Here is a 112,642-nt window from a genome sequence, read left to right as displayed (position 1 = left end):
CGGTCGGGGAGGGGGCCGGGGAGATCTACGCCGCCCTCGCACCGGTGGCCGCCGATCCCGCCGTCCTGGCGCTCTACGAGCGGCTCGACGAGCTCGCCGACGCCGCCGCCGACGATCCCCGGATCGGGCCGCTCGCCGACGAGCTGGTCGCCGCGATGCCCGCCGAGGTGCTCGCGGCGGTCCGGGGCGGCGGGGCGGCGCAGGGGGCCGGACCGGGCGCGGGTTTCATGGAGGCCCTGCTCGACGAGTACGCACCCGCGCAGGCGGCAGTCGTCCGCCGGGTGATCGAAGCGTTCACCGACACGGGGGAGGACCGGACATGAGCGGGATACGAGCGGCCGCACGGATCACGGAGGCCGTCCGGGCCGTCGTGCCCGAGCCCGTACGCCGCCTCCTGCTGCACGAGCGCCGCGCCATGGCCGCGCTCGGCCGGTGGGCGCTGCGCAGGCCGCCGCACGGGGTGGGGGCCGCGGACCACGCGGCCCCGTACACCGGACCGCAGACGGCGATGATGTACGGCCTGCTCTTCGTGTCGCTGATCGAGACGGTCGCCCTCGCGCTCCTGATCCCCTGGCCGGCCGTCCACCGGCTGGTGCTCGTCCTCGACGTGTACGGGGTGCTGCTGGTGCTCGCGATGCACGCCGCCTGCGTCACCCGCCCGCACGTGGTCGGCCCCGACGGCACCCTGCGCATCCGCTACGGGGCCCTGTTCGACCTGACCGTCCCGCCGGACGCGGTGGCCTCGGTCCGGGTCGACCGCCGCTATCCCGAGGGCCGGCTCGTCACCCTCTCCGAGGACGGGGTGCTCGACCTCATCGTCGGCAGCCAGACCACCGTGACCGTGGAACTGTCCCGGCCGCTCCCCTTCCACCGCCCGCTCGGAGCCGTCGGCCGGGCCCGCGTCGTACGGTTCCACGCGGACGACCCGCGCGCGCTGGTCGCGGCCATGGGAAGCGGGGTCAGGCCGGGACGAACAGGATCTTCGACGTGCCCGGGTCCGCCTCCGTCAGACGGACCCTGATCCGGTCGCCCAGCGGCAGCGTCCCGGAGGCCGCCTGGACCCGGCCGATCACCGCCGGCTCCTCCAGGTGGACCGTGCCGACCAGCGGCTCCTGTTCCTTGACGTCGATGACCGTCGCGTCGAAGATCTCTCCGACGTGGTCCTTGAGCAGCGCCGCCTCCACCAGGTCCACGGACTCCCGCTCGGCGGAGTTCGCCAGCCGGGTGCCGTCCGCCATCTCCTTCGGCAGGTCCGCCAGCGCGGACAGGGCCCACTGCGGGGGTTCGGTGCCCGCCGAAGCCGCCACGCACAGCTCGCCCGCGTACCGGTCGACGAGTCGGCGCAGCGGGGCCGTGCAGTGGGTGTACGGGGCCGCGACCGCCGCGTGCAGGAGGGGGTCCGGGGTCTCGCCGCCGGTGAAGACGGTGTAGCCGGCGCCGCGCAGCAGGGAGGTGCACTCCTGGAGGAACGCCGCGTGGGCGGGGCGGTGCGGGTCGAGGGAGCGCACGAGCTCCGCGTACGGGACGTGGTGCGGCCACTCGATGCGCAGCGCCTTGGCGGCCCGGCGCAGCCGCCCGACCGCCCCGTCGGGGGCGCTCGGCAGGGTGCGCAGGATGCCCGCCCCGGCGGCGAGCATCAGCTCGGCGGCGGCCATGCCGGTCATGAGGGAGATCTGGGCGTTCCAGCCGTCGGCCGGGAGCGGAGCCCGGTAGGCCAGGCTGTACGCGCCCTCGTGCTCGACGATCTCCTGCTCGGGCACGTTCAGCGAGATCCCGCCGCGCTCGACCTCCAGGGCTTCGCGAAGCGTCCCGATGTCCTTGAGCAGGGCCAGGGCCTCCTCGGCGGTACCGGTGTCGATGGCCTTCTGGACCCCGTCGTAGTCCAGTTTGGCCCGGCTGCGCACGAGCGCGCGGCGGACGTCGGTGGCCTCCACCCGCCCCTCGGCGTCCAGGTCGAGCCGCCACAGCAGGGCCGGGCAGGTCTGGTCGGGCAGCAGGCTGGCCGCGCCCTCCGAGAGCACGGCCGGGTGCAGCGGGACCTTCTCGTCGGGGAAGTAGAGGGTGGTGACCCTGCGGTGGGCCTCGGCGTCGAGGGCGCCGCCGGGGGTGACCCAGGCGGCGACGTCGGCGATGGCGTAGTGCACGCGGTAGCCGCCGGAGGGGCGTCTGGCCAGGTGCATCGCCTGGTCGAGGTCGCGCGAGGTCGGCGGGTCGATGGTGAAGAGGGGCAGGTCGGTGGCGTCGAAGGCGGGCAGGCGCGGTGCGCGCACCGCCTGTTCGGCCTCGGCGAGCACGGGCGCCGGGAAGCCCGTGGGCACCTCCAGCTTCGTCCGCAGTTCACGCAGCGCGGCCCGCAGGGCGACCCCGTCTGCGCCGGCCATGATCATGTGACGGCGTGGCATGCACCGAGCCTATGGCCGGTGGGCCGGGGCGGCACGGCGAGCCGTTTACCCTGGGCTGGGGCCGCACCCCCGCCGCTGTGCCCCGTCGATAGGAGAACCACCGTGTTCGTGCTGTTGCCGCCGTCCGAAGGAAAGGCCGCCGGCGGCTCCGGCGCACCGCTGAAGCCCGAGTCGCTGTCGCTGCCGGGGCTGGCCGGCGCGCGGGCGACCGTGCTTCAGGAGCTCGTCGAGCTGTGCGCGGGCGACGAACTGAAGGCGCGTGAGGTGCTGGGCCTGAGCGAGGGCCTGCGGGGCGAGGTCGCGAAGAACGCGGAACTGCTCTCGGCGGTCGCCAGGCCGGCCGGGGAGATCTACACCGGCGTTCTGTACGACGCGCTGGGCCTGTCGACGCTGCCGGCGGCCGCCGCGGCCGTGGCCTCCCGTTCCCTGCTGGTCTTCTCGGGCCTGTGGGGAGCGGTCGGGGTGACCGACCGGATCCCCTCCTACCGGTGTTCGATGGGGGTGAAGCTGCCGGGGCTGGGCGCGCTGGGCGCGTTCTGGCGCGAACCGATGGCTTCGGTGATGCCGCAGGCCGCGGGCGAGGGCCTGGTCCTGGACCTGCGCTCGGCCGCGTACGCCACGGCGTGGAAGCCGAAGGGCGAGGTCGCGGGGCGGACGGCGACGGTCCGGGTGCTGCACTCGCAGTTGGTGGACGGCGTGGAGAAGCGCTCGGTGGTCAGCCACTTCAACAAGGCCACCAAGGGCCGCCTGGTCCGGGACCTGCTCCTGGCGGGCGCGGTCCCCGAGTCCCCGGCGGAGCTGGTGACGGCCCTGCGGGACCTGGGTTTCACGGTCGAGGCCGAGGCTCCGGGCAAGGCCGGCAAGGCCTGGGCGCTCGACGTGGTCGTGACGCAGATCCACTGAGGCGCCCGATCGCCTCGAACGTCTGCGGGGCTGGACACGTCCAGCCCCGCAGACGTTCGAGGCGAATCCTGTACGGGGTCGCGGCCGGGGCTAGCGACCCAGGGGCCAGGCGACCGTGGCCGGAGTGCGGTCGGCCGCTCCCGCGTAGGTGGCGCAGGCGTCCGTGAGGGTTTCCAGCAGGGTGAGGGGATCGGGGAGCGGGTGCTCCATGCCCCGGAGCCAGGTCACCGCGAGGTCACCCGGCAGTGCGGCCGGCGGGACCAGGACGTAGCTGCCCCGGCAGTGCCAGCGCAGGCCCGGGTGTTCGTCCATCGTCTCGGGGTGGCAGTCCAGCTCGCAGGGCCACCACTCGTCCTCGTCCTCGGGGGTGCCCCGGGTCGCGGTGAAGAAGAGCATCCGCGCCTGGTCGTCCGTACCGGCGGACTCGGCTACGGGGCCGACGTCCACACCGGCCGCCAGCAGGCGGGTCAGTGCGTTGTGTCCGGCTTCCAGCGGGACGTCCAGGACGTCGTGGACCATGCCGGTCGCGGTGATGAAGTTGGCCTGGGGCTCGTTGCGCGCCCAGCGTTCGACCTGGCCGCGGTCGGTGGTCGACTGGGTCTGCCAGGCGAAGGAGACGGGATGGCGGGCGGGCGTCGGACAGCCGATCCGGTCGCACGAACACCGGTAGCCGACGGGATGCGCGGCGGGGGCTATCGGCAGACCGGCCGCGGCGACCGCCAGCAGCAGGGCCTCGCGTTCTCGTCCGGGGTCCTCGGCGGCGGGTTTGGGCCTGAGGCGCAGCCACTGGGCAATCCTGCTCTGCTCGCCGCGTTTGACGCGGCCGGACTCAGACCCCATCTATCCCCTCACCTACACCGTTGCCCCGGAAGACCCTCACATGGTCCCACCATCCTGAGCGCCGGGTGACCGCGCCCTCCCCACGGGGCTCCCACATAACCGCAGAATTCGGCCATATGTTCTCGGCCATCATCCGGTCATGACCTTTCCCACCCCGCCAACGACCCTGCTCACGACCCCGGCCCCGACCCCGCTGCGGCCCCGCCCAGCACCGCGTCCACGAGCGCGTCCGCATAGGCGTGGGTGAGCGGCGCGGTCCGCAGCAGCCACCGGTACGTCAGCGGCCCGAGCAGCATTTCCACGGTCAGCCGCAGGTCGGTGTCCGCCGCCAGCTGCCCGGCGTCGCGGGCCGCCCGCAACCGCTGCTCGTACAGTGCGAGCTGGGGTTCCAGCAGCTGCTCGGTGAAGCGGGCCCCCAGCTCCGGGTCGGTCGCCCCGGCCGCGGCCAGGGCGCGCGCGGGAGCCTCGTACTTCTCGTCGTTGAACTCGTCCACGGTCGCCCGCAGTACGTACTTCAGATCGGCGGCCAGGTCCCCGGTGTCGGGGAAACCGGCCCACTCGCCCGCCGCTTCGGCATCCCCGGCGAGCGCGAGGGAGGCGTCCAGCAGGACGGCCGCCTTCGAGGGCCACCAGCGGTAGATGGTCTGCTTGCCGACCCCGGCGCGGGCGGCGATGGCCTCGATGGTCAGCTTGTTGTAGCCGACCTCCCCGACCAGGGCGAGCGCGGCGTCGAGGATGGCCCGCCGGGAGCGCTCGCTGCGGCGCGCGGCGTCCGGAGTCCGCGCGGAGGGCGAGGGGGCGGGGGAGGACGGGGAGGGGGTGGCGCTGGCGGTCATCCCGGCAATTTAGCAATCCGGTACGGCTCGTCTTTCAGCCGTTCGGGAAATCACCCAACCGGTTCACTGTGCTGCCCCCTTTGAGGAGAGACGATTCTCTTCTCATCACAGTGAGGAGTCCTCGTTGCACAGAGACGCCACACCCCGGCGCTACCTGATGTGCCCGCCCACGCACTTCAAGGTCACGTACTCCATCAATCCGTGGATGGACCCCACGAAACCGGTGGACCTGCCCCTCGCCCAAGCCCAGTGGGAGGACCTGAAGGACCGCTACCGGTCCCTCGGCCACACCGTCGAGATCCTCGTACCCGACCCCGCGCTGCCCGACATGGTCTTCGCGGCGAACGGTGCCCTCGTCGTCGACGGCCGGGTGCTGGGCGCGCGGTTCGCCTACGCGGAGCGGGCCCCCGAGGCGCAGATCCACCTCGAATGGTTCCGCAACAACGGCTTCGGGGACATCCAGGAGCCGTCCCACATCAATGAGGGCGAAGGCGACTTCGCCGTCACCGCCTCCTACATCCTGGCCGGACAGGGCTTTCGCTCCAGCCCGCTCTCGCACGGCGAGGCCCAGGAGTTCTTCGGCCGCCCGGTCATCGGCCTCGACCTGGTCGACCCGCGCTACTACCACCTGGACACGGCGCTGTCCGTGCTCGACGGCGACGAGATCATGTACTACCCGGAAGCCTTCTCCTGGGGCAGCCAGGCAGTACTGCGCAGGCTCTTCCCCGATGCGCTGATCGCCGAGGCCCGCGACGCGGCGGCCCTCGGACTCAACGCCGTCTCGGACGGCCGGCACGTCCTGCTCCCGCAGGCGGCCACCGGACTCCTCGATCCGCTGCGGGCGCGCGGGTTCGAGCCGGTGCCGATGGATCTGGGGGAGCTGCTCAAGGGCGGCGGCAGCGTGAAGTGCTGCACCCAGGAGCTGCGGCCCTAGAGGCCCTGGCGAGGTCCTGGGGAGGGGACCCGGCAGCCGGGTCCCCTCCCCAGGGAACGCCTAGCCCTCCTCGGCCGGCGGCCACTCCTGGCCCCAGTCGATGTCCCGCGCCGCCTTGTAGAGGTCGCCGTGGCGCTTGGTCACGATGGCCCGGGTCAGGCCCGGCGTGTCGGCGCCGACCGGACCGCACAGTTCCAGCTGGACGAGCCCCTTGCGGAGCTGCGGCCTGCGCGTGATCCGGGAGGTGGCCGGCCGCACCGGGAAGCGGGTCGCGGCCACGTAGCTGAACTTCTCGTCCTCGTACGCGAGGGAGCCGCCCTTGACCTGCCGGTGCAGGGAGGAGCGGCTGACCCGGGCCGAGAAGTGGCACCAGTCCTTGCCGACCTCGATCGGGCAGGTTTCGTCGTGCGGGCAGGGCGCCGCGACCCGCAGCCCGGCCTCGATCAGCTGCTCGCGGGCCTCGCGGATGCGCAGGTAGCCCTCCGGGGTGCCCGGCTCGACCAGCACCACGGCCTGCCCGGCGCGCGCCGACTCGGCGACCACCGCGCGGCGGGCCTCGGGGGTCAGCTCGCCCAGTACGTAGGAGACCGTCACCAGGTCCGCGTCGGGGAGCTCCAGCCCGGTCCCGATGACGGCCTGCCGCCACTGGGCGGCGCGCAGCGTGTCCGAGTGGGAGGCCGCCGCCAGTTCCTTGCCCAGGACCAGCGCCGGGTCCGCCCAGTCGAGCACCGTCGTCTCGCGCGGGCCGTCCCAGACGGAGTCCACCGCCCAGGTGGCGGATCCGGTGCCGCCGCCGACGTCCACGTGCGTGCCCGGGGTCCACTGCGGGGCCGCCGCGGCGAGGCCGTGCAGGGCGGACCGTACGGCCTCGAAGGTGGCCGGCATCCGGTACGCCGCGTAGGCCGCCACGTCCGAGCGGTTGCGCAGCACGGGCGCATTGGTCGGGATCTGGCCGCGGTAGTTGGCGATCAGTCGCTCGACGGCGGCCGTGGCCTGCTTCTGCGGGAGCCCGTCGAGCAGCCCGGCGAGCGCTGCGCGCAGCGTTTCGGCGGTGGTGGGTGCGGGTGCGGAGTGGTTCACCCGCGAAGTTTACGGCGAGGCGCGGGCGCCGGGGGCGTTGCCCCCGGACCCCCGCGCCTCGAACTCACCCGGCTACCGCTGGGAGGTGCCCCCTGCCGGGCCGGATTCGGCCGAGCCGGATTCGGGCGCGGAGCGCCACGGCCGGCACAGCCCCAGGAAGCAGCCGACCGACAGCAGCGCGCACGTCAGCTGTACGAGCGCCATCGGCACCGCCGTGTCCTCCCCGGCGATCCCGACCAGCGGCGAGGCCACGGCCCCGACCAGGAAGGAAGAGGTGCCCAGCAGCGCGGAGGCCGAGCCGGCCGCGTGCGGGGCGCGCATCAGGGCCTGCGCGTTGGTGTTCGGCAGCACCAGGCCCATCGCCGACATCAGTACGAACAGCCCGGCGCAGATCGGGAACAGCCCGACCTCGCCGAAGGCGCCGGCCGACATCAGCAGCAGGGCCACCGAGGCCGCCGTGATGATCGCGAGCCCGACGGCGAGGACCTTGTCCAGGCTGACCCGGCCGACCAGCAGCTTGCCGTTGATCTGGCCGACGACGATCAGGCCGACGGAGTTGACGCCGAACAGCATGCTGAAGGTCTGGGGCGAAGCACCGTAGATCTCCTGCACCACGAAGGGCGAGGCGGAGATGTACGAGAAGAGCACCGCGAAGGCGAACCCGCCGGCCAGGGTGTAGCCGGTGAAGACGCGGTCCGCGAAGAGCCCGCGCATGGTCAGCAGCGCGGCGCCGACGCCGCCGGTCTGGCGCCGTTCGGGCGGCAGCGTCTCGTCGAGCCTGCGCCAGACCGTGAGGGTCAGGACGGTGCCTATGACGGTCAGGACGACGAAGACCCCGCGCCAGTCGGCGAAGCGCAGTATCTGGCCGCCGATGAGCGGGGCGATGATCGGGGCCACGCCGGATATGAGCATCAGCGTGGAGAAGAAGCGGGCCATCTCGACCCCGTCGTACAGGTCGCGCACGACGGCCCGCGCGATCACGATCGCGGCGGCGCCGGCCAGGCCCTGGAGCAGCCGGAAGCCGATGAGGAGTCCGGCGGTCGGGGCGAAGGCGCAGATCGCGGTGGCGAGCACGTAGACGACCATGCCGATGAGCAGGGGCCGGCGCCGGCCCCACTTGTCGCTCATCGGGCCGATGACCAGCTGGCCCAGTGCCATGCCGGCGAGGCAGGCGGTGAGGGTGAGCTGGACGGTCGCGGCCGGGCTGTTCAGCGCGCTGGTCACCGCCGGCAGCGCCGGCAGGTACATGTCCATGGACAGCGGGGGGAGGGCGCTCAGTCCGCCGAGGATGAAGGTGACGAGCAGTCCGGTCCGGCGGGCTGCCTTCAGGGGGGCGGTGGCGTTGGTGGGGGAGGGGGTTGCGGGCGACGATTCCGTCGCGGGGGCCGCCGCTGGGCCTCTCTCCGACATACGAAACTCCAGTCTTCTTATAGCTTCTTCACACCCCCTGATGGGGCCATGCTCTCAGCTATCGGAACGTCCCGGGGCGGATGTCCGATGTGACGTAACCTGCGGCCCCATGAACGCACGTGTGAACAAGATCGCCGTAGTCACCGGAGCCGGTTCGGGAATCGGCCGCTCCGTGGCCCTCACCCTCGCCGCCGCCGGATGGTCGGTGGCCGCGGCCGGCCGCCGGACGGAGCCCCTGGAGGAGACCGCCGCGGCCGCCAGGGCCGCCGGGTCCGAGGGCGACGTGCTGTGCGTACGGGCCGACGTGAGCGATCCGGCCGACGTGAGCGCGCTCTTCGGGACCGTGCGCGAGCGCCACGGGCGGATCGACCTGCTCTTCAACAACGCGGGCACCTTCGGCCCGGCCGGAGTCCCGCTGGAGGACATCACCTACGAGGCCTGGCGCTCGGTGGTCGACGTCAACCTCACCGGGTCCTTCCTCTGCGCGCAGGCGGCCTTCCGGGTGATGAAGGCACAGGACCCGCAGGGCGGCCGCATCATCAACAACGGCTCCATCTCCGCGCACGTGCCGCGGCCCAACTCCATCGCCTACACCGCGACCAAGCACGCCATGACCGGCCTGACCAAGTCCCTGTCCCTGGACGGGCGTCCGTACCGGATCGCGTGCGGACAGATCGACATCGGCAACGCGGCCACCGAGATGACCGAGCGGATGCAGACCGGGATCCTGCAGGCCAACGGACAGCTCGCGGTGGAGCCCGTGATGGACGCCGCCGACGTGGCGCGCACGGTGCTGCACATGGCGGAGCTGCCGCTGGAGGCGAACGTGCAGTTCGCGACGGTGATGGCGAGCGCGATGCCGTACATCGGGCGCGGCTGACGGAGCCCCTTGCGGACCGGGTGCCGGTCCGGTCCCGACCGGGCTCCGGATCGGGCCGGGACCCGGGAATGCGGGCTCCGGGGCGGGGGTTGAGGTGATCATGACCGACGTACTGCGTTACACCGCCTTCTCCCAGGACCCCGCATACGGCAACCCCGCCGGGGTCGTGCTCGACGCGTCCGGACTGGACGACGCCGCCATGCTGAAGATCGCCGCCGACCTGGGCTACAGCGAGACGGCCTTCCTCACCGCGCCGCCCGAGGACCTCGGCGGCACGGACGGCCGGGCCTTCACCGTGCGCTACTTCAGCCCCAAGGCGGAGGTCCCCTTCTGCGGGCACGCCACGGTGGCCACCGCCGTGGCCCTGGGCGAGCGGATCGGCCCCGGCGAGCTGGTCTTCGCCACCCGCGCGGGCACGGTGCCGGTCTCGGTGACCCGGGAGGGCGAAGGCCTGCGGGCCACCCTGACCAGCGTCGAACCGCACACCGAGGAGCTGGACGGAGCCGACCTCGCCGAGGCACTGGCCGCGCTCGACTGGCCGGCCGCCGACCTGGACCCGCAGTTCCCGCCGCGGATCGCCTACGCCGGAGCCCGCCACCTGGTGCTCGGCGCCGCCACCCGGGCCCGGCTCGCCGAGCTCGACTACGACTTCGCCCGGCTGGAGGCGCTGATGCGGCGCCTCGACCTGGTCACCGTCCAGCTCGTGCACCGGGCGGGCCCGGCGGAGTTCCACGTACGCAACCCCTTCCCGCCCGGCGGGGTCGTCGAGGACCCGGCGACCGGCGCGGCCGCGGCCGCCTTCGGGGCGTACGCGCGCGAGCTCGGCCTGGTCCCGGCCGAGGCGGTCCTCACCCTCCACCAGGGCGCGGACATGGGCCGCCCCAGCCTCCTGACGGTGGAACTGCGCTCCGGCGACCCCCGGGTCCGGGTGGGCGGAGCGGGAGCCAGGATCGCCTGATGCGGATCGTCGTGCACGGGCCCGGGGACCTGCCCGCAGAGCTCGCCGCGCAGGTGGCGGCCCTGGAGGCGCAGGCCTGGCCCGGCGCGGCCCCCGGCCACGACCCGGCGCTGCACCCGAAGACGGTGCTGCTGCTGGAGGAGGACGGCAGCGTCCTGGCCTCGCTGGCGCTGCTCCACAAGCCGGTCCGGCTCGCGGACGGCCGTACGTACCGCGCGGCCGGGCTGAGCGGGGTGGTGACCCGGGCCGACGCACGGGGCCGCGGCCACGGGGCCCGGCTGGTGGCGGCGGCCCGCGCCGAGCTGGCCGCCGATCCGGCGGTGGACCTGGCGCTGTTCAGCTGCGACCGCGACCTCGTCCCCTTCTACGGGGCCGCCGGCTTCGAGGTCCTGCCCGGAACTGTCCTCGTCGGCGGCACCCCGCGGGACCCGCTCGCCACGGACGCCCCGGGTTTCGACAAGACCGTCCTGGCCGCCTTCTTCGCCGGAGCCGGAGCCGGAGACGACGAAGGCCGTACGGACCAGGTCCGTACGGCCTTCACCGGCATCCGCGTCCCGCTCTACCCGGGGACCGTCGACCGGCTCTGGTGAGGGAGCGCGTCGCTCAGGAGCGGCCGGCCTCCGCCTTGGCCGGCTCCGCCTTGGCCGGCTCCGCCTTGTCCCGCTTGATCAGCGTGGGGGCCAGGAAGAGGACGAGCACCGGGACCAGGTACAGCGCCCATCCCGAGAGCTGGAGCACCGTCGGGTCCGGCTGGAAGTTGAAGGTGCCCTTCAGCAGGGTCCCGTACCAGCTGTCCGGCGGGATCGTGTCGCTGATGTCGAAGGCCTTGTTCGCCAGCCCCGGCAGGAAGTCCGCCTCCTGGAGGTCGTGCACGCCGTACGCGAGCACGCCCGCGGCGACCACGACCAGCATGCCGCCGGTCCACGTGAAGAACTTCGACAGGTTGATCTTCAGCGCGCCCCGGTAGAACAGCCAGCCCAGCAGGATCGACGATCCGATGCCGAGCAGCACGCCGATCAGCGGGCCCGCGCCGTCACCGGCCGCGTGCACCGAACGCCACACGAACAACGAGGTCTCCAGGCCCTCCCGGCCGACGGCCAGGAACGCCGTGGTCACCAGCGCGCCGGTGCCCATCGCGAGGGCCGCGTCGAGCTTGCCCTGGAGCTCGCTCTTCAGGTTCCGCGCGGTGCGCTTCATCCAGAAGACCATCCAGGTCACCAGGGCGACCGAAACGATCGACAGGGAGCCGCCGATGGCCTCCTGCGCCTTGAAGTCCAGCTCCTGCGTGCCGAATTCGAGGCCCGCACCGAACGCCAGCGACAGGGCGGCGGCCATGCCGACGCCCAGCCACAGCGGAGCCAGCTTGTTCTTGTTGCCGGTCTTCACCAGGTACGCGATGAGGATGCAGACGACGAGGCTGGCTTCCAGCCCCTCGCGCAGACCGATCAGATAGTTGCTGAACACGTTCGTTCCTCCCCGCCCTACGCGAACAGCGTCCGGCCCCACCAGTCGTCCTTGTCACGGACGCCCGGCGGGACGGCGAAGACGGCCGAACCCACGTGCTGGATGTATTCGTTGAGCGAGTCGTTCTTCGACAGGCGCCGCTGGATCTGCACGAAGCCCTTGCGGACGTCGCGCTGGTAGGCGAGGAAGAACAGACCCGCGTCGAGGCGGCCCAGTCCGTCCGTGCCGTCGGTGAAGGAGTAGCCGCGGCGCAGGATCGTCGCGCCGTCGTTGGTGTCCGGGTGCGCGAGGCGGACGTGCGCGTCCGGCTTCATCGCCTTCAGGAACGGCTCGTCGCGCTCCTTGGACTTGCCCGCGGGAGCACCCTCGCCCTTGTCGCGGCCGATGATGTCCTCCTGCTCACCGAGCGAGGTCCGGTCCCAGGTCTCGATGTGCATCCGGATGCGCCGGGCGACCAGGTACGAGCCGCCGGTCAGCCAGTCGCTGCCGTCGCCCGCGCCGACCCACACGTGCTTGTCCAGCGCCGCGTTGTCGGTGCCCGAGATGTTCCGGGTGCCGTCCTTGAAGCCCATCATGTTGCGCGGGGTCTGCGCGTCCGGGGTGGTGGACGAGGTCTTGCCGAAGCCGAGCTGCGACCAGCGCACCGCGGTCTTGCCGAAGCCGATGCGGGCGAGCTGGCGGATGGCGTGCACCGCGACCTGCGGGTCGTCGGCGCAGGCCTGGACGCACAGGTCGCCGCCGCTGCGCGCCGGGTCGAGGTTGTCCTTGGGGAACGCCTCCAGGTCCACCAGCGCCTCGGGGCGCTTGCCCTCCAGGCCGAAGCGGTCCTTGGCGAACAGGCCGGGGCCGAAGCCTATGGTCAGGGTCAGGCGCGAGGCCTTCAGGCCCAGGGCCTCGCCCGTGTCGTCCGGCGGGGCCTCGGGGAGGCCGCCGTAGCCGCCCTCGCCGACCGGGTGGCCGGCCGTCATCAGCCGGGCCGCCTCGGTCCAGTCCTTGAGGAGCTTGACCAGCTCGTCGCGGCTCTTCGTCTTCACGTCGAAGGCCGCGAAGTGCAACCGGTCCTGGACGGCGCTGGCTATGCCGGACTGGTGCTCACCGTGGAAGGGCACGGCCGCGCCGGCGGAGGCCGCCGAGACCATGTCCGAGTCCTTGGTGAGGGCCAGGGCCGTACCACCGGCCGCGGCGGCGCCGAGCGCGAGGCCCGCACCGCCCCAGCCGAGGACGGAGCGCCGCGAGGGCGCACCCTTGGCCTGCTGCTCCTCGGATACCTGCTCGGACACCTGCTCGGGTCCCTGTTCGGGCTTGGACACTGACTCGCTCATTCCGGATCTCCCGCCTGCTCTGCCTGTTGCCGGAACTACTTGGCCACCGCGGCGGCCAGCTTCGAGAGCGGCTCCGCCAGGGCGTTGACGCTGTCCGAGAACTGCTTGCGGTCCGTCTCGCCGACCTTGTCGTACGAGATGAAGTCGGTGGCGCCCGGGCCGTTGCGGTACTTCTCCAGGAGGGTGTTCAGGGCGGCGAACTGCTTGTCGAGCTCGGCGGTCAGGGCGGCGTCGTTCTTCGCCGCGGTGGGCTTGAGCAGCTCGTACGCCTTCTGGGCGCCCTCGACGTTGGCCTTGAAGTCGTCCAGGTCGGTGTGGGCGTAGCGGTCCTCTTCGCCGGTCACCTTGCCGGTGGCCACCTCGTCGAGCAGTTCCTTGGCACCGTTGGCCATGGAGGTCGGGGTGATCTCGGCGGTGCCGACGCGCTTCTGCCAGTCCGCGAGGTCGGTGTCGAGCTGGGTGGCGAGGCTCTTCTCCTCGTCACCGATCTTGTTGTCGGCCCACAGGGACTTCTCCAGCCGGTGCCAGCCGGTCCAGTTCTGGCTGGGCTCCAGGCCGTCCTCGCGGGTGTCGGTCTTCGGGTCGATGTCACCGAAGGACTCGGCGACCGGCTCGGTGCGCTCCCAGCCGGTGCGGGACGGGGCGAAGGCCTTCTTGGCGCCCTCGATGTCGCCGGCGCGGACGGCGTCCGTGAAGGTCTTCACCTTCGGGATGGTCTCGTCGGCCTGCTCCTGCACGTACTTGCGGTAGGCGGCGACCGCGGCGTCCAGCTCGGGGCTGCGCTTCTCGGCGGCGCCCTGGCCGGTGGCCTTGACCTGCTGGCGGATGCCGTCGCCCTTCATGCCGGGCTTGCAGGCGATCTCGTAGTCGCCGGGCTTGATCTCGGCGGTGATCTTGGCCTGCGTGCCGGGGCCGATGTTCTCGCGCTCGGCGACGATGCGGTCGTCGGGGAACAGCACGTAGAGCTCGGTGACCTTCTCGCCCTTGTTCGCGACCTCGAACTGCACCTTGCCCGCGGGGAACTCCTTCGCGGAGACCTCGCAGGAGGTGTCGGTGGCCGTCACGTGGATCACGCCGTCGCCGGACGCGTCGCTCTTCTCGGAGCAGCCGGTGACCGCGGTGAGGGCGGCCACCACGGCGGCCGCGGTGAGGACGGTGAGGCGGGCGGGACGCATGTGGGCTCCTGGCGGTCTGGCGTTCGACAGACGGCCGCCCCGATCAGGTGGGGGCGGCCGGGTGAGGCGGACCTAACTTAACCGAGGCTTACCTGACCAATACCCGCCCGTCCAGTGATTCAGCCCACACATTCGGCCGCCGGACACGGGGTCATCACGGGTGCCCCATGCCAGGCCCACGGAAAGGTCAAGGGGAGGTCAAGTTCAGGTGATCGTTCCGCACTGCGGAATGGTTGCCTCCGGCAGCCGTCGCCGGTGCGGCGCCCCGGTCGGCGGCCGGCTCGTCCCGTACGGGGACCACCAGAGGCGCCCCGGTGCGCGGGTGCGGGAGCACCTCCACCGGCTGCCGGTAGACCCGGCTCAGCAGCTCGTCCTCGAAGACCTCGGCGGGCGGTCCGTCGACCGCGATCCGGCCCTCGTTGAGCACCGCGACCCGGTCCGCGTACGCCGCCGCCAGCCCCAGGTCGTGCAGGACCACCACGACCCCGTCGCCGGCCGCCGCCCGTTCCCGGCAGATCCGCAGCACCAGCTCCTGGTGGCGCAGGTCCAGCGCCGCCGTCGGCTCGTCGAGCAGCAGCAGCGGGGCCCGCTGGGCCAGTACGCGGGCCAGCGCGACCCGGGCCCGCTCGCCGCCCGAAAGGGCCGAGAAGGAACGGGCCGCGAAGCCCGAGACCTCGGTGGCGGCCATCGCGGCGGCCACCGCCTCGTCGTCGGCTTCGGCCAGCGGGGTGCCCGCCCAGGGGGCGCGGCCCATCCGGACCACGTCCTCCACCGGAAAAGGGAAGGACAGTGCGGCCGATTGGGGGAGTACCGCCCGGCGCAGGGCCAGCTCCGGGGCCGACCAGTCGCCCACCGGCCGCCCGTCGATCCGTACCGCCCCGGAGGCCGCCGGAAGGTCCGCCGACAGCGCCGCGAGCAGGGTGGACTTGCCCGCGCCGTTCGGCCCGACCAGGGCCAGCACCTCACCGGCCCGCACGATCAGCCCGATCCCGGCGAGCACCTCGCGCTGCCCGAGCCGTACGTGCAGCTCCGCGGCCTCGGCGAGCGGCGCGCCGGGGGCCGGGCGGGCGGGCACGGCACGCTTGGCGCGCCGCAGTCGGCTGAAGTCGAGGGCCATTACGCCCAGCCCCCTTGCCTGCGACGGGTACGGCGCAGCAGCCAGAAGAAGAACGGGCTGCCGAGCAGGGCGGTCAGCACGCCGAGCGGCAGCTCGGCGGGCTGGGCCAGCGTGCGCGCGGCCAGGTCGCCCGCGACCAGCACCACGGCTCCGGCGAGCGCGCTGCCGGGCACCAGGAAGCGGTGGCCGGGGCCGTTGGCCATGCGCAGCAGGTGCGGGACGAGGAGCCCGACGAAGGTGATGATCCCGGCGACGGCCACGGCCGCCGCAGTGAGCAGCGCGACGACGAGGATCAGCGCGAGCCGCAGCCGCTCGACGTCCACGCCGAGGTGCCGGGCGGGGCGTTCGCCCAGGGCCAGGAGGTCCAGCCTGCGGGCGTAGAAGGGGGCGAGCAGCAGTCCGGCAAGGGCGCAGGGCAGGACGGCGAGCACCTTGGGCCAGGTGGCCTGGGCGAGGGAGCCGAGCTGCCAGAAGGTGATCTGGTTGACCTGGCCGCTGTCCGCGAAGAAGACGAACAGGCCGATCAGGGCGCCCGCGAAGGCGTTGACGGCGATGCCGGTGAGGATGAGGGTGACGACTTCGGTCCGGCCGCCGTTGCGCGAGAGCAGGTAGACCGAGCCGACGGTGACGAGCCCGGCGACGAACGCGCAGGCGGTGATGGTCCAGTTGCCGAAGAAGCTCAGGCCGAGCCCGATCGCGGCGACCGCGCCCACGGCGGCGCCCGCCGAGATGCCGATGACCCCGGGTTCGGCCAGGGGGTTGCCGAACACCCCCTGCATCAGGGCGCCGGCGCACCCGAGGCTGGCTCCGACGAGCAGGGCGAGCACCACACGGGGCAGCCTTACGTTCCACAACACGCTCTCGCCGACCCGGTCGAGGCCGGCGCCGCCGAGCCCGAGGCGGTGCTGCACGGATCCGAGCACGTCCCCGAGCGGGATCTCGTAGGCCCCGGCCCCGGCGGACACGAGCGCGAGCAGCACGAGGACGGCGAGGAGCCCGCCGGTGAGCAGTACGGGGGTGCGCCGACGGGCGGGGACCCGGGTCCGGGGCGGGGCCCCGGGGTCCTTCAGCCCGGCCGACGGAGGCTGGTCGTAGGAGGTCGTCACGTCAGGAGACCTTGCCGTAGAGCTGGTTGATCAGAGAGGTCAGCACCTGGTCGGTGCGCGGGCCGTAGTTCAGCAGGACCCCGTCGTCGACGCTGATCACCCGCCGGTCCATCCCGGCCGGGGTCTGTGCGACGCCCGGGATCTTCACCAGGCCGTCCACCCCGCCCACGGACTCCAGGCCCTTGGACATGACCAGGATCGCGTCGGGTGCGGCGGCCGCCAGGGCCTCGCTGGTGATCGGGGTGAAGTCCTTGCCGAGCCCCGACTGGGGGCCGGTGTCCACCGCGCCGGCCGCGTCCAGCAGGGAGCCCGCACCGGAGTCGGAGCCGCCCATCAGGTACACGGAGGCGGTGCCGCGCAGGTAGAGGAAGGCCACGCGCGGCTTCTTCCCGGTGTCGGGCAGGCCCTTGCGGGCGGCGGCGATGCGCTCGGCGGTGCGCTGGTTGAGCCGGGTCCCGGCGTCCTTGACGCCCAGCGCGGCGGCGACCGCGTCGGTCCGCTTCGCCACGTCGTCCAGGGACTTGGCCGGGGCGACCACGAGCAGCGGGACCCCCGCGTCGCGGATCTGCTGGATCGCCTCGGCGGGGCCGGAGGTGGTCTCGGCCAGGACCAGCGTCGGGTGCAGCGACAGCACGCTCTCGGCGGAGACGTCGTGGCCCCGCGTCACCACGGGGAGGTCCGAGGCCTGTTCGAAGGTGGCGGTGATGTCCCGGGCGACGACCTTGGGACCGAGTCCGAGGGTGTACACGATCTCGTTGAGGCTGCCGGTCAGGGGGACCACCCGGTCCGCGGAGGCGATGGTGACCCGGGCGCCGTCGGCCGAGGTCACGGTCGCCGGCAGGACGGGAGCCGGCGTCTCGGCGAGCGGTTCCACCCGGTCCGGGACGGCGGCGCCGGCTCCGGTCGAGTGGGAGGGGGCGGCCGTACCTCCGCAGGCCGTCACGCCGAGTGCCAGAACCAGGGAGGTCACGGCGAGGGCGAGGCGGGACACGCGGTGTGACGCGGCGGGCGTAGGCACGAAGGCACCGTCCTGATCGTCCGACTGGGGTTCGAGATTCCGGGGCCGGGGGGTTTCACACCCGGCCGGATGTAGCTTAGGTTAGCCTAACTTTGCTCGCTAGCCCCTGGAGGGGACATTCATGTCCGCAAGACCCACCCGTGCGTCCGCGGTCGCCCTGCTGGCGAGCCTGGTGGCCCTGCTGGGAGCCCTGCTCCCGGCGACCACCGCCCAGGCCGCGGGCCGCACCGTGGAGGGCGGCCGGCTGGACTGGGGCATCAAATCCTCCTTCCAGAGCTATGTCACCGGCCCGGTGGCCAAGGGCGGGTTCAAGCTGAGGAACGGCGCCGCCACCGTCGGCGGCGGCCTGTTCCGCTTCCACTCGGCGACCGGCTCCTACGACCCGGACAGCGGCGCCCTGCAAGCCTCCTTCAGTGGCGGCGTGGCCTTCCAGGGCCACCAGAAGCCGGACGGCACGTACGAGCTCGACCTCAGCGTCAGCCGCCCCACCATCAAGATCAACGGTGGTAGCGGCACCCTCTACGCGGACGTCTCCAGCAAGGCCAAGGACAGCGGCGCGGTCACCACCGCCTCCCAAGTGCCCTTCGCCACACTGGGCCTGGGCGGGCTGAACATGAAGGGCGGCGCCGGCCCCATCGTCCTCACCAACGTCCCGGCCACCCTCACCGACCAGGGCGCCAAGGCCTTCGCCGGCTACTACGCGGCCGGTGCCCAGCTCGACCCCGTCTCCCTGTCCGTCGACGTCAAGGCCCCCGCTGCCGCCGAACAGTCCTTGCAGACGCCGCAGACCCCGGCCGCCGAGTCGCCCGGCGCCTCCCAGGCGCCGCAGGGCGCCGGGGCGTTCACCGACGCCGCCGTGGACTGGGGGGTACGGCGCACCTTCCGCGAGTACGTCTCCGGCTCCATCGGCCAGGGCAAGTGGGAGCTCTCCGAAGGCGCGCAGGACGGCGGAGCCCTCTTCCGCTTCCCGCAGGGCAAGGGCGCGTACGACGCCGCGCAGGGCACGCTCGACGCCGCCTTCGCCGGATCCCTCCACTTCACCGGAGCCCATCTCGACCTGAAGCTCGGCAAGGTGGGCGTCAAGGTGGAGAACGGCAAGGGCGTCCTCTCCGCCGATGTCACCACGGGCACGGAGACCAGGAACGCGGTCCCGCTCGTCGAGTTCGACGCCAAGGGCCTCAAGACCGAGGGCGGCCTCGCCACCCTCACCGAGGCCCCGGCCACCCTCACCGAGGGCGGGGCGCAGGCCTTCGACTCCATGTACAAAGCCGGCACCGAGATGGATCCCGTCTCGCTCGCCGTCGCCCTCGACGGGGCCGCCAAGCTCCCGGCCCTGCCGAACCTCGGCTCCACGGCCACCCCGTCCGCCCCCGCCACCCCGGCCCCGGCCGCCGCGGCCGAGGCGGAGGAGACCTCGAACACCGGCCTCTACGCCGCCCTCGCGGTGGCCGTACTGGTCCTGGCCGGCGGAGCCGCCTTCCTGGTGGTGCGCAAGCGCCGTACGGAGGCCGCCGAGGCCGCCGGAGCGGTGGACACCGGAGCCGCGGAGGCCGCAGCCGCCGCCGCCGCCCCCGCCGAGCCCGCGCAGCGGGACTGACCGCGGCCCCTCCATCCCTCTTCCTTCTTCCCCGCCCCGTTTCAGGAGACCTCAGCCATGTCATCCACCCGCCGCCCGGTCGCCATCGCCGCCGCCATCGCCACCGCCGCAGCGATAGGCGCCACCGCGTTCGTCCTGCCCGCCACAGCGGCGGGCCGCACGTCCGTGGCTCCCGCCGCGGGCCCGACCGCGCCGATCCCGGTCATCGGCGGCACTCTCGACTGGGGAGTCCTGGAGGCCTACCGCAACTACGTCGTCAACGGCGCCAGCGGCACGATCACCGTCGCCGACGGCGCCGTGAAGACCGACAAGGGCTTCCAGTTCGGCGAGGCCACCGGCCAGTACGACCCGGCCAACGGCCACGTCGTGACCGCCGCCTTCAAGGGCAGCGTCACCTTCAAGTCCGTAGCGCACGGCTTCGAGGTGAAGCTGGCGAACCTGCGGATCGACTCGGGCAAGAAGACGCTCGTCATCGACGTCACCCGCGACGGCAAGCTCACCGCGGACGTCCCCTTCGCGACCGTGGCCTTCGGCCAGGGGCCGATGACCAACCTGGTCACCACCCTGACCGCGGAGGTCGGCAAGCTGCTCGGCTCCGACACCTACGCGGGCAAGACCGGCGACCCGCTGACCGCCGTACTGAAGTTCCCGGCGGCGCCCTCCCCGAGCACGTCCACCTCCGCGTCGCCGTCGGCCTCCGCCTCTCCGTCGCAGTCGGCGTCCGCCTCGGCCTCGCCGTCGAAGTCGGCCTCCCCCTCGGCCTCCACGAGCTCCTCCCCGGCGGCCGACGGCCCGCAGCAGATCCTGAGCGGCAAGCTGGCCTGGGGGGTCAAGGAGTCCTTCCGCAAGTATGTCCAGGGCGCGGGCGGCACCATCACCCCGGCGGGCGGCGCGGTCGCCAACGGCGACAGCTTCGCCTTCGGCGGCGGCAAGGGCACCCTGGACACCAAGGCGCTCAAGCTCAACGCCTCCTTCGCGGGCAACCTGCGCTTCCAGTACGCGGGCCACGGGATCGACATGACCTTCGGCAACGTCCGCATCAACACCGAGGGCGCCAAGGGCACGCTGGTCCTGGACGTGAAGACCGCGGCGGGCACCAAGACGGACGTCTCCTTCGCCACGCTCGACCTCTCGAAGGCCGAGTACAAGACCAAGGACGGCCTGCTGGCCCTGAACGCCGTGCGCACGGCGCTCACCGCCGACGGCGCCGCGGCCTTCGCCAACGACACCACCGGCTCCATGTACAAGGCCGGCGACCGGGTGGACGACGTGAACCTGACGGTCTCCGTGGACAAGGACGCCGTCGTGCCGACCACGGCCCCCACCGCCACCGCCACCGCCACCGCATCCGCCGGAGGCGCCGGTGGAAGCGTCGGGGGCAACCTCGCCTCCACCGGCGCCGAAATCCCGGTCGGAGCCCTGCTCGGCGCCTCCGGCGCCATCGTGGCCGCCGGTGCCGGAGCGGTGTACGTGGCACGCAGGCGGCGTACGGCCCAGAACTGAGCCGTGCTTCAATGCCCGCGTGAACGATCTCGACGTCCTGAGGGTCTTCTGCGCGGGTGACGGCAGCCACGGCAACCTGCTCGGCGTCGTACGCGACGGCCGAACCTGCCCCGACGATGACTCCCGGCAGGCGCTGGCCGCCGAACTCGGCTACAGCGAGACGGTGTTCGTCGACGACCCCGAGCGCGGGGTCGTCGACATCCGCACCCCCGGCACCCGGATGTCCTTCGCCGGGCACCCGCTGGTCGGGGTCGCCTGGCTGCTCGACATCGGGGAGCTCCAGCCGCCCGCGGGCGCCGTATGGGCGCGCGACGACGGGGAGTTCACCTGGATCACCGCCAGGCCGGAGTGGGTCGAGGGCAAGCGCACCGAGCAGTACGCCACCGCCGCCGAGGTCGAGGCGCTGCCCGCCCCGCCGCCGGGCGAGGGCTGGCTGTACGCCTGGGCTTGGGAGGACGAGACCGCGGGCCGGATCCGGGCCCGCGGTTTCCCGCGCCGCCCCGATGGGGCGATCGTCGAGGACGAGGCCACCGGTTCGGCGGCGATCCTGCTGACGGCGGAGCTGAACCGGGCTCTGAACATCACCCAGGGCGCGGGCTCCCAGATCCTCACCGCCCCGGGCCCCGACGGCACCGTGGAGATCGGCGGCCGGGTCCGCTTCGACCCGGGCGGCAACTGAGCGGCCGGGCAGCCGAGCGACCGAGCGGCTCGGCGGCCGGGCGACTGAGTACGTAGGCGGTCCGCACTGAGTAGGACCGCCCTGCCGGACCGGCGCCCCGGCTGCTGCACTGGATCCATGGACGCGATCACGCACTCGGCCGCACCGCGGAACCCGGCAGGCCGGTACCGCCGGCTTGAGCCCGCCCTCTTCTCGCTGCTCGTTCCCGCGCTCGGTTGGTACGACCGCGTGCACGGCCGTGTCGACGCGCCCGTCTGGATGTACCTGCTCCCACTGGGCTTCGCGGCGGCCACGTGGTTCGGCCGTGACCGGCCCCAGCGCATCGGCCTCGGGGTCATCGGCTGTGTGCTGGCCTGGTTCACCACCGAACTGTTCATGACGGTCGCGCTCTTCGCCTGGGCACTGCACGGGGTCGACTGACGGGGACTCCACGGCGAAGGGGGGCCCGCAACGGGCCCCCCTCTCCGTACGCCGTCGCCGCAGGCGGCTACGCGCTCATCGGGAACTGCTCGCCCAGCTCCCGGAACACCGACCCGTTGAAGTCGAAGGCGCGCTTGCACTCGTCGATGATGCGCTGCTTCTCCAGGTCGTCCGCGGCGATCGCGTCCAGCAGCTCGCGGTAGGTCCGCTTGAAGGCGGCCGGATTGGAGATGTCGGCGAAGACGTAGAAGCGGACGCCGTCGCCCTTGCGCTCGAAGCCCCAGGTCCGCTCCGCCTTGTCGCGGATGATCTGGCCGCCGGAAAGGTCGCCCAGGTAACGGGTGTAGTGGTGGGCTACGTATCCGCCGGGCCAGGAGGCCGCGCACTCGGCGACGCGCGCCGCGTACGCCTCGGTGGAGGGCAGCGCCGCCAGCGTCTCGCGCCACTCGGGACCCCGCAGGTGGGCGAGGTCTCGCTCGATCTCGCTCACGCGCATCAGCTCGGGCTGGATGAACGGTCCTGCGACCGCGTCGTCCCTGAGGGCCTCGGCGGCGTCCTCCAGGGCCCGGTACACGAACCAGAGCTGCTCCGTGTAGCGGGTGTAGGCGTCGACTCCGAGTCTGCCCCCGAGCAGGTCGCTCATGAAGCTCGAGGTCTCTGCCTCGGTGTGCTGCTCGTGCGAGGCGACACGGATGACGGTGGAGAAGGCGTCCAAGGCGGACCTCCGAGAAATCGGAAGAAAAAGGAAAGGGGGAGACGGGCGCGACGGCCTTGCCGCCACGCCCGATCCTCCTACTTAGGCTTGCCTAAGTCAATATGTTCCCGACGCCCTGTCGGTAAAAACCTCGGTGGGCCGACTTCCTCGGGTCGGCACGGGGTCAGGGCAGCGTCAGGATCTCCGCCCCGGTGTCCGTGACCACCAGCGTGTGCTCGAACTGCGCGGTGCGCTTGCGGTCCTTCGTGACGACCGTCCAGCCGTCCTCCCACATGTCGTACTCGTGGGTGCCCAGGGTCAGCATCGGCTCGATGGTGAAGGTCATCCCGGGCTCGATGACGGTGGTGGCGTGCGGGCTGTCGTAGTGCGGGACGATCAGGCCGGAGTGGAAGGACGAATTGATCCCGTGGCCGGTGAAGTCCCGGACCACGCCGTAGCCGAAGCGCTTCGCGTACGACTCGATGACCCGGCCGATGATGTTGATCTGGCGGCCCGGCCGGACGGCCTTGATGGCGCGGTCGAGCGCCTCGCGGGTGCGCTCCACGAGCAGCCGCGACTCCTCGTCCACGTTGCCGCACAGGTAGGTGGCGTTGTTGTCGCCGTGGACCCCGCCGATGTACGCGGTCACGTCGAGGTTCACGATGTCGCCGTCCCGAAGGACGGTCGAGTCGGGGATCCCGTGACAGATGACCTCGTTGAGCGAGGAACACAGGGACTTGGGGAAGCCGCGGTAGCCCAGCGTGGAGGGGTAGGCACCGTGATCGCACATGTACTCGTGGGCGACGCGGTCCAGCTCGTCGGTGGTCACCCCCGGCGCGATCAGCTTGGCGGCCTCTTCCATCGCCTGGGCGGCGATCCGGCCGGCGATGCGCATGGCCGCGATGGTCTCGGGCGTCTGCACCTCCGGTCCGGTGTACGGAGTGGGCGCGGGCTTGCCCACGTACTCGGGACGGCGGATGTTTCCGGGAACGGAACGGACGGGGGTGAGCTCGCCTGGTACGAGCAGCGACTGGCCAGACATACAAGCGAGTGTATCGAGCGGGTATGGGGCAGCATGGCGACAGAGACCGGCAGCGAGAGGACCCGAGGACGATGGCCCTGTTCAAGAAGCGCCAGGTGGGTAAAGCGGGCGAGTGGTACTACTGCCTCGTCCACAACAAGGTCGAGGAAGGCCCGGAGTGTCCGGCGAAGGACCGGTTCGGCCCCTACGAGACTCAGGAGGAGGCGAGCCACGCCATGGAGACGGCGCAGGAGCGCAATCTCGAATGGCAGAACGACCCGAAGTGGAACGACAAGACCCGCGAGGACGGCGAGGCCGCTCCCTGACCGGCGCCACCGGCGCCACCGGGCGCGGGCGCTACCAGCGGCTGGGCGGCGGCGCGGTCAGCTGATCCGCCAGCCGCGCCAGCCGGTCCCGGAACCGCCGGGGCCCGCGCTGCACGGGCAGGCTGTTCTCCCCGGCCGCGGCGCTGACCAGGTGCTGCACGGTGTCCAGGTCCATCCCCCGGCCACCGCCGGGAGGTGCCCCCTGGGCGTCGCCGCCGGGCAGCGACAGCGCCTCGTGCGCGAGCGTCCCCAGATCCGGATCCCCGCCGTCCAGGGACAGTACGGTCGCACCCGCGCGCCGGGCGTCGTGGACCCGCTCCAGCAGCCCCTCGCCCGGCTGCTCCGGAGCCACCACCAGCAGGGTGTGACCGCGCCGGGCCGCCTCCAGCCGGCTCAGGCCGACCGACAGGTGCGGGGCGTCACCGGGCAGCACGTGGTGGCGTACGAGCGTGGGCGCCAGCTCGGGCAGCCCCGACCAGGCGGCCTCGTCGACCAGGTGCGCGGCCATGTGCCAGGGCTCGTACAGCTCGGTCCCGACGAGCAGCAGGTTCCCGCCGGCCGGCACGACCGACCGCCGCAAGGTGACGGCGAACCGCCGTGCGGCACCGGGCCACTCCGTACCGGCGAGCACCTCGCGCAGCAGCGCGACCCTCACGGCATCCATACCGGCATCCTGCCGCATAGAAGGGACATACGGGAGCCGTTCCTCCGCATCCGCCCCCACCGGCCGCCCGCTCCCGTGGATCTCACATCCGCCGCGCATTCGACTCTGGGGGTCCCGGCGTTACCCTCGCCCCCATGACCTCCACAGACAGCACGCAGCAGCCCCCCGCGAAGGCTCCCGCCAAGGACCCGTGGGACCTCCCCGACGTCTCCGGCCTGGTCGTGGGCGTCCTCGGCGGCACCGGCGACCAGGGCCGGGGCCTGGCCTACCGGCTCGCACGGGCCGGCCAGAAGGTGATCATCGGTTCCCGCGCCGCCGACCGGGCGCGGACCGCCGCCGACGAGCTCGGCCTCGGGGTCGAGGGCGCGGACAACGCCGAATGCGCGCGCCGCAGCGACATCGTGATCATCGCGGTGCCGTGGGAGGGCCACGCCAAGACCCTGGAATCGCTGCGCGAGGACCTCGTCGGCAAGCTCGTGGTGGACTGCGTCAACCCGCTCGGCTTCGACAAGCAGGGCGCGTACGCCCTCCAGGTCGAAGAGGGCAGCGCGGCCCAGCAGGCCGCCGCCCTCCTGCCGGACTCCCGCGTCACGGCGGCCTTCCACCACCTCTCGGCGGTCCTCCTCCAGGACGAGTCGGTCGACGAGATCGACACCGACGTGATGGTCCTCGGCGAGGTCCGCGCCGACACGGACATCGTCCAGGCCCTGGCCGCCCGCATCCCGGGCATGCGAGGCGTCTTCGCCGGCCGCCTGCGCAACGCCCACCAGGTCGAATCCCTGGTGGCCAACCTCATCTCCACCAACCGCCGCTACAAGGCCCACGCGGGCCTGCGCGTAACGGACGTCTGAGCCCGCCCGCGCCCCGGCACCCCGCCGTACGGGCCCCGCCGCGTGGCGGGGCCCCGTACGCCGGGCCCGTCAGCTCCGGCGTCCGCCGCGCCCCTCGACCGGGCCCAGGTGGGCCACCACGCCCCGGAAGAACCGGTCCACGGCGTCGTCCACGCTGCGGATGAACCCGGACTCGGTGTTGCCGCGGGTGCTGCCCATGCCCTTGAGCAGCGACAGCCGGAAGCCGGTCACCGAAGCACCGTCGACGGGTAGCAGGTCACCCGGTTCCGGTCGCAGCCGCTCCAGGGTGCCGCGCGGCCCGTTCCCGGCCTCGACCAGGCTCTCCACGTGCAGATCGGCCGGAGCCTCGGCGAGCAGCCGCACCAGCCGCTTCACCGTGGAGAGCGGGTAGGCGCCCTCGGGGGCCGGCACGTCCACGGACGTACGGACCTTCGAGGTCCTGAGGTCGGCGCTCACCGCGATGACGCTGCTGGTCCCGTCGATGCGCAGTTCCGCGGAGAGCTTCCCCTCGGCGCACAGACGCTCCGCCGCCGCGACCCGCCTGGCCTGCGGATCGCTGGCCCGCCGGGCCCGCTGCACGGGGAGCGCCTTCTGGCCGAGTTCCCCGCCGAGGCGCAGGCAGACCTGGCGGACGAGCCGCTCCCAGCTCTCCACCACCTCCACGGCGCGCGCGTCGCCCCGGCCGAGGGTTTCGTCCTCGATGCCCTTGCGTACGGGCACCCAGGAGGCGCCCATGTTCTGGAACCCGTGGCAGCCCGACTGCTCGTGCTGGAGGTACTCCAGCAGTTCCTCCAGGAGCCAGGCGTGCGCCGCGTTGCCCACGCCCTCGTGCCGGATCAGGAGCTGCGCCTGGTGGGCGACTTCGGCCCAGGAGAGGTGCCAGAGGCTGACCTTGTGCTTGCGGCGCCCGTCGACCTTCACTTCCACCATGGCGCGGCCTTCGAGGGCCACGTCGTTGGAGAGGGTGATCACGGCCTCGTAGCCGCGGCGCGCGGCGATGTCCATGTACGCCTGGACCTGCTCCGCCTTGAGCGGGTTGCCGTTCGTCTTCGTCTCCACGAGCGCCGTCCACAGCTTGCCCGCGCGCTCCACCCGGATCACCCCGTCGGGGCGCCGCGGGGTGTCCCCGTGCGGGAGGGAGACCTCGGTGAAGGTCTGCATCCGGCCGGCGGGCGCGCCGAAGCCGGCGGTGAGGCGGCGGCCGAACTTCGGTACCTGCGCCATGACGGACAGCAGCACCGAGGTGGCGCGCACCTCGCGCTCCTTGTCGCTCTTGAGCGAGGGGACGGGGAACAGGCGGGCCTGGCTCCAGGACTCGTTCTCGGCGAGGGAGTTCTTGGCCACCTTGGGCAGGGTGACCTTCTTCCTGGTCGTACGGGGGCCACGGCCACGGGTCTGGGCCGGTACGGCGGCTGCGGCGGCAGGGGTTGCGGGAGGGGCGTCGGCAGCGGCGGCGGCCGGCACGGGGTCCGGGGCCGGGGCCGCGTCGGCCTCACCGGGCGGCTGCGCGGCCGCGGGTGCGGGTGCCTCCGCCGGTTCCTCGCCCTGTTCCGTCTCCTCGGCCTCGTCGGCCTCCTCCAGCACCGGAATGCCGAAGTCGGTGGCCAGGCCCGCCAGCCCGGACTCGTAGCCCTGGCCGACGGCGCGGAACTTCCACTCCTCGCCCCGCCGGTACAGCTCGCCGAAGATGAAGGCCGTCTCCACGCTCGCGTCGTCGATCGAGTACCCGACCAGCGGCTCGCCGGAGCGGTCCGCCACCGTCATCCGCAGATCGTCGAGGTCCCCGAAGCGGGCGCCGCCGTACCGGCTGGCCGCCACCACGATCCGGGCGACCTCCTCGGGGACCGCCGTCAGGTCCACGCTGATGCGGTCCTCGTCGCCGTTGTCGGTCGGCGTCTTGCCCAGCAGCTGCACGCTGCCGTCGGCCGCCGCCGGGTTGTTGTAGAAGTAGAAGTCGTTCTCGCTGCGGATCTTGTCGTTCCCGTCCAGCAGCAGCACGGAGACGTCGGCGTCCCCGGCCCCCGAGGAGCTGGTCCAGCTCAGGCTCACCACGACCGCGCCGGCGTCCTCGCTGAGGGCGGTCAGGCTGACGTTCGCGCCCTTTGTGATCTCCTGCATTTCTTCCCCCCGGGTGGCCCGGCACCGTCCATGGCGGACCGAGGCGGCCGGGCTCTCCATCTGTGTGTCTCGCTGTGCGACTTGGGCACCGCACGTGCGGTGCGCCCCCGGCGAACCGTAACCGCGGCGGAGGAAAAGATCACGAGAAGGCGGAAAACAGCCGGACGGGAGCACGGCGGGCATGGGGGACACTGGAGGGGCTTGAACCGCTTCAGTGTCTCCGAGGAGCTTCAGACATGCCCCGCCTTGCCGTCTTCGCCGTTGTCCTCTGCGCCTTGGCCGTGGCCGCGGCCGTCGTCTCCTTCGTGGAAGGCAGCCTGCTCGGGATCGTGTGGGTGCTGATGGCCGGCATCACGTCGAACATGGCCTGGTTCTACGTGCGCAAGGCGAAGATCGAGAAGGCGCGCAACGCGGGCTAGGGCTTCGGCTTTACGAGGCCGCGCAGAAGCCGTTGGTGTCCTGCCAGAAGCGGTAGAGGTCGTGGCCGCAGTAGGTTTCCAGGTCGCTGACGCCCAGCGCGGACAGCAGCCCGTTCACCACGTCGAAGAAGTACGCGTTGACCTCCGGGATCCACAGCAGCGCGAAGACGGCCAGCAGCCCGAACGGGGCCAGCGGGGCCACCTCGCGGCGCACCCGGTGGGAGAGCCAGGGCTCGATGATGCCGTAGCCGTCGAGGCCGGGCACGGGCAGGAAGTTCAGGATCGCCGCCGAGACCTGGAGCAGGGCGAGGAAGGCGAGCGCGAAGCGGAACGGCTGGGGGACCCCGTCGAGGGCGTCCAGCCAGAACGGGGCCGTGCAGACGACCGCGAAGGCCACGTTCGTCAGCGGTCCCGCCGCCGAGATGAGGCTGTGCCGCCAGCGGCCCTCGATCCGGTTGCGCTCGATGTACACCGCGCCGCCGGGTAGGCCCAGGCCGCCCATGATCACGAAGATCACCGGCAGGACGATGCTGAGCAGCGCGTGCGTGTACTTCAGGGGGTTCAGGGTCAGGTAGCCCTTGGCCCCGACGCTGAGGTCGCCGCTGTGCAGGGCGGTACGGGCGTGCGCGTACTCGTGCAGGCACAGCGAGACGATCCACGCCGACGTGACGAAGAGGAACACGGCGAGACCGGTGCTGGTCGAGTAGCCCGTCCACACCGCCCACCCGGTCACGGCCATCACGGCGAAGATGCCGATGAAGACGGGACTGATCCGCCGCTCGCTGCGGTCGTGACTACGGTTGACGCTCCCCAGGTGACCCATGCGGCGAACCTATCCCGTGGACGGAGCCGAAGGGGCCCCGGGGCCAGGGACAATGGGCCGGTGCGTTACGCGATCCTCGGCACCACCCAGGCCATCCGCGACGACGGGAGCACGCTCCCGGTCGGCGGACCGCGGCTGCGCGCGCTCCTGACCGCGCTCGCGCTGAGGCCCGGACGGGCGGTGCCCGCGGCCGCGCTCGTCGACGAGGTGTGGGACGGGGACCCGCCGGCCGAGGCCGTGGCCGCGCTCCAGGCGCTGGTGGCCCGGCTGCGGCGGACGCTGGGACACGAGCAGGTGCGGTCGGGGGAGGACGGCTACCTGCTCGTCGCCGCCCGCGAGGACATCGACCTCTACCGCTTCGAGCGGCTCGCGCGGGAGGCGGCCGCGGCCCCCGACCCGGCCGAAGCGTCCGCCCTGTACGACGCGGCCCTCGCGCTGTGGCGCGGCGAAGCACTGAGCGACCTCCCCGACCGGACGGCGGAAGCCGCCCGCTGGGAGGCGCTACGGCTGGACGCGCGCCGGGGCCGGCTGGGCGCGGCCCTGGCGCTGGGCGAGGCGGAGGCCGCGCTGCCGGAGCTGACCGCGCTGTGTGCCGGGCTGCCGCTGGACGAGCCGCTGCAGGTCCTGCGGATCCGGGCGCTGCGCGACGCGGGCCGCCCAGCGGAGGCGCTGGCCGCCTTCGAGGAGGTCAGGCGCAGCCTCTCGGAGCACCTGGGCACCACCCCCGGCCCGGCCCTGCGCACCCTGCACGAGGCCCTGCTGAGCCCGGCGGCCGCCGGCCCGGCCCCGACGCCGGCCACTGCCGCCGCCCCGGCCCCGGAGCCCCGCGCGGAGGTTCCCGTACCGGCCGGGCAGGGCAATCTGCGCGCCCGGCTGACCACCTTCGTCGGCCGGGAGGACGACATCCGGGTCATCGGGGCCGATCTCGCGCGGGCCCGGCTCGTCACGCTGCTCGGGCCCGGCGGGGCCGGGAAGACGAGGCTGTCGCAGGAGGCCGCCGAAGCCCATGCCGGCGACGGCTGGCCCGACGGGGTGTGGTTCGTGGAACTGGCCCCCATCGACGGCCCGGGCGGCCCCGGAGGCCCAGGCAGCCCGGCCGGCTCGGGAGGCTCAGGCGCGGCCGACGGCTCCGCGGGCGCCGGCGCCGACCCCGCGGCGGCCGCCGAAGACGTGGCCGCGGACGTCGCCGAGGCGGCCCTCGCCGCGCTCGGGGCCCGCGAGACCAAGCTGCGCGGTGCCTCCGCCGAGGAGATGCGGGCACTGACCGACCGGGCGGGGGACCGTGCCCTCGACCGGCTCGCGGAGCATTGCGCACGGCGCCGGATGCTGCTGATCCTCGACAACTGCGAGCACGTCATCGAGGCCGCCGCCGACCTCGCCGACCGGCTCCTCACCCACTGCCCCGGCGTGCAGATCCTCGCGACCAGCCGCGAACCCCTCGGCGTGCCCGGCGAGATGCTGCGCCCCGTGGAACCGCTGCCCGACCCCGTCGCGCTGCGCCTGCTCGACGACCGGGGCTCCGCCGCCCGCGCCGGGTTCACCATCGACGAGGATCCGGCCTCGGCCGTGGAGATCTGCCGCCGCCTGGACGGTCTGCCGCTGGCGATCGAGCTGGCTGCGGCCCGGCTGCGGTTGCTGACTCCGCGGCAGATCGCGGATCGTCTGGACGACCGGTTCCGGCTCCTGACCAGTGGTGCGCGCACGCTCCTGCCGCGTCAGCAGACCCTGCGTGCGGTGGTCGACTGGTCCTGGGACCTCCTCGACGAGCCCGAGCGCACGGTCCTTCGCCGCCTGTCGGTCTTCGCGGGCGGCTGCGATCTGACGGCCGCCGAAGCCGTCTGTGCCGAGGGCGGGGACCTGGACGTCGCGGACCTCCTCGGCTCCCTCGTCGACAAGTCCCTCGTCGTCGCCGCCCCCGGCCCCGACGGCAGCGGCATGCGCTACCGCCTCCTGGAGACTGTCGGCGAGTACGCCGCCGAGCGGCTCGCCGCGGCCGCCGGGGACCAGGAGGCCACCGAGCGCCGCCACCTCGTCCACTACCGGGAACTGGCCCGCGCCACCGACCCGCAGCTGCGCGGGCGCGGCCAGCGGGCCGCCACGCAGCGGCTCGCCACCGAGTACGAGAACCTGCGCACGGCCCTGCGCCGGGCCGTCGGCCTGCGCGACGAGGGCGAGGTGCTCTGCCTGATCCACTCGCTGTACTGGTACTGGCAGATGCAGGATCTGCGCACCGAGATGCGGCACTGGTCGAACGCGGCGGGAGCCTTCGGCCCCGATCCCTTCCTGCCGCCCGCCGTACCCGCGAAGCCCGTGCACGAACAGATCGTGGACAGCCCTCCGCCGTACACCGGGGAGCTCCTCACGGAGGGCTGGCGCAGTGTCCGCCTCATCCAGCTCGCCGCCCGCGACCAGAACAACGAGGGCTGGTACGCGCCTTCGATCCGGGGCCGGATCGAAGGCATGATCGAGGTCTACGGCTCCGACCTGCCGCAGATCTGCCGCAATCCCGGCGGGCTGTGGATCTACGTCGTCATGCTCTTCGGGGATCCGGAGCTGCTCCGCCGCGTGGTCGACGACACCGTGGCCACCACCCGCCGGCTCGGCCACCCCTGGGAACTGGCCTCGGCCCTCCAGCTGCGCGCCAACATCCTCGCCAACCGCGCCGACTGGGCCGGCAACGCCGCCCGCGACGCCGAGGAGAGCCTGGCCCTCTTCGAGGGGATCGGCGACGACTGGGGCTGCGCGGAAGCCCTCTCCGCCCGCGCCGAATCCCGCGAGAAGGGTGGCGAGTACACCCTGGCCGCCGAGGACTACCGGGCGGCCATCGTGCACGCCGAACGGCTCGGCGCCAAGGCCCAGGTGACGGTCCTGCGGGTCCGCATGGCCGGGGCCCTCATGGAGGACGGCCACGGCCCGCTGGCCGAGGAGATCCTCACCGGGATCCTGGACGCCCCGCAGCGCTACGGCAACGAAGCCATGCCCGCCGCCCGGATGTTCCTCGCGACCCAGCTCGGCTTCACCGGCCGGATCCCCGAGGCCCGCGCCCAGATCCAGGTCCTGCGCGAGGAGTTCGCGTTCGGGGCCTACGCCCTCTTCGACGCCTTCCTGATGGGCATCCTGGCCTGGCTGGACGTGGAGGAGGGCAGGTACGGGGACGCCCTGGTCCAGGCCCGCAAGGCGTTGGAGGCGGTGGAGGATCCGCTCGCCGCCATGGTCGCCCCGCAGATGCGGGCCGTGTACCTGATGACCGCGGCCGACGCGCACTCCGGTCTGGGCGGCGAGGAGCACGCCCGGACGGCGGCCGTTCTGCTCGGGTCCTACCGGGCCCACCTGCCGCCGGCCCACGTGCCCCCCAGGCTGGAACGCGAAGGCTCCGCCCGGGCCGTGGCGCGGGCGAGGGCCGCGCTGGGCGAAGCCGCGTACGAGGCCGCGTACGCCGAAGGCGGCCGCCTCACGGTGGAGGAGGCCGCCGCCCTCGTCTGATCCGGTCCTTCTCTTCTCACGGTCCGTCCGGGACGCGATCCGCACGGACCGCCCGGATCAGGTCTTCTGGCGGAACTTGCGGATGGCCAGCGGCATGGTGACCGCGGTGATCGCCACCGACCAGCCGAGGGTCATCAGCACGGAGTGGCCGACCGGACCGCCGTTGATCAGCCCGCGGGCCGCGTCGGCCAGGTTGGACAGCGGGTTGTAGTCGGTGAAGGACTGCAGCCAGCCCGGCATCGTGGACGGCGGGGCGAAGATCGAGCTGCCGAACTGCAGTGGCATCAGGACCAGCATCGCCATGCCCTGCACGGCCTGCGCGGTCTTCATGGTCAGACCGAGCAGGATGAAGATCCACATCAGCGAGGCGCCGAAGACCGCCGCCAGGCCGATGGACAGGAACAGGTCCAGGACCGAGGTCTTGATCGACAGGCCGAGGATGAAGCCCACGGTCAGCAGGATCGCGATGGCGACCATCATGCGGCCGATCTCGACCACGATCTTCGCGATGAGCACGGACGACCGGGCGATCGGCATGGACCGGAAGCGGTCCATCACGCCCTTCTTGAAGTCGTCGTTGACCCCGGTGCCGACACCCATCGCGATGTTCATGCCCATCATGGCCATCAGACCGGGCACCACGTAGTTGACGTACTCCGCCTGGTTGCCCTTGCCGGAGATCGCGCCGCCGAAGACGAACACGAACAGCAGCGTGAAGATGATCGGCATGAACAGGACGTCGAACATCGACTCGGGGTCCTGCTTGATCTGCAGGGCGTTGCGGCGCACCAGGGCGCCGATGTGCCGCAGATTGGCCCGCAGGCCGATCCGGCCCTCGCCGGCCGGTACCGCACGGTCCGGCCTGGAGGGCGCGGGGGCGCTGGGCTTCGTCGTGGTTACGGTGCTCATGCCGCGACCTCCTCGGTCTGCTCGGTGGGGACGGAATCTTCGGGCCCGGAGGGCTTCTGGCCGGTGATGGCCAGGAACACCTCGTCGAGGCTGGGCAGGTAGGTGCCGAGGTCGGCGATCGGGTAGCCGCGGGCGGCCAGCAGGCCGACCACCGCGGTCAGCTGCTCGTCGCTGAGGATCGGGACCAGCAGGACGCCCTCGTCCGGCACGGCCTGGGAGCCGGCCACCCCGTCGAGCCCGGCCTCCGCGAGGGAGCGGGCCATGCCCGGCAGATCGGCGGCGGAGACGGGACGGATCTTCAGCGTGCGGCCGCCGACCTGGGCCTTCAGCTCGTCGACCTTGCCGTTGGCGATGACCTTGCCGCGGTCGACGACCGTCAGCTCGCTGGCGAGCTGCTCGGCCTCCTCCATGTACTGGGTGGTGAGCAGGACGGTGGCCCCCTCGGCGACCATCCGCTGCACCTCGTCCCACACCTCGTTGCGGGTACGGGGGTCCAGACCGGTGGTCGGCTCGTCCAGGTAGAGCACGGCCGGGCTGCCGATCATCGAGGCGGCCAGGTCGAGCCGGCGGCGCATGCCGCCGGAGTAGTGCATGGCCGCCTTCTTCGCCGCCTCGGTGAGGGAGAACCGCTCCAGCAGCTCGTCGGCGCGGGCCTTGGCGTCCTTGCGGGACAGGTCCAGCAGCCGGCCGATCATGTAGAGGTTCTCCCGGCCGGAGAGCTTCTCGTCGACCGAGGCGTACTGCCCGGTCAGGCCTATGGTGCGGCGCAGCTGCCGGGGCTGGCGGACCACGTCGTACCCGGCGACGAAGGCTGTGCCGGAGTCCGGGACCTCAAGGGTGGACAGGCAGCGCACGAGGGTGGTCTTGCCCGCGCCGTTGGGGCCGAGCACCCCGTGGACGGTGCCCTCGCGGACATCGAGGTCCACACCGTCGAGGGCTTTGGTCTCGCCGTAGTGCTTGACCAGCCCCCGCACCTTTACGGCGTGCGAGCCGTTCGGGGGAATGTTGTCGTTTCGCGTCATGTCCACCATGGGACCATCCGCCGCTGACATCCCACCGACAAAGCACCGACGGGCCACCGACACGCCGGCCGACAAGTCGGTGGACAACGGCCGGCGGCCCGCCGACACGGATGTCGGCGGGCCGCCGGGCTCGTCGGATGCAGCGGGTACGGCTAGTGGAACGCGTGCTCCGCCTGCGGGAACGTTCCGCCGACCACGTCCTCGGCGAAGGCCTTCGCCGCGTCGCCCATGGTCTGGCGGATGTTCGCGTACTGCTTGACGAAGCGCGGCAGCTTTCCGCTGGTCAGCCCCATCATGTCGGTCCACACCAGCACCTGGGCGTCGCACTCCGAGCCCGCGCCGATGCCCACCGTCGGGATGTGCAGGGACCGGGTGACCTCGGCGGCCAGCTCGGCCGGGACCAGCTCCAGCACCACCGCGAAGGCGCCCGCGTCCTGCGCCGCCTTCGCGTCGCGCAGCAGCTGGTGCGCGGCCTCGTCGCTGCGGCCCTGGACGCGGTAGCCCATGGCGTTCACGGACTGCGGGGTCAGACCCAGGTGGGACATGACGGGGATGCCGGACTGCACGATCAGCTCCGTCTGGGCCAGCGAGCGCTCGCCGCCCTCCAGCTTCACCGCGCCGACCCCGGCGTCCTTGACGAGCCGGGTGGCACTGCGCAGCGCCTGTACGGCGCCCTCCTGGTACGAGCCGAACGGCAGGTCGCCGACGATCAGGGCCCGGCTGGTGCCCCGTACGACGGCGGCCGAAAGGATGGTCATCTCGTCCATCGTGACCGGGACGGTGGTCTCGTAGCCGAGGTGACAGTTGCCCATGGAGTCGCCGACGAGCATGACCGGGATGCCGGCCTCGTCGAACACGGACGCGGTCATCGCGTCGTAGGCGGTGAGCATGGGCCACTTCTCGCCGCGTTCCTTGGCGAGGGTGAGGTCGCGGACGGTGATGCGCCGAGTGCCCGTGCCTCCGTACAGCGTGGCGGAGGCGGCTTCGCGGGCAGGCGAAACGGCATGCGTCATTGCAACTGCTCCTTGATGTTCATCTCGAGGCACCCTTACGGCGTCCCCGGACTCACCCACCATGGTGGCACTCGTCCGGCCCGGCGGGGAAGTGGCACGAAGACCGGTTCGTCCCTCGTTCGTCACACTCCAGGCCCGCCCGAGGCCTGCTCCGGGCGTGCGCCCGGCGCCCAGCCGGTTCGCACCCGCCAATGTGCGCGTTTCGTGACAACCGGAACCCCGGCCGCTCGGCCGTTCGTCCTCCCGGACGTACGGCCGAGACAATCGGCGCGGAACGCTCCGCATATCGCCTAGGGTCAAGAGGCGGGGACGGAGCGCAAGCACGGCAGCGAGGGCAGTGGCATGGCACAGGCGTACAAGACGGAGATGGAGAGCAACGGCTCGGAGCCGGAGCCCTCCCGAACCGGTCTCCCGCGCCGGCTGGCCGATCTGCGGGGCGACCGGGGCATTTGGCGCCGCGGCATCGTCCTGGCGGCGCTCGCGGTACTGCTCTGCCTCGTCATGCTCTTCCACGCCGAGCTGCCCAACGACGTCGGCAACCTCGGCAGCCTCACCGAGACCTTCCTGCCCTGGCTGGGACTGGCCGTCCCGGTCCTCTTCGCCGCCGCGCTCTTGCGCAGGTCCGCGACCGCGCTCATCGCGATACTGCTGACCGCCGCGGTCTGGTTGAACCTGTTCGGCGGACTGGTCACCGACAAGTCCCACGGGGGCGGCAACCTCACGGTCGCCACCCACAACGTCGACGCCGACAACACCGACCCCGTCGGCACCGCCGCGTCGGTCGCCGAGGCCGGAGCCGACGTCCTGGCCCTGACCGAGCTCAAGGGCAGTGCCGTCCCCGTCTACGAGAAGGCCCTGGCGGGCACGTACAAGTACCACTCGGTCGAGGGCACCGTCGGCCTGTGGAGCAAGTACCCGCTGGTCTCCAGCCAGCCCGTCGACATCCGGCTGGGCTGGACCCGGGCGATGCGGGCCACCGTCCAGACTCCCTACGGGGAGGTGGCGGCCTTCGTCGCGCACCTGCCCTCGGTCCGGGTCAAGCTCAACGCCGGGTTCACCGCCAACCAGCGCGACAACAGCGCCGACGCCCTGGGCGCCGCGCTCGCCGCCGAACCGCTGAAGAAGGTCATACTGCTCGGCGACCTCAACGGAACTGTCAACGACCGGGCCCTGTCCGAGGTCACTTCGCAGCTGCGTTCCACCCAGGGCGCGTCCGGCGACGGCTTCGGCTTCAGCTGGCCCGCGCAGTTCCCGATGGCCCGCATCGACCAGATCCTGGTCCGCGGGGTCACCCCGGAGGCCTCCTGGACACTGCCCCGCACGGGCAGCGACCACCTTCCGATCGCTGCCCGGGTCACGGTCGAGCCGTAGGGCCTACGCCCGCTCGCGCCAGCCGTTCGTGATGGGCAGCCGGCGGTCCTTGCCGAAGCCCTTCGCGGAGATCTTGGTGCCCGGCGGGTACTGCCGGCGCTTGTACTCCGCCGTGTCCACCATCCGCAGGGTCTTCGCGACCAGCTCGCGGTCGTAGCCGGCCGCGACGATCGCCTCCAGGCCCTGGTCGCGGTCCACGTACAGGTCCAGGATCCCGTCCAGGACCGGGTAGTCCGGCAGCGAGTCGGTGTCCACCTGTCCCGGGCGCAGCTCGGCGCTCGGCGGCTTCACGATGGAGTTCTCCGGGATCGGCGGGGTCTCGCCGCGCTCGGCCGCCGCACGGTTGCGGTACTCCGCGAGGCGGAAGACGTCCGACTTGTAGACGTCCTTGATCGGGCCGTACGCGCCCACCGAGTCGCCGTACAGGGTGGAGTAGCCGACGGCCAGCTCCGACTTGTTGCCCGGGGCCAGCACGATGTGGCCCTCCTGGTTGGAGACGGCCATCAGCATGGTGCCGCGCAGCCGGGACTGGAGGTTCTCCTCGGCGAGCCCGGTCAGGCCCAGCGACCCCATGTACGCGTCGAACATCGGCTCGATGGATACGGTGCGGAACCGCAGCCCGGTCCGCTGGGCCAGGTCGGCGGCGTCGCCCCTGGAGTGGTCCGAGGAGTACTTCGAGGGCATCGAGATGCCGTACACGTTCTGCGCGCCGATCGCGTCGCAGGCGATGGCGGCGACGAGCGCCGAGTCGATGCCGCCGGAGAGCCCGATCAGGACCGAGTGGAAGCCGTTCTTGCGGACGTACGCGCGCAGGCCCACGACCAGGGCGTCGTAGATCTCCTCGTCGTCCTCCAGGCGCTGCGCGTAGCCGCCGGTCACGACCGCCTCGTACGGTTCCACCGGCTCCTCGGAGAGGATCACGCGGTCGATGCGCAGGCCGTCGTCCACGGTGCCCTCGACCGGGGTGGCCGGCGCGGCGGGGAGGTCGAGGTCGATCAGTACGCAGCCCTCGGAGAACTGCGGGGCGCGCGCGATGACCTCGCCGCCGGCGTCGACGACGATCGAGTCGCCGTCGAAGACCAGCTCGTCCTGGCCGCCGATCATCGCCAGGTAGGCGAGGGTGCAGCCGGCCTCCTGGGCGCGCTTGCGGACCAGTTCGAGGCGCAGGTCGTCCTTGTTGCGCTCGTAGGGGGACGCGTTGATCGAGATCAGCAGCCCGGCCCCGGCGGACCGGGTGGCGGGAACGCGCCCGCCCTCCTGCCAGAGGTCCTCGCAGATGGCCAGGGCCACGTCGATCCCGCGCACCCGCACGACCGGCTGGGTGTCGCCCGGCACGAAGTACCTGAACTCGTCGAAGACCCCGTAGTTGGGGAGGTGGTGCTTGGCGAAGCGCAGGACGACCTTCCCGCCGTGCAGGACGGCCGCCGCGTTCTCCGGGGACCCCGCCGGGCGGCCGAGCCTGGGCGCGGCCTTCTCCGTACGGTCGAGGTAGCCGACGATGACCGGGAGGTCGCCGAGGCCCTCGGCCGCCAGCCGCTCCGCGAGTTCGCGCAGTGCCGTACGGGAGGCTTCGACGAAGGAACCGCGCAGGGCGAGGTCCTCGACGGGGTACCCGGTCAGCATCATCTCCGGGAACGCCACCAGGTGGGCGCCCTGTTCGGCGGAGTGCCGGGTCCAGTGCACGACCGAGTCGGCGTTGGCGGCGATGTTGCCGACATGCGAGTCGATCTGATTCAGAGCGAGACGAAGTTGAGGCACGGAGCCACTCTAATCGTCTTTCTGACGCGATGTCCTGGACATCGCCGGTTCAGCCGATCGGACCGGCGTACTTCACGGAGGGGAGACGGCCGCCGGGGGTGATGTCGGCGGTCAGGTTCGAGGTGCCCTTGGGGACCTCGTAGGCGATGACTCCGGTCGCCGAGGCGCCCGGCAGGATGTCGCCCTTGATCATCTTCGGCATGTCCCCGTCGAACACCATCTTGCCGGCCAGGCCCTGCTCGTCACGGAGGTTGGGCACCGAGTAGATGACGTTGAGGGTCTCGGTCGAGTTGTTGGTGATCGTGAGGGTCACCTCGACCGCGTTGCCCACCTTGATGTACTCGTTGGAGGTGACGTACTTCTTCGGCGCCGACAGCTTCACCTCGACGCCGCTCGGGTACTTGAAGGTCTCGCCGAACGGCAGCGCGCTGGTCAGGCCGGGCACCTGGGTCGGCGAGGGGGACGGGGTCGGCTTCGCCGGGGTGCTGGGGTAGGCCGGGGTGGTGTCCTCGTACCGGCGGGCCTCGGAGATCGAGTCGTCGATCTTGCCGAGGACGGCCTGGGTGAGGAAGTAGCCGCCGACCGAGGCGCCGATGGCGACCAGTCCGAGGACGGTGCCCACCACGGCCATCGTGCCGCGCGGGGCGCCCGAGCGGGACCGGACGACGGCCGCGATGCCGACGCCGAGGCCGATCAGGCCGAGGGGGACGCCGGCCCAGAACAGGAACGGGATGAGGCCGACCACGATGCCGATCAGGCTCATGACCAGGGCCGTCACGGCCATGCCGTTGGTGGGGGGCGGGGGAGCCGGGTAGCCGAACTGCGCCGCTGGGTAGCCGCCGTTGGCGGGCGCGGACCAGGGGTTGGCGGGGGCGCCGGGGGCGCCCGGTGCACCCGGGCCGCCGGGAGCGCCGTAGGGGGAGCCGTACGGGGCTGCGAACGCGGGGGCCGCGGGGGCGGCCGGCGGGGCGGGGGTGACCGGGGCGAAGGGGGCCGGGGCGGGAGCCGGAGCGGCGGCCGGGGCCGGGGGAGCCGCCGGGGCGGCCGGCGCCTCGGGCCGGGCGTCGGCGGGTTCCTCGGCGGGGGCTTCGGGCCGGGCGTCGGCGGGGGCGTCGGACGGGGCCTCGGTGGGCGCCTCGGGCCGGGCGTCGGCCGGGGCTGCCGCCTCGGCCGGGGGCTTGGTCAGCGACAGGGGCTGCGCCGGCGCCGGTATGGATACCGCCTCGGGTATGGAGACGCCTGCGGGCTCCGTCGGCGGGCCGGACGGGGTGCTGGGCGGGTTCGGCGGGGTGCTCATACCGGTGGGAGGTCCTTCGTTTCGCAGTCGGCGCGTGACGATCACCAGCCTGTCATGAACGCGCGCCCACCCGCCGTGCATTTCGGCGTGGTCCGGGCCCGCGGGGGCCCGGACCGGCGGCGGCGTCGCCCCCGACCGGCCGCGGGGGCCCACCCGGTACCGGCCCGGTACCGGGTGGGCGGTGGCTAGCGCTGGTAGCCGAGGACCGTCATCATCCCGGCCTCCGCGTGGTACACGTTGTGGCAATGCACCATCCACAGGCCGGGGTTGTCGGCGTCGAAGTCGGCCGTCAGTTTCCCGCCCGGCAGGATCGCCGCCGTGTCCTTGCGGGCCCCGCCCGCCCCGCCGCCGAGCGCGAAGGTGTGCCCGTGCAGGTGGAGCGGGTGCCACATCGTTGTGGAGTTGTTGAACTCCAGGCGGACCCGCTCCCCGGCCTTCACCGGATGCCGCTGGTCGGGCGCGTACGGCTTTCCGTCGAAGGCCCAGTCGTACTTGGCCATGCCGCCGGTCAGTTTGATCTTCACCGTACGGTCCGGCTCGCGCGCGACGAGCGCCACCGGCTCGGCGGCCTTGAGCCCGTCCGCGGTCAGCGGCCGCCCGGACAGCTCGGCGGGCCGGGTCGCGGCGGTCGGCGCCGCCCCCGAGCCGCTGCGCAGCAGCGCGAGCGCCGAGGCCGCTTCGCCCTTGCCCTCGGCGAGCGCGGTCAGCGGGAACACCCCGTCGCCCGCCGTCACCAGGACGTCGTACCGCTCGCCCATGCCCAGGAGCAGTGAGCGCGCCTTGGCGTGCTCGACCGGGAACCCGTCGGTGTGGGTGACCGTCAGCTCGTGGCCGCCCAGGGCGATCCGGAAGGCGGTGTCCCCGCCCGCGTTGACGATGCGCAGCCGGATCCGGTCGCCGGGCCGGGCGGTGAAGACCGAAGGGTCCTCGGGGGTGCGGCCGTTGACCAGGTAGTGCGGGTAGGCGACATCGCCCGCGTCCTTGCCGAGGATCTCGCTCTCGCCGCCCATGAGCACCCGGGACGGGCCGCCGGAGGCCGGGGCCGAGGAGCCGGCGGGGGCGGCGGGCATGTTCATGGAGCCGTGGCCCGAGTGGCCGCCGCCTCCCGAGCTCATGTCCATGCCCTTGCGGAGTTCGGCGAGCACGGCGTCGGGGGTGGAGCCGTCCACCCCGTCGAGCCAGTCGTCCAGGACCACCACCCACTCCTTGTCGTAGGAGAGGGGTTCCTTGGGGTCCTCGACGATCAGCGGCGCGTACAGCCCGCGGTCCTGCTGGACCCCGGAGTGCGGGTGGAACCAGTACGTCCCCGGGTGCGGGACGGCGAACCTGTACGTGAACGAGCCGCCCGGGGCGATGTCCCGCTGGGTCAGCCCCGGGACCCCGTCCATGTCGTTGCGCAGGGCCAGGCCGTGCCAGTGCAGGGAGGTGGCCTCGGGGAGGTTGTTGGCCAGGGTCAGGTCGAGGGTGCCGCCCGCGGTGACCCGTACCTCCTGGCCGGGGAGCCGGTCCCCGTACGCCCAGGTGCGGACGGAACGGCCGCCGCCGAGGTCGAGCGGGGTGGCGGTGGCCGTCAGCCGGACCTCGGTGAGCGGGCCGGTGGCCTTGCGGGCGGCCTCGGCGGCCCGCACCTCGGGGCCGGCCGGGTCCACGTAGCCGCCGGGGGCGGGGCGGGAGGAGCCGCCGTCCATGGAGCCGGATCCGTGGTCCATGCCGGCCATGCCGGATCCGGATCCCGAGCAGGCGGCGAGCAGCCCGGAGCCGGCCAGGGCCGCGCCGGCGCCGAGCACGGCGCGGCGGGACGGGGTCGAAGGGGCGGAAGGAGCCGAAGGGGTGGGGGAGGGGGAGAAGGGGGAACGCATGGCGGAACACCTCGTGATGGCGTGGCGCGGGCAGGTGGGCTCCGTCTGCCGCCGCCCCGAAGGCGTGCGGGGGCGACGACGGGGCCCGGCCTATACGCGCTGCACCGCCAGCAGGGTGAGGAGTTCGCGGGGTCCCGGCGGGTCAGGACCGCCCGACCGGCCCGGCGCGCGTGCCGCGCCCCCGAGCGGCGCGGTACGGCGCGGGCCGGCCAGTCCGGCTCCGAGGATCAGCAGGGTGAGCGCGCCGAGTACGGCGAGACACACCGACATGGGGTCCATGCCGGTGTGGGGGCGCGGGGCTTCCGCGGCCGCCGCGGCTGCCTGCCCGGCCGGTTCCGGGGCCATGGCGTGGGCGGCGGCGGTGGTGCCGTGGTCCGTCGCCGGTCCCGGTGGCGCGTGTTCGGCCGCGGGAACGAAACGGGCGGCCGGCACGTCATCCATGGCATGGGCCTGAGTCGGATGGCCCAGCGTGTGCATGCTCACGATGCCCAGCAGCAGCGCGGCGAGCAGGAGCAGCCGGGGCCACCCGACAGCTTCTCGCTCGGTACGCAGGGCAGGGCGTGTCATGGGCGGAACCCTACCCGGGGTGGGTATCCGATCGTAGGACCGGGCCCGGCCGTGTTTAGGATTAGTCCCACTATGTCCGTAAAGGCCTGTTCTTGAAGCCGCGAAGTCCTGGAAATCCGTGAACAGCAGTCCTTCCCCCGCCGCAGCGCCCGGGGCCGGAGCCCGCGCCGTGGCCCTGCTCATCGGCCTCGGCGCCGCCGCCTACACCGCGTGGGTCCTCGAAGTCGTCCTCTCCACGGGCCTGAACCCCATCGAGACGTACGTCAGCGAACTCGCCGCCCAGGACCAACCGCTCGGCGGCCTGTTCCGGGCCACCGACTTCACCGCGGGCCTCCTCGCCTTCTTCGGCGGCCTCCTGGCCCTGGCCCGCCTCCCGCGGCACCCCGAATCCCGCCGCTTCTGGTCCGTCGCCGGCTGGGCCGGAGTCACCCTCTTCGGCGCGTCCACCGCCGCCGACGCCTGGCTGCCGCTCAGCTGCGCGCCGACCGTGGACCCCGTGTGCGCGGCCCGGGAGACCGCCGGACTGGTCCCCGCCACCCATCAGGCCCATGCCATCAGTAGCAGCCTCGCCATGACGGGCGCCCTCGTCGGGATAGTGGCCCTCACGGTCGCCGCCCGCCGCTACGGCAGCCTCGCCCCGCTCGCCCGCTTCGGCCCCGCGCTCGTCGGGCTGGAGCTGGTCGCCACCGTCTGGACCCTGTCCGCCATCGCCATGTTCACCGCCGGGCACGGCACCTGGGCCCTCGGCGCCGGGCAGCGGCTCCAGGTGCTGTTCGTGGCCCTCTGGCTGGGCCTGCTCGCGTACTCCGTGCACAAGGAGCGCCGCACGTGACCCGCCCCACCCCGGTGACCGGCGCTTTCGTGCGCGTCGACGGAATCCCGCTGCACGTCGTGGTCGAGGGCAGCGGCCCGCCCGTGGTGCTCAGCGCCGGGCTCGCCATGGCCTGGTTCGACTGGGACTCCGTGGCCGGGCTGCTCGTCGCGGCCGGGCGCACCGTCGTCCGCTTCGACCGGCCGGGGCACGGGCTCAGCGCCCCCGCCACCCGGCCGCCGAGCGCCGCGGGAGAGGCCGACCGGATCGCCGGGCTGCTGGACGCGCTGGGACTGGGCGGGGCCCCCGTCACCCTCGCCGGACACTCCATCGCCGGTTTCCACGCCGAAGCCTTCGCCCGCCTGTTCCCGGAGCGGACCGCTGCGGTCGTACTGGTCGACGGCAGCGTCGAGGAGCGGCCCCGCACCCTGCTGCCGGCCTCCGTGCGGACCGCCGCCGCCGGTGTCCTCGGCCGGGCCCTGACCGCCGCGGGCGTGCCCGCCGCGCTGGGACCGCTGGCCCGGCGGGCCACCGTACGGGCCTCCCGCACGGGCGGCGCGGACCCGGCCGCGCCCGATCTCGTACGCCGCTGCTACCGGACCGGCCGGGTCTGGCGCGGGATCCTGCTGGAGAACTCCCGCTACCCGGACGTGGCCGCCGAGGTACTGGCGCTGCGCGCGGAGCGCCCGCTGACCGTGCCGGCCACCGTCCTGGCCGGCTACGACGGCACCGCGCGCGGCCCGGCGCTGGCCTGGCTGGCCCGTCAGGCGGAGCTGGCCGACCGGATCGGCGCCCGCTTCGAGGTCGCGGACCCGGCGGGCCACCTGGTCATGCTGGACCGCCCGCACCAGGTGGCACGGGCGGTCCTCGACGCATCGGGGTCGGACGGGACGGTCTAGCCCTTGGCGTAGACCGCCTCCGCCCAGCCGGCTATCTGCTCCTCGGACAGGTGCTTGGCCAGATCGGCCTCGCTGATCATGCCGACCAGCCGCTTGTCCTTGATGACGGGGAGCCGGCGGATCTGGTGGCCCTGCATCTCCTGGAGCACCTCGGAGACGTCCGCGCCCGCGTCGATCCAGCGCGGGGTGCCCCTGGCCATGTCACCCGCCGTGATCTTCGACGGGTCGTGCCCCTTGGCCACACAGCCGACGACGATGTCGCGGTCGGTCAGGATGCCGCAGAGCCGTTCGTTGGAATCGCTGATGGGCAGCGCGCCCACGTTGAGGCGGGCCATCAGCTGGGCCGCCCGGTCCAGGGTCTCGGTGGCGGGGATCCACTGGGCCCCGGGGTGCATGATCTCTCCGGCGGTGGTCATCGCGTAAACCTCCTGAGCGCGCCGTAGTGGCCTGGCGCGGATGCGCTTGCCTCGGCGTCCCCATCGTCGTTCGGCCGTTCGGACTACGCGACCCGACGGGGTCGGGGCAGGGCCGTACGGGTGACACCGGGCCGCCCGGCGGGGGCGCCGCACGGCCCGGTGCCCGCCCGGTCAACCCGCCGGCTGCGCCCCGCGCTGCTTCAGCATGTCGGCCATCAGGGTGAGCTCCGACTGCTGCGCCGCCACCATGCCTTCGGCCAGCGCCCGCTCGGCCGGGGTCCGGCACTGCGCGGCGCAGCCCTTCGCCATGGCGACGCCGCCCTTGTGGTGCTCGGTCATCAGCCGGAGGTAGAGCACTTCGGCGTCCCGGCCCTCGGCGGAGCCCAGCGCGGCCAGGTCCTCCTTGGTGGCCATGCCCGGCATCAGGGCGCCGGGCTTGGTCACGGCCCCGCCCATGTCGTGCCCCTCCATGCCGGGCATGTCGGGCATGGAGGGCATGGAGGGCATGGCCGCATCGGACCCGGACCCCGATCCGGTCCCCATCCACGACATCGGCGGCTCGTCGGCCACCACCTTCGGCAGCCCCCACAGCTCCAGCCAGCCCAGCAGCATGCCGCGCTGGTTGGCCTGGGTGTTGGCTATGTCGTACGCGAGGCTGCGTACCGCCTCGTCCTTGGTGCGGTCGCGCACGATGAAGGACATCTCCACCGCCTGCTGGTGGTGCACGGCCATGTCGCGGGCGAAGCCCGCGTCGGGGGAGTGGAGCCCCGGGGCACGGGAGGACGTACCGCCCCCGGAACCACCCGCGTCCTCGTCCCCGCTCGCGGCGGCGACGGTGGCGCCGACGGCGAAGAGCAGCGCCAGGCCCACGGCCGAGCCCGCGACCCAGTACGTACGGGCCGTGCCGCCACCGCCGGTACCGGCCGTCCGGGTCACTTGTCGGCCAGCCCGTTCGTGCAGGCCGCGCCAGGCTCGGGGGTCTGCGGGCCCTGCACGTACTTGGTGAAGAACTGCGCCACCCGCGGGTCGTCCGCCTTGTCCACGGTCAGCTGCTTGCCCCACGCGCTGAGCATGATCGTGCCGGCCTGCTCCTTGTCCGGGCTCATCAGCGTGTACGGGGTCTTGCTCACGGTCCCGGCGAGCTTCTCGACGTCGGCCTTGTCGGCCTTCTCGTTGTACGTCACCCAGACGGCGCCGTGTTCGAGCGAGTGGACCGCGTTCACCTCGGGAAGCGGGTTCTTGTAGACGTCCCCGTTGCAGTTCATCCAGCGGGGGTGGTGGTCGCCCCCGACGGGCGGGTTCATCTCGTACTTCACCGGGGTTTCCACGTGCTTGCGGCCCAGCGTCTTGACGTCCCAGTTCCGCTCGCCGTCGACCGGCGCCTTGGCCGCCGCCACCTTGGCGTCGTTCTTGTTCTGCCGGTCGATCATCACCCACGCGCCGAAGCCGATCAGCCCGGTGACGATGGCCGCCGAGACGGTGATCGCGATGGCCTTGTTGCGCCGGTCGTGCATCTGGTCGGCGCGGCGCATCTCGGCTATTCGCGCCTGGCGGGAGTTGTTTTGGGACTGCCTGCTGGCCATGTGACCTGGTTCCTTCTGCTGAGGGGGGTGGAGGAGATGCACGCGCTACGGGGCTCCGGGCGCGGCCCCGGCTCCCGCCGAGGCCTTCGCTTCGCGCGCGCACGCGGGCACGCACTCGCGCTTTCACCGGAGCCGGACCCGTCAGGTCCGCAGCACCTGGAGCTCGTGCAGGTCGGGGCCGCGCGCGAGCGCCGAGGGCGGCCGGACCCGCCTCTCGCCGGAGCCCCGGGCGGCGGCCACGTGCGCGCCGCCCGTCCCCGCCACGGCGGGCGGCGGGGCGGGCAGCACGCCGGGGGTCATGTGCGAGAGCGGGGAACAGCCGGGCAGATCGTGCGGCGACACGCAGAAGACGCGCTCCGTACCGCCCGCCGGATGGGCGGGGGCGTGAGCCGCCGCCGCACGCCCCGTAGCGGAGGAACCCGTACCGGCATGCCCCGTACCGGCGGCGGGCCGTGCGCACAGGAACAGCGCGCCGGCCAGCATCCCGAAGGCCATCAGGAGGACGGCACGCGGGGGCATCGGACGTCGCCGACGTCCCCGCTCCCCGTGCTTCCGGCCCCCCATGGGCGCAGATGGTAATGCTCATGACGGGTCCAAGGTCAGTCCGGGGGTGCCGCGGGCTTTGCGGGGTGCGTAATCTGGCGGAAACCACCGCTGGCGATACTGGGCCGGCCCGACTGTGCACCACACATGCCCCCGGTCTCCGGGACGGTGGTGCACAGCCCGTCTGAACTGCGAGGATGAAGGTATGGACAAGCAGCAGGAATTCGTCCTCCGGACGCTCGAGGAGCGCGACATCCGCTTCGTGCGCCTGTGGTTCACCGACGTACTGGGCTTCCTCAAGTCCGTCGCGGTCGCGCCGGCGGAGCTGGAGCAGGCTTTTGACGAGGGGATCGGCTTCGACGGCTCGGCGATCGAGGGGTTCGCGCGGGTCTACGAATCCGACATGATCGCCAAGCCGGACCCGAGCACGTTCCAGATACTGCCGTGGCGCGCGGAGGCCCCCGGGACCGCCCGGATGTTCTGCGACATCCTGATGCCGGACGGCTCCCCGTCGTACGCGGACCCCCGCTACGTCCTCAAGCGCATCCTCAACAAGACCTCCGACCTCGGTTTCACCTTCTACACCCACCCCGAGATCGAGTTCTTCCTGCTGAAGGACAAGCCGCTCGACGGCACCCGCCCGACCCCCGCGGACAACTCCGGGTACTTCGACCACACTCCGCAGAACGTCGGCATGGACTTCCGCCGTCAGGCGATCACGATGCTCGAATCCATGGGCATTTCGGTCGAGTTCAGCCACCACGAGGGCGCCCCGGGCCAGCAGGAGATCGACCTGCGCTACGCCGACGCCCTCTCCACGGCCGACAACATCATGACCTTCCGCCTGGTGATGAAGCAGGTCGCCCTCGAACAGGGCGTCCAGGCCACCTTCATGCCGAAGCCCTTCTCGGAGTACCCGGGTTCGGGCATGCACACCCATCTCTCCCTCTTCGAGGGCGACCGCAACGCCTTCTACGAGTCGGGCGCCGAGTACCAGCTCTCGAAGGTCGGCCGCTCCTTCATCGCGGGCCTCCTGAAGCACGCCGCCGAAACGGCAGCGGTAACGAACCAGTGGGTCAACTCCTACAAGCGCATCTGGGGCGGCTCCTCCCGCACCGCCGGCTCGGGCGGCGAGGCCCCCTCGTACATCTGCTGGGGCCACAACAACCGCTCGGCCCTGATCCGCGTCCCGATGTACAAGCCGGGCAAGACCGGCTCCTCGCGCGTCGAGGTCCGCTCGATCGACTCGGGCGCCAACCCCTACCTCACCTACGCCGTCCTCCTGGCCGCCGGCCTGAAGGGCATCGAGGAGGGCTACGAACTCCCGGCGGGCGCCGACGACGACGTCTGGGCCCTCTCCGACGCCGAACGCCGCGCGATGGGCATCGAACCCCTCCCGCAGAACCTCGGCGAGGCCATCGCCCTGATGGAGCGCAGCGAACTGGTGGCCGAAACCCTCGGCGAGCACGTCTTCGACTTCTTCCTGCGCAACAAGAAGCAGGAGTGGGAGGAATACCGCTCGGAGGTCACCGCCTTCGAACTCCGCAAGATGATGCCGGTGCTGTAGCCGGTCCGTCTCTGCCGATGTACGTGCGAGGCCCCGCTCCCGGGTTGGGGGCGGGGCCTCGTGTGTGTCGGGTGGGGTTACGTGCTGGGTTGGACCGCGCGGTGCCAGGTGAGGTGGGTGGGGGTGGGGTGGGGGGTGGTGATGTGGAGTTGGGCGTCCAGGCCCAGGACTGCCGTGGTGGTGGCGCCGTCCTGTTCCACGGTGGCGGCCGGGGCGCCCGCGTAGTGCATCTTGGACTCCGTCCACGCGGGCGGGCCGCCGAGGCCCGTGGTGCTGATGGTGCCCGAGTCGGCGCGGCCCGACAGGAGGCGGCCGGCCACGGCGACCGCGCCGTAGCCGGATCGGCCGCCGGCCTCCGTGACGCGGGAGACGGACGGTTTGGCGGCGCCGGTGCCCGCCGTGACCAGGACGGTGCGCACGACCCCGGAGTCGGGGCGCCGGAAGTAGAGGCGGACGCCCGAGGCCTCCGCGGCGGCGGTCAGGGGGATGGTGGTGGCCGGGAGCCCGGTCGGGAAGGGGCCGGCCAGTGGGGCGCCCGGGGCGGGCTGGATCCAGGCGAGTACGGACCGGGTGGTGGGGGAGTAGACGTGGCGGCGTCCGGCGGAGTCGGTGGCCGTCACCGGGTCGCCCTGGAGGTCTTCGCCGCCCAGGCGCTCCCAGTCGGCGAAGGCGCCCGAGGGCTGCTGGACGCGGGCGAGCAGGGTGCGGCGGGCGTCGCGGACGTACACGGTCAGGAGCCCGTCCCGGTCCACGGCCGCCGCGGGTGCGCTGATCTCCGAGGTGCTGTCCTCGTCCGGGCTGTTGGGGGTCCCGAGCGGGACCCACGCCCCGAACGGGCCGTCGGGCTCGGACTGGGCGGCGTAGACGATCTCGCGCCGGTAGTCCTGGGGCCGGTCGCCGAAGACGGTCCGGGTGGCGAGGACGGCGACGCGCCCGTCTCGGAAGCGGGCGGTGGTGGCGCCCGGATCGATGCCGGTGCCGGGCAGCAGGGCCGGGCCCTGCCAGGCGCCCGACCCGGACCCGGACCCCGACCCCGTGTCTCCGGTCGGGCCGCGCCTCCAGACGGCCATCTGGCCGTCGAGGGCGGCGAAGGCGTACAGCCGGCCCGGCGCGCCCTGGACCAGCCAGGAGGCGTTGTCGCCGCGGGAGTAGCGCAGCGACTGGGCCCAGTTGTGGCCGGTCGGGCTGCCCGCGACCTTGCGGTCGCCGCAGCCGTAGGGGGAATTGCAGTAGTTCTGCTTGTCCTGCCAGCCGTAGGTCCGCAGGTAGTCGATCTTCGTCTCGGCGGTCTGCGGGTCCAGCGCGTGCGGCAGCGTGCCGTTGTGGTAGCCGAGGTAGTGCTGGACGGCGAACCGGGGCCGCCGCCCGACCGGGACCCGCGCGGCGTACGCGGCGGCCGCGGCCTGCGCGAACCGGGCCGCGTACATGTGGTCCTGGTGGTCGGTGTACTTGCCGCTGTCCAGGTACCGTCCCGGCGTCGGATCCAGCATCCGTACCGTCGTCGGCTTGTACCGCTCCAGGATCCCGGCTATCGCCTCGACGACCTGGTCCTTGGTGTGCGTGTGCGGCTGATCGGCCGGGGTCGCGGCCGAGAGCTGGGGGTCGAGCGCCGGTATCCGGCCGTTCCACAGGCCGTGCAGGCTGTCCGGGGCGTCCCCGGCGGGCGAGCGGGCCTCGCGCAGCTGCAGCCAGACCAGGTGGACGTGCGGTTTCGCGAGGAGGACGTCGAGCTCGGCCTGACCGCCGCCCGCGGTGGGTATGGCCGTACGCCGCCACGCGCTGGTGCGGTCTCCGGTGACCATCTCGGCGTAGGCGGCGCGTATGCCGTTCTGCCGGGCCTCCGCGTACCCGGTGCGGTCGGACGGCTGCTTCGGGTCCTTGGCCTCGCGGCCGGCCGCTTCGTTGCGGCCGTCGCTCTCGCCGGCGGTGAGGTACAGGGAGGTGAGCGGGAGGCCGGCCAGCAGGGAGCGGCTGAGGTCCGGGTTCATGAAGAACAGGTCGTCGTCGGGGTGGGCGAGGATCTGGACGACGGATCCGGCGGTGGTGCTCGCCTCGAGGGCGGACCCCGGTCCGGTCTCCGGGGGCGCCCCGGCCGTCCGCTGGCCGGCGGCCATGGCGAGGGCGCCGGTGACACCGACGGTGAGCATCGGGAGCGCGGTCGCGAGAAGGAAGCGTCGGCGGGAAACGGGCATCGGGTAAGCCTCGGGATCGTTCCGGTAGGAAGGAGCGCGGAGCAGTCGGTCAGTCAGTGAGAGAGCTTTGGAAGCGAGTTGGTTCCTCGGGTTCGCGGAGTTCCGCACCGTCGAAGATGAACACTCGGGGCCGCACGCCGAATGCGGAGGTAAGGGAACAATCAACCCCGTGGTGCGCGTCGGTCAGGACGACGCCCGCTCCGGCTAGGCTCACTACGGGCGGACCAGGGCCCGGCGGCCCGGCGGATCCCGGCAAGCAGCACGGTCCCGCGAAACCGCCCGGCCAGGGCAGAGGCACAGCCGACGTACGCAGGAGGCGGCGGGATGACAGTCCCGGGACGCAGGAGCAGTACCTTCAGCCGGCTGCTGCGCAGCGGCTTCACCGACCCCTCCGCCGCGGCCCGGCTGCTGGACGCCGTCGCGCTGGCCGCCGTACGCACCGACCCGGTGCTCCTCGACGCCCTCGGAGCCACCGCTGATCCCGACCTCGCCCTGCTCGGGCTGGTCCGGCTCGCCGAAGCGCAGTCGGCCGAGGACCTGCCCGTACTGCTCGACACCCTCGTCAGCGCCAAGCCGCTGCGCGACCGCCTCCTCGGCGTGCTCGGCGCCTCCGAGGCCCTCGGGGACCACCTCGCCCGCCACCCCCGGGACTGGCAGGCCCTCGTCACGTACGAGGCCGCCGATCTGCACCCCGGACTTCCCGAGTTCGAGCAGGGTCTGGCCGGCGCCCACGACCCCGTGACCCTGCGGGTCGCCTACCGCCGCTGCCTGCTCTCCATCGCCGCCCGCGACGTCTGCGGCACCACCGACGTGGCCCAGGCCGCCGCCGAACTCGCCGACCTCGCCACCGCCACCCTGCGTGCGGCCCTGCGCATCGCGAGCGCCGCCGCCCCCCAGGACGCGGCGCTCTGCCGGCTCGCCGTCATCGCCATGGGCAAGTGCGGCGGCCACGAGCTGAACTACGTCTCCGACGTCGACGTGATCTTCGTCGGGGACGCCGCCCCCGGGATCGACCCGGCCGACGAGGGCAAGGCCGTCCAGGCTGCCACCCGGCTCGCCTCCCACCTCATGCGGATCTGCTCCGAGACCACCGTCGAGGGGACCATCTGGCCCGTCGACGCCAACCTGCGCCCCGAGGGCAGGAACGGTCCGCTGGTGCGCACCCTCGCCTCGCACCTCGCCTACTACCAGCGCTGGGCCAAGACCTGGGAGTTCCAGGCCCTCCTCAAGGCCCGCGCCGTCGCGGGCGACGAGACCCTGGGCGCCGAGTACATCGAGGCCATAACTCCCCTCGTCTGGCAGGCCGCCGAACGCGAGAACTTCGTCGCCGACGTCCAGAAGATGCGCCGCCGCGTCGTCGACAACATCCCCGCCGCCCAGGTGGACCGCGAACTGAAACTCGGCCCAGGCGGCCTGCGCGACGTCGAGTTCGCCGTCCAGCTGCTCCAGCTCGTCCACGGCCGCTCCGACGCCACCCTGCACTCCGGCAGCACCCTCGACGCGCTCCACGCACTGGCCGCCGGCGGCTACGTCGGACGCGCCGACGCCGCCCAGCTGCACGACGCGTACCGCTTCCTGCGCGCCATGGAACACCGCATCCAGCTCTACCGGCTGCGCCGCACGCACCTCGTCCCCGAGGACGAGAACGACCTGCGGCGCCTGGGCCGTTCCATGGGCCTGCGCACCGAACCCGTCGCCGAACTCAACAAGGCCTGGCGCCGGCATGCCTCCGTGGTCCGCCGCCTGCACGAGAAGCTCTTCTACCGGCCGCTCCTCGACGCCGTGGCCCAGCTCGCCCCCGGCGAGACCCGGCTCTCCCCGCGCGCCGCCGGCCAGCGCCTCGAAGCGCTCGGCTACGCGGACCCCGCCGCGGCCCTGCGCCACCTCGAAGCCCTGGCCTCCGGAGTCACCCGCAAGGCCGCCATCCAGCGCACCCTGCTGCCGGTGCTCCTCGGCTGGTTCGCCGACTCCGCCGATCCGGACGCCGGCCTGCTGAACTTCCGCAAGGTCTCCGACGCGCTCGGCCGCACCCCCTGGTACCTGCGCCTCCTGCGCGACGAGGGCGCCGCCGCCGAGAACCTCGCCCGGGTGCTGTCCGCCGGGCGCCTCGCTCCCGACCTGCTGATGCGCGCCCCCGAGGCCGTCGCCCTGCTCGGCGACCCCGAAGGCCTGCAACCCCGTACCCGCGAGGCCCTCGAACAGGAGGTCCTCGCCGCCGTCAACCGCGCCGAGAACCCCGAAGCGGGCGTGGCCGCCGTCCGCGGAGTACGCCGCCGCGAGCTGTTCCGTACCACCGCGGCCGACATCATCGGCTCCTACGGCACGGAGGAGAGCCCGGCCGAGGAGGACCACGGAACCCTGGTCGACCGGGTCGGCGACGCCGTCTCCGACCTCACCGCCACCACCGTCGCCGGAGCCCTGCGCGCAGCCGTCCGGGGCCACTGGGGCGACACCCTGCCCACCCGCTTCGCGGTCATCGGCGTCGGCCGCTTCGGAGGCCACGAGCTCGGCTACGGTTCCGACGCCGACGTGCTCTTCGTCCACGAACCCCGCGAGGGCGTCGACGAACAGGAGGCCGCGAAGGCCGCCCAGACCGTCATCGCCGAGATGCGCAGGCTCCTGCAGCTGCCCACCGCCGACCCGCCGCTGCTCATCGACGCCGACCTGCGCCCCGAAGGCCGCTCCGGCCCGCTGGTGCGCACCCTCCCCTCGTACGCCGCCTACTACCGCCGCTGGTCACTGACCTGGGAGTCCCAGGCGCTGCTGCGCGCCGAGCCGATCGCGGGCGACCCTGAGCTCGGGGCCCGTTTCATCGAGCTCATCGACCCGCTGCGCTACCCCGTGGAGGGGCTCGGCGAGGACGCGGTCCGCGAGATCCGGCGGCTGAAGGCCCGGATGGAGTCGGAGCGCCTGCCCCGCGGCGCCGACCCGACCCTGCACACCAAGCTGGGCCGGGGCGGCCTCAGCGACGTCGAGTGGACCGTCCAGCTGATCCAGATGCGGCACGCCTGGTGCGAGCCCGGCCTGCGCACGACGCGCACCCGCCAGGCCCTGGCCGCCGCCCACGCGGCCGGGCTGATCCCGACCGAGGAGGCGCAGATCCTGGACGAGGCCTGGGTCCTGGCCACCCGGGTCCGCAACGCCGTGATGCTGGTCCGCGGCCGGGCCGGGGACACCTTCCCGTCCGACGCCCGCGAACTGGGGGCGGTCGGCCGCTACCTGGGCTACGCCGAGGGCACGGTCGGCGAGATGCTGGACGACTACCGCCGCATCACGCGCCGGGCCCGGGCGGTCGTGGACGAACTGTTCTACGGCTCCTGAGTCCGGACCGTGCCCTGCCGCTGCGCGCGACCGTGCCCCGGCCGCACGCCGCATTCGCACGGATGATCTACTGTCCCCCCTGATCCGGGGGGAAGCGTTCGCATGAGACGTAGCAAGAGACAACTGACCGCAGCCGTCGTGGCAGGAGTGCTGGGGCTGGGCTCGTGGGGGTGCGGGCCCCGTTCGGCCGCGGACCCGGCGAACGCGGCGCCGCCGGCCGGGCCCGCGTACGCCACCGATGCGGAGGTGCCCGCGTACCTGTCGCTGGACGGCACCACCATCGTGGTCGGCGATCCGCAGGCGCCGGTCAGGGTCAGCCTCAACGAGGACCTGCGCTGCCCGGTCTGCGAGGAGTTCGAGCTGGACGGGGCCGGCCCGGCCCTGCACGCCATGGTGGTGGGGCGGGAGGTGAAGGCCGAGTACACGCTGGCCTCCTTCCTCGACGACCGGATGGGCGGCAGCGGCTCGAAGAAGGCCGCCAACGCCTTGCGCGCGGCTCTGGAGGCGGGAAAGTACTTCGAGTACCACGCGGTCCTCTACGCGAACCAGCCCGAAGAGGCCGTCGACGGCTACACGGACGAGTTCCTGCTGAAGATGGCCGACCGGGTGAGCGGGCTCCGCAGCGCGGAGTTCGACTCCGCCGTCGCGACGATGAAGTACGCCGACTTCGTGGCGAAGTCGGAGCGGGCCTACGAGAATTCCGGCGGCCCCGAGAACCCCCGGGGGCCGGGGACGCCGACGGCCAAGATCAACGGCAAGCCGTTGCCGGAGAACTGGGCCGGTGTCCTGTACGACGGCCCCCAGTTCAAGGTGCTGATCAAGAAGATCCGCCGCCAACCCTGGCTCTGGCAGTAGCGGGCGCGGGGTCGGAATCCGGGCCTGGGCCCCATCCGCCGATGCGTACCAGTGCGAGGGTGATGTTGTCGGGGCCTCCGGCCTCGATGGCGGCCTTCCACAGCTCGAACGCCGCCTTGCCGTCGTCGTGCACCCGCAGCAGGTCGTCGATGGTCTCGTCGGGCACCGGGTCGGTCAGCCCGTCGCTGCACACCAGGTAGCGGTCGCCCGGGGCCAGCGGGAGGGTCCTCACGTGGGGGGTGAGGACGTGCCGCGCGCGGCTCCCGCCGAGGGTTTGGGTGACGACCGACGTGGTGCGGTGCCCCGGCTCCGGCGGCGGGCTGTCGTCCACGCTGACCTGGCGCAGCCCGTCCTTGTCCGCCCGGAACACCTTGCTGTCGCCGACGTTGAACGACAGCAGCGAATCCGCCATGACCAGGGTGCCGGCGACCGTGGTTCCCATGGACGTCAGGTCCGGGCGGCCGTCGGTGGCCGAGTGCACCGCGCGGTTGCAGAGGTTCAGCGCGTCCTCGATGGCCACGGCGCTGTCCAGTGAGGGCCCGAGCAGGGCGAGCTCGCGGACGACCAGCTCGCTGGCCACCTCGCCGCCCGGCTGCCCGCCGAGCCCGTCGGCGACCGCGACGACGAGGGGTCTGCCGAGGGGGAACAGCAGCGTCTGGGGGCTGCGGGTCGTGGTCCCGCACAGCGTCCACGGTCCGACGACGAGGCTGTCCTCGTTGTGTTCGCGGACCAGCCCGACATGGCTCAGGGCGGTCACGGCTATGTACGCCACCACGGACTCCCGCCTCTCCGCAATGAGCTCTCTGCTCTCCGCTCTCCGCAAGGCACGGCGGACGTGTCCCTCACCCCCATTGTCGCGCCGCTCGGCATGCGGCGCGTGAGCGGCCGGAGCACGCCGGTCCGGGGGCCGAAGGGCTCGAAGGACCTGAGGGAAGGGGCTCGGGGGATGTTCGCGAGGCCGAGTACCTAGGCCGGGCCCGGAGTCGTAGGGCCGCCCGGCTCCCCCTCGCCCCGGAGGCTGTGGACGGCGTAGGCCAGGAACGCCGCCAGGCCCACCTCGAAGGCGGCCTCCGCGCGCCCCGGTCCCTGTACGGCCAGCGCCTCGGCGAGCAGCGGGGTCTGCGGTGAGGGCTCCCACATGGCCTCGGGGGCCGCGAGGTCCAGGGCCGAGCCCAGGACCAGGTTCTCCAGGCCCGTCAGCAGCGGCATCACCTGCTCCGTGCGGAATCCGGCCCCCAGCAGCAGCGTCACCGCCTGCTCGTACTGCGCGAGCACGGCCGGCGCCCGGACCGGGGTGGTCATCAGCAGCGGGATGGCGCGCGGGTAGGCGGCGAAGGCGGCACGGTAGGAGCGGGCCCAGGCCTCCAGCGCGCGGTCCCAGGGCTCGGTGGCCAGGGCCCCGCCGTCGATCGCGGAGCACACCCGCTCCCGTATCAGTTCGATCACCCCGGCCCGGCCGTCCACGTGGTGATACAGCGACCCGGTCTGCACCCCGAGCGCACGGGCGATCTGCGGAACACTGAACTCACCCTGCTCCGCCAGGAGTTGCAGGGCGGTAGCGCCGATCCGCTCCCGGTCGAGCAGTGGGGTGCGTGGCCGCGCCATCGTATTTCTCCCGCCGTCAGGTCTTCCCGTACGCCAAAACCGGAGGCTACATTGCCGCAAACCGAAAGCCTTTAGGTTTTCGGCTTCCCGACGCCTGCCGTTCGCAGAAGGGTGCCTCCGCATGCCCGAAACGCCGGAATCGACAGCCGCCAGACCCGCCGACACCTCGGCCACAATGGCCGCCCCGGCCGCTCCCGACGCCACCGCTCCCACCGCCACCGCCCCCTCCCTCCACCGCGCAGCACTCGGCACCGCCGACATCTCCTTCTTCGTGGTCTCCGCCGCCGCCCCCCTCACCGTCATGGCCGGCGTGGCCCCCGTCGCGATCCTGCTCGGCGGCATCGGTGCCCCCGCCGGATACCTCCTCGCGGGCCTGACCCTCGCGGTCTTCGCGGTCGGCTTCACCACCATGAGCCGCCACGTCCGCAGCGGCGGCGCCTTCTACGCGTACATCGCCCAGGGCCTCGGCAAGCGCGTCGGCATCGGCGCCGCCCTGCTCGCCCTCATCGGCTACAACGGCATGGAGATCGGCGTCTACGGCCTCCTCGGCACCACCACCGCCGACACCGCCCACGCCCTCGGTGGCATCGACGTCCCCTGGCTGCCCGTGTCCCTCGCCGGGCTCGCCCTCATCTGGTACGGCGGCTTCCGCTCCATCGACTTCGGCGCCAAGCTGCTCGGAGTCCTGCTCGTCGCCGAGACCGGGATACTCGTCCTGCTCGCGGGCGGCGTCCTCCTCAAGGGTGGCGCCCACGGTCTCTCCGCCGGCTCCTTCGCCCCCGGCGCGGTGCTCGTCCCCGGCACCGCGGCCGTCCTGGCCTTCGCCTTCGCCGCCTTCACCGGCTTCGAGTCCACGGTCATCTACCGCCGCGAGGCCCGCGACCCCGATCGGACCATCCCGCGCGCCACCTACATCGCCGTCGCCTTCCTCGGCCTCTTCTACGCCTTCATCGTCTGGACCGTCATCCAGGCCTTCGGCTCCGAGGAGGTCATCGCCGCCGCCACCGAAGACCCCGGCGGCCTCTTCTTCACCGCCATCACCACCTACGTGGGCCCCTGGGCGGCCGACCTGATGCACGTCTTCATCGTCACCAGCGTCATCGCCTCCCTCCTCGCCTTCCACAACGCCATCAACCGGTACGTGCTCGCCCTCGCCGAGGAGGGAGTCCTGCCCGCCGTCCTCGGCCGGATCCACCCGCGCCACGGCTCCCCGTACCTCGCCGGACTCGCCCAGACCGCCCTCGGCGCCGTCATCGTGCTCGGTTTCGCGCTCGCCGGAGCCGACCCGTACCAGCAGCTCCTGCTCTGGGTGAACACCCCGGGCATGATCGGCCTCATGGCCCTGATGCTGCTGGCCGCCATCGCCGTACCCGTCTACTTCCGCCGGATCAGCCACGACGAGGGGCCCTGGCGGACCCTGGTCGCGCCCGTCGTCGCCGCGGTGCTGCTGGCCGTCGCGATCTGCCTGGTGGTCTCCAAGGTCAACCTGTTCACCATGGCCTCCACCACCGTCGACACCGTCCTCGTCGCCCTCGTCCCCGCCGTGTTCCTGGCCGGCCTCGCCCTGGCGCAGCGGCTCAAGACCCGCCGCCCCGAGGTCTACGCCCGGTTCGCAGAAGAGCCCGAAGAGCCCGAAGAGCCCGAAGAGCCCGTAGAGCCGGTGGAGCCCGAATCCGAGACCCCCGTAGGAGAAGCCCCGTGCCCGCTGCCGACATCGTCCTGACCGGAGCCCGCGTCCGCACCCTCGACCCGGCCCGCCCCGAGGCCCGCGCGGTGGCCGTGCTCGGCGGCGAGATCGTCGCCGTCGGCGAAGAGGCCGACGTGCGCGACTGGCGCGGCCCCGGCACCGAGGTCGTCGACCTCGGCGGCGCCACCCTCACCCCCGGTCTCACCGACGCCCACAGCCACCCCGTCTGGGGCATCGAGATGGCCACCGGCACCGACCTCTCCGCCGTCGGCGACCTCGACCAGCTGCGCGCCGCCCTGCGCACGGCCGACCGGGGCCCCGGCGGCTGGGTCACCGGCTTCGGCCTCGACCACAACGCCTTCGGCGGCCGCCCCGTCGACAAGGAGCTGATCGAGGAGGCCCTCGCCGGGGCCCCCGCCTTCCTGCGCCTCTACGACGGCCACTCCGCCCTGGCCTCCGGCGCGGCCCTGGCCGCCGCCGGGATCACCGGTCCCCGCACCTTCGCCCAGCGCTCCGAGATCGTCTGCGACGCTGCCGGGCGGCCCACCGGCCATCTGATCGAGCACGCCGCCATGGACCTGGTCGGCTCCCTCGCGCCGAAACCCTCGTACGCCGAGCGCCGCGACCGCCTCACCCGGCTGCTAGGCGACATGGCCGCCACCGGCCTGACCGGCGCGCACGTCATGGACCTCGGGGACGGGGACGTACCGGCCCTGCTGTCGACCGTGGAGTACGAGGGTGACCTGCCGCTGCGGCTGAAGCTCGCGCCCTGGTGCATGCCGGGCGCCACTTCGGACGACCTGGAGGAGCTGATCGAGCTCCAGCGGCTCATGGGCCGGCACTGGCAGGTCGGCGGCGTGAAGTTCTTCATGGACGGCACGGTCGAGGGCGGCACCGCCTGGCTGGAGCACGCCGACTGCCACGGTCAGGGCACGGACGCCTTCTGGCCGGACCCGGACGCCTACGCCGAAGCGGTACGGGTCCTCGACGCGGCCGGGGTCCGCACCGCGACCCACGCCATCGGCGACGCGGCGGTCCGGCACGTCCTGGACACGGTGGCGGGGCTGGGCCCGCGGGCCCGGATGCGGCACCGGATCGAGCACATCGAGACGGTACCCGACGACCAGCTGAAGCGGTTCGCGCAGCTCGGGGTGATCGCCTCGATGCAGCCGCCGCACACCGCGTACACCCGGGCCGACCAAAGCGACGAGTGGTCCAGGCGGCTGGGCGGGGAGCGGGCCGGCCATGCCTGGCGCTGCCGCGACCTGCGCGACGCGGGCGCGGTGCTGGCCCTCGGCTCCGACTGGCCGATCGCCCACTACGACGCCCGCCAGGTGCTGTCCATCGCCCGCAGCCCGCGCGGCGCGGCCTCGGCCGGTACGGGGGCCGGGCCGGGCGCGGCCCTGACGGGGCTGATGGCCCTGGAGGGGATGACCTCGCACGCCGCGCTGGCGGCGGGGGAGGGACGGGTGGCGGGCCGGATCGCGCCCGGGTTCCGGGCGGACCTGACCGCCTTCGGCGCGGACCCGGTGGACGCGGCCCCGGACGAGGTGGCCGGGGCCCCGGTCCGACTGACGATGTCGGGCGGCCGGATCACCCACCGGGAGGCGGCGCTCTGATCAGATCCCGGCGGTGGCCAGGCGGCTGCGGAGCTCCTCGTCCGAGACGTCGGCGAGGTGGGTCAGGAAGACCCACATGTGACCCGAAGGATCCTTCAGGATGACGGTGCGGTCCCCGTGGAACATGTCCGTCGGCGGCTGGAGGACCTCGGCACCTGCGGCCTGCGCCCGCTCGGCCAGCGCGTCGACGTCGGCGACGAACACGTGCAGGGTGACGGACGTACCCCCGCCGAGCGCGGCCGGGGCGGCGAAGGACCCCGCCTCGGCCACCTCCAGGCTGGCGTCGCCCAGCATCAGGACCGACGGCCCGATGCTGATCTCGGCGTGCAGGATCCCGCCGCCGGGGGCGTCGATCCGGAACTGCTCGACGGCGCCGAAGGCCCGCTCGTAGAAATCGATGGCCGCGGCGGCGTCGTCGACCATGATGTGCGGGATCACGGCGTGGCGGTAGCGCTCGGGGACGACGGGGCTCTCGGGGTGGGCTGCGCGCTCGGTCACGGGGAACTCCTCCTGGAATGCCGCCGGTCGGTTCCGGCGGCCTCAGGAACGACCGTAAAACCTCAAGCTTCCTTGAGGTCAAGCAGTCGTGGGGCCCTGGAGCGGATCGGCCCGGACGGGGCTCAGTTCCGGAAGCGGCCCAGCGCGGGGAGGTTCAGGAGGGCCGCCGTCACCGGGTGGCGGCCGGTCTCCTCCGGCTTGCGCGGCAGCCGGTGGGGGAGGGACCCGTACCAGGCGCGGGAGACGGTGAAGCCGAAGGCCAGGCAGAGCATGCCGCCCACGGCGTCGAGCCAGAAGTGGTTGGCGGTGGACACGATCACGATCAGCGTCGCCGCCGGGTAGAGCAGGCCCAGGATCCGGGCCCAGGGGGCGGAGGCGACCGCGAAGATCGTCAGCCCGCACCAGAGCGACCACCCTATGTGCATGGAGGGCATGGCCGCGTACTGGTTCGACATGTGCTTGAGGTTGCCCGAGGCCATGGAGCCCCAGGTGTGGTGGACCAGCACGGTGTCGACGAAGTCCTGCCCGTTCATCAGCCTGGGCGGCGCGAGCGGGTAGAAGTAGTAGCCGACCAGGGCCACGCCCGTGGTGGCGAAGAGGACCAGGCGGGTGGCCGCGTAGCGCCCCGGATGGAAGCGGTAGATCCACACCAGGACGCCGATGGTCATGATGAAGTGGAGCGTGGCGTAGTAGTAGTTCATGCCCACCACCAGCCATGTCACCGAGTTGACGGCGTGGTTGACCGTCTGTTCCACGGCGATGCCGAGCGTGTGCTCCGCCTTCCAGATCCAGTCGGCGTTCGCGAGCGCGGCCGCCTTCTGTTCGGGTACGGCGTTGCGGATCAGCGAGTACGTCCAGTAGCTGACCCCGATGAGCAGGACCTCGAACCAGATCCGGGGTCGCCGGGGTGCGCGGAGCCGTGAGAGCAGGGTTCGCTCGGACGACGCCGGGCGGTTCTGGTCCTCGGTCACGGTGGGTGACGAGGCGTCCGTCCGGGTATCCAGTGTTTTCACGCTCGCTTCACCCATAGGAAAAGAGTCTGCCAGATGCGTTCTCGCCTCCGATCATCCCTCGGGACGGTCTTGGGCGCAGCATGTCCACCTCACGGACTACTGGAAGCCTTGTGCCCCAAGGATTTCGGGACCAGGAGGACTCAGGGTTCTCCAGGGGGCCCGGGGGTCCCCGGGGGCGGGGAGTGCCCAGCGGGCCCTCAGGGGCGGACGGGGCCCCGGCCCTGCTGAGGCCCCGAGGCCGTCGACCCGCGGACCACGAGCTCGGGCATGAAGACGAACTCGCTGTGCGGAGCCGGCGTCCCCCCGATCTCCTCCAGCAGGGTCCGCACCGCCGCCTGGCCCATGGCCTGCACGGGCTGGCGGATGGTGGTCAGCGGCGGATCGGTGAACGCTATGAGCGGTGAGTCGTCGAAGCCCACGACCGAGACGTCCTGCGGGACCTTCAGCCCCTGCTGGCGGGCGGCCCGGATCGCGCCGAGCGCCATCATGTCGCTCGCGCACACCACCGCCGTGCAGCCCCGCGAGATCAGCGCGGCCGCGGCGGCCTGGCCGCCCTCCAGCGTGTAGAGGGAGTGCTGGATGAGCTCCTCGACCTCTTCCTCGCCGAGTCCGAGCCGTTCCTTCATGCCGAGCCGGAAGCCCTCGATCTTGCGCAGCACCGGCACGAACCGCTTGGGTCCGACGGCCAGCCCGATCCGGGTGTGCCCGAGCGCGGTCAGGTGGGTCACCGCGAGCTGCATGGCGGCCCGGTCGTCGGGGGAGACGAAGGGGGCCTGCACCTTGTCGGAGAACCCGTTGATCAGGACGTACGGGACGCCCTGGCCGCGCAGTTGGTCGTAGCGGCCCATGTCGGCCGTGGTGTCCGCGTGCAGCCCGGAGACGAAGATGATCCCGGAGACCCCGCGGTCCACGAGCATCTCGGTCAGTTCGTCCTCGGTGGACCCGCCGGGCGTCTGCGTGGCCAGCACCGGGGTGTACCCCTGCCGCGTCAGCGCCTGGCCGATGACCTGGGCGAGCGCCGGGAAGATGGGGTTGTCCAGCTCGGGGGTTATGAGTCCGACGAGTCCCGCGCTGCGCTGGCGCAGGCGTACGGGGCGTTCGTACCCGAGCACGTCGAGTGCGGCCAGTACGGATTCACGGGTGCCTGCGGCCACACCGGGCTTGCCGTTGAGCACGCGGCTGACTGTGGCTTCGCTGACCCCCGCCTGGGCTGCGATGTCGGCTAGCCGTGCGGTCACGGATAGGACTGTACCGGTCACGCGTCACGTTGGTAACCGAGGTGCACGGGGGTTCCTACGGGGCCCCGGGGTGCGGTCGCGCGGCAGTGCCGCTGGAAGCGCTTGCAAGCCGTGAGGCGGCCGACTCGCGGGTCGAACCGGGCGAAGGAGGGTATCCGTTCCCTGGTGGAGGGCCCGGACAGTCGAAGAAGGTTCGAATCAACAGCAAGCTGCGGCAACCGTACGGACACACGGATGTAACGATCACCGGGTCTTGCAGAAAATTGCCGCAAGGTCTTTCGGTCGGCTTGCAGGCTTGTTACGTTCTCGGCAACTCGGGACCGCGAGGCGCGGCCGGGATCATCGAAGGAGTTCATATGCGGCGTGGCATAGCGGCCACCGCGCTGGTCGCGACTCTGGCGCTCGCGGCGACGGCTTGCGGCGGTGACACCAAGGACGGCAACGGCGGCGCCAAGGCCGACGGGGAGCTCTCCGGCACCGTCACCTGGTGGGACACCTCGAACGACGCCGAGAAGGCGTCCTTCCAGAAGCTCGCCGAGGCGTTCACCGCCAAGCACCCCAAGGTGACCGTCAAGTACGTCAACGTCCCCTACGGTGACGCCCAGAACAAGGTCAAGAACGCCTTCAGCAGCGGTTCCGAGGCCCCGGACGTCATCCGCTCCGACGTGGGCTGGGTCGCCGACTTCGCCGCCCTCGGCTACCTCGCCGAGGTCCCGGCCGACACGGCCAAGAAGGTCGACGCCGAGTTCCTGCCCCAGGCCGCGGCCAGCGGTAAGTACGAGGGCAAGACCTACGCCGTCCCGCAGGTCATCGACACCCTCGGCCTCTTCTACAACAAGAAGATGCTCGCCGACGCCGGCGTCCAGCCCCCCAAGACGCTGGAAGAGCTGAAGACCGCCTCCGCCGCCATCAAGGCCAAGACCGGCAAGGCCGGCCTCTACCTGCGCGGCGACGACTCCTACTGGTTCCTGCCCCTCATCTACGGAGAGGGCGGCGACCTCGTCGACGCGAAGACCAAGACGGTCACCGTGGACAACGCGGCGGGCGTCAAGGCCTTCAAGACCGCCCGCGACCTCGTCACCTCGGGTGCGGCGATCACCAACGCCACCGACGGCTGGGTCAACATGCAGACCGCCTTCAAGTCGGGCGAGGCCGCGATGATGATCAACGGCCCGTGGGCCGTGGCCGACAGCTACGCCGGCGACCAGTTCAAGGACAAGTCCAACCTCGGCGTCGCCGCCGTCCCGGCCGGCTCCGTCAAGGCCGGCGCCCCGCAGGGCGGCCACGACCTGGCCGTGTACGCGGGCTCCAAGAACATCGCCGCCGCGAACGCCTTCGTCGACTACATGACCTCGCAGGAGGTGCAGGTCCAGTCCGCCAAGGAGCTGAGCCTGCTCCCGACCCGGACCGCCGCCTACGAGCAGCCCGACGTCAAGTCCAGCGAGATGGTCCAGTTCTTCAAGCCGGCCGTGGACAAGGCCGTCGAGCGCGCGTGGATCCCGGAGAACGGATCCCTCTTCGAGCCGCTCAAGGTCGAATACACCAAGGCGATCACCGGGGCGTCCAGCCCGGAGGACGCGGCCAAGGCGGCCGGCGTCGAATTCCGCAAGATCCTCAAGGGTTGGAAGTAGCGAAGAAGATGGCTGCTCACACCAGCCAGTCCGTGGCGAAGGCCGCGGGCGGCGAGGCCGGCCCCGATGCCGGCACCGCCGCCCGCGGCCGGAGCCGCAGGACTGCCAACAGGACCGGCGGCGGGACCGACGGCAGGACCGGCACCAGGAACCGCCCCGGGCTGAAGCGGGCGCTGGCCACCCACTGGTACGCCTGGGCCATGGTCACCCCGGTGGTGCTCGTGCTCGGCGTGATCATCGGCTGGCCCCTCGTCCGCGGCATCTACCTGTCGCTGACCGACGCCACCGAGCGCAACGTCGGCCGCACCATCGGCGCCAACCACATCGAGGCGACGTACCAGTTCGTCGGACTCGACAACTACGCCGCCGTCCTGGCCGACCCGGTGTTCCTGCAGCGGCTGGTGTGGACGGTGCTGTGGACCGTCGCCTGCGTGTCGGTCACCTTCACGCTCGGCCTCGGCCTCGCCACCGTGCTCAACCGCGAGTTCAAGGGACGCGCCGCCTACCGGATGGCACTCATCCTGCCCTGGGCCGTCCCCGGATTCGTCTCCGTCTTCGCCTGGCGGTTCCTCTTCAACCGCGACAACGGCATCCTCAACAAGATCCTCGACGGCGGCGGCATCTCCGCCGTCCCGTGGCTCGACGACCCGACCTGGGCCAAGTTCTCGGTCATCGCCGTCAACGTCTGGCTCGGCATCCCCTTCATGATGGTCGCCCTGCTCGGCGGCATGCAGTCGATCCCCGGCGAGCTCTACGAGGCCGCCGAGATGGACGGGGCGAGCCCCTGGCAGCGCTTCCGCCACATCACCCTGCCGGGACTGCGCACGGTCAGCATGACCGTGATCCTGCTCTCCACCATCTGGACCTTCAACATGTTCCCGGTGATCTTCCTGCTCACCCGGGGCGGACCGGGCGACTCCACCGAGATCCTGGTGACCCAGGCCTTCCGCGAGGCGTTCGTGACGAGCCCGCGCGACTTCGCGGTCTCGGCGACCTGGGGCGTACTCATCCTCCTGCTGCTCATGATCTTCGCGCTGGTCTACCGGCGCTCGCTGCGCAAGCAGGGAGAGGTGTGGTGACCGTGACGACCTCCACGACTACGGCCCCTGTCCGCCCGCGCGGCAAGCGGTCCCCGCTCGCCTCCGCCGGCCTGCACGGCACCCTGATCGTCGCGTCCGTGATCGCCGTGTTCCCGGTGCTGTGGGTCCTGCTGACCTCCCTCAAGCCCGCGAAGCACGCCATCACCACGGACTTCGTGAAGGAACCCACCCTCGACAACTACCGCTACCTGGTGGAGTCGACCTCCTTCCTCAGCTGGTTCGGCAACTCCGTCCTGGTCGCCGGCATCACCACCGTCCTCGGGGTGTTCATCGCCGCCACCACCGGATACGCCGTCAGCCGCTTCAAGTTCCCCGGAATGAAGCCGCTGATGTGGACCCTGCTCATCACGCAGATGTTCCCGATGGCCATCCTCATCGTCCCGCTCTACAACCTCATGGGACAGCTCGGACTGCTCAACCAGCCGCTCGGCCTGGTCATCACCTACCTCACCATCGCCGTGCCGTTCTGCGCCTGGATGATGAAGGGCTTCTTCGACACCATCCCGGTCGAGATCGACGAATCGGGGCGGGTGGACGGGCTCAACCCCTTCGGGACCTTCTGGCGCCTCATCCTGCCGCTGGCCAAGCCCGGCCTCGCCGTCACCGGCTTCTACGCCTTCATCACGGCCTGGGGCGAAGTCGCGTACGCCTCCGCCTTCATGGTCGGGGACGAACACCTCACCCTGGCCGGAGGCCTGCAGACCTTCGTCACCCAGTACACCTCCAACTGGGGTGCCATGAGCGCGGCCTCCGTCCTCATCGCCATCCCCGCGGCGTTCTTCTTCCTCTTCGCCCAGCGTCACCTCGTCGCCGGGATGACGGCAGGCGCGACCAAGGGCTGACGCCCTCGCGAGCACGGGCTGACCACCCGCCGCCTGCCCCCTCTCACCCCCGGCCCGACCTCTCCAAGGACGACATGACCCAGCACCTCGCCGCCGAAACCTCGTGGGACGGCCTCCCCACCTCCACCGGCACCCGGCCCGGCTGGTGGAGAGAAGCGGTGATCTACCAGGTCTATCCGCGCAGCTTCGCCGACTCCAACGGGGACGGCATGGGGGACCTCGAAGGCATCCGCACCCGACTGCCCTACCTCAAGGAACTGGGGGTCGACGCCGTCTGGCTCAGCCCCTTCTACGCCTCCCCGCAGGCCGACGCCGGCTACGACGTCGCCGACTACCGGGCCATCGACCCGATGTTCGGCAGCCTCCACGACGCCGACGCCGTCATCCGCGAAGCGCATGAGTTGGGCCTGCGGATCATCGTGGACCTGGTGCCGAACCACTGTTCCGACCAGCACGAATGGTTCAAGCAGGCGCTGCGCGAAGGGCCTGGTACGCCGCTGCGCGAGCGCTTCCACTTCCGGGAGGGGCGGGGAGATGGAGGGGCGGAGCCCCCGAACGACTGGGAGTCGATCTTCGGCGGGCCCGCGTGGACGCGGGTCGCCGACGGCGAGTGGTACCTGCACCTGTTCGCGCCCGAACAGCCCGACTTCAACTGGGAACACCCGGCCGTCCAGGACGAGTTCCGATCCATCCTGCGGTTCTGGCTCGACCTCGGCGCCGACGGCTTCCGCATCGACGTGGCCCATGGACTGGTCAAGGCGCCCGGTCTGCCCGATCTGGGGCGGGGGGAGCAGCTGAAGCTGCTGGGGAACCAGGTGCTGCCCTTCTTCGACCAGGACGGGGTCCACGAGATCTACCGCTCCTGGCGGAAGGTGCTGGACGAGTACGCCGGCGACCGCATCGGCGTCGCCGAGGCCTGGACGCCGAGCGCCGACCGCACGGCCATGTACCTGCGCCCCGACGAACTGCACCAGGCCTTCAACTTCCACTACCTGAACACCGGGTGGGACGCCGAGGCGCTGCGCGCCACCATCGACGAGTCGCTGGACGCCATGCGTCCGGTGGGGGCGCCGACGACGTGGGTGCTGTCCAACCACGATGTGGTGCGTCATGTGACGCGGTACGGGGGCGGGGAGCAGGGTCTGGCCCGGGCGCGGGCGGCCGCGCTGCTGATGCTGGCCCTGCCCGGGTCGGCGTACGTCTACCAGGGCGAGGAACTGGGCCTGCCCGAGGTGACCGAGCTCCCGGACTCCGTCCGTCAGGACCCGGCCTTCGCCCGCGGCGAGGGCCAGGACGGGCTGCGCGACGGCTGCCGCGTCCCGATCCCGTGGTCGGGCGCCGAAGCCCCGTACGGCTTCGGCGACGGTGGCAGCTGGCTGCCGCAGCCGGCCGAGTGGGCCGGTCTGAGCGTGGCCGCCCAGACCGGAGACCCCGCCTCGACCCTGGAGCTCTACCGCACGGCCCTGCGGCTGCGCCGGGAGCGGCCGGAGCTGGGCGCGGGCGACGGGGTGGAGTGGCTGGAGGCCCCGGAGGGCGTGCTGGCCTTCCGGCGGGGGGCGTTCGTCTGCACCGTCAACACGACGGCCGAGCCGGTGCGGCTTCCCGTGCCGGGCACGGTGTTGTTGTCCAGCGGGCCGGTGCCGGTGCACCTGCCATTGGTTCTGGGTGAGCCCCTGTCCCTGCCCGGCGACACGGCGGTGTGGTGGCAGGGGTGACCTCACCTCTTCGGCTGACGGACATCGCCTCGCAGGCCGCGGTCAGCGAGGCGACCGTCAGCCGTGTGCTCAACGGCAAATCGGGCGTGGCGTCCGGCACCCGTCACAAGGTGCTGGCCGCCATGGACCTGCTGGGCTACGAACGCCCGGTGCGGCTGCGGCGGCGCAGCAACGGCCTGGTCGGCCTGCTGACCCCGGAGCTCACCAACCCCATCTTCCCGGCGTTCGCCCAGGTCATCGAGCAGGCCCTGGCCGGGCACGGCTACACCCCGGTGCTGTGCACGCAGACCCCGGGCGGAGCCACCGAGGACGAGCTGGTGGAACAGCTGGAGGAGCGCGGGGTCACCGGCATCGTGTTCCTGTCGGGGCTGCACGCGGATTCTTCGGCGGATCCGTCGCGCTACCAGCGGCTCGCGGGGCGGGGGGTGCCGTTCGTGCTGATCAACGGCTTCAACGAGCAGGTCCAGGCACCCTTCATCTCCCCCGACGACCGCGCGGCGGCGGAGATGGCGGTCCGCCACCTGGAGGACCTGGGCCACCGCAGGATCGGCCTCGCCATAGGGCCGACGCGCTACGTGCCTTCGGCGCGCAAGGAGGCGGGCTTCGTCGCCGCCTGCCCCTCGGCCCCGGCCGAAGGGCTGATCCAGCGCACCCTGTTCACGGTGGAGGGCGGCCACGCCGCGGGCGGAGCCCTCCTCGACCGGGGCTGCACGGGCATCGTGTGCGGCAGCGACCCGATGGCGCTGGGTGTCGTACGGGCGGCGCGCGAGCGGGGGCTGCGCGTGCCGGAGGACGTCTCGGTCGTCGGGTTCGACGACTCCCCGCTCATCGCCTTCACGGACCCCCCGCTGACCACGATCCGCCAGCCGGTCCGCGCCATGGCCACGGCGGCGGTCGGAGCCCTCCTTGAGGCGGTGGCCGGCACCCCGGTCCAACGCACGGAGTACATCTTCCAGCCGGAGCTGGTGGTCCGGGGGTCCACGGGGCAGGGGCCGGGGGGGTAGGGCTGGGGGGTTGGCTTGGGCTGCGGGTGGGTCGGTGGCTTCGACGGTCCCTGGGGGCGTCCCTCAGGGAGACGGGCGGCGCATCACCACGCGCCAGACGCCGGATTTCAGGCCCGCTGGTGCCATGTCCCACGACTCGGTGGTCCAGCCCTTTGCCTCCAGCGTTGCTACGCCCCAGAAGATCTGGGCGGGCGCTGACGCGCCGCCCCGCGCTATCAGGAGCAGGTGGGAGTACGGGTACGCGTCGAGGGTGTTCGGGTCGGACTGGAGGGTCTCGACGTGTACCGCTCCTTCCGTGAGGAGGGCTTGGGCTGCTGCATCGTCGGCAGTCGGGTTTTTGTCCGGGCGCATGGCTCACACTGTGGCACCCCGTGTCCGTGATGATGTGCGGATGGTTGAGGAAGCGCATGCCGTGCGGTTGGTTCGGGCGTTCGTGGAACGGCGCAACGCGGAGGCGCGGGTGGCCGGGTCGCCTGCGGTGGAGACGGTGGTCTCGGGGGTGACGGAGCATCCGTTGTGCTGGGTGGTGGGCGTGGACAGTGCGGAGTACGTGCGCACAGGCGATCCCGGTTGCCGGCTGGTGGGTGGGAGTCTGTATTTGGTGGACCGGGTCAGTGGTGGGCTCTACGAGATCAATGGGCGGGCCTTCGCCGTTGAGGACTGGGAGCCCGGCTACCGGCAGTTGGTCCGGGGCGAGTCGGCGGGCTCCGGTGGGGTGCGGCGGTTGTTCCGGCGGGGGGCGCGCGGGGGCGGCGTGCAGTGGGTTGCTCCCGCGGGGGGTCCGTACTTCTTTTGATGTCTTCGGGGTTTCCTGTGGCGCCCGTTCAGCCCTGACGCCGTTCCGAAACAATTCTGCAATCTCTTGCGCAAGGTCTTGCAGGGCTTCCTCCTGGCACCTACGGTCGCTCCAATCCCCAACTCGGCCGTGACCGGTCCCCACCCGGCTCCGTGCCTCTCCGCCAGGAGGAACACCGCATGTTCACCCGTGCTCGCGCCGTCAGAGCCGCCGCCGCGCTGCTCTCCGTATCCGCCGTATCCGCCGGAGCCGCCCTCGCCGTCGTCGGTGGGCCCGCGTCGGAGGCCTTCGCCTCCGCGCCCGGGGAGAAGGACGTCACCGCCGTCATGTTCGAGTGGCGGTTCGACTCCGTGGCCAAGGCCTGTGGCGACAGCCTCGGGCCCGCCGGGTACGGGTACGTGCAGGTCTCGCCGCCTCAGGAGCACATTCAGGGGGCGCAGTGGTGGACCTCGTACCAGCCCGTGAGCTACAAGATCGCCGGGCGGCTCGGCGACCGGGCCGCCTTCAAGGCGATGGTCGACGCCTGTCACGCGGCCGGGGTGAAGGTCGTGGCCGATTCGGTGATCAACCACATGGCGGCCGGGGATGGGGTGGGGACCGGGGGGAGTTCGTACACGAAGTACAACTACCCGGGCGTCTATTCCGGTTCCGACATGGACGACTGCCGGGCGACCATCTCCAACTACGCCGACCGCGCCAACGTGCAGAACTGCGAGCTCGTGCAGCTCGCGGACCTGGACACCGGTGAGGAGTACGTGCGGGGCCGGATCGCTGGTTATCTCAATGATCTGTTGTCGCTCGGGGTGGACGGATTTCGGATCGACGCCGCCAAGCACATGCCTGCCGTCGACCTCGCCAACATCAAGTCGCGGTTGTCCAACCCGGGTGTGTATTGGAAGCAGGAGGCGATCTACGGGGCTGGGGAGGCCGTGTCGCCCTCCGAGTACCTCGGGAACGGGGACGTGCAGGAGTTTCGCTACGCCCGGGATCTGAAGCGGGTCTTCCAGAACGAGAACCTCGCCTACCTGAAGAACTTCGGGGAGGCGTGGGGGTACATGCCGAGCGGGCAGTCGGCCGTCTTCGTCGACAACCACGACACCGAGCGCGGTGGCGACACGCTCAATTACAAGGACGGCTCCTCCTACACGCTGGCGAGCGTCTTCATGCTCGCGTGGCCCTACGGGTCTCCCGACGTGCACTCGGGTTACGAGTGGACCGACAAGGATGCCGGGCCGCCCAACGGGGGCGCTGTGAATGCCTGTTATGCGGATGGGTGGAAGTGCCAGCACGCCTGGCGGGAGATCTCCTCCATGGTCGGCTTCCGCAACTCCGCGCGCGGGCAGGCCGTCACCGACTGGTGGGACAACGGCGGCGACCAGATCGCCTTCGGGCGGGGTGCGAAGGCCTATGTGGCCATCAACCACGAAGGGTCGGCGCTGACCCGGACGTTCCAGACCTCGCTCGCCGCCGGCGACTACTGCGACGTGCAGAGCGGGCGCGCGGTCACCGTGGACTCCGGCGGGCGGTTCACCGCCACCCTCGCCGCCGGGACGGCCGTGGCCCTGCACGTCGGTGCTCGTAGTTGTGGTTCCGCCTCTACGCCGACCTCTACCCCGACCCCGACTCCTACGGTCGCCGCCGGGGCTTCCTTTGCCGTCAATGCCACGACGGTTCTGGGCCAGAACATCTACGTCACCGGCGACCGGGCCGAGCTCGGCAGCTGGAACACCGGCAGCGCGCTCAAGCTCGACCCGGCCGCCTACCCGGTCTGGAAGCTCGACGTCACGCTCCCGCCCGGCACGGTCTTCGCGTACAAGTACGTCCGCAAGGACGCCGCCGGAAACGTCACCTGGGAGAGCGGAGCCAACCGCTCCGCCACGGTCCCCGCCAACGGCAAGGTCACGCTGACCGACACCTGGCGCAACTGACCTTCCCGCCCCGCCCCGTCCCGCATCCAAGGAGATCCCCCTTGATACGCCCCGCCCTCGCCGGCGCCGCGGGAGTGCTCGCAGCCACCCTGGCCGTGACGCTCCTGCCCGCCCTCCCCGCCGCCGCGGCGGTCGCCGCCAAGGCGCCGCCGGCCCCGCCCTCGGACGCCAAGCTGGCGGCCGAGCCCGCGCGGCACGACCTGACCCGCGAGCAGTTCTACTTCGTGCTCCCGGACCGGTTCGCGAACGGCGATCCTTCCAACGACCGGGGCGGCCTGACCGGTTCCCGGCTGGAGACCGGGCTCGACCCGACGGACAAGGGCTTCTACCAGGGCGGGGACCTCAAGGGGCTGACCGACCGGCTGGACTACATCAAGGGGCTCGGCACCACGGCCATCTGGATGGCGCCGATCTTCAAGAACCAGCCGGTCCAGGGGACGGGCAAGGACGTCTCTGCCGGCTACCACGGCTACTGGATCACCGACTTCACCCAGGTCGACCCGCACTTCGGGACCAACGCGGACCTGGAGCGGCTGATCGACAAGGCGCACCGCAAGGGGATGAAGGTCTTCTTCGACGTCATCGCCAACCACACCGCCGATGTCGTCGACTACCGGGAGGCGTCCTACGGGTATCTGTCCAAGGGGGCGTTCCCCTATCTGACCAAGGACGGGGTGCCGTTCAACGACTCGGACTACGTGGCTGGGAAGGGGAAGTTCCCCGCCGTGGACGCGGAATCCTTCCCCCGCACCCCCTTCGTTCCGGATGCGAAGAAGAACCTCAAGTCCCCGGCCTGGCTCAACGACCCGACGATGTACCACAACCGGGGAGACTCCACCTTCGCCGGCGAATCCTCCGACCAGGGGGACTTCTTCGGTCTCGACGACCTGTGGACCGAGCGTCCCGAGGTCGTGGAGGGGATGGAGAAGATCTACGAGAAGTGGGTCAAGGACTTCGACATCGACGGGTTCCGCATCGACACGGTGAAACACGTCGACATGGGGTTCTGGACCCAGTGGGCGACCGCACTCGACAAGTACGCCGCCCAGCGCGGGCGCAAGGACTTCTTCATGTTCGGCGAGGTCTACTCCGCCGACACCGCCATCACCTCCCCCTACGTGACCCGGGGCCGCCTCGACGCCACCCTCGACTTCCCGCTGCAGGACGCGATCCGCTCCTACGCCTCCCAGGGCGCGGGGGCCGGGCGGCTGGCATCCGTCTTCGGTGACGACTACCGGTACACGACCGACAAGGCGAACGCGTACGAGCAGGTCACCTTCCTCGGCAACCACGACATGGGGCGCTTCGGGACCTTCCTGAAGCAGGACCGGCCGGGCGCGGGGGAGCAGGAGCTGCTGGACCGCTACCGGCTGGCCAACGAGCTGATGTTCTTCTCCCGGGGCAATCCGGTGATCTACTCCGGCGACGAGCAGGGGTTCACGGGCGCGGGCGGGGACAAGGACGCGCGGCAGCCGCTCTTCGCCTCGAAGGTGGCCGATTATGTGGATGATGATCAGCTCGGAACGGCGCGCACGCACGCGAGCGATGCTTACGATCCGGAGCACCCTCTCTACAAGGAGATCAGTGCTCTCTCGAAGCTGACGAAGGAACATCCCGCCCTGCGGGACGGCGTTCAGAGTGAACGTTTCTCCGATGGGTCCGTCTACGCCTTCGCCCGCACCGACCCCCGCACGCGCACCGAGTACCTGGTCGCCGCCAACAACGGCACCGAACCCCGCACCATCGAGCTCGACGCCCCGGCGGGCGCCCAGTACCGCACCCTCTACGGAGGAGGAGCGGCCGCAAGCAACGCCCTGACCCGCGCCTCCGGCGCCGGCAAGCTCACCGTCACCGTCCCCGCGCTCGGCTCCGTCGTCCTCCGGGCGGCCACCCCGACCGCCAAGCCCGCCGCCTCCGCCGCCAAGCCCACCATCACGCTCAAGGCCCCGGCACCCGGCGCCACCGGCACCGTCGAGCTCACGGCCGAGGTGACCGGCGACCCGCTGAGCCGCGTCGTCCTCGCCGCCCAAACCGGCACCGACAAGTGGCAGGTCCTCGGCTCCGCCGACCACGCCCCCTACAAGGTCACCCAGAACGTCACCGCCCCGGCCGGCACGGCCCTGCGCTACAAGGCCGTGGTCGTCGACTCCGCCGGCCGCACCGCGAGCGCCGTCGCCGCGTCGAGCGCCGGTCAGGCCCCGCCCGCCGAGGTGCCCACCGCCACCCAGCGCGAGTACGCGATCGTCCACTACAACCGCCCCGACGGCGACTACACCGACTGGCGCCTGTACGCCTGGGGCGACCTTGCCGAAGGCGAAGCCACCACCTGGCCCGCCGGGCACGCCTTCACCGGCCGCGACGCCTACGGAGCCTTCGCGTACGTCAGGCTCAAGCCCGGCGCGAGCAGCGTCAGCTACCTCGTCATCGACAAGGACGGCACCAAGGACGTGGCCGCCGACCGCTCCGTCGACGTGACGAAGACCGGCGAGATCTGGCTCGACCAGGGCAAGGAAGCCCCCCGCCCCGAGCGCCCCGCGTATCCCGCGCCCGACCAGGCCAAGGCCGTCCTGCACTACCAGCGCCCCGACGGCGCCTACGACGGCTGGGGCCTGCACGTCTGGACGGGCGCCGCGACGCCGACCGACTGGTCCAAGCCGCTGCTCCCCGCCCGGATGGACTCCTACGGGGCCGTCTACGAGGTCCCGCTCGCCGCCGGGGCCACCAGCCTCAGCTACATCCTCCACAACGGCGACGCCAAGGACCTCCCCTCCGACCAGTCCCTCGACCTGAAGGCCACCGGCTCCGGCCACGAGGTGTGGATGCTGGGCGGCAAGGAGAAGTACCTCCTCCCGCAGCCGGCCGGTTCCGCCGCCGCCCTGGACCTCACCAAGGCCCAGGCCGTCTGGATCGACCGTGACACCCTCGCCTGGAACGCCCCGCCGGCCGCCGCCTCGCTCCAGCTCCTAGCCTCCCGCGAGGGTGCGGTCACCGCCGAGAACGGCGTCCTCCACGAGGCCGGCGCCCAGTGGCTGCGCCTGTCGAAGACCGAGCTCACCGCCGCCCAGAAGGAGAAGTTCCCGCACCTGGCCCAGTACGCCGCCTTCACCGTGGACCCGCGCGACCGGGACCGGGTCCGCGAGGCCCTGCGCGGCCAGCTGGTCGCCAGCGCCCGCGCCGCGAACGGCGCCGTCCTGGCGGCGACCGGAGTCCAGCTCGCGGGCGTCCTCGACGACCTGTACGCGAAGAACGCCGGATCCGCCGCCCTCGGCCCGGTCTTCAAGGACGGCCGCCCCACCTTCTCCGTCTGGGCACCCACCGCCCAGCAGGTAGCCCTGGAGCTCGACGGCGGACGCACCGTCCCCATGCGCCGCGACGACGCCACCGGCGTGTGGTCGGTGCGCGGGGAGCGCGACTGGACCGGCAAGAAGTACCGCTTCGCCGTCACCGTCTGGGCCCCGAGCACCCGCCAGGTCGTCCGGAACCTGGTCACCGACCCCTACTCCACCGCCCTGACCACGGACTCCACGTACAGCCTGGCCGTGGACCTGGCCGATCCGAAGCTGGCCCCGCCCGGCTGGCGCGAGCTGAAGAAGCCCGCCGCCGTCCCCTTCACCTCAGCGCAGATCCAGGAGCTCCACATCCGCGACTTCTCCGTCGCGGACCGCACCAGCACCCACCCCGGCCAGTACCTGGCCTTCACCGACACCGGCTCGGCCGGCATGGGCCACCTGCGCGAGCTGGCCGCCGCCGGGACCTCGTACGTCCACCTGCTGCCCGCCTTCGACATCGGCACCATCCCCGAGAAGGCCGCGGACCGCACCGAGCCCGCCTGCGACCTGAAGGTCTACGCCCCGGACTCCGAGGAGCAGCAGGCCTGCGTGACCGCCGCGGCCGCGAAGGACTCGTACAACTGGGGCTACGACCCGCTGCACTACACGGTTCCCGAGGGCTCGTACGCCAGCGACCCGAACGGCACGGCCCGCACGGTGGAGTTCCGCCGGATGGTGCAGTCCCTGAACGGCGCGGGCCTGCGCACGGTCATGGACGTGGTCTACAACCACACCGTGGCGGCCGGGCAGTCGGACAAGTCCGTCCTGGACCGCATCGTCCCCGGCTACTACCAGCGGCTGCTGGCCGACGGCTCCGTCGCCACCTCCACCTGCTGCGCCAACACCGCGCCCGAGAACGCCATGATGGGCCGCCTCGTCGTGGACTCGGTCGTCACCTGGGCCAAGCAGTACAAGGTCGACGGCTTCCGCTTCGACCTCATGGGCCACCACCCGAAGGCCAACATCCTGGCGGTGCGCGCAGCCCTCGACGCGCTGACCGTCGCCAAGGACGGGGTCGACGGGAAGAGGATCGTCCTCTACGGGGAGGGCTGGAACTTCGGCGAGGTCGCCAATGACGCCCGCTTCGTCCAGGCCACCCAGCAGAACATGGCCGGCACCGGCATCGCCACCTTCTCCGACCGCGCCCGCGACGCGGTGCGCGGCGGCGGCCCCTTCGACGAGGACCCGCGCGTCCAGGGCTTCGCGTCCGGCCTGTTCACGGCGCCGAACTCCTCGCCCGCCAACGGCACGGCCGCCGAGCAGCGGGCCCGGCTCCTCCACGACCAGGACCTGATCAAGGTCGGGCTGACCGGCAACCTGGCCTCGTACGCCTTCACGGACTCCACGGGCAAGGCGGTCAAGGGTTCCCAGGTGGACTACAACGGCGCCCCGGCCGGATACGCGGCGGCGCCCGGCGACGCGCTGGCCTACGCGGACGCCCACGACAACGAATCGCTGTTCGACGCCCTGAAGTACAAGCTCCCGGAGGGCACTTCGCCCGCCGACCAGGCCCGCATGCAGGTCCTGGGGATGTCGGTCGCGACCCTCTCCCAGGGCCCGTCCCTGTCCCAGGCGGGCACGGACCTGCTGCGCTCGAAGTCCCTGGACCGCAACTCCTTCGACAGCGGCGACTGGTTCAACGCCGTCCACTGGGACTGCCGTGACGGGAACGGCTTCGGCCGCGGCCTGCCGCCGGCCGCCGACAACCGCTCGAAGTGGCCCTACGCGAAGCCGCTGCTGGCCACCGGGACCGCCGGCGCCCCCGGCTGCGCGGAGATGACGGGCACCTCGGCCGCCTACCGGGACCTCCTGAGGATCCGTACGACGGAACCCGCCTTCGGCCTGACCTCGGCCGAAGCGGTCCAGTCCCGGCTGGCCTTCCCGCTCTCGGGGCCCCAGGAGACCCCGGGCGTGATCACGATGACCCTGGGCGAGCTGGTGGTGGTCTTCAACGCCACCCCCGAGTCCCGGGCCCAGCGCATCCCCGCCCTCGCGGGCACGGCCTACGGGCTGCACCCGGTCCAGGCGTCGGGGGCGGACGCCGCGGTCAAGGGATCGGTGTACGACGCGGGGACGGGGGAGTTCACGGTCCCCGCGCGCACGGTGGCGGTCTTCAAGCGGACCTGATCCGCGGGCTCAGACGAGAGTGAGCTGATCGAGCCGCTTCTCCAGCAGGATCACCCCGTACACCCGCCCGTCCTTGCCCTCCTTGTGAGGGAACTCCCCGACCACCCGGTAGCCCGCACCCTGGTAGTACGCGAGCAGCCGGGGATTGGTGGAGACGCAGTCCAGCCGCGCCCGTTCGCGGCCGGTCCTGGCGATGCGCCGCTCGGCATGTTCGAGCAGCCGCCGGCCGGCCCCGGCGGGCGCGGTTTCGCGTTCGACCATGAGCCGGTGCACGTAGCCCGCGACGGGCGGCTGGATGCCCCAGGCCTCCTCGTCGGACCACCACAGCTCGTACGCCCCGACGGCGTGCCCGTCACCGTCCGAGGCGAGCCACACCTCGCCCTCCCGCATGACCGTCAGGAAGTGCGCGGGGTCCTTCTCCCCGGGCTTCCACTGCTCGATCCCCTGCTGGCGCATCCAGCGGGCGGCCTGGTCGTACAGCTGCACCAGCGTGCCGGCGTCCTTCTCCTCGGCCCGCCGGAACAAGATCCCGTCTTCAATGATCACGCGGGCATTATCGCCCGGAGAATGATCAAGAAGGTTCCTCCGGGGCCCGGTTATCGGCGCGGCGCGGGCACGCCCGTCTGCGCCGCCGTCGTCGCGGACGTCACCGCCGCGGTCTCCCGCGCCGCCGGTACGAGCGCCGCGAGCCGCCCCACCAGTTCCCCGAACGGCCCGTCGGCCGGCTCGTCCGCGAGGATCCGTACGAGGATTCCCGCCATCTCCGCGTCGTAGGCGGCGCTTACCGCGGCCAGCGCCGCGAAGTCGTGCACCAGCTGCAGCTCCAGCTCGGCGCGCGGGATCCGCCGCCCGTCCAGCCAGATCAGCGCAGTGGACTCGGCCAGCGACACCCACGAGCGCACCACCAGCTCCAGGCGTGCGGGCGGAGCCTGCGCGGGGACCCCCAGATGGGCCAGGATCTGCTCGTACGCGGCCTGGCGCACCTCGTCGATCATCGCGTTGGCCCGGTTGCTCCCGACGGCCGGCCCGCCCCGCATCAGCGCCGAGAACCCGGGCCCGTGGTCGTCCACGAAGGCGAAGAAACGCCCCATGACCCGCAGCAACCGCGCCCCGAGCGGACCCTCCTGCGGCTCCACGAACCGCAGCGCCAGCTCGTCGGCGGCCCGGCGCAGCGCGGCCTCGTACAGGCTCAGCTTGCCGGGGAAGTAGTGGTAGACGAGCGGCCGGGATATCCCGGCCGCCGCCGCGATCTCGTCGATCGACACATCGTCGGGCGACCGGTGGCTGAACAGCTCCAGCGCCACCCCGATCAGCTGCTGCCGCCGCTCCTCGACACCCATCCTGCGCCGCACCCCGGTTGTCATGCGGAACACCCTACTGCGCGTCCCGTCCGGGCCGTTCGCAGCGCCCCTCAGAGGTCCAGGACCAGGTGGTCCGTGGCCGCGCGGGAGACGCACAGGAGCATCGAGTCCTCGCGTTCGCCGTCCGTGAGGAGGGTGTCGCGATGGTCGACGGTCCCCGACAGGACCCGGTGCTGACAGGTGCCGCAGAAGCCCTGCTCGCAGGAGTACGGGGTGCTGGGGAGCTCGCGGCGCACCGCGGTCAGCGCGGATTCCTCCGCCGCCACCTCGATCACCCGCCCCGAGCGGTGGAGTTCCACCGTGAAGGCCCTCGCGTCGCTGCCCGAGGCGGCCGGGGCGAACCGCTCCAGGTGGACCGCGGTGCCCTGCGGGGCCGCCGCTTCGACCGCCGCCATCAGGGGGGCCGGGCCGCAGCAGTAGACCAGGGTGTCCGGGCCGAGCACGGAGAGCGCAGACAGGTCGGGGAGGCCCGCCTCGTCCTCGGGCACCAGCACGACCCGGTCCCCGTACGCGGCCGCCAGCTCGGTGGCGAAGGGCATCGAGGCGCGCGAACGGCCCCCGTAGAGCAGGGTCCACGTCGCACCCGCGGCCGTCGCCGCCCGCAGCATCGGCAGGACCGGGGTGATGCCGATGCCGCCCGCGACGAAGGCGTACGAGGGGGACGGCGCGAGCGGGAAGCGGTTGCGGGGCGGGCGGACCGGCAGCTCCGCGCCCTCCACCAGCTGGGCGTGGGCCTCGCGGGAGCCGCCGCGGCCGTCCTCGACCAGCCGGACCGCGATCGTGTAGCGGCCCTGCTCGGAGGGGTCGCCGCACAGGGAGTACTGGCGGACCAGGCCCGACGGGAGCTGCACGTCCACGTGCGCACCCGGGGTCCAGGCCGGGAGTTCCGCAGATTCCAGGGTCAGGGACAGGACGCCGTCCGCGGGCTCCGTACGGGACACGATCAGGGCCGGGATCCACCGCCGCGGCGAGTACCCCGAGACGGGGGTCTCCAGCGCGGGCAGCGGCCACAGCGGCGACCCGGCGTCGATGCGCCTGCCGATCGCCCGCTTCGTCAGCCAGGCCGCGCCCGCGAGCGCCCCCACCGCCAGTGCCTTGCCGCGCCTCATGCGTGGAAACCTCCGTTCGCGCCGGGGGAGGAGGCCAGGTAGGCGACGGCCTGGGCCGTCGAGCCCTCCTGCGAGGGGTGGTAGGTGCGCGAGAGGTACGTCGGGATCGACTTCAGCATCGCGCCCGTGGACGGCAGGGTGCCCTTGCGCCCCGACCGGTGGAACTGGCCCACCGAGGCCTTGGAGCCGGGCGGCAGTTCGGGGTCGTGTTCCATGAAGTAGCGCGAGCCGCGCTGCCACAGGAAGACCAGCGCGGTGAAGGCGGTGGCCCAGGTCCTGGCGCGGCGGCGGTAGTTGCCGTCCAGGTGCATGAAGAGGTCGAAGGCCACCGAGCGGTGCTCGACCTCCTCCGCGCCGTGCCAGCGCAGCAGGTCCAGCATCATCGGGTCCGCGCCGCGCCGGTCCAGCTCCTCGGCGTTGAGGACCCAGTTGCCCAGGAACGCCGTGTAGTGCTCGATCGCGGCGATCATCGCCACACGCTCCATCAGCCACCACTTGCGCGCCTTGCCCGGAGGCAGCGTCCGGTCGCCGAGCATCTTCTCGAAGAGCCAGTCGACCTGGGCCGTGTACGGGGTCGGGTCCAGACCCAGCCGCTTGAGGTGGGGGAGCACGTCGTCGTGCGCGCTCGCGTGCATGGCCTCCTGGCCGATGAACCCGACGACGTCCTCCCGCAGCCGGTCGTCCGTGATGTACGGGAGCACCTGCTTGTAGACGTGCACGAACCAGCGCTCGCCCGCCGGGAGCAGCAGGTGGAGCACGTTGATGGTGTGGTTGGCGAAGGGATCGCCGGGCAGCCAGTGGAGCGGGGTGTCCTCCCAGGAGAAGGACACGTTCCGGGCCTTCAGATCTATGTGTTCCGACGCCACGGGGGCGGGCGACGCGGGCGGCGTATTAGACATGGCGTCAATGTACTGAGGGGTAGGGGCGGGGAAAAGCCCCCTGCGCAGACTTCTACCGCAGGACGCCCGCCTTCGCCCCGTCCGTCAGCTTGCCCGACAGCTCCACCTGCGCCCCCGCCGGAGCCTTCACCGCCAGCCGGTTGCCCACCGCGGACCCGGTCACCTGGCCGCCGCCAACCGTCAGCGAGGCGAACTGCGCGCTGCCCGCGGCCAGTACGTACCACTGCCCGGCCTTCGACTTCCACAGCACCCCGGCCAGCACCCGGGGCTCCCGCGCCCCGCAGGCCGGCGAGCCCTCCGCCTTCGCGGCCTGGGCCGCCAACGGGGCACCCGGGGCCAGGAACTGCGCCTGCACCCGGTCCGCCGTGCCCTGCCAGGTCTCCGCCCGCGTGCACAGCCAGGTCGCCGAGCCGTCGCCCTCCGGCAGCGGCTGCTTCGCGTACGTCCACGCGTTGACCGTGCGCACCCCGTGCGAGCGCACCGAAGGCAGCAGACAGGCGATCCGCGACCAGTCGCCCAGCTCCGCGCCCTCCGTCACGTTCCGCTCGGCACCCGGCGCCCCCGAGGTCAGCCGGGCCGGGGTCAGCTCGCCCAGGTCGGTGACCAGCCGGGTCGCGCCGTCGCCGGTCAGGGCCAGCGCGTTCCAGCTGGTACAGGTCCCGTCGGGCGCCGGGCTCGGCACCGGCGGAGTCATCCCGCCCGGCGTCAGCTTCAGCTCGGAGGGGGCCTCGCCGGGCTTGAGCAGGTCCCGCAGCGCCGCGCCCGTCACCCAGGGCGCCGCCAGATAGCGGACGTTGCCGTCGACCCGGCTGAGTACGAGCGCGGTCGCCGTGTCCTCGGAGGCGCCGTCGGTCCGGGCGAAGTCGAGGGCCGCGATGTCGGTGCCGGAGCGCGGTTCGGCGTACCGGGCCACGCGCAGCCCGTCGTAGAGCAGCACCACGACGGCCTGGTCGACGGTCCCGGCGAACAGCAGCTGCGGCGGCCCCATCGGCGGACCCGACGGGGTGCCGGGGGTCGCCGAGACGACCACCGAACGGCCGGGCCGCGCCCAGACGGCCAGCGCCCGCCGCAGCAGGGCGGTGTCGTCGGCCCGGTCCCCGCGCGCGGGCCAGGAGGAATAGTCGGTACGGGAGGACGTGCGCCAGGCCCCGGCCGCGGCCCGGACCAGCTGCCCGGGATCCAGGGCCTGCTCCGCCGCCGCGTTCTTCGCGTACAGCGGGGCCGCCGCCCCGTCGGCCCCCCAGCCCCCGCCGGGCAGGGCGAGCAGCGCCCCGCACACCACGAGGGCCGCCCCGGCGGCGATGCCGGCCCGCGCGAAGCGGCGGCGGCGCAGCAGATCGGTGGGCCGGGCCTGGAGCACGCACGGATCGAACTCGGGGGAGGCGAACAGCTCGTCGGTCGCCGGATCCCCGGACTCGGCGACGGCGGCGGCCGGATTGACGACCCCGGCCTCCGACAGCACCCGCAGCACCTCCGGCTCGGGCAGCCGCTCCAGCGCCCGCAGGACGCAGGCGGCCCGCCCCGGCCCGTCGAGGGTGGCCAGCCACTGGTCGAGCGCCAGCTCCTCGGCGCCGCCCGAGCGCGGGAACAGCCGCAGCCCCCACACCTGGGGGAGCAGCGGCGGCAGTTGGGCCCGCCGGGGCAGCGCGCGGAAGGTCAGCGGGATCCCGGCCTCCAGGGCGGCCCGCAGCACGCGCAGACGTACGTACGCGTACCCGGACTCGGTACCCGTCCCGCCCCGCTGGCCGGGAACCCCGCCCTGCACCGCGGCCTGTGCGGCGACCGCCCCGTCCCGGCGGCCGCGCGGCAGGGCGCGCTGGGCCAGCGAGTGGGCGGTGAGGACCCGGCGATTGCGGCCGAGGGCGGGTGGCAGCACCAGGTAGGCGAGCCGCACCAGCCGCGGATAGTGCTCGACGATGGCGGCCTCGGCCTGCTCGACGTCGGGCGAGAGGGGGCGGGTGGCGGTATCCGGCGCAGTCACATTCAGCAGAACGAGCGAATGGTCGGATGGTCACCCGTCCCCAGTGCGCGCGTTCGGATCACTAGGAGATGAGACGGGTGCGCAGCGCCTCGACCGTCTCGTCGGAAATGCCGAGGCCCTCGCGCACGTACTTCTCCATCGAGCCGTACCGGGTGTTCACCTCGTCCATCGCCGCCTCCAGGTAGGAGGGGAAGACGCCGATCAGGGCCAGCGCGATGTCCGGGTCCCCGCCGGCCGCCGTGAACCCCTCGATCATCGGGGCGAAGGCCTGCCGCACCGCCGGGTTGACCGACAGGTACTCGCTCATCAGCGTCTCGTCGTCGGCGCCGAGCAGCGACAGGACGACGGTCGCGCCCCAGCCCGTACGGTCCTTGCCCGCCGTGCAGTGGAAGAGGAGCGGGCCCGACTGCGGATCGGCGAGCTCGGTGAGCAGCGTCCGGTACGAGGCCTGCGCGGAGCCGGAGCTCACCAGCGAGCGGTAGACGCCGCCGAACAGCGTCTGCGCCTTGCCGCCGCCCAGGTGTTCCTCGGCGACCGCCGGGTCGGACAGCAGGTCCTTGAGCTGCGCGGCGGCGGGCATGCCGGACGGCCCGGAGCGCATCTTGTCGGCCAGGACGTCGGCTATGAGCAGCCGGGCACCGGCCGGCACCCGGTCGGGGTGGTCGGCGCGCTCGGCGTCGGTGCGGAAGTCGATGACCGTGCGCAGGCCCAGCGCGGCCACGGCCGGGTCGCTGTCCACGTCGAGCCGGTCGAGCTGGCCGGAGCGGAGCACCAGGCCGGGGCGGACCGTGCGGCCGCCGGAGAGCGGGGTGCCTCCGAGGTCGCGGAGGTTGGCGACGGTCGTGGCAGGGGTGGCGGTCATCTTGGCGACTCCAGCGTTGGCGTTGCTGTGGAATGTGCGGCTGTGCGGATTCGTGGATTCAGGTGGTGACGCGTGTCATCCATACGATTTTCGGAGATTTTGCTTCGGAAAGGTAATCGGCGGCCACGGACACCCCCAGGCCGAGCCCCAGCGCCACGAGGTGCCCGACGTCCGTGAAGGTCCGGCCCCGCATGAGCACGGGCCGCACTGCGAGCGCCAGCAGCCCCGCCCGGGCGGCCGTGCGCACCGGCCCGCGCGGCAGCGCCGAGGTCAGCACGCCGAGCACGGTGTTGAACCCGTAGCTCGTGCCCACGTCCACCGCCCGCCGGGTCCGCGGACCGGCCGTCCCGCGCAGCACGCCGTAGACCAGCAGGGTCGCCGCGCCGTGCCCGAACAGGAAGGCGGCGGCCGTCCACCAGGCCCCGTACGCGTATTCGCTGTAGCCGAGGACCGCCGTCAGCAGCAGCGCATACGGCAGCGGCATCGGCTCCTCGACGAGGAACGCGCTGATCGGCAGGGTCTCCCAGCGGCCGGCGTCGAGGTTCTCGGCATTGGTCGAGCAGGCGCGCAGCACCCGCTCGCGGGCGGCCGGATCCAGTCGCTCCAGGGCGTACGCCCCCAGCTGGACCCCGCCCGCGTACACCGCGCCCAGCGGCACCTTCCACGGCAGTGAGTTCACCCGGTCATGATCGAATACGCCCGCGCGTGCGGCGAGGCGGGGTTTTCGTGGCAGCATTTCCCCGTCATGCCACCCAGCCCCGCGCCGCTGCGCGCCGCCCGGGCCGCGATGTTCGCGGCGGTGGCTGTCGCACTGGGTGCGGTGGGGCATTCGTACATGTCCGGCACGGACATTCCCGCACTGGGGCTTCTGTCCGCATTCGGGCTGACCGGCGGACTCGCCTGGCTCGGCGCCGGACGACGGCGCGGACCGCTCCCGATCGGCGCGGCCCTGCTCGGCGTCCAGGCGGTGCTGCACCTCGTCTTCTCGACGTCCTCCTCTTCGCCCTCCTCTTCGTCCGCGGGCGCGGGGTACATGGGGTCCGCGGGCGCGGCGGGTACGCACGACATGAGTGCCATGGGAATGGGCTCCGGCATGGACATGGGCTCGGCCATGGGCATGGACATGAGCTCGGGCATGAGCTCGGGCATGGACATGGACATGGGCACGGCCATGGCCGGTCACGCCCACGACGGCCTCGGCATGATCGCCGCGCACGTCCTCGCCGGACTGTTCTGCGCGGCCTGGCTCGCCTGGGGCGAGGCCGCCGTCTTCCGGCTCGCCGCCGTCCTCGCGGCCGGAGCGCTGCTCGCGGCCCGGCCGCTCTCCCGGGTCCTCGCCCTGTTGCGCACGCGCGTGGCCCCCGTACCGCCGAGGCCTGCCCTCCGTCCCCGGTACGAGCGGCCGCGCACCCTGCGCGGGGCCGTGCACGCGCACACCGCGGAGCGGCGCGGGCCGCCCGGGTCGACCCGGATCCGCATCACGGCCCCCGGCCGTCCTGTCCGCGCCTGACCGAACGGCGCACCTCCTTGGTGAGGCGGCGAGACCTGGGGCCGGTCACCCATGTCTTCCACGTCTTCGCCAACACCTAGGACACCCATGCCTTTCGACCAGGCCAGGGGGGCCCGCGCAGCGGGCGCCGGCCGACTCGACACCATGCCCGACGCCGCCGCGCCCGACGCCGCGCCTGATGCCGCGCCCGGAACGGAGCCCGCGACGGCGCCCGCGACCCCCGGCCGCGGGCCCGGTACCTGGGCCGCGCTGCGGCCGCTGCTCCTGCGGCTGCACTTCTACGCCGGGGTGCTGATAGCCCCGCTGCTGTTCCTCGCCGCCGCCACCGGGCTGCTCTACGCGGGCTCCTGGCAGGCCGAGAAGATCCTCTACGCCGACCAGCTGACGGTCGAGAGCGTCAGCGACAGCACGCTGACGCTCGGCGCCCAGGTCAGCGCGGCGAAGAGGGCCGCGCCCCAGGGCACGGTGACCGCCGTGTGGCCCGCGCCCGAGCCGGACGCCACCACCCGGGTGATCATGGAGAGCCCGGGACTCGCCGAGGGCGAGACCCTCACGGTTTTCGTCGATCCGTATACGGCCGAGGTGCGCGGAAAGCTCACCACCGTCGGTGACGCGCTGCCCCTGCGGGCCTGGCTGAGCGAGTTCCACGCCAGCCTCCAGCTGGGGGAGTTCGGGCGGAACTACAGCGAGCTCGCCGCGAGCTGGCTGTGGGTCGTCGCGCTGGGCGGGCTCGCGCTGTGGATCGGCCGCAGGCGCACCCGTAAGGCGCTGCTGGTCGTTCCCGACCGGTCCGCGACCGGCCGGCGCCGGACGCTGTCCTGGCACGGATCGGTCGGCGTCTGGCTCGCCATCGGCCTCGTCGGCCTCTCCGCCACGGGCCTGACCTGGTCGAAGTACGCCGGCGAGAACGTCGGAGAGCTCAAGGACAGCCTCGGCGGGGCCACTCCGGCAGTCTCCGCCACGGTCGGCGGCTCCGCGGCCGGCGCCGCGGGCGGGGACCATGCCGGCCATGTCATGACCGAGGGCATGGAGGGCATGGAGATGCCGCCGGCCGCCGTCCATGACGTGGACATCGACCAGGCGGTGGTGGTCGCCAATTCCGCCGGGGTCACCGAGTACCTGCGGATCACCCTGCCCGCCAAGGGCAAGGGATACGTGATCAAGGAGCAGGACAAGCAGGTCCCGGTCCACCTGGACGCGGTCTCGATCGACCCCAACGACGGCCGGGTCATCGACGAACTCCGCTTCGCGGACTACCCGTTGCTTGCCCAGCTCACCCGCTTCGGCATCGACCTGCACATGGGCCTGACCCTCGGGCTCGTCAACCAGCTGGCGCTGGCCCTGCTGGCGGTCCTGCTGATGTGCACGATCGTCTGGGGCTACCGCATGTGGTGGCAGCGCCGCCCGACCAAGGAGCGCGGGCTCTCGGTCGGACGCCCGCAGCCGCGCGGGGCCTGGCGGAAGCTGCCGGTGACGCTGCTGCTGCCGCTGGCCGCCGCCACGGCCGTCGTGGGCTGGTTCCTGCCGCTGCTCGGGATCAGCCTGGTGGCGTTCCTGGCGGTCGACCTGCTGCTGGGCTTCGCGGCGGCGCGCCGCTCCAAGAAGGCCTAGCGGGGCCGGCAGGCTCCGGCGCTCCGGCGCCCCGGCGGTCCGGGCGTGTGCGTGGGCCCGTACTCCCCCTCGTGAGTACGGGCCCACCCGTCATAGGTCTTGCCTCGTCCACCGGGCGTCATGCGGGGGCTCAGGGGGCGTACTTGTACCCCACCCGGCGCACGGTCTGGATCGCGCCGCGGTGGGCGGCGCCGAGCTTGCGGCGCAGCCGGGCGACGTGGACGTCGACGGTGCGGCCGTCGCCGACGTGGCCGTAGCCCCAGACGGTGGTCACCAGCTGGTCCCGGCTGTGCACCCGGTGCGGGTGGGCGACGAGGTGGGCCAGCAGCTCGAACTCCAGGTAGGTCAGGTCCAGGACCTGACCGTCCACCTCCGCGGTGCGCTGCGCCGGGTCGATGCGGACCAGGGCGTCCCCGGTGACGGCCGCGCCCTCGGGGCGGGCCTGGACGGGGGGAACGGAGTGGGGGGCGAAGGCGATCGGCGGCTGCTGATCGGCCGGTACGAGGACCAGGTAGCCGACCATCGGCGGCTGGCCCGGCAGGGTGGGCAGGGTGTGCTGCGGGGCCGGCAGCCAGGTGGCGCCGGGCGGCAGGAAGTCGACGACGCGGGCCACCTCGTCCCGGTCCACGGACCGCAGGCGGTGGCGCGGACTGGGCGGGAAGGCCGGATAGGTCAGGGGAGCGGTCGCAGCGGAGGCGGCAGGGGCGAAGGAACGGGTGTTTGCCATGAGTGGTCAGCTCTTTCACGCGGAGTAGTCGGCAGGAGACGTACGTGCGGACGTCGTCTTGTGTCGTACCGCGCAGACCGAAGGCCTCGGGAGAGATCGGTGAGGAGGTCCCGGAGGCTTTAGAGGGCCGGCGCGTTCTTCGCGCGGCAACACACCCGGTCGAAATCGTGATCCTGACGGGAAGGCCAGAACGGCTCGAGGTCGCTGCGACCGATCGAGGTGTGCGAGTGGCTGGCCATGCGCCCATTCAAGCAGATGTACGGGGCCCAAGGCAGGCCTCGTCTCAGCCAGTGGATCGGAATCTCATATTCCGCGAACATCTCGTGAATTGACCGTCACAATTGCGACAAACCCTCAACCGGTCAGCCGCTTCCGCCAGTCGAGCCCGGTCACCCGTACGGCATCCCGGGCGGATCCGTCCCACAGCCACCGCAGCCCCACCGCGTCCAGGGCGGCGACCGCCTCCTGCCCCACCGCGACCGCCCGCGCGGCGCCGGCGGCTTCGCCCGCCTCCTCGCCGTTCGCGCGAAAGCCCCCGTAGAGGAGGTAGAGGTCCCCGCCGTCGGCGGCGCCCTGGGCGCACTGGCTGTGGAAGAAGACGTACCCGCGCGCGTCCGCGGCGCCGGCCGCCCGGATCTCTGCCGTCCCGCAGTTGCCGCAGCAGGCGAAGCACTCCCGCGCGGTGAGACCGGCGGCGCCGAGCGCGGCGAAGGCCCGGGTGAGGCGCTCCGGGTCGGTCTCGCCCACCCAGTCGGCCTGTTCGGCCACCCGCTCCCGCCAGAGCCGCGTCACCAGGTGTTCGGCCTGGGCCCGGGACACCGGCCGGTTCTTGCCGTCGACCAGGTATTCCTCGGCGTTCTCGGTCAGTACTGCCCGGTCGTCGTAGCCGCAGCGCAGCCAGTCCCGTACGGCCTCCTCCAGTTCCCGCTCGACCTCGGGAGGCAACGGCGGCGCAGGCGCGTCGTCGGCGGAGAAGTCCAGCCGCTCCCAGTCCGGGCCGAAGTCCCAGCCCTTCTGCTGCCGGGCCCAGCCCGCCATGAACTCCACGACCTCGGCCGCCGAGCGGAGACGGGTCTGGAAGTGCTGCGCGGGGGAACCGGCTCGATGCTCCAACTGGAGCTCGCCGTCCGCGTGGAGCAGCACCTGGAGGTACACGTCCGGGTCGCTCGGGATCCGGTCGAGCACGAGGAAGTTGTCCCCGGCCGCGTCGAGGCGCCCCAGCAGTTCGGCCAGCAAGGGCCGCGCGGGACGCTCGTAGGTCTCGCCGAGCGAGTTCCTGACTCTGATCGCCAACATGGGGACACCGTGCCAGAGGGGACTGACACGGCGGCCGGGAGGGCCCTGCGTTGTGGAACGCCGACGCCCGCCGGGCCACGGGGGCTCGGCGGGCGGCAGGCGGTGCAGGTCGTGCGGGGTGGTGCGGGGAGCGGGAGGTCCTCAGACCAGGCCGTCCTTCTCCAGGCGGGTGCAGCAGGTCTCCGTGATGAGGCGGGTGACCACGTACGGGTCCACGTTCGCGTTCGGGCGGCGGTCCTCGATGTAGCCCTTGCCGTCCTTCTCCACCTGCCACGGGATGCGGACGGAAGCGCCGCGGTCGGAGACGCCGTAGCTGAACTCGTTCCACGGGGCGGTCTCGTGCAGGCCCGTCAGGCGCTCGTCGATGCCGGCGCCGTAGTTCTTGACGTGGTCGAGCGGCTTGCTGCCCTCGCCCAGCGACTCGCACGCGGAGATGATCGCGGGGTAGCTCTCGCGCATCGCCTTCGTGGAGAAGTTGGTGTGCGCGCCCGCGCCGTTCCAGTCACCCTTGACCGGCTTCGGGTTCAGCGTCGCGGAGACGTTGAAGTCCTCGGCGGTGCGGTAGAGCAGCCAGCGCGCGATCCACAGCTGGTCGGAGACCTCCAGCGGGCCGACCGGGCCGACCTGGAACTCCCACTGGCCGGGCATGACCTCGGCGTTGATGCCGGAGATCGACAGGCCCGCCGTGAGGCAGTGGTCCAGGTGCTTCTCGACGATCTCGCGGCCGAAGATCTCGTCGGAGCCGACGCCGCAGTAGTAGCCGCCCTGCGCGGCCGGGAAGCCGTTGACCGGGAAGCCGAGCGGGCGGGTGCCGTCGAAGAAGGTGTACTCCTGCTCGATGCCGAAGATCGGGGCCTGGGCCTCGAACTTCTCGGCGATCGGACGCAGCTGCGCGCGGGTGTTCGACTCGTGCGGGGTCATGTCGATGTTGAGGACCTCGCACAGGACGAGGACGTGGTCGCCGCCGCGGATCGGGTCCGGGCAGGAGAACACCGGCTGCAGCACGCGGTCGGAGGCGTGGCCCTCGGCCTGGTTGGTGCTCGAACCGTCGAAGCCCCAGATCGGCAGCGAGTCGCCGTCCGCCAGGATCCTGGTCTTGGAGCGCAGCTTCGCCGTCGGCTCGGTTCCGTCGATCCAGATGTACTCAGCCTTGTAGCTCACGGGCCCATCCTTCGGTGCGTCGCTCCGGCGCAGACTCTGCGGGTGCTGCGGTGGTGTACTGCGATTCGAACTGCGGTCCAGTTCGAAATGCGCTGTGACCGCAGCGTGCCCCCTTGCGATTTCTCTTCCGTTGCCCGTGTGTGAACCCCGTGTTACCGAGGTTTACGCCGCAGGTGGGCGTGGTTGTGCGGGTTGGCCACGGGACACCCGTCCGGGTGGGGCAGACTGGGCGGGTGAGCATTTCGTACGATTTGAAGTCCGCCGAAGACGGTTCCGCAGGGGCCGCTTCCGGGCCGCGCCCCCGTGTCGGACTGCTGGGGACCGGCCCCTGGGCCCACCGCACCCACGCCCCCGCCCTCGCCGCCCACTCCGGCTCCGAGTTCGTCGGAGTCTGGGGCCGGCGGCCCGAAGCCGCGGCCGATCTCGCACGCCGGTACGGCGTGAAGGTGTACGAAGACCCCGACGCGCTGTTCGCCGACTGTGATGCCGTGGCCTTCGCCCTGCCGCCCGACGTGCAGGCCGAGCTCGCCGTGCGCGCGGCGGCCGCCGGATGCCACCTGCTGCTCGACAAGCCCGTCGCCACGACCGCGGCCGACGCCCGCGCCGTCGCCGACGCCGTGGTCGAACACCGGGTCGCCTCCGTCGTCTTCCTGACCCTGCGCTTCGCCGAGCCGACCGCCGGCTGGGTGACGCAGCAGGCGGAGCGCTCCGGCTGGTTCACCGCCGCCGCCCACTGGCTCGGCGCGGTCTTCCCGCCCGACGGCGAACCCAGCGCCTACGCCGACTCGCCCTGGCGCAAGGCCAAGGGCGGGCTGTGGGACGTGGGCCCGCACGCCCTGTCCGTACTCATCCCCGTCCTCGGCGACGTCACCTCGGTAAGCGCCACCCGCGGCCCGTCCGACGTGGTCCAGCTGGCCCTGCGCCACACCTCCGGCGCGGCCAGCACCGCCGTCCTGAGCCTGAGCTCCCCGCGCGCCGCCGCCGGGGTGGGCCTGGAACTGCGCGGGTCCGAGGGCGTCTTCGGCCTCCCGGAGTGGAGCGACGTCCCGGGCGCCTACGGCAGGGCCCTGGACGCACTGCTCACGGCGGCCCGCACCGGCGTCCCGGACACCCGGGGCGCGGAGTTCGGGGCCCGGCTGACGGAGATCCTGGCCGAGGCGGAGGGACAGCTGCCGCGGTGACGGGGGCTCGGCGCAGGAGGGCCTCCCCGCCGCGCGCTCACTTGATCAGGGCGTTGGCCACGATGATGGCCAGGCCGATCGTGGCGTCGGCGACGCCGATCAGCAGCGCGGAGCCGAGCTGGTAGCCGACCCGCAGGGCCACGAAGGAACCCCAGGCGAACAGCATCGCCGTGTTCAGGCCCAGCCCGATCGCGGTGACCCCGTGCGAGTCCCAGTCGGCGAGCCCGGCGACGAGCAGCAGCAGGACGGTGGGAAGGGTGGCCGCGATCATCGGCCACTCGTTCCACAGCGCCCGCCGCAGCAGCCGCCACCGATGTCCGGCGGAACCGGGCTGGTGGGTGGCCATGTGGTGCGAGTACCCGTGCGCGAGCCCGGCGGTGGCTGCGGTGACGAGGACCCAGCTGGCATCGTAGAAGGGCGTGTACTCCCCGCCCTTCTGGTCGAGCGCGGCGAGCAGCCCGGACGCGAGGACCGTCCCGTACACCCCGCCGAACATCCAGTCGGCGTTCCGCCTGGGCGGGGGGAGGAGGGGCGCTTCGGGGGTTTCCGGAGACTGCTCGGTCACGGAGGGCGGTCCTTGTGTGCGGTTCATCCCCGTTTGGGCTGACCTCGACAAGCGTAGGGGGTGGGGGATGGGGTCCGTGTGAGGGACGGGAGCCGGGTCATCCCTTGCGCGACAGCGCGTCCCGGACCGCCTCCTCCGAGCGGGCCACCACCGCCGTGCCGTCCTGCGCCGTGATGATGGGGCGCTGGATCAGCTTCGGGTGCGCCGCGAGATGGCTGATCCAGAGCTGCCGGGCCGCCTCGGTCTCCTCGCGCGGCAGGTCCCGTACGCCGGTCTCCTTGGCGAGCGGGTCCGAGGTGCGCGTGATGTCCCAGGGCTCCAGGCCCAGGCGGCCCAGGACCTCGCGGATCTCGGTCTCGGAAGGTACGTCCTCCAGGTAGCGGCGGACGGTGTAGTCGGCGCCCTCCGCGTCCAGCAGGGTCAGCGCGCTGCGGCACTTCGAACAGGCCGGATTGATCCAGATCTCCATGCCCCGAAGCCTAGCGAGAGGGCTGGCGGGACGGCTGGCGGGACGGCTGTCGGGATGCCGAAGGAGATGCCGGCCGGGATGCCGGGGAACGGCGTCCGGCCAGGTCCTTTGTCAGTGGTCCCCAGTAAAATCGAAGGAGAACGACAGGACGCCAACTACCGTTTGGGAGGCTGTAGATGGCCACTGCCACTGCCACTGCGAGGAACACGGTCACGCGCACCATCGAGACCGTCAAGAAGAAGCCGCTGCCGGCGGGGCTGCCCCGCGAGTGGTACGAGAGCCACAACCGGCGGCTGAAGGCGATGCGGCTGGCGATATCCCTGCTCGACTCGGGCACCTATGACGTCCGGCGCGCCACCAACCGCAAGATACGGGCGATGGCCGTCCGGACGGGGATCCACCGGCCGTCCAACGTCACCTGCAAGCTGGTCCGTTCCTTCATCCGCGAAGCCGCGTAACCGCCTCACCGGCCGGTCGCCGCCCGCCCGCCCCGGGTCGGCCGGTCGGCCGGTGGGTCAGGCCGTCGTCGAGGGTGACGTTGACGACCTTGCCCTCGTCCTCGGCCGCGCGCACCAGGTCCGAGCCCACCTTCAGCCGGGCGGGGGCCTCGATCACCTGGTTCTTCGCCGAGTCGGGGGCCACCGCCTCCTCCCCGGCCGCGCCCAGCACGATCGCCCCGGTCAGCAGGGCCGCGGCGTACGGTGCGCACCGTCCTGGTCCCCGCCCGGAGAGAGCACCAGCAGCGCCACGTCGTCGCGCGGCCCGCCCTCGGTGAAGGACGCGAGGTCCCGCCACACCGCCTGCGACAGCCCCGCCGGGTCCGTCGCGAGTACGGCCACCCGCGCGGCCAGCGGGTAGAAGTTCCCCGCCGCGTCGCGGGCCTCCGTCACCCCGTCCGTGTACAGCAGGATCCGGTCCTCGGGCCGGACCGGGAGCTCGGTGGGCTTCGCCGGGGCCGGACCGGCCAGCCCCAGGCCGAGCGGGGGGCCCGGTTCCACATCGAGCTCCGAGACCACGAAGCCCCGTAGCAGCAGGGGCGGGGGATGCCCGCACGACACGATCCGTACGAGGCCCAGCCCCGGCGGGAACTCCAGCAGCACCGCCGTCGCGAACAGCTCCGCGTGCTGCACCGACGTGGCCGCCGCGTCGGCCAGCAGCCGCCGGTCCAGCCGGGCCGCCACCGCCGTGAGCTCCGCGTCGTCCAGGACCCCCTCCCGGAAGGCGCCGAGCAGCGAGGCCACCGTACCGACGGCGGCCAGACCGTGGCCCTGGACGTCGCCGACCACCGCGCGCACGCCGAAGGGGCCCACCCGGACGTCGTACAGGTCTCCGCCCACCAGGGTGCCGCGCTGGGCCGCCCGGTAGAGGCCGGAGCAGCGGACCCGGCCGACCCGTTCGGGGACGGGCGGCAGCACCGCCAGCTGGGCGGCCTCCGCGACGGTCCGGACACTGATCAGCTGGGCGTCACGACGTTTTCGGACCCAGGCCACGACCACGCTCAGCAGACCGATCGCGGCGACGGTGGCGAGGTCGGAGCCGCGGGGGTGCGCGATGCCGATGGCCGGCAGGCCGAGGAGCACGAGCACCACGCCGGCGAAGACGGCGGTGCCGGCGGCGCCGTAGGCGAAGGCCGCCACCGGGGGGAGCCCGGCCAGGAAGTAGCCGAGCTCGACGTCGCCGGGGGTGACGCGCTGGGCGCAGACCAGCACGAACAGCGCCACCGCGGGCGCGAGCCGGGCCCAGCGGGGCGGCGGCGCCCCACGGAGCCAGCCCGGCTCCTCGCGTACGAGTCTCACCCCTCCACCCTGGTACCGGCACGGAAGGCGCGCACGCTGGGTGGCCCTGTGGAGCGGCGGCCACGAGAGTGGGGGCGTGACGGAAACGACGGACGGCGGTGCGGGCGGCGACGGCGGTACGCAGAGCGCGGCGATCAGCACCCGGCTGAACTGGCTGCGCGCGGGGGTGCTGGGCGCGAACGACGGGATCATCTCGACGGCGGGCCTCGTCGTCGGCGTCGCCGGGGCCACGACCTCGCGGTCGGCGATCCTCGCGGCGGGCGTCGCGGGGCTGCTGGCGGGCGCGCTGTCGATGGCGGCGGGGGAGTACGTCTCCGTCAGCTCCCAGCGGGACTCCGAGAAGGCGGCGCTGGACTTGGAGCGGCGGGAGCTGGAGGAGTCCCCGGTGGAGGAGCTGGAGGAGCTGACCGGGCTCCTGGTGGAGCGGGGGCTGAGCAGGGCGGTGGCGCGGGAGGCGGCGGAGCAGCTGACGGAGAGGGACGCGCTGCGGGCGCACGCGCGGGTGGAGCTGGGCATCAACCCCGACGAACTCGCCAACCCGTGGCACGCGGCACTGGCGAGCCTGGTGGCGTTCACCGTGGGGGCGCTGCTGCCGCTTCTGGCGATCGTGCTGCCGGGGCCCTCGGGGCGGGTGCCGGTGACGGTGGCGGCGGTGCTGGTGGCGCTGACCCTGTGCGGGGTGCTCAGCGCACGGCTGGGCGGGGCGGGGGCGGCGCGGGCGGTCCTGCGCAACGTCGCCGGTGGCGCCCTGGCGATGGCCGTGACCTACGCGGTCGGGACCTGGCTGGGCGGAGCCGCCTGACGGGCCCGGGCCAAATCCAGCCCCGCCCGGGGGCACCTCCCAGCGGTAGCTGGGGGAGTTCGAGGCGCGGGGGTCCGGGGGCTGGTCCCCGGGAGCGGAGCCGCGCGGCGGGCACGGCGCGGCACCATGTCGAGCACCATCGCAGGGCCGCCCCGCGGCCGCGGCTGCCAAGATGAGCGCATGCGTATCGCGATCACCGGTGCCACCGGGCTCATCGGCAGCGCCCTCGGGCGGTCCCTGAAGGCCGACGGACATGAGGTCGTCCGGTTCGTCCGGCGGGAGCCGGGTGCTCCGGACGAGGCGCGATGGGATCCTGCGCGGGGCTACGTCGACCCCGCCGGACTCGCCGGCTGCCAAGCCGTCGTGCACCTTGCCGGAGCCGGGGTCGGGGACCACCGGTGGACGGACGCCTACAAGCGGGAGATCCGCGACAGCCGGGTCAACGGCACGGCCGCCATGGCCCGTGCCGTCGCCGCCATGGCCGAGCCGCCGGAGGTGTTCGTCTGCGGGACCGCCATCGGCTACTACGGCGACACGGGCGACCGCGCGGTCGACGAGAGCGCCCCGGCGGGAGAGGGCTTCCTCCCCGAGGTGTGCATCGCGTGGGAGGCGGCCGCCGCCCCCGCCCTGGACGCCGGCGTCCGGACGGTGTTCGCCCGTACCGGGCTGGTCGTCGCGGCAGAGGGAGGGGCCTGGGGGAAGCTGTTCCCGATCTTCAAGGCGGGGATCGGCGGCCGGCTCGGCAACGGCCGCCAGTACTGGTCGCACATCTCGATGCACGACGAACTCGCCGCCCTGCGGTACGTCATCGACACCCCGTCGATGGCCGGCCCGGTGAACCTGACCGCCCCCGAGCCCCTGACCAACCGCGAGGTCACGGCCGCGATGGGCCGGGTCCTGCACCGGCCGGCGGTGTTCGCCGTACCGGCTCCGGCGATGCGCGTGGTCCTCGGCGAGTTCGCCCAGGACGTGCTGGGCAGCCAGCGGGTGCGCCCCGCCCGGCTGCTGGAGTCCGGCTTCGTCTTCCGCTACCCCGGGATCGACGAGTCGATCAGGGCGGCGCTGGCGGGCTAGCTGGCTAGCGGGCTAGGCCGTCTCCTTCGGATCTCGGCCGTCGCAAACCCCTGCGGCTGCCCCGGCGGGGCCCGAAGGGGGCCCGGGGGGAGCGTCCGGCGTCCGCGTGCGACCGTACGTGAGCCGAATGCGACCGCCGTGCGACCGGATTTGACCGCGCGGCTCGCAATAGCTCCGTCAACTCGGGTTCCGCTGGAGCCGGTTGGGGGAAGGAGGATTCCCACACAGCCGGGCCGACCTCGGGGAGGGGCACGTGCTCAACAGCGCACACGCACACCATGCGGACGTAGTCATCGTAGGAGCCGGAGTCTCGGGACTTGCGGCCGCGCACCACCTGATCGCGGCCGGGGTCACGGTCATCGTCCTGGAGGGCGCGGACGACTCCGGCGGACGGATGGCCACCGAGACCGTCGACGGCTTCCGGCTCGACCGGGTCGGCCAGTTGCTCAACACCGCCTACACCGAGCCGGCCCGCACCCCCGGCCTGGGGGACCTGGTCCTGCGGCCCTTCGCACCCGGCGCCCTCATCCACACCGACGGCAGGATCCTGCACGCCGGCGCCCTCACACCCGCCCGCGCCCTGACCAGCGGCTCCATCGACCAGGCCCGGATCGGCGCCGCCCTCGGCCGGCTCGCCGCGCTGCCCGAGGAACGCCTCCTCGCCCGCCCCGAGCGCACCGCACACGCCGCCCTGAGCTCCCGGAGCCTCGGATCGGCACTGCGCCCGCTCCTCGCCGCGCTCCTGCGCGACCCCGTGCTCGCCACCTCCAGCCGCGTCGCAGACCTCGCCCTGCGCACCTTCGCCCGCGGCCGCCTCGCCGTGCCCGAGGGCGGCGCCGCCACCCTGCCCGCACTGCTCGCCGCCGCACTGCCGCCCGGCACCGTACGCACCGGCGTCCGGGTCCGGTCGGTGGCCACCAACCTCGTCACCACCGAGGGGCACGGGGACTTCAGCTGCCGCTCCGCCGTCCTGGCCACCGGGGCCCGGGCCGCGGCCGAACTGCTCCCGGGGCTGCGCGTGCCCGGCTTCCACGAGGTGACCGTCATCCACCACGCCACCAACGGGCTCCTGCCCTGGGACGGCTCGCTGCTCCTGGACGGCGACCCCAAGTGGCCCGTCGCCCACACCGCCGTGATGAGCGCCGTCGACCCGACGCGCGCCCCCGCCGGCCGCAGCCTGGTCACCACCACCGTGCTCGGCCCGCCGCCGCCCTCGCGCACGGTCGCCTCGCGCCTGGCCCGGCTCTACGAGACTTCGACCCGGGAGTGGGAGCTCCTCGCCGTCCACCACACCCCCGAGGCCGTCCCCGCCATGCCCCCGCGGCAGGACACGCGCCGCCCGGTCCGGGTCCTCGCCGGGCTCTACGTCTGCGGCGACCACCGGGACACCAACACCGTCGAGGGCGCGCTGCGTTCGGCGCGGCGCGCCGCCGGAGCCGTCCTGAAGGACTTCGGCATCCCGCTCCCGGCCGCCCCGGAGGCAATGCTTCCGGTGGCGGCCTGAAGGAGCCGCGCCGACGGGGCAGAACCAGCCCCGTCCGGGGGTCCCCCCGGACGGGGCTGGGGGAGTTTGAGGCGCGGGATCCGGGGCAGAGCCCCGCCAGCCGACCCGCAGGTCACGACAGCGCAGCCACCCGGTCCCGGTACGTCCGCACCGCCGAGGCCTCCCGGTACGGCTCCAGCCGGCGCTCGAAGTCCCGTACGTACTCCACCGCGCGCACCGACCGCATCTCCATCGCCTGCTGCGCCGCCTCCGCGCCCAGCGCGCAGGCCTGGTCCAGCTCGCCCAGCCCCAGCCGCGCCGTGGCCAGCACCACCCGGCAGAACAGCCGCGAGCGCGCGTACCCGGGCGCCCGCAGCTGGAGCGAGCGCTCCGCGTGCTGCGCCGAGGCCCGGTACTGCTGCAGGTCCCGGTGGCAGTGCCCGAACTCGTCCGCCAGCTGCCCCTCGTCGTAGGACCGGGCCCAGTGCGGCACGTCGTCGCCCGGCCGGGCCGCACCCAGCGCCCGCTCGGCCCGCACCAGCGAGGCCGTCGCCGCCCTGACCTCGCCCAGCACCGCGTGCGCGCGGGCCTCCGCCGAGTGCAGCAGCGCCTGCACCACCGGCGGCGGGCCCGAGCCGACGCCCTGCTGGGCCACCCGGGCCAGCTGCACCGCCTCCCGGCCGTGCCCGAGGTAGACCGCCTGCCGGCTCATCGTGACCAGCACGTAGGCCCCGTACGGCCGGTCCCCGGCGGCCTGGGCCAGGCGCAGCGCCTGCACGAAGTACCGCTGGGCGAGCCCGTGCGCGGCGATGTCGTACGAGGTCCAGCCCGCGAGCCGGGTCAGGTCGGCGGCGGCCGAGAACAGCCGCCGCCCCGTGGTCTCGCCGTACGTCCCGCGGAGCATCGGCTCCGCCTCGTGCTCCAGGTAGCGCACCAGCGCCTGGCGGGCATGGCCGCCGCCGTAGGCGTGGTCCAGGGTGCGGAACAGCTCGCTCACGGATCTGAGCGCCGCGATGTCACCGCCCGTGACCCGCTGCCCGGGCCCGCGGTCGATCTGCCGCTGCCGGGGCACCGAGGTCCGGCCCGGCATGGGCCGGCCCTGCTCGGGCACGCGCTGGGCGGCCTGCTCCGCCCCCCGGCCGACCCGCTCGTCGGCCCGCCCGATGAGCCAGTCCCGGCTGGGCACCACCAGCCCGGCCGGGGTGAAGGCGATCTTGCGCAGCTCGGCGTGCGAGCCGGAGTCCTTGCGCCAGAGCCCGCTGGCGATGTCCACGGCCTCCTCCGGGGTGGCCGCGAACTCCAGCCCGGCGTACACCGGGGCGCACGCGTCCAGCCCCAGGTCCTGGGCCGACAGCCGCCGCCCGAGGCGCCGGGTGAACACCTCCGCGATCAGCGCCGGGGTCGTTCCGCGCGGCTGCTGCCCGCGCAGCCAGCGGGTCACGGAGGTCTTGTCGTACCGCAGATCGAGACCGTGCTCCAGACCGAGCTGGTCGACGCGGCGGGCGAGCCCGGCGTTGGAGAACCCGGCCTCGGCGATCAGTGCCGCGAGCTGCCGGTTGGGGACACGCTGGGCAGGTCGTTCCGTCATCTGCTCCACGGTTTCCTGACGTGACGGACCGGAGTCCCGGCCCTGTGAACGGCGTGAATGTAGCGGCGAACTCCGCTCACACCGCCCTGTCTGCCCCACATTCATCCGATCGTGTGCAGAACCGGTAGGGCTCTTTACGGACTGACCCCCTCCACCCGCGTACGCTGCGCCCCATGACCCGCCGGCCCACCGGGGAGCGCCGCCCCGGCAGTTTCGAGCGCCTCTACGGCGACGACAGCTGCGCAGAGTCCACGGCCCCGCTCCCCGCGCCCGAGCTGACCGAGGCGGAGTGCCGGCGCTGCGGGACGTACATCGCGGGCCTCGACGGGCGGTACGCGTGCGGCGTGTGCGGCTGGGTCAACGACCACTCCGAGGGGCACCGGAGGCTGCCCCGGGCGGACGAGGACCCGGACCGGCCGATGAAGGGGCGCAGGCGGCCCAGGCAGCTGCCGGAGCCGCCCGCACAGCCGCTTCCGGAGCCCCCGGCGGGGCCGTCGGCGGGGCCGCTTCCGGAGCCCGCGACGGGCGGCTGAAGGGCCGCGCGCGGGTCGCCGTACCCTTGCTTGGTGCGATACGTGCACACAGCAAGTTCGACGGCAGGTTCAATGAGGAGGCGCCGCGGTGGCTGAGCTTGGGTTTGTCCATCTGGGCTTCGGAGCGGAAGCCGTCGAGTACACGGTGGCGTGGGAGGAACAGCGCCGGGTGCACGCGGCGCGCTTCGCGGACGAGGCCGGGGACACCTGCCTGCTGCTGGAGCACCAGCCGGTCTACACGGCCGGCCTGCGCACCGCGGACAGCGAGCGGCCGCTCGACGGGACGCCCGTCGTGGACGTGGACCGCGGCGGCAAGATCACCTGGCACGGGCCGGGCCAGTTGGTCGGCTACCCGATCATGAAGCTGCCCCGCCCGGTGGACGTGGTCGCCCACGTCCGCCGCCTGGAGGAGGCGCTGATCCGCACGGCCGCCGAGTTCGGCCTGGAGACCACCCGCGTCGAGGGGCGCAGCGGGGTCTGGGTGCTCGGCGATCCGGTGGAGGACCGCCCGAAGATCGGGGGGCTCTCCCTCGACCTCGACCCGCGGCTGGTGGACGAGGAGTTCGACCCGCGCCTCAACGGCCCCGAGTACGCCCCGTCCAACGCCGGCCAGCGCCGCGAGGACCGCAAGCTCGCCGCCATAGGCATCCGGGTCGCCAAGGGCGTCACGATGCACGGCTTCGCGATCAACGTGAACCCCGACAACACCTGGTTCGACCGGATCGTCCCCTGCGGCATCCGCGACGCCGGTGTGACCTCGCTCTCGTACGAACTGGGGCGCGAGATCACCATCGCCGAGGTGCTGCCGGTGATCGAACGGCATCTGAGGGACGTACTGGTCCACGCGGAGCTGCGGCCCCGCGAGACCGAGCCGGCCGCGGGCTGACCGCGGGCCGACCACGGACCGTCCGCGGGCTGTCCCTCCGGGGAATGGGCCGGGCCGCTCGCAGGTTGGCCGACGTAAGAACGTACGAATTACGGGCGTACCCTGGTGGGCGCCGAAGAATCGAAGTCACAGGGAGCCGGTCGTGTCCGCAGTCGCACCCGACGGACGCAAGATGCTGCGCCTGGAGGTCCGTAACGCCCAGACGCCCATCGAGCGCAAGCCCGAGTGGATCAAGACCCGGGCGAAGATGGGTCCCGAGTACACCAAGATGCAGGCCCTGGTGAAGGGCGAAGGACTGCACACGGTGTGCCAGGAAGCGGGTTGTCCGAACATTTACGAATGCTGGGAGGACCGCGAGGCCACCTTCCTCATCGGCGGCGACCAGTGCACCCGGCGCTGCGACTTCTGCCAGATCGACACGGGCAAGCCCGAGGCGCTGGACCGGGACGAGCCGCGCCGTGTGGGCGAGTCGGTCGTCACCATGGACCTGAACTACGCCACCATCACGGGCGTCGCGCGCGACGACCTGTCGGACGGCGGCGCCTGGCTCTACGCGGAGACCGTGCGCCAGATCCACCAGCAGACGGCGGAGCGCGCGGCCGGGCAGACCAAGGTCGAGCTGCTCGCCCCGGACTTCAATGCGGTCCCGGAGCTGCTGGAAGAGGTCTTCGCCTCCCGTCCCGAGGTGTTCGCGCACAACATCGAGACGGTGCCGCGGATCTTCAAGCGGATCCGTCCCGGCTTCCGCTACGAGCGTTCGCTGGACGTCATCACCCAGGCGCGGGCGTACGGCCTGGTGACCAAGTCCAACCTGATCCTCGGCATGGGCGAGGAGCGCGAGGAGGTCAGCCAGGCGCTGAAGGACCTCCACGAGGCGGGCTGCGAGCTCATCACCATCACCCAGTACCTGCGGCCCTCGTCGCGGCACCACCCCGTCGAGCGCTGGGTGAAGCCGGCCGAGTTCGTGGAGCTGGCGAAGGAGGCCGAGGACATCGGCTTCTCCGGCGTGATGTCGGGCCCGCTGGTGCGGTCCTCGTACCGCGCGGGCCGGCTGTACCAGCAGGCGATGGAGAAGCGCAGCCGCGTCTGAGGGTCCGCCAGGACTGTGTGAAGTCGCGCACAAATGCTTACCAGTGGGTAACATCGCATCGACGCGGCCCCTAGGCTCTTCAAGGAGAGCCCGGCGGGCCGCGTAAATGTTTCATCACTGTTTGACCAGCCAGTCACGCCCTGGTAACACCAATCAGTGACGATTGCTCCACGCACCGCGCACGCGCCGGTGTACGAGCGGTGCGCAGAACGCTCCGCGCCATGATCCGCACGCCCGATGTGAGCTCCGTGAAAGGGATCGACATCATGCAGGCCGCGCCCGTACGCGCCATTGCCATCCCGACCGTCGGCGACGCCTTCCGGGGCATCGAGTCGCTGCTCATGAGCGGCGCCCGCCGCAACGCCTGGTCGGCGGTGCTCGAAGACCGCCGCAGGGCCAAGGACCGGGTCGAAACCGAGCACGTACTCGAGGCCGCGGCGACCCGGACCGAGAAGGCCACGTAAACTTCGCTGCATGGCGAGGAAGTCAAACGCAGAGACTGCTGCGAACCCCGGGCGACTGAAGCAGATCGCCCTGACGTACAAGATGACGCGCAAGGCCGACCCGAAGGTCGGTCTGATCGTCGCGGGCGTGGGAATCGTCACCTTCGGTGTCTTTCTTGCGATCGGCTTCCTGATCGGCCACCCGGTCTACCTGGGCATTCTGGGCTTCCTGGTGGCGTTCCTCGCGATGGCGATCGTCTTCGGGCGACGGGCCGAGCGGGCTGCCTTCGGGCAGATGGAGGGCCAGCCGGGCGCAGCCGCGGCCGTACTGGACAACGTGGGCAGGGGCTGGAACACCACCCCCGCCGTCGCGATGAGCAAGCAGCAGGACATCGTCCACCGCGCGGTCGGCAAGGCAGGCGTGGTGCTGATCGGTGAGGGCAACCCGAACCGGGTCAAGGCGCTGCTCGCGAACGAGAAGAAGAAGTTGTCCCGGATCATGCCCGACATCCCGGTCCACGACTTCATCGTGGGCACCGGTGAGGGCGAGGTGCCGCTCAAGAAGGTCCGTACGACCCTGCTGAAGCTGCCCCGGGTGCTCTCGGGCCCCCAGATCACCCAGGTCAACGACAAGCTGCGGGCCATGGGCGACTTGCTGAGCAACATGCCGATCCCGAAGGGCCCGATGCCCAAGGGGATGCGCATGCCGCGCGGCGGAAAGATGCGCTGACCAGCTTTTCGTATACAACGACGCGCGGGCGCCCCGAGCCATCGGCTCGGGGCGCCCGCGCGTTCGCGCTGATTCGGGTGCGGGATCCTCAGATCCGGACCTGGACGGCGCGGCCCAGGCGGTCGTGCAGCCCGCGGCCGTCGCGGTCCCAGACCAGGGCCGGGACCACCAGGGCGAGCAGCAGGGTGCGCAGCACCACGCGGCCGACGCCGAGCGGGCCGCCATCCTGTGAGATGACCCGGAGGCCCAGAATCCGCTTCCCGGGGGTAAAGCCCACGGTGGCGATGGTCAGGATGCTCAGGACCACGAAGAGCACCAGGGTCCAGTTGCCCGCACCGGTCCAGTCGCGGCCCGTGATCAGGCCGTATGCGATCAGCTGGCAGGCCAGCCAGTCGATGACCAGGGCCGCGAAGCGGCGCCCGAAGCGGGCCACGGAGCCGGGCCCCTGCTGTGGCAGGCCGAGCTGCTTGCCGGGGTAGCCGAAGTCGACTCCCATTCCTTCGGCGGCCTCGCGGGGGCCGGAGAGCCATGATCCGATTGCTTGCCTCTTGTCCACCCGAACACCGTACCCGTGCTGCTCCGCGAGGTTCCGCCGGGACCCTGGTTAACTTGTGCGAAACAAATGGGTCATGCTTGGGAAACCCCGTCTGCTTATGGTCGGGTCAGCGTGCGGCACCGCACTGACGCACCACTAGCTATAAAGCCCGCCCCTGCCCCGGGGTCGGGAGTAGGAGGAGTTGGATGTTCCAGAACGCCGACGAAGTGAAGCAGTACATCGAGGAGAACGACGTCAAGTTCGTTGACGTCCGCTTCTGCGACCTGCCTGGTGTCATGCAGCACTTCACCATCCCGGGGCGCGCGTTCGACCCGAACGAGGAGCTGGCCTTCGACGGCTCCTCGATCCGCGGCTTCCAGGCGATCCACGAGTCCGACATGGCGCTGCGTGCCGACATCACCACCGCGCGCCTGGACCCGTTCCGCAAGGACAAGACGCTCAACATCAACTTCTTCATCCACGACCCGATCACGGGCGAGGCCTACAGCCGCGACCCGCGCAACATCGCGAAGAAGGCCGAGGCGTACCTCGCCTCCACCGGCATCGCCGACACCGCGTTCTTCGGCCCCGAGGCCGAGTTCTACGTGTTCGACAGCGTGCGCTTCGCGACCTCCGCGAACGAGGGCTTCTACCACATCGACTCCGAGGCCGGCGCCTGGAACACGGGCTCCGAGGAGAACAACCGTGGTTACAAGGTCCGCTACAAGGGTGGTTACTTCCCCGTAGCCCCGGTCGACCACTTCGCCGACCTGCGCGCCGAGATCTCCCTCGAGCTGGACGCCCAGGGCCTCCAGGTCGAGCGCCAGCACCACGAGGTCGGCACCGGTGGCCAGGCCGAGATCAACTACAAGTTCAACACGTTGCTCGCCGCGGCCGACGACCTGATGCTCTTCAAGTACATCGTGAAGAACGTCGCCTGGCGCAACGGCAAGACCGCGACCTTCATGCCGAAGCCGATCTTCGGTGACAACGGCTCGGGCATGCACGTGCACCAGTCGCTGTGGGCCAACGGCGACCCGCTGTTCTACGACGAGGCCGGCTACGCGGGCCTGTCGGACATGGCGCGCTACTACATCGGCGGCATCCTCAAGCACGCCCCGTCGCTGCTGGCGTTCACCAACCCGACGGTGAACTCCTACCACCGCCTGGTCCCGGGCTTCGAGGCGCCGGTCAACATGGTGTACTCGCAGCGCAACCGCTCGGCCGCCATGCGCATCCCGATCACGGGCTCGAACCCGAAGGCCAAGCGCGTCGAGTTCCGCGCCCCGGACCCGTCCTCGAACCCGTACCTGGCGTTCGCGGCCCTCCTGCTGGCCGGCCTCGACGGCATCAAGAACAAGATCGAGCCGATGGAGCCGATCGACAAGGACCTCTACGAGCTCTCCCCGGACGAGCACGCGAGCGTCCCGCAGGTCCCGACCAGCCTCGAGGACGTCCTCAAGGCCCTGGAGGAGGACCACGAGTACCTCCTGGCCGGCGGTGTCTTCACTCCCGACCTGATCGAGACCTGGATCGACTACAAGCGCACGCACGAGATCGCCCCGATCGCCCTGCGCCCGCACCCGCACGAGTTCGAGCTCTACTTCGACCTCTAAAGAGTGCTACGAAGCCCCGCCCTCTCCTCGGAGAAGGCGGGGCTTCGTCGTGTCCGGTCCCCCTCCGGGCCGGAGGGGGACCGTCGGGCAGAGGGGCGCGTCAGGCGGAGGGGCGGGTCAGGGGCATCGCGCCCGTGAGGTCGCGCAGGCAGCGGACCGCCAGTTCCGAGGGGGAGCCGGGGCCCACGGGCGGGGCGTCCGTGGCCGACCAGAGTTCCAGGGCGATGCGGATCGCGTCGGTGGCCGCCGCCGCGAGGAGGCGGATGCCCAGGAGGTCGGCCTCCGGGCCTGCGAGGCGGGATATCACGGGGACCAGGTTCTCCTCGGAGTCCTGGTTGACCCGGTACCAGACGGCGCGCAGCGCCTCGTCGGTCGCGGCGGCGCGCAGCAGCCCGCGGGTGACCTCCAGCCCCTCCTCGATGGCCTGGGGCTCGGTGAGCGAGCGGGTGACCGCGCGCTCCAGGGCCTCGGCGAGCGGGGTGCCGGGGTCCTCCTCGGCGAGCAGGGCGCGCCAGGCGTCGCCGCCGCCCGCGAGCAGCGGGGCCACGGCCTCCTGCTTGTTGCGGAAGTAGCGGTAGAAGGTGCGCAGCGCCACCCCCGCACGGTGGGCGATGTCCTCGGCGGTCGTGCCGTCGGGGCCGTGCTCGGCGAAGAGGTCGCAGGCCGCGCGGGCGATGTCGAGCTGGGTGGCGGCCTTGCGGCGCTCGTTCAGCGACTGGGCTCCGGGGCCGGCCTGAGGAGAGTACGGACGAGGGGATCTCACGGGGGAAGGATACCCTCAGACCGAGTACGGATTGCACGCTTTGACAGGGTGGCAAAACGTGTCATGTCGGGAGTACGCTCAACCTCATGAACCGTTACGAAGGACGTCGCGTCCTCATCACCGGCGGTGGCTCCGGCATCGGCCAGGCCACCGTCCACCGCATCCTTTCCGAGGGCGGCCGCGTCCATGCCGTGGACGTCAACGAAGCCGGTCTCAAGACCACCGCCGAGCAGGCCGCCGCCGACGGCCGCGCGGAGCGCCTCACCACCTCGGTGCTCGACATCTCCGACGAGGCCGCCGTGCGGACCGGCACGGCCGCCGCCGTGGCCGCCCTCGGCGGGCTCGACGTGCTGGTCAACGCCGCGGGCATCCTGCGGTCCTCGCACACCCACGAGACCACGCTGGAATTCTGGAACAAGGTCATCGCGGTGAACCTGACCGGTACCTTCCTGGTCATCCGCGAATCGATCCCGGCGCTGCTGGAGGGCGACCAGCCGGTCGTCGTCAACTTCAGCTCCACCTCGGCGACCTTCGCCCACCCCTACATGTCCGCCTACGCGGCCAGCAAGGGCGGCATCCAGTCCATGACCCACGCGCTGGCCGCCGAATACAGCAAGCAGGGCCTGCGCTTCGTCTCCGTCGCGCCCGGCTCCATCGAGAGCGGCATGACCACCGGCCCCGGCCCCGGCCTGCCCGAGGACACCGACTGGAGCCTGTTCGCCAAGCTCGCCCCGGCCCTCGGCCAGGGCTTCGCCGGCCCGCAGACGGTCGCCGGCGTCGTCGCCATGCTGGGCTCCGAGGACGGTGCGTTCATCACCGGCACGGAGATCCGCATCGACGGCGGCACGCACTACTGAGCAGCAGGGGCCGGGGGCGTCAGCCCCTGAAGCGGTCCCACAGCCGGGGGAAGCGCTCCGCGAGCACGGCTTCGTTCTCGAAGTCCAGCGCAGCGCCCTCCGGCTCCGCCGCCTGGAGGGGGACGCCCAGATCGGGTGCGACCGCCCCGGTGAGCTGCTCGTAGGCCTCGTCGGCCGCGTAGCCCAGCTCCTCGCCGTCCCCGTCGATCTCCTCGTCGAACTCGCCCAGGAGCTCCGCCAGGTGGTCGGGGTCGTGCACCCCGCCCTCGAAGACCTCGCGCCCCTGGCCGATCAGCCAGCACCGGAAGTAGTCGAACGCGTCGTCGCTCGCCCCGTCGAGCAGCACCCACGCGGCGCCCCACAGGTCCCAGGTGTACGCCCGGTTGTACCGCGACTCGAAGTGCCGGGCGAAGTCCAGGACGGAATCCGGATCGAGCTGCGCCAGCCGCTCCACGAGCAGCTCCGCGTGTTCCTCGGGGTCGCCCTCGGCGGCCTCGCGGGTACGGTCGACGATCTCCCAGAACTCCGTCTCGTCCATCACCGCTCCAGCATCACGGGTCCACCCCCTCGCCGCCACCGCGCATGGCCTGAAAGTCCGGTGAGCGCCCCCCGCACGGACGCATGCCGGCCCACGGATACCGGCCCCGCCAATGCCGTGAGGCGGCCCGCCCCCACAGGGACGGACCGCCTCACGGTCGGATCGCTCGCGGCCTACAGGCCGTAGCGCTCCCGGGCTTCCTTGATGGCGGACGCCGGTACCTCGCCGCGGCGGGCGAGCTGGGCCAGCGCGGCCACCACGATCGACTGGGCGTCGACACCGAAGTGGCGGCGGGCGCCCTCACGGGTGTCGGACAGACCGAAGCCGTCCGTACCCAGCGAGGTGTAGTCCTGCTCGACCCACTGGCTGATCTGGTCCGGGACCTGACGCATCCAGTCGGAGACGGCGAGCACCGGGCTGGTGACGCCCTCCAGCGCACGGGTGACGTACGGGGTGCGCATCTCGCCGCGCAGCAGGGCCTCGTCGCACTCCAGCGCGTCGCGGCGCAGCTCGCCCCAGGAGGTGGCGGACCAGACGTCGGCGGCCACGTTCCAGTCGGCGGCGAGCAGCTTCTGGGCGTCGAGGACCCAGTGGATCGCCGTACCGGAGGCCATCAGCTGGATCTTCGGGGCGTCGGCGGCCGGGGCCGCCTCCGTCAGGTCCGCCGCCGTGTTGAAGCGGTAGAGACCCTTGAGGATGCCCTCTTCCACGCCCTCCGGAATGGCAGGCTGGACCTTCGGCTCGTTGTAGACCGTCAGGTAGTAGAAGACGTCTTCCGGCTTCTCGCCGTACATCCGGCGCAGACCGTCCTTGACGATCACCGCGATCTCGTACGCGAAGGCCGGGTCGTAGTTGAGCGACGCCGGGTTCGTGGACGCGATCAGGTGCGAGTGGCCGTCCGCGTGCTGGAGGCCCTCGCCCGTCAGGGTGGTGCGACCGGCGGTGGCGCCGACGATGAAGCCCTTGCCGAGCTGGTCGGCGAGCTGCCACATCTGGTCGGCGGTGCGCTGCCAGCCGAACATCGAGTAGAAGATGTAGAAGGGGATCATCGGCTCGCCGTGCGTCGCGTACGAGGTGCAGGCGGCGATGAAGTCGGCCATGGCGCCGGCCTCGGTGATCCCCTCGTTGAGGATCTGGCCGTCCTTGGCTTCCTTGTAGTACATGAGCTGGTCGCGGTCGACCGGCTCGTACGTCTGGCCCAGCGGCGAGTAGATGCCGGCCGACGGGAAGAGTGACTCCATACCGAAGGTACGGGCCTCGTCGGGGACGATCGGCACCCAGCGCTTGCCGGTCTCCTTGTCCCGCATCAGGTCCTTGACGAGCCGGACGAAGGCCATGGTGGTGGCCATCTCCTGCTTGCCGGAGCCCTTGAGCAGCGGGGCGAAGGAGCGGTCCGCCGGGGCGGGCAGGGCCACGTGCTTGACCTTGCGGGCCGGGGCCGGGCCGCCGAGCGCCGCGCGGCGCTCGTTCAGGTACTGCACCTCGGGGCTGTTGGCGCCCGGGTGGCCGTACGGGACCTGGCCGTCGGCGAAGGCGCTGTCCGGGATCGGGAGGCCAAGGAGGTCACGCATGTCCTTGAACTCGTCGATCGTCAGCTTCTTCATCTGGTGGTTCGCGTTCTTCGACTCGAACCCGGCGCCCAGCGTGTAGCCCTTGACGGTCTGCGCGAGGATGACCGTCGGCGCACCCTTGTGCTCCAGGGCGGCCTTGTACGCGGCGTAGACCTTGCGGGGCTCGTGGCCGCCGCGGGAGGTGTGGAAGCACTCGGCGATCTTCGCGTCGGAGAGCACACCGGCCAGCTGCACGAGCTCGGCGTTGGCGCCGAAGAAGTGCTGGCGGATGTAGGCCACGTCGCGGGTCGCGTACGTCTGGAACTGCGCGTCGGGTACCTCGCGCAGGCGGCGTACCAGGGCGCCCGTGGTGTCGAGCTGGAACAGCTCGTCCCAGGCGGAGCCCCACAGCGACTTGATGACGTTCCAGCCGGCGCCGCGGAACTGGGCTTCCAGCTCCTGCACCACGCGGAAGTTGGCACGGACCGGACCGTCGAGGCGCTGCAGGTTGCAGTTGATGACGAAGGTCAGGTTGTCGAGCTGCTCACGGGAGGCGAGGGCCAGGGCGGCGGTCGACTCGGGCTCGTCCATCTCGCCGTCGCCCAGGAAGGCCCAGACGTGCGAGTTGGCGGTGTCCTTGATGCTCCGGTTGTGCAGGTAGCGGTTGAACCGCGCCTGGTAGATCGCCGAGAGCGGGCCGAGGCCCATGGAGACCGTCGGGAACTCCCACAGCCACGGCAGGCGCCGCGGGTGCGGGTAGGACGGCAGGCCCTGGCCGCCGGACTCCTGGCGGAAGTGGTCGAGCTGCTGCTCGGAGACGCGTCCGTCGAGGAACGCGCGGGCGTAGATGCCGGGGGAGGCGTGGCCCTGGATGTAGAGCTGGTCGCCCGATCCGTCGGCCTCCTTCCCGCGGAAGAAGTGCTGGAAGCCGGTCTCGTACAGCCACGCGGCCGAGGCGAAGGTGGCGATGTGGCCGCCGACGCCGTACTTGGAGCCGCGGGTCACCATGGCGGCCGCGTTCCAGCGGTTCCATGCGGTGATCCTGGCTTCCATCGCCTCGTCACCGGGGAACTCCGGCTCGGCGGCGGTGGGGATGGTGTTGACGTAGTCCGTCTCGAGCAGCTTCGGCAGCGCGAGGCCGGCGGCCTCGGCGTGCTGGAGGGTGCGACGGAGCAGGTATTCGGCGCGGCGCGTACCGGCGGCCTTGGCGACTGCGTCGAGGGAGGCCGCCCATTCGGCGGTCTCCTCGGTGTCGCGGTCCGGGAGCTGGTCGAGCTCGCTCGGAAGCTTTCCTACGGGGTCGGACATCGGTGTGCGCCGCCTTCCGGACAAAGGAGAGGTGGTGAAGAAATCCCTGACGGGCAGGACAGGGTCGTTGGACCCGGGTGGGGTCCGCGATGACTGTAAGGCGCTGATCGATGATCGATCAAATGAAAGTGGCGAAGAAGTGTCCATATGACAAAAGTCGGCACCGGGTGCCATGAAACAAGGCACCCGGTGCCGGGCAAAACGGTACGAACTGGCCGGTAAATAGGGGGGTGCTGGCACTAGGGGAGTCGCCAGGGGGGTCTGTCGGAGGGCCGGGCAGGGGCGAAATCAAGCCCGGGGCGCGCACCCGAGGACATGCCGCTTCACGAGCAGGCCGATGTCCGGATCCTGGTTCCGGAACGCCTCCACGAGGGCTTCGTGCTCCTCTGCGTAGGACTTCTGGACCGTGCCCAGCCACCGGATGGACAGGGCCGTGAAGACCTCGATCCCCAGGGACTCCCAGGTGTGCAGCAGCACGCTGTTCCCGGCCGCCCGGACCATTTCCCGGTGGAAGCCCACGGTGTGCCGCACCTGCGCCGTGCCGTCCGCGCTGCGGTCGGCGTCCCACAGGGCCGCGACGTGCGGCTCCAGGGCCGTGCAGTCGGCCGCCAGCCGGGGCGCGGCCAGCTCGGCCGCAATCTGCTCCAGGCCCGCCCGGACCGGATAGATCTCCTCCAGGTCCGCAGCCGACAGGTTCCGTACGCGCACGCCCTTGTTCGGCGCCGACTCGATCAGCCGCAGCGTCTCCAGCTCGCGCAGGGCCTCGCGCACGGGCGTCTGGCTGACCTCCAGCTCCACGGCGATCCGGCGCTCCACGATCCGCTCGCCGGGCTTCCAGCGCCCGCTGACGATCCCCTCCACGATGTGCTCGCGGATCTGCTCGCGCAGCGAGTGCACGACGGGTGGGGTGATCATCGGGGCTTCATCTCCTGATGGGTGTGCAGGGGCATGCGGTGCCTGATGCGTAGACAATACGGCGGAGCCGCCCGTCGCGATGCGTTCCTGGTCAGGGGCGCAGGGTGAGGCTGGTTACAGGCGGCCCGCGAAGGGCCCGCGAAGGGGCCGCGAAGGGCCCGCAGGAGCCCGCCCGGGTACGACGACGGCGCCCCCGCCCGGGACGTGAATCCTGGGCGGGGGCGCCGTGCACGACAGCTGCTGTCGCGGGGAGCCTTACAGGCCGAGCTCGACCTCGAACTCGCCGGCCTCGAGGATCGCCTTGACGGCCGAGAGGTACCGGGCCGCGTCCGCGCCGTCCACCAGGCGGTGGTCGTAGGACAGGGTCAGGTACGTCATGTCGCGGACGCCGATGACGGTGCCCTCGGCGGTCTCGATGACCACCGGGCGCTTCACCGTGGCACCGATGCCCAGGATGGCGGCCTGGTTCGGGGGCACGATGACCGTGTCGAACAGCGCACCGCGCGAGCCGGTGTTGCTGATGGTGAAGGTCGCGCCCGACAGCTCGTCCGGCGTGATCTTGTTGCCGCGGACCTTGCCGGCCAGATCGGCGGTGGCCTTGGAGATGCCCGCCAGGTTGAGGTCGCCCGCACCCTTGATGACCGGGGTCATCAGGCCCTTCTCGGAGTCCACGGCGATGCCGATGTTCTCCGAGTCGAAGTAGGTGATGGTGCCCTCGGCGTCGTTGATCCGGGCGTTGACGACCGCGTGGGCCTTCAGCGCCTGGGCAGCGGCCTTGACGAAGAACGGCATCGGCGAGAGCTTGACGCCCTCGCGGGCCAGGAAGGAGGCCTTGGCCTTCTCGCGCAGCTTCATGATCTTGGTGATGTCCACCTCGACCACGGAGCTGAGCTGAGCCTGCGAGTGCAGGGCCTTCATCATGTTGTCGCCGATGACCTTGCGCATGCGGGTCATCTTGACGGTCTGACCGCGCAGCTCGGACACAGCGGCGGCCGGAGCCTTGGCGGCGGGAGCGGCAGCGGCCGGAGCCGGAGCGGCAGCGGCGGCCTTGGCGGCCTCGGCGGCGGCCAGGACGTCCTGCTTGCGGATGCGGCCACCGACACCGGTGCCGGAAACCGCGGACAGGTTGACGCCGGACTCCGAGGCGAGCTTGCGCACCAGCGGGGTCACGTACGCGCCCTCGTCACCGGCGGAAACCGGTGCGGCGGGGGCGGCCGGGGCCACGGGGGCGACCGGAGCCGGAGCGGCCACGGGAGCCGGAGCGGCGACCGGGGCGGCAACCGCGGGGGCGGCCACGACCGGAGCCGGGGCAGCGACCGGGGCCGGGGCGGCGACCGGGGCGGGAGCCGCGACCGGAGCCGGAGCGGCGGCGACCGGGGCGGCCGCGGGGGCCGCACCTGCCACGCCGATGACGGCCAGACGCGCGCCGACCTCGGCGTTCTCGTCCTCGGCGACCAGGATCTCCAGCAGGACGCCGGCGACCGGGGCGGGGATCTCGGTGTCGACCTTGTCGGTCGAGACCTCGAGCAGCGGCTCGTCGGCCTCGACGGACTCGCCGACCTGCTTCAGCCAGCGGGTGACGGTGCCCTCGGTGACGGACTCGCCCAGGGCGGGGAGTACGACATCAGTGCCGGCGGCAGCCGGAGCGGCGGCGGCCGGAGCCGGAGCCGCGGGGGCCTCGGCGACCGGAGCCGGCGCGGCCGGAACCTCGGCGACGACCGTCTCGGCGACGGCGGCGGCCGGGGCGGCAGCCGCGACCGGCGCGCCCGAGCCGTCGTCGATGATGGCCAGCTCGGCGCCGACCTCGACGGTCTCGTCCTCGGCGACCTTGATGGAGGCCAGGATGCCCGACACGGGGGACGGGATCTCGGTGTCGACCTTGTCGGTCGAGACCTCGAGCAGCGGCTCGTCGGCCTCGACGCGCTCGCCCTCGGCCTTCAGCCAGCGGGTGACAGTGCCCTCAGTAACGCTCTCTCCGAGCGCCGGAAGGGTTACGGAAACCGACATGGTTTCAGTTGCTCCTAACGAATGTGCGGAAGTGGTCGTCGCGCCCGTGACGATTAGTCGTGGTTGTGCAGCGGCTTGCCGGCCAGCGCGAGGTGCGCCTCACCGAGGGCCTCGTTCTGGGTCGGGTGCGCGTGGATCAGCTGCGCGACCTCGGCCGGCAGGGCTTCCCAGTTGTAGATCAGCTGGGCTTCGCCGACCTGCTCGCCCATGCGGTCGCCCACCATGTGGATGCCGACCACCGCGCCATCCTTGACCTGGACGAGCTTGATCTCGCCCGCGGTCTTCAGGATCTTGCTCTTGCCGTTGCCCGCGAGGTTGAACTTCGCGGCGATGACCTTGTCCGCACCGTAGATCTCCTTGGCCTTGGCCTCGGTGATGCCGACGGAAGCGACCTCGGGGTGGCAGTACGTGACGCGCGGGACACCGTCGTAGTCGATCGGGACGGTCTTGAGACCGGCCAGACGCTCCGCGACCAGGATGCCCTCGGCGAAACCGACGTGCGCGAGCTGGAGGGTCGGGACGAGGTCGCCGACCGCCGAGATGGTCGCCACGTTGGTCTGCATGTACTCGTCGACCAGGACGTAGCCGCGGTCCATCGCGACGCCCTGCTCCTCGTAGCCCAGACCCTGCGAGACCGGGCCGCGGCCGATGGCGACCAGCAGCACCTCGGCTTCGAAGGTCTTGCCGTCGGCGAGGGTGACCCGGACACCGTTCTCGGTGTACTCGGCCTTGTCGAAGAAGGTGCCGAGGTTGAACTTGATGCCGCGCTTGCGGAACGCGCGCTCAAGAAGCTTGGAGCTGTTCTCGTCCTCGACCGGCACGAGGTGCTTGAGACCCTCGATGACGGTGACCTCGGAACCGAAGGACTTCCACGCCGAGGCGAACTCGACGCCGATGACGCCGCCGCCCAGGATGATCGCGGACTCGGGCACGCGGTCCAGGACCAGCGCGTGGTCCGAGGAGAGGATCCGGTTGCCGTCGATGTTCAGGCCCGGCAGCGACTTCGGCACGGAGCCGGTCGCCAGCAGGACGTGGCGGCCCTGGATGCGCTGGCCGTTCACGTCGACGGACGTCGGCGAGGAGAGGCGGCCCTCACCCTCGATGTACGTCACCTTGCGAGAGGCGACCAGACCCTGCAGGCCCTTGTACAGGCCCGAGATGACCTCGTCCTTGTACTTGTTGACACCCGCGATGTCGATGCCCTCGAAGGTGGTCTTCACACCGAACTGGGCGGCCTC

General features: G+C 72.2%; 101 protein-coding genes (2 of these 101 cut by a window edge). 45 read left to right on the top strand and 56 right to left on the bottom strand.

The genetic code is table 11. The features are described 5' to 3' along the window. Together AC3IYJ_RS12370 and AC3IYJ_RS12365 are read left to right on the top strand one after the other, a co-directional pair. On the top strand, positions 1-323 hold the 3' end of the coding sequence (locus tag AC3IYJ_RS12370) for a MerR family transcriptional regulator (RefSeq protein WP_489401362.1). 451 nt of this gene lie to the left of the window's left edge; the window shows 323 of its 774 coding nt (coding positions 452-774); the start codon falls outside the window, past its left edge; it ends in the stop codon at positions 321-323. Further along, positions 320-1,021 (top strand): hypothetical protein, encoded by a 702-nt coding sequence (locus AC3IYJ_RS12365; RefSeq protein ID WP_489401361.1) that lies wholly within the window; start codon positions 320-322, stop codon positions 1,019-1,021. Before AC3IYJ_RS12370 ends, AC3IYJ_RS12365 begins: the two co-directional genes overlap by 4 nt. On the opposite strand, the gene AC3IYJ_RS12360 is transcribed toward AC3IYJ_RS12365, so the two are convergent. Continuing rightward, entirely contained in the window at positions 960-2,402 is a 1,443-nt protein-coding gene (locus tag AC3IYJ_RS12360) for an RNB domain-containing ribonuclease (RefSeq protein ID WP_489401360.1), read from the bottom strand. The genes AC3IYJ_RS12365 and AC3IYJ_RS12360 overlap by 62 nt on opposite strands. A gap of 102 nt (positions 2,403-2,504) precedes the next feature. Between AC3IYJ_RS12360 and yaaA the strand changes: the two genes are divergently transcribed. Beyond that, entirely contained in the window at positions 2,505-3,305 is an 801-nt protein-coding gene (yaaA, locus tag AC3IYJ_RS12355) for a peroxide stress protein YaaA (RefSeq protein WP_489401359.1), read from the top strand. Positions 3,306-3,395: 90 nt separating this feature from the next. Here yaaA and AC3IYJ_RS12350 read toward each other — a convergent pair whose 3' ends face one another. Further along, positions 3,396-4,145: a bifunctional DNA primase/polymerase gene (locus tag AC3IYJ_RS12350; RefSeq protein ID WP_489401358.1), complete on the bottom strand. Its 750-nt coding sequence runs from the start codon at positions 4,143-4,145 to the stop codon at positions 3,396-3,398. 170 nt (positions 4,146-4,315) lie between these two features. After that, entirely contained in the window at positions 4,316-4,981 is a 666-nt protein-coding gene (locus AC3IYJ_RS12345) for a TetR/AcrR family transcriptional regulator (RefSeq protein ID WP_489401357.1), read from the bottom strand. Positions 4,982-5,030: 49 nt separating this feature from the next. Between AC3IYJ_RS12345 and ddaH the strand changes: the two genes are divergently transcribed. Beyond that, positions 5,031-5,915, top strand: a complete 885-nt coding sequence (gene ddaH / locus AC3IYJ_RS12340; protein WP_489402788.1) for a dimethylargininase — start codon at positions 5,031-5,033, stop codon at positions 5,913-5,915. Between the two features lie 60 nt (positions 5,916-5,975). Here the strand turns inward: ddaH and AC3IYJ_RS12335 are convergent, their stop codons facing one another. Both AC3IYJ_RS12335 and AC3IYJ_RS12330 read right to left on the bottom strand, forming a co-directional pair. Continuing rightward, entirely contained in the window at positions 5,976-6,995 is a 1,020-nt protein-coding gene (locus AC3IYJ_RS12335) for a small ribosomal subunit Rsm22 family protein (RefSeq protein ID WP_489401356.1), read from the bottom strand. A 72-nt stretch (positions 6,996-7,067) separates the two neighbouring features. Next, complete coding sequence (locus AC3IYJ_RS12330) at positions 7,068-8,405, bottom strand: Bcr/CflA family multidrug efflux MFS transporter (RefSeq protein WP_489401355.1); 1,338 nt, start codon at positions 8,403-8,405, stop codon at positions 7,068-7,070. 109 nt (positions 8,406-8,514) lie between these two features. On the opposite strand from AC3IYJ_RS12330, the gene AC3IYJ_RS12325 reads away from it, so the two are divergent. From AC3IYJ_RS12325 to AC3IYJ_RS12315, 3 genes are all read left to right on the top strand, one after another. Beyond that, positions 8,515-9,285 carry an SDR family oxidoreductase gene (locus AC3IYJ_RS12325; RefSeq protein WP_489401354.1) on the top strand — a complete coding sequence of 257 codons (771 nt, stop codon included), beginning with the start codon at positions 8,515-8,517 and terminating at the stop codon, positions 9,283-9,285. A gap of 100 nt (positions 9,286-9,385) precedes the next feature. Beyond that, positions 9,386-10,243, top strand: a complete 858-nt coding sequence (locus tag AC3IYJ_RS12320) for a PhzF family phenazine biosynthesis protein (protein WP_489401353.1) — start codon at positions 9,386-9,388, stop codon at positions 10,241-10,243. Continuing rightward, the gene (locus AC3IYJ_RS12315) at positions 10,243-10,833 is read left to right on the top strand and encodes a GNAT family N-acetyltransferase (RefSeq protein ID WP_489401352.1); all 591 of its coding nucleotides are present in this window, start codon (positions 10,243-10,245) and stop codon (positions 10,831-10,833) included. Before AC3IYJ_RS12320 ends, AC3IYJ_RS12315 begins: the two co-directional genes overlap by 1 nt. Before the next feature lie 13 nt (positions 10,834-10,846). Here the strand turns inward: AC3IYJ_RS12315 and efeU are convergent, their stop codons facing one another. From efeU to AC3IYJ_RS12285, 6 genes are all read right to left on the bottom strand, one after another. Beyond that, positions 10,847-11,707, bottom strand: a complete 861-nt coding sequence (efeU, locus tag AC3IYJ_RS12310; RefSeq protein ID WP_489401351.1) for an iron uptake transporter permease EfeU — start codon at positions 11,705-11,707, stop codon at positions 10,847-10,849. A 17-nt stretch (positions 11,708-11,724) separates the two neighbouring features. After that, positions 11,725-13,029, bottom strand: a complete 1,305-nt coding sequence (gene efeB, locus AC3IYJ_RS12305) for an iron uptake transporter deferrochelatase/peroxidase subunit (RefSeq protein ID WP_489401350.1) — start codon at positions 13,027-13,029, stop codon at positions 11,725-11,727. Between the two features lie 35 nt (positions 13,030-13,064). Then, on the bottom strand, positions 13,065-14,204 hold the full coding sequence (gene efeO / locus AC3IYJ_RS12300; protein WP_489401349.1) for an iron uptake system protein EfeO: 1,140 nt from the start codon (positions 14,202-14,204) through the stop codon (positions 13,065-13,067). A 187-nt stretch (positions 14,205-14,391) separates the two neighbouring features. Then, complete coding sequence (locus AC3IYJ_RS12295; RefSeq protein WP_489401348.1) at positions 14,392-15,321, bottom strand: heme ABC transporter ATP-binding protein; 930 nt, start codon at positions 15,319-15,321, stop codon at positions 14,392-14,394. Continuing rightward, on the bottom strand, positions 15,321-16,427 hold the full coding sequence (locus AC3IYJ_RS12290) for a FecCD family ABC transporter permease (protein ID WP_489401347.1): 1,107 nt from the start codon (positions 16,425-16,427) through the stop codon (positions 15,321-15,323). Before AC3IYJ_RS12290 ends, AC3IYJ_RS12295 begins: the two co-directional genes overlap by 1 nt. Before the next feature lies 1 nt (position 16,428). Continuing rightward, positions 16,429-17,445 (bottom strand): heme/hemin ABC transporter substrate-binding protein, encoded by a 1,017-nt coding sequence (locus AC3IYJ_RS12285; RefSeq protein ID WP_489401346.1) that lies wholly within the window; start codon positions 17,443-17,445, stop codon positions 16,429-16,431. Between the two features lie 121 nt (positions 17,446-17,566). Here AC3IYJ_RS12285 and AC3IYJ_RS12280 point away from each other — a divergent pair, with 121 nt between their 5' ends. The 4 genes from AC3IYJ_RS12280 to AC3IYJ_RS12265 all read left to right on the top strand — a co-directional run bounded on the left by AC3IYJ_RS12280 (position 17,567) and on the right by AC3IYJ_RS12265 (position 21,644). Beyond that, a complete protein-coding gene (locus AC3IYJ_RS12280; RefSeq protein ID WP_489401345.1) occupies positions 17,567-19,042 on the top strand; it encodes an HtaA domain-containing protein in 1,476 nt (491 codons plus the stop codon). A gap of 57 nt (positions 19,043-19,099) precedes the next feature. After that, a complete protein-coding gene (locus AC3IYJ_RS12275; RefSeq protein ID WP_489401344.1) occupies positions 19,100-20,545 on the top strand; it encodes an HtaA domain-containing protein in 1,446 nt (481 codons plus the stop codon). A 19-nt stretch (positions 20,546-20,564) separates the two neighbouring features. Beyond that, positions 20,565-21,224: a PhzF family phenazine biosynthesis protein gene (locus AC3IYJ_RS12270; RefSeq protein ID WP_489401343.1), complete on the top strand. Its 660-nt coding sequence runs from the start codon at positions 20,565-20,567 to the stop codon at positions 21,222-21,224. Positions 21,225-21,341: 117 nt separating this feature from the next. Continuing rightward, the gene (locus AC3IYJ_RS12265; protein ID WP_489401342.1) at positions 21,342-21,644 is read left to right on the top strand and encodes a hypothetical protein; all 303 of its coding nucleotides are present in this window, start codon (positions 21,342-21,344) and stop codon (positions 21,642-21,644) included. 67 nt (positions 21,645-21,711) lie between these two features. Here the strand turns inward: AC3IYJ_RS12265 and AC3IYJ_RS12260 are convergent, their stop codons facing one another. Continuing rightward, the gene (locus tag AC3IYJ_RS12260; RefSeq protein WP_489401341.1) at positions 21,712-22,359 is read right to left on the bottom strand and encodes a biliverdin-producing heme oxygenase; all 648 of its coding nucleotides are present in this window, start codon (positions 22,357-22,359) and stop codon (positions 21,712-21,714) included. Positions 22,360-22,522: 163 nt separating this feature from the next. Further along, complete coding sequence (map, locus tag AC3IYJ_RS12255) at positions 22,523-23,380, bottom strand: type I methionyl aminopeptidase (RefSeq protein ID WP_489401340.1); 858 nt, start codon at positions 23,378-23,380, stop codon at positions 22,523-22,525. Between the two features lie 71 nt (positions 23,381-23,451). On the opposite strand from map, the gene AC3IYJ_RS12250 reads away from it, so the two are divergent. After that, a complete protein-coding gene (locus AC3IYJ_RS12250; protein WP_489401339.1) occupies positions 23,452-23,685 on the top strand; it encodes a hypothetical protein in 234 nt (77 codons plus the stop codon). 31 nt (positions 23,686-23,716) lie between these two features. Here the strand turns inward: AC3IYJ_RS12250 and AC3IYJ_RS12245 are convergent, their stop codons facing one another. Next, entirely contained in the window at positions 23,717-24,349 is a 633-nt protein-coding gene (locus tag AC3IYJ_RS12245) for a hypothetical protein (protein WP_489401338.1), read from the bottom strand. Positions 24,350-24,483: 134 nt separating this feature from the next. Between AC3IYJ_RS12245 and npdG the strand changes: the two genes are divergently transcribed. Beyond that, on the top strand, positions 24,484-25,200 hold the full coding sequence (npdG, locus tag AC3IYJ_RS12240) for an NADPH-dependent F420 reductase (protein WP_330296149.1): 717 nt from the start codon (positions 24,484-24,486) through the stop codon (positions 25,198-25,200). A 69-nt stretch (positions 25,201-25,269) separates the two neighbouring features. Here the strand turns inward: npdG and AC3IYJ_RS12235 are convergent, their stop codons facing one another. Then, positions 25,270-27,318, bottom strand: a complete 2,049-nt coding sequence (locus tag AC3IYJ_RS12235) for a TerD family protein (RefSeq protein WP_489401337.1) — start codon at positions 27,316-27,318, stop codon at positions 25,270-25,272. Between the two features lie 236 nt (positions 27,319-27,554). Between AC3IYJ_RS12235 and AC3IYJ_RS12230 the strand changes: the two genes are divergently transcribed. Next, positions 27,555-27,737, top strand: a complete 183-nt coding sequence (locus AC3IYJ_RS12230) for a hypothetical protein (RefSeq protein ID WP_489401336.1) — start codon at positions 27,555-27,557, stop codon at positions 27,735-27,737. A gap of 10 nt (positions 27,738-27,747) precedes the next feature. Here AC3IYJ_RS12230 and AC3IYJ_RS12225 read toward each other — a convergent pair whose 3' ends face one another. Next, complete coding sequence (locus tag AC3IYJ_RS12225; RefSeq protein ID WP_489401335.1) at positions 27,748-28,560, bottom strand: site-2 protease family protein; 813 nt, start codon at positions 28,558-28,560, stop codon at positions 27,748-27,750. Positions 28,561-28,620: 60 nt separating this feature from the next. Between AC3IYJ_RS12225 and AC3IYJ_RS12220 the strand changes: the two genes are divergently transcribed. Beyond that, positions 28,621-32,043, top strand: a complete 3,423-nt coding sequence (locus tag AC3IYJ_RS12220; RefSeq protein ID WP_489401334.1) for an AfsR/SARP family transcriptional regulator — start codon at positions 28,621-28,623, stop codon at positions 32,041-32,043. A gap of 57 nt (positions 32,044-32,100) precedes the next feature. Here the strand turns inward: AC3IYJ_RS12220 and AC3IYJ_RS12215 are convergent, their stop codons facing one another. The 3 genes from AC3IYJ_RS12215 to panB all read right to left on the bottom strand — a co-directional run bounded on the left by AC3IYJ_RS12215 (position 32,101) and on the right by panB (position 34,987). Next, a complete protein-coding gene (locus tag AC3IYJ_RS12215) occupies positions 32,101-32,952 on the bottom strand; it encodes an ABC transporter permease (RefSeq protein ID WP_489401333.1) in 852 nt (283 codons plus the stop codon). After that, positions 32,949-33,983 carry an ATP-binding cassette domain-containing protein gene (locus tag AC3IYJ_RS12210; protein WP_489401332.1) on the bottom strand — a complete coding sequence of 345 codons (1,035 nt, stop codon included), beginning with the start codon at positions 33,981-33,983 and terminating at the stop codon, positions 32,949-32,951. The genes AC3IYJ_RS12215 and AC3IYJ_RS12210 overlap by 4 nt, the downstream gene beginning before the upstream one ends. 143 nt (positions 33,984-34,126) lie before the next feature. Beyond that, positions 34,127-34,987 carry a 3-methyl-2-oxobutanoate hydroxymethyltransferase gene (gene panB, locus AC3IYJ_RS12205; RefSeq protein WP_489401331.1) on the bottom strand — a complete coding sequence of 287 codons (861 nt, stop codon included), beginning with the start codon at positions 34,985-34,987 and terminating at the stop codon, positions 34,127-34,129. A 342-nt stretch (positions 34,988-35,329) separates the two neighbouring features. On the opposite strand from panB, the gene AC3IYJ_RS12200 reads away from it, so the two are divergent. Then, complete coding sequence (locus tag AC3IYJ_RS12200) at positions 35,330-36,358, top strand: endonuclease/exonuclease/phosphatase family protein (RefSeq protein WP_489401330.1); 1,029 nt, start codon at positions 35,330-35,332, stop codon at positions 36,356-36,358. A 3-nt stretch (positions 36,359-36,361) separates the two neighbouring features. Here the strand turns inward: AC3IYJ_RS12200 and AC3IYJ_RS12195 are convergent, their stop codons facing one another. From AC3IYJ_RS12195 to AC3IYJ_RS12180, 4 genes are all read right to left on the bottom strand, one after another. After that, positions 36,362-38,116, bottom strand: a complete 1,755-nt coding sequence (locus AC3IYJ_RS12195) for an NAD+ synthase (RefSeq protein ID WP_489401329.1) — start codon at positions 38,114-38,116, stop codon at positions 36,362-36,364. 49 nt (positions 38,117-38,165) lie between these two features. Continuing rightward, complete coding sequence (locus AC3IYJ_RS12190) at positions 38,166-39,413, bottom strand: DUF4190 domain-containing protein (RefSeq protein WP_489401328.1); 1,248 nt, start codon at positions 39,411-39,413, stop codon at positions 38,166-38,168. Between the two features lie 185 nt (positions 39,414-39,598). Continuing rightward, complete coding sequence (locus tag AC3IYJ_RS12185; RefSeq protein ID WP_489401327.1) at positions 39,599-41,272, bottom strand: multicopper oxidase family protein; 1,674 nt, start codon at positions 41,270-41,272, stop codon at positions 39,599-39,601. Positions 41,273-41,362: 90 nt separating this feature from the next. Continuing rightward, positions 41,363-41,839, bottom strand: coding sequence for a hypothetical protein (locus AC3IYJ_RS12180; RefSeq protein ID WP_489401326.1), 477 nt, complete (start codon positions 41,837-41,839; stop codon positions 41,363-41,365). Positions 41,840-41,957: 118 nt separating this feature from the next. Between AC3IYJ_RS12180 and AC3IYJ_RS12175 the strand changes: the two genes are divergently transcribed. Together AC3IYJ_RS12175 and AC3IYJ_RS12170 are read left to right on the top strand one after the other, a co-directional pair. Continuing rightward, positions 41,958-42,671, top strand: a complete 714-nt coding sequence (locus tag AC3IYJ_RS12175) for a DUF998 domain-containing protein (RefSeq protein ID WP_489401325.1) — start codon at positions 41,958-41,960, stop codon at positions 42,669-42,671. Continuing rightward, positions 42,668-43,549: an alpha/beta fold hydrolase gene (locus AC3IYJ_RS12170; protein ID WP_489401324.1), complete on the top strand. Its 882-nt coding sequence runs from the start codon at positions 42,668-42,670 to the stop codon at positions 43,547-43,549. Before AC3IYJ_RS12175 ends, AC3IYJ_RS12170 begins: the two co-directional genes overlap by 4 nt. Here the strand turns inward: AC3IYJ_RS12170 and AC3IYJ_RS12165 are convergent. From AC3IYJ_RS12165 to AC3IYJ_RS12150, 4 genes are all read right to left on the bottom strand, one after another. Continuing rightward, the gene (locus tag AC3IYJ_RS12165) at positions 43,546-43,965 is read right to left on the bottom strand and encodes a CBS domain-containing protein (protein WP_489401323.1); all 420 of its coding nucleotides are present in this window, start codon (positions 43,963-43,965) and stop codon (positions 43,546-43,548) included. The genes AC3IYJ_RS12170 and AC3IYJ_RS12165 overlap by 4 nt on opposite strands. 171 nt (positions 43,966-44,136) lie before the next feature. Beyond that, on the bottom strand, positions 44,137-44,901 hold the full coding sequence (locus AC3IYJ_RS12160) for a DUF305 domain-containing protein (protein WP_489401322.1): 765 nt from the start codon (positions 44,899-44,901) through the stop codon (positions 44,137-44,139). Next, positions 44,898-45,548: a thioredoxin-like domain-containing protein gene (locus AC3IYJ_RS12155; RefSeq protein WP_489401321.1), complete on the bottom strand. Its 651-nt coding sequence runs from the start codon at positions 45,546-45,548 to the stop codon at positions 44,898-44,900. The genes AC3IYJ_RS12160 and AC3IYJ_RS12155 overlap by 4 nt, the downstream gene beginning before the upstream one ends. Before the next feature lie 141 nt (positions 45,549-45,689). Further along, positions 45,690-46,067 (bottom strand): hypothetical protein, encoded by a 378-nt coding sequence (locus AC3IYJ_RS12150; RefSeq protein ID WP_489401320.1) that lies wholly within the window; start codon positions 46,065-46,067, stop codon positions 45,690-45,692. 229 nt (positions 46,068-46,296) lie between these two features. Here AC3IYJ_RS12150 and glnA (AC3IYJ_RS12145) point away from each other — a divergent pair, with 229 nt between their 5' ends. Beyond that, a complete protein-coding gene (gene glnA / locus AC3IYJ_RS12145) occupies positions 46,297-47,658 on the top strand; it encodes a type I glutamate--ammonia ligase (protein WP_243329674.1) in 1,362 nt (453 codons plus the stop codon). Between the two features lie 77 nt (positions 47,659-47,735). On the opposite strand, the gene AC3IYJ_RS12140 is transcribed toward glnA (AC3IYJ_RS12145), so the two are convergent. Beyond that, on the bottom strand, positions 47,736-49,850 hold the full coding sequence (locus AC3IYJ_RS12140) for a PIG-L family deacetylase (protein ID WP_489401319.1): 2,115 nt from the start codon (positions 49,848-49,850) through the stop codon (positions 47,736-47,738). A gap of 324 nt (positions 49,851-50,174) precedes the next feature. On the opposite strand from AC3IYJ_RS12140, the gene AC3IYJ_RS12135 reads away from it, so the two are divergent. Next, a complete protein-coding gene (locus tag AC3IYJ_RS12135; RefSeq protein WP_489401318.1) occupies positions 50,175-53,171 on the top strand; it encodes a bifunctional [glutamine synthetase] adenylyltransferase/[glutamine synthetase]-adenylyl-L-tyrosine phosphorylase in 2,997 nt (998 codons plus the stop codon). Positions 53,172-53,273: 102 nt separating this feature from the next. Next, positions 53,274-54,026 (top strand): DsbA family protein, encoded by a 753-nt coding sequence (locus AC3IYJ_RS12130; RefSeq protein WP_489401317.1) that lies wholly within the window; start codon positions 53,274-53,276, stop codon positions 54,024-54,026. On the opposite strand, the gene AC3IYJ_RS12125 is transcribed toward AC3IYJ_RS12130, so the two are convergent. Both AC3IYJ_RS12125 and AC3IYJ_RS12120 read right to left on the bottom strand, forming a co-directional pair. Next, positions 53,989-54,798, bottom strand: coding sequence for a PP2C family protein-serine/threonine phosphatase (locus AC3IYJ_RS12125; protein ID WP_489401316.1), 810 nt, complete (start codon positions 54,796-54,798; stop codon positions 53,989-53,991). The two genes, AC3IYJ_RS12130 and AC3IYJ_RS12125, sit on opposite strands and share 38 nt — an antisense overlap. Before the next feature lie 194 nt (positions 54,799-54,992). Beyond that, on the bottom strand, positions 54,993-55,631 hold the full coding sequence (locus AC3IYJ_RS12120; protein WP_489401315.1) for a TetR/AcrR family transcriptional regulator: 639 nt from the start codon (positions 55,629-55,631) through the stop codon (positions 54,993-54,995). A 121-nt stretch (positions 55,632-55,752) separates the two neighbouring features. Between AC3IYJ_RS12120 and AC3IYJ_RS12115 the strand changes: the two genes are divergently transcribed. Beyond that, positions 55,753-57,354 carry an APC family permease gene (locus AC3IYJ_RS12115; protein WP_489401314.1) on the top strand — a complete coding sequence of 534 codons (1,602 nt, stop codon included), beginning with the start codon at positions 55,753-55,755 and terminating at the stop codon, positions 57,352-57,354. Then, the gene (locus AC3IYJ_RS12110) at positions 57,330-58,937 is read left to right on the top strand and encodes an amidohydrolase (protein ID WP_489401313.1); all 1,608 of its coding nucleotides are present in this window, start codon (positions 57,330-57,332) and stop codon (positions 58,935-58,937) included. The genes AC3IYJ_RS12115 and AC3IYJ_RS12110 overlap by 25 nt, the downstream gene beginning before the upstream one ends. On the opposite strand, the gene AC3IYJ_RS12105 is transcribed toward AC3IYJ_RS12110, so the two are convergent. The 3 genes from AC3IYJ_RS12105 to AC3IYJ_RS12095 all read right to left on the bottom strand — a co-directional run bounded on the left by AC3IYJ_RS12105 (position 58,938) and on the right by AC3IYJ_RS12095 (position 61,686). After that, a complete protein-coding gene (locus AC3IYJ_RS12105; protein ID WP_489401312.1) occupies positions 58,938-59,435 on the bottom strand; it encodes a VOC family protein in 498 nt (165 codons plus the stop codon). A 122-nt stretch (positions 59,436-59,557) separates the two neighbouring features. Further along, positions 59,558-60,463 carry a phosphatase PAP2 family protein gene (locus AC3IYJ_RS12100; RefSeq protein WP_489401311.1) on the bottom strand — a complete coding sequence of 302 codons (906 nt, stop codon included), beginning with the start codon at positions 60,461-60,463 and terminating at the stop codon, positions 59,558-59,560. 182 nt (positions 60,464-60,645) lie between these two features. Beyond that, complete coding sequence (locus AC3IYJ_RS12095) at positions 60,646-61,686, bottom strand: LacI family DNA-binding transcriptional regulator (RefSeq protein ID WP_489401310.1); 1,041 nt, start codon at positions 61,684-61,686, stop codon at positions 60,646-60,648. Between the two features lie 356 nt (positions 61,687-62,042). Here AC3IYJ_RS12095 and AC3IYJ_RS12090 point away from each other — a divergent pair, with 356 nt between their 5' ends. The 5 genes from AC3IYJ_RS12090 (at position 62,043) to AC3IYJ_RS12070 (ending at position 67,978) form a co-directional block, all read left to right on the top strand. Then, on the top strand, positions 62,043-63,317 hold the full coding sequence (locus tag AC3IYJ_RS12090) for an extracellular solute-binding protein (protein WP_489401309.1): 1,275 nt from the start codon (positions 62,043-62,045) through the stop codon (positions 63,315-63,317). Positions 63,318-63,325: 8 nt separating this feature from the next. Continuing rightward, complete coding sequence (locus AC3IYJ_RS12085; RefSeq protein ID WP_489401308.1) at positions 63,326-64,396, top strand: carbohydrate ABC transporter permease; 1,071 nt, start codon at positions 63,326-63,328, stop codon at positions 64,394-64,396. Then, entirely contained in the window at positions 64,393-65,259 is an 867-nt protein-coding gene (locus AC3IYJ_RS12080; RefSeq protein ID WP_489401307.1) for a sugar ABC transporter permease, read from the top strand. The genes AC3IYJ_RS12085 and AC3IYJ_RS12080 overlap by 4 nt, the downstream gene beginning before the upstream one ends. A 74-nt stretch (positions 65,260-65,333) precedes the next feature. Beyond that, positions 65,334-66,974: a glycoside hydrolase family 13 protein gene (locus tag AC3IYJ_RS12075; RefSeq protein ID WP_489401306.1), complete on the top strand. Its 1,641-nt coding sequence runs from the start codon at positions 65,334-65,336 to the stop codon at positions 66,972-66,974. Continuing rightward, positions 66,959-67,978 carry a LacI family DNA-binding transcriptional regulator gene (locus AC3IYJ_RS12070; RefSeq protein ID WP_489401305.1) on the top strand — a complete coding sequence of 340 codons (1,020 nt, stop codon included), beginning with the start codon at positions 66,959-66,961 and terminating at the stop codon, positions 67,976-67,978. Before AC3IYJ_RS12075 ends, AC3IYJ_RS12070 begins: the two co-directional genes overlap by 16 nt. A 63-nt stretch (positions 67,979-68,041) precedes the next feature. Here AC3IYJ_RS12070 and AC3IYJ_RS12065 read toward each other — a convergent pair whose 3' ends face one another. Then, positions 68,042-68,329, bottom strand: coding sequence for a hypothetical protein (locus tag AC3IYJ_RS12065; RefSeq protein WP_489401304.1), 288 nt, complete (start codon positions 68,327-68,329; stop codon positions 68,042-68,044). A 40-nt stretch (positions 68,330-68,369) separates the two neighbouring features. Between AC3IYJ_RS12065 and AC3IYJ_RS12060 the strand changes: the two genes are divergently transcribed. The 3 genes from AC3IYJ_RS12060 (at position 68,370) to pulA (ending at position 76,158) form a co-directional block, all read left to right on the top strand. Next, positions 68,370-68,774 (top strand): YrhB domain-containing protein, encoded by a 405-nt coding sequence (locus tag AC3IYJ_RS12060; protein ID WP_489401303.1) that lies wholly within the window; start codon positions 68,370-68,372, stop codon positions 68,772-68,774. Between the two features lie 179 nt (positions 68,775-68,953). After that, the gene (locus tag AC3IYJ_RS12055) at positions 68,954-70,702 is read left to right on the top strand and encodes a carbohydrate-binding module family 20 domain-containing protein (protein WP_489401302.1); all 1,749 of its coding nucleotides are present in this window, start codon (positions 68,954-68,956) and stop codon (positions 70,700-70,702) included. A gap of 41 nt (positions 70,703-70,743) precedes the next feature. Continuing rightward, positions 70,744-76,158, top strand: coding sequence for a pullulanase-type alpha-1,6-glucosidase (gene pulA / locus AC3IYJ_RS12050; RefSeq protein ID WP_489401301.1), 5,415 nt, complete (start codon positions 70,744-70,746; stop codon positions 76,156-76,158). Between the two features lie 9 nt (positions 76,159-76,167). Here the strand turns inward: pulA and AC3IYJ_RS12045 are convergent, their stop codons facing one another. The 7 genes from AC3IYJ_RS12045 to AC3IYJ_RS12015 form a co-directional block, all read right to left on the bottom strand. Next, positions 76,168-76,704, bottom strand: a complete 537-nt coding sequence (locus AC3IYJ_RS12045) for a GNAT family N-acetyltransferase (RefSeq protein WP_489401300.1) — start codon at positions 76,702-76,704, stop codon at positions 76,168-76,170. 50 nt (positions 76,705-76,754) lie between these two features. Then, positions 76,755-77,522, bottom strand: a complete 768-nt coding sequence (locus AC3IYJ_RS12040) for a TetR/AcrR family transcriptional regulator (protein WP_489401299.1) — start codon at positions 77,520-77,522, stop codon at positions 76,755-76,757. A 47-nt stretch (positions 77,523-77,569) separates the two neighbouring features. Further along, entirely contained in the window at positions 77,570-78,628 is a 1,059-nt protein-coding gene (locus AC3IYJ_RS12035; RefSeq protein WP_489401298.1) for a PDR/VanB family oxidoreductase, read from the bottom strand. Continuing rightward, complete coding sequence (locus AC3IYJ_RS12030) at positions 78,625-79,527, bottom strand: metal-dependent hydrolase (RefSeq protein ID WP_489401297.1); 903 nt, start codon at positions 79,525-79,527, stop codon at positions 78,625-78,627. Before AC3IYJ_RS12030 ends, AC3IYJ_RS12035 begins: the two co-directional genes overlap by 4 nt. A 52-nt stretch (positions 79,528-79,579) precedes the next feature. Beyond that, positions 79,580-81,508 carry a hypothetical protein gene (locus AC3IYJ_RS12025; RefSeq protein WP_489401296.1) on the bottom strand — a complete coding sequence of 643 codons (1,929 nt, stop codon included), beginning with the start codon at positions 81,506-81,508 and terminating at the stop codon, positions 79,580-79,582. A 61-nt stretch (positions 81,509-81,569) separates the two neighbouring features. Further along, a complete protein-coding gene (locus AC3IYJ_RS12020) occupies positions 81,570-82,370 on the bottom strand; it encodes a tyrosine-protein phosphatase (RefSeq protein ID WP_489401295.1) in 801 nt (266 codons plus the stop codon). 58 nt (positions 82,371-82,428) lie between these two features. Then, positions 82,429-83,049, bottom strand: a complete 621-nt coding sequence (locus tag AC3IYJ_RS12015) for a rhomboid-like protein (protein WP_489401294.1) — start codon at positions 83,047-83,049, stop codon at positions 82,429-82,431. A gap of 66 nt (positions 83,050-83,115) precedes the next feature. Here AC3IYJ_RS12015 and AC3IYJ_RS12010 point away from each other — a divergent pair, with 66 nt between their 5' ends. Then, positions 83,116-83,880 (top strand): hypothetical protein, encoded by a 765-nt coding sequence (locus tag AC3IYJ_RS12010; RefSeq protein ID WP_489401293.1) that lies wholly within the window; start codon positions 83,116-83,118, stop codon positions 83,878-83,880. Positions 83,881-83,967: 87 nt separating this feature from the next. Then, a complete protein-coding gene (locus AC3IYJ_RS12005; RefSeq protein ID WP_489401292.1) occupies positions 83,968-85,491 on the top strand; it encodes a PepSY-associated TM helix domain-containing protein in 1,524 nt (507 codons plus the stop codon). Between the two features lie 130 nt (positions 85,492-85,621). On the opposite strand, the gene AC3IYJ_RS12000 is transcribed toward AC3IYJ_RS12005, so the two are convergent. From AC3IYJ_RS12000 to glnII, 3 genes are all read right to left on the bottom strand, one after another. Next, complete coding sequence (locus tag AC3IYJ_RS12000) at positions 85,622-86,218, bottom strand: winged helix-turn-helix domain-containing protein (protein WP_489401291.1); 597 nt, start codon at positions 86,216-86,218, stop codon at positions 85,622-85,624. Positions 86,219-86,572: 354 nt separating this feature from the next. Next, the gene (locus AC3IYJ_RS11995) at positions 86,573-87,514 is read right to left on the bottom strand and encodes a DUF6891 domain-containing protein (protein WP_489401290.1); all 942 of its coding nucleotides are present in this window, start codon (positions 87,512-87,514) and stop codon (positions 86,573-86,575) included. A 141-nt stretch (positions 87,515-87,655) separates the two neighbouring features. Continuing rightward, complete coding sequence (gene glnII / locus AC3IYJ_RS11990) at positions 87,656-88,675, bottom strand: glutamine synthetase (protein WP_489401289.1); 1,020 nt, start codon at positions 88,673-88,675, stop codon at positions 87,656-87,658. A 239-nt stretch (positions 88,676-88,914) separates the two neighbouring features. Between glnII and AC3IYJ_RS11985 the strand changes: the two genes are divergently transcribed. After that, entirely contained in the window at positions 88,915-89,856 is a 942-nt protein-coding gene (locus tag AC3IYJ_RS11985) for a Gfo/Idh/MocA family protein (RefSeq protein WP_489402787.1), read from the top strand. Between the two features lie 37 nt (positions 89,857-89,893). Here AC3IYJ_RS11985 and AC3IYJ_RS11980 read toward each other — a convergent pair whose 3' ends face one another. Further along, the gene (locus AC3IYJ_RS11980; RefSeq protein WP_489401288.1) at positions 89,894-90,421 is read right to left on the bottom strand and encodes a hypothetical protein; all 528 of its coding nucleotides are present in this window, start codon (positions 90,419-90,421) and stop codon (positions 89,894-89,896) included. A 97-nt stretch (positions 90,422-90,518) separates the two neighbouring features. After that, positions 90,519-90,890: an ArsC/Spx/MgsR family protein gene (locus AC3IYJ_RS11975; protein WP_489401287.1), complete on the bottom strand. Its 372-nt coding sequence runs from the start codon at positions 90,888-90,890 to the stop codon at positions 90,519-90,521. Positions 90,891-91,066: 176 nt separating this feature from the next. Between AC3IYJ_RS11975 and AC3IYJ_RS11970 the strand changes: the two genes are divergently transcribed. Beyond that, complete coding sequence (locus AC3IYJ_RS11970) at positions 91,067-91,348, top strand: hypothetical protein (protein ID WP_489401286.1); 282 nt, start codon at positions 91,067-91,069, stop codon at positions 91,346-91,348. On the opposite strand, the gene AC3IYJ_RS11965 is transcribed toward AC3IYJ_RS11970, so the two are convergent. Next, positions 91,329-91,559, bottom strand: coding sequence for a hypothetical protein (locus tag AC3IYJ_RS11965; protein WP_489401285.1), 231 nt, complete (start codon positions 91,557-91,559; stop codon positions 91,329-91,331). The genes AC3IYJ_RS11970 and AC3IYJ_RS11965 overlap by 20 nt on opposite strands. An 11-nt stretch (positions 91,560-91,570) precedes the next feature. Next, positions 91,571-92,686 carry a PP2C family protein-serine/threonine phosphatase gene (locus AC3IYJ_RS11960; RefSeq protein WP_489401284.1) on the bottom strand — a complete coding sequence of 372 codons (1,116 nt, stop codon included), beginning with the start codon at positions 92,684-92,686 and terminating at the stop codon, positions 91,571-91,573. A 76-nt stretch (positions 92,687-92,762) separates the two neighbouring features. On the opposite strand from AC3IYJ_RS11960, the gene AC3IYJ_RS11955 reads away from it, so the two are divergent. From AC3IYJ_RS11955 to AC3IYJ_RS11945, 3 genes are all read left to right on the top strand, one after another. Continuing rightward, entirely contained in the window at positions 92,763-93,488 is a 726-nt protein-coding gene (locus AC3IYJ_RS11955; RefSeq protein ID WP_489401283.1) for a VIT1/CCC1 transporter family protein, read from the top strand. Positions 93,489-93,614: 126 nt separating this feature from the next. Continuing rightward, complete coding sequence (locus AC3IYJ_RS11950; RefSeq protein WP_489401282.1) at positions 93,615-94,562, top strand: TIGR01777 family oxidoreductase; 948 nt, start codon at positions 93,615-93,617, stop codon at positions 94,560-94,562. A gap of 253 nt (positions 94,563-94,815) precedes the next feature. Continuing rightward, on the top strand, positions 94,816-96,066 hold the full coding sequence (locus AC3IYJ_RS11945; RefSeq protein WP_489401281.1) for an FAD-dependent oxidoreductase: 1,251 nt from the start codon (positions 94,816-94,818) through the stop codon (positions 96,064-96,066). A gap of 112 nt (positions 96,067-96,178) precedes the next feature. Here the strand turns inward: AC3IYJ_RS11945 and AC3IYJ_RS11940 are convergent, their stop codons facing one another. Further along, on the bottom strand, positions 96,179-97,633 hold the full coding sequence (locus AC3IYJ_RS11940; RefSeq protein WP_489401280.1) for an NsdA family TPR-like regulatory protein: 1,455 nt from the start codon (positions 97,631-97,633) through the stop codon (positions 96,179-96,181). 173 nt (positions 97,634-97,806) lie between these two features. On the opposite strand from AC3IYJ_RS11940, the gene AC3IYJ_RS11935 reads away from it, so the two are divergent. The 5 genes from AC3IYJ_RS11935 to AC3IYJ_RS11915 all read left to right on the top strand — a co-directional run bounded on the left by AC3IYJ_RS11935 (position 97,807) and on the right by AC3IYJ_RS11915 (position 101,315). Next, positions 97,807-98,166 (top strand): hypothetical protein, encoded by a 360-nt coding sequence (locus tag AC3IYJ_RS11935; RefSeq protein ID WP_489401279.1) that lies wholly within the window; start codon positions 97,807-97,809, stop codon positions 98,164-98,166. Positions 98,167-98,254: 88 nt separating this feature from the next. Continuing rightward, entirely contained in the window at positions 98,255-99,052 is a 798-nt protein-coding gene (gene lipB, locus AC3IYJ_RS11930) for a lipoyl(octanoyl) transferase LipB (RefSeq protein ID WP_489401278.1), read from the top strand. Positions 99,053-99,194: 142 nt separating this feature from the next. Then, positions 99,195-100,142: a lipoyl synthase gene (lipA, locus tag AC3IYJ_RS11925; RefSeq protein WP_489401277.1), complete on the top strand. Its 948-nt coding sequence runs from the start codon at positions 99,195-99,197 to the stop codon at positions 100,140-100,142. A gap of 266 nt (positions 100,143-100,408) precedes the next feature. Further along, positions 100,409-100,606, top strand: coding sequence for an SCO2195 family GlnR-regulated protein (locus AC3IYJ_RS11920; protein WP_489402786.1), 198 nt, complete (start codon positions 100,409-100,411; stop codon positions 100,604-100,606). Positions 100,607-100,616: 10 nt separating this feature from the next. Beyond that, positions 100,617-101,315, top strand: a complete 699-nt coding sequence (locus AC3IYJ_RS11915; RefSeq protein WP_489401276.1) for a DUF4191 domain-containing protein — start codon at positions 100,617-100,619, stop codon at positions 101,313-101,315. 88 nt (positions 101,316-101,403) lie between these two features. Here AC3IYJ_RS11915 and AC3IYJ_RS11910 read toward each other — a convergent pair whose 3' ends face one another. Beyond that, the gene (locus AC3IYJ_RS11910; protein WP_489401275.1) at positions 101,404-101,871 is read right to left on the bottom strand and encodes an RDD family protein; all 468 of its coding nucleotides are present in this window, start codon (positions 101,869-101,871) and stop codon (positions 101,404-101,406) included. 185 nt (positions 101,872-102,056) lie between these two features. On the opposite strand from AC3IYJ_RS11910, the gene glnA (AC3IYJ_RS11905) reads away from it, so the two are divergent. Further along, a complete protein-coding gene (gene glnA, locus AC3IYJ_RS11905) occupies positions 102,057-103,466 on the top strand; it encodes a type I glutamate--ammonia ligase (RefSeq protein WP_489401274.1) in 1,410 nt (469 codons plus the stop codon). A gap of 100 nt (positions 103,467-103,566) precedes the next feature. On the opposite strand, the gene AC3IYJ_RS11900 is transcribed toward glnA (AC3IYJ_RS11905), so the two are convergent. Beyond that, the gene (locus AC3IYJ_RS11900; protein ID WP_489401273.1) at positions 103,567-104,229 is read right to left on the bottom strand and encodes a TetR family transcriptional regulator; all 663 of its coding nucleotides are present in this window, start codon (positions 104,227-104,229) and stop codon (positions 103,567-103,569) included. Positions 104,230-104,315: 86 nt separating this feature from the next. Here AC3IYJ_RS11900 and AC3IYJ_RS11895 point away from each other — a divergent pair, with 86 nt between their 5' ends. Then, a complete protein-coding gene (locus AC3IYJ_RS11895; protein WP_489401272.1) occupies positions 104,316-105,086 on the top strand; it encodes an SDR family NAD(P)-dependent oxidoreductase in 771 nt (256 codons plus the stop codon). Between the two features lie 19 nt (positions 105,087-105,105). On the opposite strand, the gene AC3IYJ_RS11890 is transcribed toward AC3IYJ_RS11895, so the two are convergent. The 5 genes from AC3IYJ_RS11890 to lpdA all read right to left on the bottom strand — a co-directional run. After that, positions 105,106-105,624 carry a DUF4240 domain-containing protein gene (locus AC3IYJ_RS11890; protein WP_489401271.1) on the bottom strand — a complete coding sequence of 173 codons (519 nt, stop codon included), beginning with the start codon at positions 105,622-105,624 and terminating at the stop codon, positions 105,106-105,108. Between the two features lie 173 nt (positions 105,625-105,797). Beyond that, entirely contained in the window at positions 105,798-108,482 is a 2,685-nt protein-coding gene (gene aceE / locus AC3IYJ_RS11885; RefSeq protein ID WP_489401270.1) for a pyruvate dehydrogenase (acetyl-transferring), homodimeric type, read from the bottom strand. 288 nt (positions 108,483-108,770) lie between these two features. Beyond that, positions 108,771-109,394, bottom strand: coding sequence for a GntR family transcriptional regulator (locus AC3IYJ_RS11880; RefSeq protein ID WP_330300873.1), 624 nt, complete (start codon positions 109,392-109,394; stop codon positions 108,771-108,773). A gap of 258 nt (positions 109,395-109,652) precedes the next feature. Next, the gene (gene sucB, locus AC3IYJ_RS11875; RefSeq protein ID WP_489401269.1) at positions 109,653-111,404 is read right to left on the bottom strand and encodes a 2-oxoglutarate dehydrogenase, E2 component, dihydrolipoamide succinyltransferase; all 1,752 of its coding nucleotides are present in this window, start codon (positions 111,402-111,404) and stop codon (positions 109,653-109,655) included. Positions 111,405-111,457: 53 nt separating this feature from the next. Then, on the bottom strand, positions 111,458-112,642 hold the 3' portion of the coding sequence (lpdA, locus tag AC3IYJ_RS11870; protein WP_330296069.1) for a dihydrolipoyl dehydrogenase. It continues 204 nt past the right edge of the window; only the last 1,185 of its 1,389 coding nucleotides appear in the window; its start codon lies off the right edge, out of view — the gene reads right to left on this strand; its stop codon occupies positions 111,458-111,460.

It is taken from the genome of Streptomyces sp. GL_140, assembly GCF_057834465.1.
This window is presented reverse-complemented; position numbering and strand designations above follow the sequence as displayed.

Excerpts from the sequence above, each read along its gene's own strand:
- AC3IYJ_RS12365 (WP_489401361.1), top strand. The coding sequence starts at position 320 with ATGAGCGGGATACGAGCGGCCGCACGGATCACGGAGGCCGTCCGGGCC.
- AC3IYJ_RS12360 (WP_489401360.1), bottom strand. The coding sequence starts at position 2,402 with ATGCCACGCCGTCACATGATCATGGCCGGCGCAGACGGGGTCGCCCTG.
- AC3IYJ_RS12350 (WP_489401358.1), bottom strand. The coding sequence starts at position 4,145 with ATGGGGTCTGAGTCCGGCCGCGTCAAACGCGGCGAGCAGAGCAGGATT.
- AC3IYJ_RS12345 (WP_489401357.1), bottom strand. The coding sequence starts at position 4,981 with ATGACCGCCAGCGCCACCCCCTCCCCGTCCTCCCCCGCCCCCTCGCCC.
- AC3IYJ_RS12330 (WP_489401355.1), bottom strand. The coding sequence starts at position 8,405 with ATGTCGGAGAGAGGCCCAGCGGCGGCCCCCGCGACGGAATCGTCGCCC.
- AC3IYJ_RS12325 (WP_489401354.1), top strand. The coding sequence starts at position 8,515 with ATGAACGCACGTGTGAACAAGATCGCCGTAGTCACCGGAGCCGGTTCG.
- AC3IYJ_RS12320 (WP_489401353.1), top strand. The coding sequence starts at position 9,386 with ATGACCGACGTACTGCGTTACACCGCCTTCTCCCAGGACCCCGCATAC.
- AC3IYJ_RS12315 (WP_489401352.1), top strand. The coding sequence starts at position 10,243 with ATGCGGATCGTCGTGCACGGGCCCGGGGACCTGCCCGCAGAGCTCGCC.
- efeB (WP_489401350.1), bottom strand. The coding sequence starts at position 13,029 with ATGAGCGAGTCAGTGTCCAAGCCCGAACAGGGACCCGAGCAGGTGTCC.
- efeO (WP_489401349.1), bottom strand. The coding sequence starts at position 14,204 with ATGCGTCCCGCCCGCCTCACCGTCCTCACCGCGGCCGCCGTGGTGGCC.
- AC3IYJ_RS12295 (WP_489401348.1), bottom strand. The coding sequence starts at position 15,321 with ATGGCCCTCGACTTCAGCCGACTGCGGCGCGCCAAGCGTGCCGTGCCC.
- AC3IYJ_RS12280 (WP_489401345.1), top strand. The coding sequence starts at position 17,567 with ATGTCCGCAAGACCCACCCGTGCGTCCGCGGTCGCCCTGCTGGCGAGC.
- AC3IYJ_RS12275 (WP_489401344.1), top strand. The coding sequence starts at position 19,100 with ATGTCATCCACCCGCCGCCCGGTCGCCATCGCCGCCGCCATCGCCACC.
- AC3IYJ_RS12265 (WP_489401342.1), top strand. The coding sequence starts at position 21,342 with ATGGACGCGATCACGCACTCGGCCGCACCGCGGAACCCGGCAGGCCGG.
- map (WP_489401340.1), bottom strand. The coding sequence starts at position 23,380 with ATGTCTGGCCAGTCGCTGCTCGTACCAGGCGAGCTCACCCCCGTCCGT.
- AC3IYJ_RS12250 (WP_489401339.1), top strand. The coding sequence starts at position 23,452 with ATGGCCCTGTTCAAGAAGCGCCAGGTGGGTAAAGCGGGCGAGTGGTAC.
- AC3IYJ_RS12245 (WP_489401338.1), bottom strand. The coding sequence starts at position 24,349 with ATGGATGCCGTGAGGGTCGCGCTGCTGCGCGAGGTGCTCGCCGGTACG.
- npdG (WP_330296149.1), top strand. The coding sequence starts at position 24,484 with ATGACCTCCACAGACAGCACGCAGCAGCCCCCCGCGAAGGCTCCCGCC.
- AC3IYJ_RS12235 (WP_489401337.1), bottom strand. The coding sequence starts at position 27,318 with ATGCAGGAGATCACAAAGGGCGCGAACGTCAGCCTGACCGCCCTCAGC.
- AC3IYJ_RS12230 (WP_489401336.1), top strand. The coding sequence starts at position 27,555 with ATGCCCCGCCTTGCCGTCTTCGCCGTTGTCCTCTGCGCCTTGGCCGTG.
- AC3IYJ_RS12225 (WP_489401335.1), bottom strand. The coding sequence starts at position 28,560 with ATGGGTCACCTGGGGAGCGTCAACCGTAGTCACGACCGCAGCGAGCGG.
- AC3IYJ_RS12215 (WP_489401333.1), bottom strand. The coding sequence starts at position 32,952 with ATGAGCACCGTAACCACGACGAAGCCCAGCGCCCCCGCGCCCTCCAGG.
- AC3IYJ_RS12210 (WP_489401332.1), bottom strand. The coding sequence starts at position 33,983 with ATGGTGGACATGACGCGAAACGACAACATTCCCCCGAACGGCTCGCAC.
- panB (WP_489401331.1), bottom strand. The coding sequence starts at position 34,987 with ATGACGCATGCCGTTTCGCCTGCCCGCGAAGCCGCCTCCGCCACGCTG.
- AC3IYJ_RS12200 (WP_489401330.1), top strand. The coding sequence starts at position 35,330 with ATGGCACAGGCGTACAAGACGGAGATGGAGAGCAACGGCTCGGAGCCG.
- AC3IYJ_RS12190 (WP_489401328.1), bottom strand. The coding sequence starts at position 39,413 with ATGAGCACCCCGCCGAACCCGCCCAGCACCCCGTCCGGCCCGCCGACG.
- AC3IYJ_RS12185 (WP_489401327.1), bottom strand. The coding sequence starts at position 41,272 with ATGCGTTCCCCCTTCTCCCCCTCCCCCACCCCTTCGGCTCCTTCCGCC.
- AC3IYJ_RS12180 (WP_489401326.1), bottom strand. The coding sequence starts at position 41,839 with ATGACACGCCCTGCCCTGCGTACCGAGCGAGAAGCTGTCGGGTGGCCC.
- AC3IYJ_RS12165 (WP_489401323.1), bottom strand. The coding sequence starts at position 43,965 with ATGACCACCGCCGGAGAGATCATGCACCCCGGGGCCCAGTGGATCCCC.
- AC3IYJ_RS12155 (WP_489401321.1), bottom strand. The coding sequence starts at position 45,548 with ATGGCCAGCAGGCAGTCCCAAAACAACTCCCGCCAGGCGCGAATAGCC.
- AC3IYJ_RS12150 (WP_489401320.1), bottom strand. The coding sequence starts at position 46,067 with ATGCCCCCGCGTGCCGTCCTCCTGATGGCCTTCGGGATGCTGGCCGGC.
- glnA (WP_243329674.1), top strand. The coding sequence starts at position 46,297 with ATGGACAAGCAGCAGGAATTCGTCCTCCGGACGCTCGAGGAGCGCGAC.
- AC3IYJ_RS12140 (WP_489401319.1), bottom strand. The coding sequence starts at position 49,850 with ATGCCCGTTTCCCGCCGACGCTTCCTTCTCGCGACCGCGCTCCCGATG.
- AC3IYJ_RS12135 (WP_489401318.1), top strand. The coding sequence starts at position 50,175 with ATGACAGTCCCGGGACGCAGGAGCAGTACCTTCAGCCGGCTGCTGCGC.
- AC3IYJ_RS12130 (WP_489401317.1), top strand. The coding sequence starts at position 53,274 with ATGAGACGTAGCAAGAGACAACTGACCGCAGCCGTCGTGGCAGGAGTG.
- AC3IYJ_RS12120 (WP_489401315.1), bottom strand. The coding sequence starts at position 55,631 with ATGGCGCGGCCACGCACCCCACTGCTCGACCGGGAGCGGATCGGCGCT.
- AC3IYJ_RS12115 (WP_489401314.1), top strand. The coding sequence starts at position 55,753 with ATGCCCGAAACGCCGGAATCGACAGCCGCCAGACCCGCCGACACCTCG.
- AC3IYJ_RS12100 (WP_489401311.1), bottom strand. The coding sequence starts at position 60,463 with ATGGGTGAAGCGAGCGTGAAAACACTGGATACCCGGACGGACGCCTCG.
- AC3IYJ_RS12090 (WP_489401309.1), top strand. The coding sequence starts at position 62,043 with ATGCGGCGTGGCATAGCGGCCACCGCGCTGGTCGCGACTCTGGCGCTC.
- AC3IYJ_RS12085 (WP_489401308.1), top strand. The coding sequence starts at position 63,326 with ATGGCTGCTCACACCAGCCAGTCCGTGGCGAAGGCCGCGGGCGGCGAG.
- AC3IYJ_RS12075 (WP_489401306.1), top strand. The coding sequence starts at position 65,334 with ATGACCCAGCACCTCGCCGCCGAAACCTCGTGGGACGGCCTCCCCACC.
- AC3IYJ_RS12065 (WP_489401304.1), bottom strand. The coding sequence starts at position 68,329 with ATGCGCCCGGACAAAAACCCGACTGCCGACGATGCAGCAGCCCAAGCC.
- AC3IYJ_RS12060 (WP_489401303.1), top strand. The coding sequence starts at position 68,370 with ATGGTTGAGGAAGCGCATGCCGTGCGGTTGGTTCGGGCGTTCGTGGAA.
- AC3IYJ_RS12055 (WP_489401302.1), top strand. The coding sequence starts at position 68,954 with ATGTTCACCCGTGCTCGCGCCGTCAGAGCCGCCGCCGCGCTGCTCTCC.
- AC3IYJ_RS12040 (WP_489401299.1), bottom strand. The coding sequence starts at position 77,522 with ATGACAACCGGGGTGCGGCGCAGGATGGGTGTCGAGGAGCGGCGGCAG.
- AC3IYJ_RS12035 (WP_489401298.1), bottom strand. The coding sequence starts at position 78,628 with ATGAGGCGCGGCAAGGCACTGGCGGTGGGGGCGCTCGCGGGCGCGGCC.
- AC3IYJ_RS12030 (WP_489401297.1), bottom strand. The coding sequence starts at position 79,527 with ATGTCTAATACGCCGCCCGCGTCGCCCGCCCCCGTGGCGTCGGAACAC.
- AC3IYJ_RS12020 (WP_489401295.1), bottom strand. The coding sequence starts at position 82,370 with ATGACCGCCACCCCTGCCACGACCGTCGCCAACCTCCGCGACCTCGGA.
- AC3IYJ_RS12010 (WP_489401293.1), top strand. The coding sequence starts at position 83,116 with ATGCCACCCAGCCCCGCGCCGCTGCGCGCCGCCCGGGCCGCGATGTTC.
- AC3IYJ_RS12005 (WP_489401292.1), top strand. The coding sequence starts at position 83,968 with ATGCCTTTCGACCAGGCCAGGGGGGCCCGCGCAGCGGGCGCCGGCCGA.
- AC3IYJ_RS12000 (WP_489401291.1), bottom strand. The coding sequence starts at position 86,218 with ATGGCAAACACCCGTTCCTTCGCCCCTGCCGCCTCCGCTGCGACCGCT.
- AC3IYJ_RS11995 (WP_489401290.1), bottom strand. The coding sequence starts at position 87,514 with ATGTTGGCGATCAGAGTCAGGAACTCGCTCGGCGAGACCTACGAGCGT.
- AC3IYJ_RS11975 (WP_489401287.1), bottom strand. The coding sequence starts at position 90,890 with ATGGAGATCTGGATCAATCCGGCCTGTTCGAAGTGCCGCAGCGCGCTG.
- AC3IYJ_RS11970 (WP_489401286.1), top strand. The coding sequence starts at position 91,067 with ATGGCCACTGCCACTGCCACTGCGAGGAACACGGTCACGCGCACCATC.
- AC3IYJ_RS11950 (WP_489401282.1), top strand. The coding sequence starts at position 93,615 with ATGTCGAGCACCATCGCAGGGCCGCCCCGCGGCCGCGGCTGCCAAGAT.
- AC3IYJ_RS11940 (WP_489401280.1), bottom strand. The coding sequence starts at position 97,633 with ATGACGGAACGACCTGCCCAGCGTGTCCCCAACCGGCAGCTCGCGGCA.
- AC3IYJ_RS11935 (WP_489401279.1), top strand. The coding sequence starts at position 97,807 with ATGACCCGCCGGCCCACCGGGGAGCGCCGCCCCGGCAGTTTCGAGCGC.
- AC3IYJ_RS11920 (WP_489402786.1), top strand. The coding sequence starts at position 100,409 with ATGCAGGCCGCGCCCGTACGCGCCATTGCCATCCCGACCGTCGGCGAC.
- AC3IYJ_RS11915 (WP_489401276.1), top strand. The coding sequence starts at position 100,617 with ATGGCGAGGAAGTCAAACGCAGAGACTGCTGCGAACCCCGGGCGACTG.
- glnA (WP_489401274.1), top strand. The coding sequence starts at position 102,057 with ATGTTCCAGAACGCCGACGAAGTGAAGCAGTACATCGAGGAGAACGAC.
- AC3IYJ_RS11895 (WP_489401272.1), top strand. The coding sequence starts at position 104,316 with ATGAACCGTTACGAAGGACGTCGCGTCCTCATCACCGGCGGTGGCTCC.
- AC3IYJ_RS11890 (WP_489401271.1), bottom strand. The coding sequence starts at position 105,624 with ATGGACGAGACGGAGTTCTGGGAGATCGTCGACCGTACCCGCGAGGCC.
- aceE (WP_489401270.1), bottom strand. The coding sequence starts at position 108,482 with ATGTCCGACCCCGTAGGAAAGCTTCCGAGCGAGCTCGACCAGCTCCCG.
- sucB (WP_489401269.1), bottom strand. The coding sequence starts at position 111,404 with ATGTCGGTTTCCGTAACCCTTCCGGCGCTCGGAGAGAGCGTTACTGAG.